Consider the following 115343-nt stretch of genomic DNA (forward strand, 5'->3'; position numbering starts at 1 on the left):
CTGCTTGCCGAAAATAAGATCAACCGATACCTGCTGTATGCCTTCGGGGAGATCGTGCTGGTGGTGATCGGGATTTTGATTGCCCTGCAGGTCAACAACTGGAATGAGGAACGAAAGAAGCAACAAGAAATCTCCAAATTGCTCCACGATATTGAACAGGACCTCCTGCTGAACTACGAATTGGCGGGCTTTGCGCTGGACTTTTACAAGGTGCAGGATTCCATTGCCAGGCGCATTGCCCATAAGACGCTGAGCAAAGCCGATTACCAAAACAATTCCCGCCTGAGCTATTACATCAGCAATTGGGAATACTACCTGCCCGTGGAAAAAAACATCGACCAATTCGTGGAATCTGAAAAACTTGTCCCCCCTGAGTATAAGCCGGTGGTTGATGCGCTGAAAAGGCTTCAGAATTTGAGCGCCGTGCTCGACGACACCTGGGCCAACCTGAAGGGGAATATCGATGAGAATACCCAACGGCTCACCAGCTTTAACTGGTTTGTGAAAAACGATTCCGTTTCCACGGAACTACGCATAAACTATTTCCTGAACGATGAGGGTTATGAAACCCTGGCGCTGCGGTACTGGGTCCAAACCCAGAATTATTACGATAAAATCTCCCGCTACAGGGCGCAAGCCATAGGTGCCCTGGCCACCATCAAAGCTACGAGGGACCGGTATAGCGCCCGCCAAATCCATGGGTTGTTCCAAAAAAGTGGGATGCCCGCTTTTAAGCGGTATCCGTGCAGCGTTGTCCGTTCGGAGTTGCCGTCCTTAAAAACGATCAGGGCCAGCGAGCTTTATGGCAACCTCACCCCGGACACCCTGCACATTGAGCTAACCAACAACCGGGGACAGGCTATTTCGGAATTTACCCTGGCCCCCTCCACCTTCATGAGCATCCCGGGGTCGGAATATTTCGGCCTCGACGGGGACAAGAATACCCTTGCCCGGGTAACGGACCCTGCCGGAAATTGCGTCGGCATCTATGGCGCTTTTGAAAACGGGTATCTTTTGATCCCTGAAAGCAATACCCCATGAAGTTCTTCCGCACCCTGCGCCAACGCCTGCTCACTGAAAACCGGGTTACCCGCTACCTGCTTTATGCCCTGGGGGAGATCTTACTGGTAGTTATCGGGATCTTGCTGGCCCTTCAGATTGACACCTGGAACGAAGCCAAAAAAGAGCAGCAGGCCTCCCGCGATTTCATTTCGCGCTTACTGAAGGAAGTGCGGAAAAATATCGGGTACGCCGGGGCGGAAATAGGGGTGGAGGAACGGCAGACAGCAGCTGCCAAAGCCATCCTGGGCCAGTTTCACGAGCCCGATGGTGCCGGATCGGGACGAATCCTGGATAGCCTGGTCTACATCATCCTATCAAACAACACCCTTGAAATCGCGTCGGGGACCCTGAACGAGGGGTTCAATACCGGTGCCATCGCCCTGATCAGGTCCGATTCCCTGAGGTCGGCCCTGTACAACCTTCCCTCCCGGATTGAGGAAATCAGGAAACAGGAAGAGATTGACCGCGAGGACATCAACGGGCATTTTACCAACTTCCTGTACTATAATTACAACTACCGGAATATGGACAATCACTTCTCCCCCTATAAAGGGCAAATTGGGGAGACGAAATTCCCTTCCTATCACAACCGGAGCCTGCTGGAATCGCCTGCCTTTGAAAACATGGTCGACAACCGGTTCTGGAATTGCCAGGAGCAATTGCGCCAGTTGCTTACATTCAACGAAGCGCTCACACGCATTGACGCCATGATCTCCGCCGTGCTTTCAGAGAGGTGATTTCAGGTGTGCCAATGATGATTTTGTGTTTCTGTCATTTCGAAGGAGTGTAGCGACTGAGAAATCTCACCTAACATATCCTGCACACCATTAATGAGATTTCTCACCCCCCTGAAGTGAGCTTCGCTCTACTTCAGGGGGTTCGAAATGACAGTGCACACTAATGATCTGTTTTCAACGTACCAACCACTTGGAAGTTCCAAATAACCTTAAAGCGAAGTCGCCTTAAACGTATCCCCCTGCCGGAGGTCGCCGGTATCGTAGCCTTTTTTGAACCAGCGCATGCGCTGGGCGGAGGTGCCGTGGGTAAAGGAATCGGGGATTACCCGGCCCATCTGTTCGCGTTGCAGGCGGTCGTCGCCGATGGCATTGGCCGCATTGAGGGCTTCCTCCAGGTCGCCGGGTTCCAGGAGCCCGAAGAGTACCTGGGAATGGTGGGCCCACACCCCCGCGAGGAAATCGGCCTGCAGCTCGAGGCGCACCGAATAGTCATTGAATTCCTTCTGGGGGAGCTGCCCGCGCAGGCGGTCGATCTGGTCGGTAATGCCCATCAGGTTCTGGATGTGGTGCCCCACTTCGTGGGCAATCACATAAGCCTGGGCAAAATCGCCGGGGGCGTTCAGCTTGCGCTCCATCTCCTCGAAAAAACTGAGGTCGAGGTATAATTTCTCGTCCCCAGGGCAGTAAAACGGCCCGGTGGCGCTGGAGGCCCGGCCGCAGGCCGAAGCCACCGTGCCGCTGTACAGCACCAGGGTGGGTTCCCGGTAGTCGGGCAAAAGCTTGTTCCAGACATCCTCCGTATTGGCCAGCACGGTAGCGCTAAAGGTGGCCAGCTCCCGGTCCTCCGCAGTAGGCTCATAAGGGGCAGCCGCCCCGGCAGGGCCGCCACCGCCCATTATAAAGCTCAAGGGGTTGGTGCCTGTGATAAAGGCGAATACCAGCAGCAGGCCCACGATGATCAGCCCGGTTTTGGAAAACAAGAGCCTGATGAGGGGGCCCAGGAGCATCGGGTTGATCCCCCGCCCGCCGCCCATGGACGGGCCCCGCTGGCCCCTGCGGTCTTCGACGTTTGAACTCTGCCTGCTGCCTCTCCATTTCATGGCCTGGTGGTTTTTGGAATTGCGTATTCCAAAATACAAGTTTTCGTTCGGAATTTAGAGGGGCTCGACGCTTAAATTACGGGTTGCTGTCATTTCGAAGGAGTGCAGTGACTGAGAAACCTCACCAAGCGACTTCTGCACACCATTAATGAGATTTCTCACCCCTGAAGTGAGCTTTGCTCTACTTCAGGGGGTTCGAAATGACAGCACCCTCCACGGCATACTGCCAACATATCCCAAGAACCCGTATCTTGTAGCAACCTAAAGACCCAGCCACCTTGTTCCGCTTCTTCCGCACCCTGCGCCAGCGCCTTGTAACCGAAAACAAATACAGCAAGTACCTGCTTTACGCCTTTGGGGAAATTATGCTTGTGGTCATCGGTATTGTGATCGCCCTGCAGATTGACAATTGGAATGAAGAACGAAAACTAAGGATAGAAGAACAAATTCTGCTGAAGCAGTTAAAGGACGAATACATCGCCAACCTGGAGCAGCTCGACGGCAAAATAGCCATCCGAAATCTGCTCATAAAATCTTCAAAGGAATTACTGACCTGTTTCGACAATCCGGATGCAGCAAACAGAGACAGCGTAATTTCCAGATTGGGGAACCTAAGCCTGACGGTCACCTATGACCCTATAGACAATGATCTTGTCGCTTCTGGAAAAATCAATATGATCCAAAACGAGAAACTGAAAAAACTGCTGACCAAATGGTCGACGGACGTGATTCAGGTGCAGGAAGTTGAGGTCATATATCTCAACGCCCACAACAATGTGAACTTCCCCGCACTCTCCAAATTTGGTCTGGGGCGGGCGATGAACAAGGCGCTTTACGATAAGGTTAACAGCGTTGAAGGTTTCTCCAATTTTTTACTCAACCGGGATGAATTGTTCCCGTACGACTTCAAAAATTCAAGGTTAGAGCCTGACCTGCAGGCCATCCTCAACAATCCGGAACTGGAAGGCATGGTTTCCAATTCCATTTTTATCAATGAATTAATCAACTCGGAATCAGCCACCCTCCGGAAACAAATCCTGGATATCCTTGATTTATTGCCGGCGTCGGAACCCAATTAGACCTGTGCATGCTTCGCTTCTTCCGCAACTTACGCCCGCGAGGCCAGGCTTCGGGAAATACCCATTTTAACCCTAACCCCAGGAAAATGACCGAAAACGCACCCGTACTAAACCCCCCTTTACTGAAATCGGGGAGTCGACCCAATTTAGTTGTGCTGTTGATCCTGTTGCTCAGTCTGGGGTCCTGTGCCGAAAAGCCGGAAAAACCCATCCCGAAGCGGCCCCCGAATATTTTGCTGATCGTGGCCGACGACCTGGGGTACACAGACCTGGGGTCCTATGGGGGCGATATCGAAACGCCCAACCTCGATACCCTGGCGGCGGCCGGGGTTCGGTTCAGCCGGTTCCATACCTCCCCCCTCTGTGCGCCCACAAGGGCCATGTTGCTCTCGGGAAACGACAACCATATCGCAGGCATGGGGGTGCAGGGACGGATCCCGGGCCAATTCGGGTACGAAGGGCACCTCACGGACCGCATCGTGCCGGTGCCCAGGCTGCTGCAAGACGGGGGCTACCACACCTTCATGGCCGGCAAATGGCACCTGGGCATGGAGCCTGAGAATAACCCTTTGCAAAAAGGCTTCGTACGCTCTTTTGTGAACCTTCGCGGGGCCGGGAACCATTACGATGATCAGGGGATTTTTGAAGAGACCCCCAGGTCGCTGTATACCGAAGACGGAAAGCCGGCCCCCTGGCCGCAAGGGGCTTACAGCACGGATTTTTACACCGATAAACTGATCGCCTATATGGATGAGGCCCTTGCGCAGAACAAGCCGTTCTTCGGTTTTGCCGCCTATACCTCCCCGCACTGGCCGCTTCAGGTAGATGAAAAATACTGGAAGAAATATGAAGGCCGTTACGATGCAGGGTATGAAACGTTGAAAGCGCGGCGGCTGGAAAGCCTGAAGGCGGCCGGGATGGTCCCTGAAAATGCCGTCCTTCCCCCAAACCACGAACGGGTCATCCCCTGGGATTCCCTCACCGCCGACCAGCAAAAGATGGAAGCCCGGAAAATGGAATTATATGCCGGCATGGTAGACAACCTCGACGTCAATGTTGGCAGGCTCATCCGGCACCTGAAGGAGACCGGGCAGTTCGAAAACACCCTCATCGTCTTTATGTCCGACAACGGGGCGGCAGCCGAGGACTTTTACCACCACCCCCATTACGGGCCGTTTATCCAAAAACACTTTACGGAAGACTATGAAGCCATGGGAAAGGCCAATTCCTTTATCTCCTATGGGCCGCAATGGGCCGAAGCCGGATCCTCCCCGTTCCGTTACTTCAAGGAGTTCCCCACGGAAGGGGGTACCGTGGCGCCCATGATTGTGGCAGGCCCCGGCATACAGGGCAGGAACGCCATTCACGACGAGTTCCTGACCCTTATGGACCTGGCCCCCACCTTCTATGATTTGGCCGGGGTAACCTATCCGGAGCAATTTGAAGGAAAAGAAGTGTTTCCCCTGAGGGGAACTTCCATCCTCCCATTTCTTTCTGGAAAGGCAGACGCCATCCACCCCGACGATTACGTGTTTGGCCTGGAGTTGCACAATTACGGGATGATCCGCAAAGGGGACTGGAAGCTCACCAATACCTCTGACCCCTTTAATGAAGGGGCGTTTGCCCTGTACAACCTCGCCGACGACCTGGCGGAAACCAATGACCTGAAAGCCACCGAACCCCAAAAATATGCCGAACTAATGGAGGCCTGGAAGGCGTTTACGGCGGAGGTGCAGGCGCAAATCCCGCTTCCCGGGGAATGATTTTCCGGCGACTTTCCCGGCAAGTTGCCGCGGTTATTTTTGTACTTTGAACCCGCAATACCCAACCCATGCTCCGCTTCTTCCGCAACTTACGGCAGCGCCTGCTAACCGAAAATAAGTTCAGCATGTACCTGCTGTATGCCGTGGGGGAGATCCTGCTGGTGGTGGTCGGGATTCTGATTGCTTTACAGGTGGATAGCTGGCATGAAACGCGATCGGAAAACAGGGAAGAAACCGCCATCCTGAAATCTTTGAAAACAGATTTTCTCCAAAGTAAAATCAACGTAGACCATACCCTGGAAGACCAAACCAGGGTGGTGCGGTATTGCGCCCGCTTGTTCGAAGTCCTCAGCGAGGGGGATACAACGGTGCCGCCCGATTCCCTGGGGGAATTTATCTATCGGGGTGCCCTGTCGTACTGGCGGATGGAGCCCGCCAACGGGACCTACGATGCGCTCATAGGCTCGGGGCGCGTTTCTCTGATTAAAAATCAGACCCTCAGCCGGTTACTGGCGGAATATTCGGCAGAACTGAAATACGGTTTCGAAGACGAGCTGCAAAGTACCGACCTCACCACCCTGTTGGTGGAAAAAAGCAGCGGTTTTGCCCCGGTTCTCGGAAAATCCGTGTTTGCCACGCATTTCCTGACAACGCGCAGGCAGTTCACGGATAAAGAAATACGGGAGGCCGTTGAGGCGTTGCGGTCCGACAACTCCTTTTTAGGCGTGCTGGCCATGAAGTATGCCCTTGAAGACAACCGGCTGAAATATCAGCAAAAGGTCTCAAAATATATCGCCGACATCCTGGTGCTGCTCGAGGAGGAACTCAGGGAAAAGGGATTGTAGCAGGGACGGGTTTATGATTGGCTAATGCCATCCGTGTCATTTCGAAGGACCCCGATAGCTATCGGGGGAAGGGACGACTGAGAAACCTCACCAAAGATGTGCAGGGGCCTCTTGGGGAGAAATGACCGTTTCATTGAACTGTCAACTTCCCCCAAATATCGCGTATCTTGTAGCGACCTAAAGACCCAACCACCTTGCTCCGCTTCTTCCGAACCCTGCGTCAACGCCTGCTAACCGAAAATAAGTTCAGCAAGTACCTGCTGTATGCCGTGGGGGAGATCCTGCTGGTGGTAATTGGGATCTTGATTGCGTTGCAAATCAACAATTGGAATGAAAATCGAAATAACAGATTCGCGGAAAAACGATACGTGAATGATTTGATTGAGGATTTGAAGAATGACTCAATCATGTTAAACGATATTTATGGCTTCCTGGAATCCAAATCAAGGTCCAAGGAGAAAATAGCTCCCATTTTGCGCGGGGAGCTGGCCGCTGTTGATTCAATGGCCTATCACTTCAACATGCAATGGGCAGTGCAGGACAGGTTTACCCCTACGACCACAACCATAGAGGAATTAAAAAATGACGGAAAGCTCAATATTATAAGGGATATTGGTTTGAGGCGAAAAATAGTGTCCCTTTACAACCTCTATTCCAAGGAGGAATTTGCCGAAGATATGTTCAACCAGCAAAATTTTAAATTGATGGGTTTAGCCAGCCAGCATTTCGGGAACCTGCTGGAACCAAAACCCGGGGAACTCTCGGAAGCCCTCCAAAATAAACCCTTTGTGAACGGGATCATTGCCAATTTCACATTTGCCAGAAAAGATGCCATTGACCAGCTTCAAAAACAGTGCGCCCTGCTGATCAGAGAATTAGAAGTTTACAAGGCCCGGATCAACGGGTAACACACGGGTGTCCGGGGCAGGGAAACACCCAGTGGCAGTCCCAAACAGCTGTTTTGCACATCGTTGATGAGATTTCTCACCCCTGAAGTAGAGCGAAGCTCACTTCAGGGGGTTCGAAATGGCATAGTCCAAGCCCCGCATCAGCCACCAAACCGATCGGCCCGCAATAAATCAATGGGCAGGTCCGTGGCCCCTTCCATGGCCAGGTCGGCCAGGACTTCGCCTATGGCGCTGGCGAACTTAAAGCCGTGGCCGCTGAACCCGGCGGCGACGACCACATCTTTGCCGTAGCCGGGCAGGGGGTCCACCACAAAGTGGCCGTCGGGGGTGTTCGTATAGAGACAGGTTTTCATCGCCAGGGTTTGGGTATAGCCCTGCGGGAGGAACTGCTTCAGGAAGTTTACCAGTGCTTCTTCCTCGGCCTTGCGGGGGCTGCGGTCTGCCGCGGTGGGGTCGGCCACGGCCTCCCCCGGGTAGTGCTGGGCCAGTTTCAGCCCCAGCGGGCCGCCAAACGCCCCGGCAGGCAAAATGGGGAAACCGTAAAAGTCGCGGCCCTCGTGCTCCAGCAGCCAGCAGGGAAAGGTGCCCAGGGCAAAGCGGTCCCAGGCGGCGGGTTGCACCCAGGCCAGCGCCTGGCGCGTAACGTGCAGTTGGGGCGCCAGGGCGGGGAGCAGTTCCCGGGCCCAGGCGCCAGCGGTGACCACCAGTTTGCCGGCCCGATAGGTCTCCCGGGGGGTCCGCACCACCACGCCACCGGTGGTATGCTCCCACCCCAGGACCGGTTCTCCGGAGCGGATAACGGCCCCGCGCAGCAGGGCCTGTTCGGCCATCAACAGGATGCTGCGCTCAGGGGTGAGCAGGCCGGCCTCCGGTTCCTCCAGCCGCTGGTAGTCTTCGGGGAGGGCAAATTGCGGGTATTTTTCCCGGCAGGCTTCCGGGCTGAGCTCGTTCAGGGGGATGTTATACGTTTCGGCTGATTCCCGCACCGTCTGCAGGAAGGCGCTCCCAGGGGGCCCGAAATAGGTGAGCCCCGTTTCAAAATAGACCTGCGCCCCCGTTTCCGATTCCAGGGTTTTCCAGTTTTCGTAGGCCCGTTCCAGCAGGGGCACATAGCCGGTAGCTTCGCCGTAGGCCTTGCGGATGATGCGGCTTTGCCCGCCGTGCGAGCCCAGCTCGTGGGGGATGTCGTACTGCTCCAGCCCCAGCACCCGGTAGCCGCGCCTGGCCAGGTGGTAACAGGCCGAGGCCCCCATGCTGCCGACGCCAATTACGATCACATCGAAGGAGGTGCTCGTTGGGGCCTTTTCCATGTTGCGGTGCACCCGGGCGTACAGCTCGGGCACTGTGAGGCCTGCCGTTACGGTGGCCGAGGTTTTATAGAGGAATTCCCTGCGTTTCATGACCGGTTCTGGCCCCTGCCTTTTTGCCCGCCCGCCGGGCCTCAGTGGGGCGGGGTGCAGGGTTACCCTTAAAGATAGCGAAATTATAACCTGCTTCAGCGCCGATGTCGCTCGCGGACGGGCATGTCGGGTTTCTTTATTCGATATAAAGCCTTTTGTTCCGCGGGTATTTTATGGCGTATTTTAGTCTTAGCTCCTTTGTTTGCCCGGGGTTAGCCAGGAGTAGGCTTCTAAATCCTTCTCCCTAAATCCCGAGACGCATGATGTACCATGAGTATGTGTATGTGGTGCTGATTCACTATTCGATAAATTATGCGATAATTTCCTTCAACCAGTTCCCTAATATTGGGGTCTCCAATTTCCTCGACTACCTTTCCAAGTGAAGGTTGCTTTTTTAGGATTTGTGTACGGGAAAATATGCGCTCTATTTGAAATTTGGCATATCTGGCCGAATCGGGGGAAATATATTCAAAAATTTCCCTGAGATCCTGCCTGGCTGAATCCAGCCAACTTATTCGAACCATTTTTGAAGATCCTCTTTTAGTTCGTCCTCACTGATAGCTTCGCCACTTTGAGATTGCTGTATCCTTTTTTCAAGCTTGTCAATAAAGATCAGGCGCTCAATCAGCTCGTCCATGGAGAACGTATCCGGGAACTTCTCGATGTGTTCCTTCAATTTTTCCTTTGTAATCATGCTGAATTTTTACTCAAGGTACTCATTTCTTCTGCAATAAGATTGCAGTATTCCAGAAATATCCTAAGTCCTGTATTGGTCAGGATGAGGTTGTTGCCGGGCAGGACAGGGTTCATTTGCTGTCCCAAAAGGCCCGTAGCAGCCCGAAGGGACCCGTTCTGCATTTTCCTGCCGCCAGGGGGCATTCCCGCCTTTAAAACAAGCCATGCCCTTACTTGGCGCAGTTGGTTCACCGCGCTTCCTCCTCCCCCAGAATTAACGCAATCTTAAACATGGGAATATTATAGTATTTTCGGATTTTAACCACCTTCCGAAAAATTCTACGCCATGCTTCGACTTGCCTCCCTCCTTTGCCTTGTCTTGTGGTCTGCCGGGGCTTCTGCCCAGCAGAAACCCACCATCTACATCGACATCCCCACCGAGAAAAAGCCGTGGAACCACATTGAGTGGAACGAGTCCCCGGCCCAGTTCCAGTTTGCCATCGTTACCGACCGCACCGGCGGGCACCGCCCCGGGGTGTTCCCCATGGGGATCCGGAAGCTGAACCTGCTGCAGCCGGAATTTGTGATGAGTGTGGGGGACCTGATCGAAGGGTATACCAAAGACACTGTGCAGCTGAATGCCGAATGGAAGGAGTTTATGAGCTTTATCGAGCCGCTGGAGGCCCCGTTCTTCTACGTGCCCGGGAACCACGACTTCACCAACGAGGTCATGGAGGCCAAATGGAAGGAGCTCTTTGGGGTATCCTACTACCACTTCGTATATAAAGACGTGCTTTTCCTTTGCCTGAATTCCGAGGACAACCTCAGGGGCGCCGGCCGGGGCACCATTGGCGACGAACAGTTCGAATACATCAAAAAGGTGCTGGAGGAAAATGCCGGGGTGAAATGGACCCTGGTGTTCATGCACCAGCCGCTTTGGGTACAGGAAGACACCAAACGCTGGAAAGACGTGGAGGCCCTGCTGGAAGGCCGCAACCACAACGTTTTTGCCGGCCACTACCACCGCTACTGGAAGGCCCAACGGAACAACGGGAAATACATCGCCCTGGCCACCACGGGCGGGGGGAGCCGGTTGAGGGGCAGGGCCTATGGGGAGTTTGACCATGTGGTCTGGGCCACCATGACCGAAGAAGGCCCTGTGCTGGCCAATTTGTTCCTGGACGGCATTTGGGACGAGGATGTGGTTACGGAGGACCTGGTCGACCTGGTGCGGAACCGTCCTTTCCCCGTACAGATCGCGCCCATTTACGGCGAAGCCCCCGCCCCGGCGGAACTGTCGGCCGAGGTAAAGGCCACCAACCGCAGCGATACCAAAATGCGCGTTTCCCTTAAAGGGTACACCCACGACCACCTCTTTTACCAGCTGGAGCAAACCGATTTTGTGGTGGAGCCCAACAACGTGGCCACCTTTGCCCTGAAGATGAAAAACCCGGGCCAAACCCCCCTGAGCGAGATGTCTTCCTTTACCGTGCGGGCCGAAATCACCTATGAATTCGAGGCGCAGCCCAATGTCAGTTTTTCCAACGACTTAAAATACCAGCCCTTTGAGAGGCACCCGGTGCGAAAGGTGTCGGGGCGCAAGGTCGACGGGGACCTGAAGGACTGGAAAGGTGCGGAGTGGATCTCCGTGGACCGGCGGGACGGCGCCCCTTTCGATTATGACGGCCCCGCGGATTGCTCGCTGAAATTTGCCACGGCCTATGACGCGGACTATTTCTACGTGGCCGTAGACCTCGCCGACAATGACTTCTTTGTGGCCGAAGACGGCTCTTACTGGGACCAGGACGGCCTGATTGTAGGGCTCGATGCCCGCCCCAAACACCTGAGCGCCTTTAACCAGGGCGAAGGGCGCGGCCGGGACTGGATCGCCTACCTGAGGACTTTTAAAAGCAAAAACCCGGTGTACGACGAAGCCCGCCTTCCGGCTGCAGTGACCTCCGCGGTAAAACGGACGGAAACGGGGGCCACCCTGGAAATCGCCTTTCCCATGGAGTACATCGAAAAAATGGGCGGGGCCGACTGGTCGAGCCTGCGGTTGGGCCTGGGATATTACGATTATGACGCCCGGGACGCCGAGCCGACCACCCTTTTCTGGTTTCCTGCCTGGAATGCCACAGATGATGTGCCCGGGTCGGGGATGCTCTTCCGGGAATGAGGTTTGGGCCCCTCAAGAAGGACGCTTTGTTCCTTCTCCCGGCCATCCGGTCGTATGTCATCAACAAATGGGCCGCTGCACAGGTGGGGTTGAAAACCATCGGGTTTGCCGCCTGAAGGGGTCGGATTTTGCCTGGGTTTCCGTCCGTTCCAGTGGTGGGGCCAGGGCCCCGCACACCATGGGTGTTGCGGTTGGTTTTGGGCAGCGCAGGGCATAATCAGGATGCGCAGCGGTTTTTCCCCTTTCCTTTGATTGGAATGAAGAGCCGCCCGCTTTCAATGGGCTTAAATTAATGCCCCGTGCAACGAATCAGGTTTGAGTTCATTATCTTCATCAAACTATAACTTACTTTACCCATGGGTTTCATAAAGAACTTTTCCAAGAACCTTCTCCCTGATTCCGACAAGCCCCGCAACCTGCTACTGGCGCTCCTTTTGGCCGGCGGATGTACTGCGCCCCCAACCTATGACATCCTGATCCGGAACGGGCGTATTGTGGACGGCTCCGGGGAGGAAGGCTATATCGGCGCCGTAGGTATCAATGCAGATACTATTGCGGCCGTCGGCCAGCTCACGGACGCCAAAGGCATCGTTGAAATCGATGCAACCGGCCTGGTGGTTGCACCCGGATTTATCAATATGCTGAGCTGGGCGCCTGTCTCTTTGATGGAGGATGGCACCTCCCAAAGTGATATCCGGCAGGGGGTCACCCTCGAGGTTTTCGGTGAAGGCTGGTCCATGGGGCCCCTGAACGAAGCCATGAAGAAGACCCAGGAGGAAACCCAGGGGGATATCAAGTACGAGGTCGGATGGACCACCCTGGGGGAAGGCCTGCAATTCCTTGTGGACAAGGGGATTTCGCCCAACATCGCCTCCTTTGTCGGGGCCACCACCCTGCGCATCCACCAGGTGGGCTACGAGGATCGACCCCCGACGGAAGCAGAACTGGATTCCATGAAGCTCCTGGTCCGCCAGGCCATGGAAGACGGGGCACTGGGTGTGGGGTCTTCCCTGATCTACGCACCGGCCTTTTACTCCAGCACAGAAGAGCTGATCGAGCTCTGCAAAGTGGCGTCGGGGTACGACGGCATGTATATTTCCCACATGCGGAGCGAAGGCGAAAAGATCCTCGAAAGCCTGGATGAGCTCCTGCGCATTGCTAATGAAGCCGGGATCCGGGCTGAGGTCTACCACCTGAAGCAGGGCGGGATGGCCAATTGGCCCAAATACGAGGCCGTGGTGGCGAAAATCGACTCCGCCCGGCAGGCAGGGCTGCACATCACGGCAGACATGTACACCTATACGGCGGGCGCCACGGGGCTGGATGCCTCCATGCCGCCCTGGGTGCAGGAAGGCGGTTATGAAAAATGGGCGGAACGGCTCCGGGACCCGGCAGTAAGGGCCAGGGTCATCCGGGAAATGAAGACCCGGGCGGAAGGCTGGGAAAACCTCTACGAGGCCGCGGGAACTGCAGAGAACCTGATGCTGGTTGGCTTTAAAAACGACTCCCTTAAATACCTCACCGGGAAAACGCTGGCCGAAGTGGCGGCCCTGAGGAATCAGAGCCCTGAAGAAACGGCCATTGACCTGGTCATACAGGATGGAAGCCGGGTAGGCACTGTTTATTTCCTGATGTCCGAGGAGAATGTAAAGAAGCAGATTGCCCTGCCCTGGATGAGTTTCTGTTCGGATTCCGGCTCCATGGCGCCGGAAGGGGTTTTCCTAAAATCCAACCCGCACCCGCGCGCCTACGGCAACTTTGCCCGCCTGCTCGGAAAATATGTAAGGGAAGAAAAGGTAATCCCCCTGGAAGAGGCAGTACGCAAGCTCACCTCCCTGCCGGCTGCCAACCTGAAGATCGAGCGCAGGGGGGCGCTAAAACAAGGGTATTTCGCAGACCTGGCCATTTTCAACCCGGAACAGATCCGGGACCATGCCACCTTCGAGAACCCGCACCAGTACGCTACGGGCATGGTCCATGTGTTTGTCAACGGCACCCAGGTCCTCCGCGAGGGGGAACACACGGGGGCGCTGCCCGGGCGCGTGGTCCGGGGCCCCGGTTGGAAACAGTCGCAATGAAGATTCCCCGAACTATGCGCCGCGCTGTACCACTCCTGTTTTTGCTGTTCCTTTCGGCCCGCCTGACGGGCCAGGACCCCCGGCCGAATATTGTGATGATCGTGGTGGACGACATGCGCTACGACGAATGGGGCGCGGGCGGGCACCCCTACCTGCAGACCCCGGAGATCGACCGGCTGGCCCGGGAAGGCACCCGGTTCAACAGGGCCTACCACGCGGTGCCTTTGTGCTCCCCGAACCGGGCGAGCATCCTCACGGGGCAATACCCTTCCCGGCACGGGATTATCGATAACACCTCCAGGAACCAGGCCAGCTTTATGCTCGACCTCTTCCCGAAATACCTGCAGGAGGCCGGGTATACCACGGCCCATGTAGGGAAATGGCACATGGGCAACAGTTCGGCCCCCCGGCCCGGGTATGACTACTGGGTGTGCATGGAGGGGCAGGGAACCACCAACGACCCCGTGCTGTACGAAGGCGGTGCCTCCTATGTGGCCAAAGGCTACATCACCGATATTTTCACCGACAAGGCCTTGGGGTTTATCCGGGACCATGCGGAGGGCCCGTTCTTCCTGTATATCGGGCACAAGGCCGTGCACCCCGAAGCGGTGCAGCGCGACGACGGCACCACGGACCTGGATGTCCCCAAGGAGTTTATCCCCGCCAAAAGGCACCAGGGGCTCTATGAAGGGAAAACCTACCAAAGAAGCCCCTCCTATTCCCCCACGGCTACCGTGGAAGGGGGAAAGCCCGTGATTGAAAATGCTTTTACACTGCGTGCAGAGGCCCTGGCGGCGGACCCGCGGTGGGCCGGCAGCATGGACCTGGGCATTGCGGAAAAAACCATCCAAACCCGGGCGGAAATGATGCTGGCCGTAGATGAAAGCCTGGGGCGGATCAGGGCCGAGCTCGAACGGCTCGGGATCAGCCAGAACACGGTGGTCATTTTGACCAGCGACAACGGATACTTTTTCGGGGAACACGGGTTTTCCCTGGAACGGAGGATGCCCTACGAGGAGTCGGTACGGGCCCCGCTCATTATCCGGCACCCCGGCATCGCTTCCCCGGTGAAGGAAGTGGGGGGCCTGGCCCTGTCGGTGGACCTGGCGGCTACTGCCCTTGATGTAGCCGGCATCCCCGTGGCGGCGACCATACAGGGGAAATCGCTGCTGCCCCTGCTCACCGGCCAGGCGGCGGACCTCCGCACCGTGGGGCTTATCGAATACTACAGCAATGAGAACCCCTTCCCCTGGACCGCCCAGCTCGATTACCGGGTGGTGGTTACCGACCGGTACAAATACATCAAATGGCTGCGGTTTGACCAGGCTGAATTGTACGACCTTGCCAGCGATCCGTATGAGCTGCAGAACCTGATCGGGGACCCCGCGCACCAGGGGGTGGTGAGGCAGTTGCAGGAGCAGCTAAAGCGCTTACAGTTGGAGGCTTTGGGGTTGGAGTGAGGCAGGAAAAGGCGGGGGAAGGCGTACGCTCTGGATTTCCCTATAGCCCCGGGAGGATCAATTGAAACAGGCACCCCCCCGCACTTCATTCCCCCGGATCGCAGGCATCCCAGCCCATCTCGAAGTGGGTGTTCATATACGCGATAATGGCATCTGAAAAAGCCCGGGCAAAGGCTGCCCTGTTCGATTCGGTGTCCCTTACCCCGGCAAAATTTAATTCCATTTGTAAGCCGTTAATGGCGATACCGGGAGCATAACTGGTGTGGTTTGCCGTAATATACCCGCCACTGAAATAGTTGGTGGTCGTTCCCGGGGAGGGGATGTTCCGGCTGGGTACCGAGGGGAAACCCCGGTCGCCCAGGAGGGTCCCAAACGATTGTTCGCCCCTTAAAAGCTGCGCGTGGGTGGCATTGTTGCGGTTGTTTCTGGCCAGATTCGCGATTGAACTGAAATTGATGTACTCAGTGGTGTTGAGGGTATTGTCGGGCAGGTCCAGTTCGTCATCAAAAAGCAGGTACCCCAACTCGATGCGTTGTATCGGGTTTCCATGCCCGTGTAAATCCACAAAAAAGGTTTTGTTGGCGTACTGCCGGTTGGCCGAATTTCGGGCGCGCTTGATAAAATTGTGGAATTCGTTCCAGGCCCTTTCTGCCTGGGCATTTCCGCAGGCCCCGTCCCCTATGTTCCGGTTGGGGTCCAGTTTGCTTCGCTTCAGGTGCGAGATAACCAGGTGGGGGTAGCACCCGGTGCTATTGAAGAGCTGGTTTTTGATTTCCAGGGCGGTTTCTAGGGTGAAGGCGTCCATGGTGTTTACCGCGTCGTTGCAGGTCCGGTCAGGGATTGACGCCGGATCGAGCGTTCCCCCATGGGAAACCGAAATAACCAGGGGCAGTGATCCGGCCTGGTATTCCACATAGCTGTTGGCGCCAAATTCGACCTCCTGCGAAGGTGTTGCGTTGTCCTGATCTTCCACGGTATCCTTCTGACACCCGAATAGAAGAACCAGGATCAGCAATACGGTTGCCCTCATATCTTTTGCGCTATAGCCCCTTTGGGTGGGAACTGTCCTTTTGCACAAATTTAGGGATTGCCGGGCGGGTTTGTGGCGTTGGCCTGAAAAATCAGGCAGGTCATTTGTCGCCTCCCGGGGGGTTACTCCTTTTGCGTTTTTAAGGGGGGTGTTTGGTGAGGGGGGTAAAGCCCCCTATATTTAAGCCCTTCCAGTAAGGTGTAGCCTGCATCTGGAAGAGGTTCAGGGAAGTGAGGGGTTGGTTAGTACCCCATGCCGCTGGATTGAACGACCGAAAAACCATTAAACCATGAACACGCCGGTAATGCGGGTTCCAAAGGAGCGAAAGGCGATGGCCGCCATGACATTGATTTTAATGTCCATTACCTGTTCGGCCCAAAAGGCGTTGCAGGGAACCTACGCAGAACAAGGCGTGCCTATAGATGCGTATTCCTACTATACGTTTCACGGGCAAGGCGGATTTGAATATCACGCCGGCGGGGACCTTGGCGATGATTTTTTTGGAAGGGGAACGTATCGTATCTCGCACGACACGCTCTTCCTCGAGTATAGTGTGGATTCCGCGATACCCCTGCCCTACCATAAGGCAACTTTTTGGACCGATCTTACTGATTCCATTACCCTTGAGGTTCGGGTTAAGGACCTTGAAGGTTCTCCTATTGCACATGCCAACGTGTATTCCCGGGAACACAGCGCTATCGGGAAGGTCGTGGACGGTGATGGGTTTGGCCGGTTCCGGCTCAAGCGCATCGAAACCGACTACGACATAACCGTTAGTTTTATTGGATTTGTACCCCATACGATCAAAATACCCGGTTTCAGGAGCTATCGCCTGGACGTTTTCCTGAGTGAAACGGGCAAAGGGGTTCCCATTTACAAGCATTCCGATACCCTGCGCATCGTGGAATTCACCGACGCCTATCTTGTGTTAAGGGGTGGGGATGATTCGGACAGTAGGTGGGTGAAGGTAGATGGGGGGGAGTGAAATGCATATTTCATTTAGGGGAGAAACGCCTGGGCTCGAAACAGGAAGGGTAACTTACTTCTATCCGGCACTTTGACAAGTTATCAACTTTTTGGTGTACGGATTGTGTGGCCTTTAATGTTTATTTCCTCGTCTAAAGTTGTAAATTTATAGCGTATCAGGAACGCTAAATAGCGTACCAACCGGGCACAAAAGCCACGGTGGTTTAGAATGCGGACATTCGTCAAAAAAAATGAATCACAGTCCAATTATCATTCATGTCTGGTGCATTAACCTAAAATCAATGCACAATGAAGCATGTGTTTACTTCCCGAAAGGGCGACCAGGAATTGTTTTCGGGGTATTATAACCGTTTTTTAGCCCTTAGCAACCAGGAATTGATAGACTCCTATAATGCGCAGGTCCGCACGGGCCTCACCGGGGTGCATGCCCAGGCGGTTTATTTGCTTGCCCTGCGCAAGGCCATGAAAGAGCGTTTTGGCGAAAGCCCGGTTACCCTTGGGGATGGGGGGGTGGTTGGGTTGGAGTGAGGGCTCTGAGAAGGTATTGTGTTTTAAAATTGGGGTTTTTGTAGGATGATCAATCGTCTGGTTTTTTGAGAGATTACTTATCATTTCAATAAAACTCTTAGCGTCTTTGAACGACTGTCAATTTTTTAGCCTTTTCAAATAATTCGCGATGCCAAGCACCTCAGCGTCGTCAAAAATGGGTTCAAAAAAATTGATATAGTCATTCAGCTCGTCTAAATTCTTGATCGCTATATGACGAAACTTTTCATTGGGCTTGTTGTTTATCATCACTAACACATTTCGTGTCGGCAATTCCTTAGCTCCCCAATGATGTTGATTTAAATAGCCCCCTATTTTAGAGCCTTTTCCATTTAATAGTAGATATAAGGCATAACCGGACCTTTGCATTTGGCTTACAGGAGATCTAAGATCGAGATTCATTACTGATTTCTTACTCCAGTTCTTAGTTTCAATGATAAAGACCCCCGCTTTGGTTACCAATAAATGATCTATTTGAATACTCCGTATTGTTTGATTCTCCTTTTTGTAATAGATGGGCTTATCGAATAGAATTGAATAATCATGAAAAAGGACCGCAGTTGTCGATATCTTGTTTAGCTCCTTTGCCACTAAATTCTCTCCAATAGCTCCAGCAATTAATGGATTTAGCTCTGAAATTACTTTCCGTATGTGTTCTAGCTCATGAAGTTTGGTCTTAAATCGATTTGAAATAATACTTTCGCGATTTAATGAAAAGCTATTTACAGAACTTTCAAGAGATTTTAGATTGTAGAGTTTATTTTGGGTGCGGGACCTAACAACTCTTTTATATGACCTTTTGTAAACAAACAGAATAGTTTTTAAGACAATATACTTATACCAGTAAAGCACCTCAACTACTGGATTGCTAGTTTCTACCGATGCTGATGCTTCACAAAGCGTTGTTAGTTTGTTTATCCTTTGAATTAAGCGTGTTTCTACTTCGGCCTTTTGAAGTTGGTAGTCCTTTTCAATGGCCATTTTTTGTTCCAATAGCCTTTCATATTCAAGATTGTAATCTTGTTCTACCTTAAAAAGCAAATCTTCTTTATGGCGATCGAAATACTTGAGGAATTGCTTGATTTCACGGATTGAATTGAACCTTGATATACCCCTATTCTCGAATTCCTGGCGCAATCTTTTTAAGGACTCTATTTGACCGTAAACTATCGGCATGGATTGGATTTTCGGAAGACTGCCAATGATTCTTAAGTACGAGCGCAAGTAGGTTAATACCAATCGATACCAAGAAATTATGACATACCTCTTGTTTAATACGGCGACAAGTGACTTTTAGTGTATTTGAACAGGTATAATTCTGGATGGAAATTTCTAGATGGGGGTAATAATTTTTTTTCGTAATTACATAAGGCAACCTATTGTGAGACGAGCTTTTAGTATTCAACTTGCATAATTCTTTTCTATGACTTTAAATCCTATTATTTATACTAATAGTTATTTGAAGTAATGAGCTCGGCCAGTAGTAGTAAAAATGCCTCCAAACTAGATCACGGGAATCCCCAGTTCTTTAAGGTAATTAAACGTCGGATCATAAATTTCAGGTTTTCGAGTATGGTCATTTGAATTACCCTCTGGAACAACGATTACCATTCCTTGTCTTGCTCTTGTCAAAAGGACCCTGTACGCATTTATCAAATATTTTTTACGTTCTTCTTTGTGTATGTGTTGCCATTTACTGCCGACGAATGAGAATGTTTTCCATCCTTCCTTTGAATATCTCAAGTCCCCGTCCCATGTTAAACAGGCCCAATCTAATTCGAGGCCTTGTACATGAAATTCTGTAGCCACATCTTCTAGGTAATAAGAGGACCTAACATCATCTTTATCATTAAGAAACCAATGAACTGGATTCATGGGTGACTTAACATCTATCGCGAAGGGTTTTAAGCGTTGTGCTTGAGAAGAAACAACGAGCCCGTATCTTTCACTCCCTCTCGCTTTTTCCCTTAACCATGCCTTTGCGGCTCGTAAATCTCTTGTAAGAACAATAGGATAATTCTCCTTGAATTTTAAATGAGTTCTAATGGCCTCCTCCCTATTCAGATCCAATAGATTCTTGATGAAATTAGAAAGATTCTCTGCCCTAAAAGAGCGCATAGAAACCGCTAGGTGCAAATCAGCATCTAATGTTACTTCTGTCACCTTTTGCAGTTCAGAAATGGCCTCTGAAGCGGCATATTCAGACTCTGTAAGATTTGGTGATATATAGACTTCCCAATTATAAAAGCGGTTTTTGATAGCACTAAGCCACTCAGAAATCCCCGCCTCCCCTGTGTTTATTTCTTGTCCGCCACCCACCAAGCAAACAATTACCGCCCAATCTTGATGACGATCCAAACAAGAAATTAGAAATTCAGGTTCAGAATAGTCAAAGTCGTGCTGCCCTTTTTTTTGCTTCATGAACTTTACGGTTTGCTCCTTGTGCCAGGCCCTTTGTGCTTCATCGAAAATTGCCACATGATCATAGGGCGGCTTTGGATCAACCAGGTATGCGTCACGATAATGGTGAATGTTTTGAATAAAGGCTTTTACGCTGGTCTTGGCCTTTCCTTTTGAAAGCTTTATTCCTTTTGCCCGCTCATTAATAACCTTATCTCGGGCTAGAGCTTCCTGAAGTATTGCCACTAATGGCCCGTTTCCCGACAAGTAAACACTTGCGTTTCCATTTTCTTCGTCGAGATGAGAGGTGGCCACCTTGAGACCAACTAGGGTCTTTCCTGCCCCCGGAACCCCGGTAACAAAGCAAATTGTCTTTCTTTTCTCTGTCCTTGCCTCCTTTATTAGTTGTGATATTACGGACGTAGTTTTTGTTAAGTTTTTGGCTTCAGCATCACTCCTGGTTATTTCATCAACTGTATGATTATGATAGAGCGAAAGTGCCGCTTCAACGATCGTAGGAGTTGGATAATAGCGGCCTTTGGAAAAAGCAACGGGGTCTAAGTATTGTGTGTTTCCATAGAAATCTAGCGCACTTCGAATCGCAAGCCGCAAGTAAGATTTATTGACTTTTATAGGGCGTAATAAATTATCATCATGTGTGGTGGTCGCGATTTCTATAAATGACGCTTTGGCCTCTGTTGCCACCAGGATGGGAGCCAATAATGCTCGGTGACTTGGCTCATGGAAATTTTTCAAATCCAATGCATAGTCCCAAACCTGATCTATATTAATCCGGTGGTATTTGGTCTCTCCAACCTTGAATTCAATCACAAAGACCACTCCTTCTATAATTGTAAGCGCATCAACTCTTTTACCCATTCGAGGAATAGAAAATTCAAAGAAGATTGTTCCTTCATAATCCTTTAATGCCTCTTGTAACAAGGGGATTTGAGTTTCCCAAGATTTATTCTGATTTAAGGTGGAATCAAATTGATTAGCGAGCGTAATCTCTCCTATAATTTCTTCCGTGCTTTTCGATAAAAAGGAAGTAATGGAATCTTTATAGTAGAAGTTCAACATTGTTTAGAAATGAAATCTAGTTGATTATTTAAATCGGACCCTATGGATCTGTAGCTTTTCCCTTTATATAGGCCTCGTTAAAACAGGACAGCTTAACTTTCGAATTTATTAATTTTAAATTTTACCTGTCCGTTGAATATAGGTGCCCCAAAAATTAGTACAGAGAATTCGATCTATATTCCCGCCAAATGATTTTATCCCTTGAATTCTGAACATTTAAATCGTGTCTTCCAGAATACCACCAATAGCTATAAATACTACTGGTGGCTGTCTATTTTGGAAATCTTCTCACAGCAGGAACAAAAAGAAATCAGTTTTGATGAAATAGTATTTAAAACCATCAGCAAGCTGTGGTACCCTGTGAATTATTTCAAACTTTCATTCGGAACAGCCGATCAATGCGCAACGTATATAAAAGAAATAAAACAGCACTACCTCCTTGAAGACGATTTAAACGAGCATGATTTGTATGAATTCCTTACTGAAAACAAAGACTCTGATTTGCTTTCAAAAATTACTGCAGAACTTACCAGATATGTTCCTTACAGGTTTATTAGACCGTGGTTTAGCCAGGAAACAAGAGGGGTAAAGGATAGCCGGGTAAATTCAAAAATACTGGAGGTCCAAGATGAAACGGCGCCTTATCAAATTGATGCGGGCTCAAAAAAAATAATTATTAATGAATCATGGGTTAAATGGCTTAAAAGGTATCGTACCCTGGCAAAGGCACATACTTTATTCAGCTTAGTGAGGTATCTTGAAAAAAGGAATCCCAATGTTTCAAGCCTTTCAAAGAAGCTTGAAAAACCAGAAACAAGAAATCTCACCTCAGCCACCAAATATTGGAGGAGTTTTGTCTCAACTAATCCAAACGAAGTTGATGTTTTTGGCAAAAAGCCTTTGGGGGCTTTGGATAATTTTAGCCTGGATCATTACATGCCCTGGAGCTTCTTCACGCATGACCTGATTTGGAATTTACACCCTGTAGAAAAACAGATAAATAGCTCAAAAAACAACTTAATCCCAGATAGGAGTTATTTAAAACCGTTTGCTGGTCTACAGTACAGTTTTTGTAATTTCTTATTGAAAAAGGAGGAAAACAAGGCCCTTGAGAGTTATTATTCCTTTTTTAAGTGCTCGAAAGATGGTTTAAATCAGCTGTCTAAATATGAGTTTCTCAGGAAGATGGAGCGTTTCTATTTACCCCAATACGAAATTGCCGAAAACATGGGTTTTGATAGTAATTGGCGTTTGTCATAAATTCCTAATCCGCGCTATTTCATAGCTTTTCATATTTAATCCCTAAGCGGGAGGTCTTCCTGAAAAAGGGAAAGTCATTTTAAATTTCTGATCTCCTCTGATTCCCAAGCCCGACCCTCCAAGGCCTGCCCATAGATTTATGAGAGGTCACTCCTGATTTCACCTACCACTCTGGCATAAGATTTGGTGCCTATTTTAAAAGACAATTCCTCCTATATATCCTTGCGCTCCAACAATGAAGCCCTGATGGTCGTTTGTAGTTTGTAGCGCAAATTTCCGGTAAAACGAAACAGCGCAACCCGTGAAACGCCTTACCTACATCTTACCCGCAGCACTCCTGGTCTTTGGGTGCCAGCGTACCCCTGAGTCTTCTGTTCCTCCGCTCAGCGAAGAAAGCAGGCCTGATACCCGTTCCTGTTGGTCAAAAGTGGACCGGGAATTGGTGTTAAAGGCCATCCTTGGGACTGAAGATTTTCAGCTGTACCTGCATCCGGAAGTGGACGGCAGGTTGCCTGTTTTATTATCCGAAAATACCTTTGTTACCCCTGATCTTACCCTTTTTTCAAATGGACAAAAGGTGGTGGTTACCGAATATGACCCGAACCCTGAAAGCACCACCCATAAAATCACCATCACCCATATGGATTGTGAAAAAGAAGTCCTGAATTACTCGGTTTATTACCCTGTTGAGGGCGCGTTTATGGAAGGCGCGGCAAAAAAAATACAGGGGCGTTGGGTGGCCACGGTGTCACATGTCGGCGAAAAAAATTGATGATTAATCCAAATAACACTCATAGGGATTACTACAGCTATGGGCAGTTTTCAATCCCCCCATCCAGTAATGGTTTAGCCTTGCCTGGTACCTGGGTTCAATCACTCCTTCAAATTTAAAAGGGTCTTACCAATGCTATCCCGCAGCGCCGGGTGCACCTGCACGGCATCGGCAAACTGTTTCCATTGATTTACGGTGTGGTTGATCTCCTCTACAATTTCCGGGGCCTTCTTGCAGCGGATGGAGGCCCCAATCACCAGCAGATCGGCTTTGGTGATGTGGTTTCGCTTTCCGTTGATGCTCAGGGCGTGCTGGCTTACCCACTGGCTCCCCGGGCGGTAGGCATGGCACAGGTCATAGGCGGGGGCAAGCTCCCAGCGGCCACCCTGTTTCAGAAGAAAGGCAAAGTTCTTGGTATGGTCGTCGCAATTGCGGGCGATGACGTTGAAGACCATCCTGCGGAACATTTGCTCGGCATCGGCATAGGTGAGTTTAAGCTCCCGCATGCATTGGAAGAGCTGCTCGTAACTGAAACTGCTGACCAGGTTGTAATCGAAGTGCTTTAAGGCGCAAAAGGTCTGCACGTGGTGCTTTACATCCCCGTCTTCCCGGTCGAAGCGCCGGGTCATAAAGTGGGCCCGGCCATGCTCTTCCAGCAGGCGCGAGGGCATCATCTCAATGCCACAGGCCTTGGCCATGTGGTAATAGGCCATTTCTACCCTGCCGTAGCCATGGCTGCTCCCCAATTGCACATCGCTCACGCCATCGAGCTTGATCAGCCAGTGTTCAAAGCCCCTGGGCGCTTTGGTCTGCCCCGAGCGTACTTCCCCGGTTTTTTCATTCCAGGCAATGACCGCTTTCGGACGGGCGCCCCCCGCTGAGGTCCCGATTTTCAGGATTTCCTGTACGGCCTGTTCCTCGTCCTTTTGGAGGTTGGCGGTGAAGGCTTCGCGCCGGTCCAGCATTCTTCGGGCGATATCCACCAGGCTATCGACCTCAATGGAAAACGTCCGTTTGTGCTCCTTCAGGGTAGCGGGCTCAAATTCAAGCGCGCCCATGCCGCGTTTGCCTATAAAACAGAGCATTTCCACCGGGTTCATGCTGTCTTGTGGCCGCCCTTGCCCGGCCAGCCAAAGGTTGATCAGCTGGTTGCCGTATTTGTCGGGCAGGGAATCGGCCAGCAGTCCAGGCAGGCCCCTGAAGGTGTCCAGGGCGGGATCCCTGTTCGTGCGCAGCTCCGGAAAGGAAAACTGGTTGCGGTTATTGGAAAGGGGCATTTTAAGGGGCGCCAGGTCCCAGCCGCTTGCCTTAAAGCCCGGATCATACTCAAAAGTCGCCAGCCCGGTGGTATCATCCCAGGCTACGGCCCCTGCCAAACGGCCCCATATATGTACTTCCGCTACCTGCACGCCTTACCAGTCTGTTTCATGGTTGTTTTCCCCGGGTTTCTTCGAGGCAGGGCGCACCCGCTGCCGCTTTTCCCGTTGCAACCTGGCAAGGGCCAGCGGACTGAGTTTTTCCTGCACTTCAAAGGCATGCAGCACCTGTAACTGGTCCAACACCCGTAAAACCTGCAAGAGGGTGGCTATGGTAACCGTTTCGCCCCGTTCCAGCAGGCTGAGGGTAGAACGGCTGATGCCGGCTGCCCCGGCGAGCTCCTCCTGGGTCTTTTGCTGCTCCATGCGGTGGTGCCGGACAAAGGCGCCGATTCTTTGGGCTATTGCCTTATCGCTCATAGAGGTCCATTCTGTGAATGGTTTATCATTCATTAAGCGTGCTTGTTTTAGATAATGTATGAAATATGATTCAAAATTAGCGCATTCTATTCAAAGTAACAAATGTTTGAATGACTTATCGTTCGCCAGGGCGGATTAACACCTTTAGTGAATGAATTAGGATTCATTGGCTGCAAGAAATCGAGCTATCCTAAATGATTATCCCCCGGGGCGATTATTCGGGGACACTCGCAATAACGTTAATGTTAACCGGCTTTCATGTTCCGGATAAACGTTACCTTGGAATACCTTTAACAAGTTGGCATTCATTATGAAGAAAAAAATGAAAAAATATTTAACTGCATTAATTGGACTTATCCTTTCAAGTTGTTCAAATGGACAAACAACCGTTGCTGAAAACGGGATTAAAAACCCAAATAATCGAATAACTAAAGAACAGTCTGAACTTCTATTTGAAAACACCAAATTATTTCCAAACAACACTCAATTATCACTTGCTTTAATTAAAAATGGAAAAGTTGACTTTATTGGAATTGAAAGAATAAATGACACAATTAAATTAATTGAAAATTATAAGGATGTTTTTGAAATAGGTTCTATAACTAAAGTATTTACAGCAACCTTATTGTCAAATTTTGTAAACGACCAAGAACTAAAATTAGATGACAATATCCAAGATTACCTTGATTTCAAAGTTAATTCCGATAATGTAATCACTTTCAAGGAACTTGCAAATCATACTTCTGGACTTCCAAGATTGCCTTCAAACCTAAATCTTTTGTTTGTTGACCAAGACAATCCTTATAAAGATTACGACAAAGAAAAGCTTATAGATTATCTAACAAAAGAAGTCAAACTAAATCAAGAACCTGGAATTAGGTATGAGTACTCTAACCTTGGCGCTGGAGTTTTGGGATTTGAATTAGCAACTATTGCAAAATCAACTTATGAATTACTATTACAAGAGAAAATATTTACAAAATATAAAATGGTAAACTCTACGAGTAAAAGAGAAAATGTAAAAACTGAACTTGTGAAAGGATTAAACCCAAATGGGAAACCCACTTCGAATTGGGATTTTGATGTTTTAGCTGGTGGTGGAGCAATTTTTTCTACTGTAGAAGATTTATCCAAGTTTGCTTTAGCTCAATTTGATATTGCGAATAAGGAATTAGCATTGACCCAAAAGCCTACATTTAAAGTAAACGACAATATGAGTATAGGACTTGGATGGCATATTTTAAAAAGAAAAAATGGTGGCGAATTGATTTGGCATAATGGTGGAACTGGAGGCTATACTTCGTCAATGGCCTTAGATTTAGAAAACAAAAATGGAATAGTAATACTATCCAATGTTTCTGCATTTAACGAAAAAACGGGCAATATTGACCAATTATGTTTCGGACTGATAAAAACATTGGATGAAGACTAACGAAATGCCAACAATGGCTATACGTAATGCTGTCGGAAGTGCTGAAATGAAAGTAATTACATTAAATAAACTAACTGCTAAGCGGAAAGTAAAGTACCTCGAAATCCGGCACTAAGCATAGCCGAGACCGTTGTGGCCAATTAAAAATGAAAGTCATTTTAAATACCAGAACAAAAATTTTAATCACAACAATCGTAGCTGTTTTTGTATTGGGCATTCTCATTTTGGAACATTTTCGCGGCGGTGTTATCTCGCATCACCTGTTAGCCAAAGAAGACATGCCTAAAATATCTAATTGGTGGGGGATTCTGATCGTTCCCTTAGTCTCCTGGGCATTGCTCACCCTTATTCAAAAGAGGCATAAGAGGTCCGCTAACCATCAAAAAATGGTTTCCAAACAGGAGATTTATGGTTTTATCGGTGCGTTTATCTTCGGGATTATTATTACGGTTCTATTTTATAATGCCCCTGAATTGCCTGGATATCTTTTGTTAATGACATTTGTAGTAGCCCTTTTTCTTCCCATAGATAGACCTGAGTATTATTTAGGTTTTATTTTAAGCATGACCTATGGTTTTGGAGGGATTCTACCCGTTTTGTTTGGCCTGGGATTAATGGCGGTCTACACGATAGAATATCGTTACATCCGTAAAGGATTGCTGGAAGGTCTGCGCAGTTGAGGCGCCGGGCCATAGCCAGGGCCGTTGGCGTTTATTTTATTCGAACCAGAACAGCACTAAAAAGTATACTTTTAGGTATACTTTTATTTTTTAAACATACTTATATGTATTCTTTATGTTGTTTGTTTATACTTATTTGTATACTTTTGATTTAATATTAATACATATACGTATTCATTACTAACAGAAATGAGAAACAAAAGACAACTTCTAATTGAACAATTAGACCAGAAATTGATGAAATTTCAAGAATCAGCATTGGTTTTGGTACCAACGAAGGGATGGATAAACACCATTAGGACCACATTAAATATGACTCGGGACCAATTGGGCACCAAACTTGGAATGTCTAAAGGAGCAATACAAAAGATTGAAGAAAGAGAAGCTAAAGGCCAAATAACAATTAATAAATTAAAAGATGTGGGCCAGGCCTTAAATATGAAATTTGTATATGGATTTGTTCCAAATGATGGATCTATTGAAAATTTAATTCGCCTGGAATCGGAAAAATTAGCCCGGAAAATAGTGTTAAGGACCAATCAAAATATGAAGCTGGAGGACCAGGGAATTGGGGATGAAAAGTTAAATGACACTATTAACGACCTCGCAAATGAAATTAAAAGAGAAGTACGAAAATCTTTATGGGATTAGAATTAAAATATGAAGAAGGACAAACCCCTTTAGATGAAAATGAAAAGGAAGGTCTGAAAATTAAGTCGATTACAACTCAGGGAGAACTGGATGAATTCGAACAGTTAAACATTGAAAAAGCTGTGGAATGGACTATTCGAACCAATTTAAAAGCTGAGAAAATATTGACTGAAAAGTTTGTAAAAGACCTCCACAAACGAATGTATGGTGAAGTATGGAAATGGGCAGGTGAATTCAGAAGGTCAGAAAAAAACATTGGAATACCCTGGACACGAATTGGCATGGAATTGAGAAACTTGCTGGCCGACACCAAATATTGGATTGAAAATAATACGTATTCGCCAGAGGAAATTGCTATAAGATTCAAACATAGACTAGTATCTATTCATTGTTTTCCAAATGGCAACGGAAGGCACTCAAGACTGATGGCTGACATTATCATAGAATCAATATTCGGGAAAGAAATATTTTCCTGGCATCAATCAAATATGGCCAAAGCAGACGAAACAAGAAAAGAGTATATTAAATCGCTAAGGGAAGCTGATAATGGAAATATTAAACCGTTAATAGAATTCGCAAAAAACTAAAGCCAGCAACGGATAAACCCTTAAAACGGTTCATATACCAGGCCGTTGCGCTTCATTATGAGAAACTCAATTAAGAAATAATACCCGGGAGAGCCGAAAACCGACCACAATAGGTATTAAATAACAACCGAAACCATGAAAACCGAACAAACCATTCAAATCATTGACGCTTTGTACAACGCTTTTTCCACGGGCGATATACCAACTGTTCTGGGATTAATGCATCCCAAAATCGAATGGAACGAAGCCGAAAGCAATTCGCTTGCAGATGGTAACCCCTACATAGGTCCGGATGCAATTTTAGAAGGTGTTTTTGCGCGTCTTGGTGCTAACCACGAATACTTTGGTTTACAGGACATTAAACTTCACGGGATGAGCAACAACAAGGTCCTGGCTACGCTGCGATATGATGCTAAAGTCAACGCTACCGGCAAAGCCTATAATGCCCAGACCGCACATCTGTGGACGCTAAATGACGAAGGCAAAATTACTGCCTTCCAGCAATATGTGGATACCAGGAAATTGGCAGATTCAGGGGCGTAGTTTTGTTTGTGTTGACTTTCCAGCGCATAAAAAACGAAAGTGAACATGTATAGGTCCCCCTATTTCTTGGATAGAAAACCTCGCACCTAGAATCCACCTGGGTTGGTACGCCCTGCGGCGTACCGACCAGAGAAGCCCCGCTCCTGCAAACAGGTCCCGAACCGAAGGGAGGGATAGAAAATCTTGCACTTAGAATCCACCTGGGTTGCTTTCTCCTACGTCGAAAGCGACCAGTTCGTCCCGCTACTGCAAACACGTCCCGAACCGTAGGGAGGGATAGAAAACCTTGCACCTAGAATCCACCTGGGTTTGCAGGAATTCCACTTCAATGAAGTTTTATCCTTCTTTCCTGCCTGGGTTCATTCACTGCGTGAATGGACCAGTTCGTCCCGCTACTGCAAATAGAAAACCACGCTTCGCTACCGCGAAGCGTTTTTTTTCATTCCCGTCCGAAACCTCAAGCAAGCTTGGGTTTCTTCCTGGAATGAAAAAACCCACGCCTTCCGGCGTGGGTTTTCTGCTTGATGTGGTCCCACCTGGGCTCGAACCAGGGACCCTCTGATTATGAGTCAGATGCTCTAACCGACTGAGCTATAGGACCTTTAGGTTGTCAAGACCTTATGAACTTATGTTTTTCGGACCTTACCCCTAAGCGAGCTTTGCGCTACTTTGGGGCTTGCCCTGTAGTGAGCTCCGCTCTACTACAGGGCAATATTACCACTATTTTCCCGGGGTCGCAACAGGGGTGTGCTTACTCCGGTGGGGCGTCCTGGCAGAGTTCGATCAGCACCCCGTTGGTGGTTTTGGGGTGCACGAAGGCGACCAGCTTGTTGTCGGCCCCTTTCTTCGGGGTTTCGTTCAGGACGGTGAACCCCTCGGCTTTCAGGCGGGCGATTTCTGCGTGGATGTCGGCCACGTCGAAGGCGATGTGGTGGATGCCCTCCCCTTTGCGCTCCAGGTATTTGGCGATCGGGCTCCCGGGGGTGGTGGCTTCCAGCAGCTCAATCTTGTTCGGGCCCGCCTGGAAGAAGGACGTTTTTACGCCTTCAGAGGCCACTTCCTCCATCTTGTAGGGGGGTTGCCCGAAGAGTTTTCCGAAAAGGGCATTGGAGGCCTCCAGGTCGTTTACGGCAATGCCGATATGTTCGATTTTTCGCATTCTGCCCCGGTTTCCCACGAAATTACGCACTTTTGTCTGTATTTTTGCGGTATGGAGACCCAACGACAGAAAAAAATTGCAGGCCTGGTACAACAGGACCTGGCCGAAATCCTGCAGCGGGCCGCCGTGGACGGCGGGCTGAAAGGGGTAATCATTTCCGTCTCCAAGGTTACCGTTACCTCCGACCTCTCCGTGGCCCGGGTGTACGTGAGCATCTTCCCCCCCAAAGAAGGGCCTGCCCTGCTGAAGGGGATCCAGGCCGATAAGGTGAAAATACGCCACGAACTGGCCCAGCGCACCCGCCACCAGCTGCGGCGCGTGCCCGAGCTGATGTTCTTCCTCGACGACTCCCTCGACTATATCGAAAACATCGAAAAGTCGCTCAACGAAGGGGAGAACCCCATCGAAAACCCCGACTTGCTGGAACGCCGCAAAAAGTCCTGAGGGTGAAGGTGCCGCTGTACATCGCCGGCAGGTATTTGCGCTCGCGCAGCAGCCAGAACGCCGTAAACATCATCAACGCCGTCACCTTCGCCGTAATCGTGATCGGCTCCGCAGCCCTGTTTATAGTCCTCTCAGGCTTTTCGGGCCTGAAGTCCTTCAGCCTGTCGTTCAGCAACACCTTCGACCCCGACCTGAAGGCCGCCCCCCTTACCGGCAAGACCTTTACCCTCGACCCCTCCGTTTCCCGCGCCCTGATGGACCTGCCCGAGGTGGCCTCCTTTTCGGCCGAACTGGAAGAGCGCGTATACCTGACCCATAAGCAAAAAAGCCGCATCGCCTGGATCAAGGGGGTCGACAGCGCCTATTCCCGGGTCACGGGCATAGACAGCACCCTCTTCCTGGGCCAGTGGGACCTGGTCGGCCAACAGACCGTGACCGGCATCGACATCGCCAACCTGCTGGGCCTGAGCATACAGGACTACCGCAGCCCCCTGGTGGTGCTGGCCCCGAAGCCGGGCAAGGGCAGCCTGGGGGCCGGCGGGCTGGGCGAGAAACCCTATAACCAGCTTTCCCTGGTGCTCAGCGGGGTCTACCAGCTCGAGGAAAACCTCGACAAAAAATATGTCTTCGCCGAATTGCCCCTTGTGCAGGCCCTCCTGGAGCGGGGCTACGACCAGGTGTCGGGCCTGAACATCCGCCTGCAGCCCGGGGCCGATGAGGAGGGGGCGCGCAAGGCCGTACAGGCCGTGCTGGGCCCCGGGGTGGGCCTGAAAAACCGCAAAGAGCTGAACCAGACCCTCTACCGCATGCTCAACACCGAGAACCTGGCCACCTACCTCATTTTTACCCTGGTGCTTATCATCGCCCTGTTTAACGTGGTGGGGGCCATCATCATGATGATCCTCGACAAGCAGCAGAATTCCCGCACCCTGTATTCCCTGGGGCTCACCCTGAAAGACCTGCGTCGCGTTTACTTCATCCAGGGCGTGATGGTCACCAGCGCCGGCGGGCTGATCGGCCTGCTGATCGGGTCGGCCCTGATTGCCTCCCAGCTGTTTTTCGGCTGGTTGAAAATCACCCCTTCCCTCGCCTACCCGGTGGAATACCGCCTGGCCAACGTGGGCATCGTACTGGCAACCATTTTGGTGCTGGGCGTCATTGCCGCGAAAATCGCGAGCACGCGCATTACCTATAAGCTTTTGAAGGGGGCCTGACCGTCAGGCAAATACGTGGTCCGAAAAGGCTTCCAGGGCCTCCTCGAAGGCGGTGAACACCTCGGCGGCATCGTCGCTGGTCACCATCCGCGCACGGAAGGGCTTGAAGTTCGGGATGCCCTTGAAGTAGTTGCTGTAGTGCCTCCGGGTCTCCAGGACCCCGAGGGTTTCCCCTTTCCAGGCGATGGCCATCTGCAGGTGCCTGCGGGCGGCATCCACCCGGTCGGCCATGGAGGGCGGCGGCAGGTGCTCCCCGGTTTTGAAGTAGTGTTTCACCTCCCGGAAAAACCAGGGGTACCCGATGGAGGCCCGGCCGATCATGGCCCCGTCGAGGCCGTACCGGTCGCGCATGCGCATGGCCGCCTCCGGGGTATCCACGTCGCCGTTGCCGAACACGGGGATGTGCATGCGGGGGTTGTTCTTCACCTCTGCAATGGGCCCCCAGTCGGCCTCCCCCTTGTACATCTGCACCCGGGTGCGGCCGTGGATGGAAATGGCCTGTATGCCTACATCCTGGAGCCGTTCCGCCACCTCCACGATGCGGATCGATTCGCTGTCCCACCCCAGTCGGGTTTTCACCGTTACAGGCAGGTGGGTGCGTCTGACCATGGCTTCGGTAAGCTTTACCATCAGGGGGATGTCGCGCAAGATGCCCGCCCCGGCGTTCTTGCATACCACCTTCTTGACCGGGCACCCGAAATTGATGTCGATAATGTCGGGGCCCGTGGCGGTGACGATGTCGATGGCCTGCAGCATGGAATCCATCTCGGCCCCGAAAATCTGGATGCCGATGGGGCGTTCCTTCTCGTAGATGTCGAGTTTGATGGTGCTTTTGGCCGCATCGCGGATCAGCCCCTCAGAGGAGATGAACTCCGTGTACATCAGGTCGGCGCCCTGCTCCTTGCAAAGGGTGCGGAAGGGCGGGTCGCTCACATCCTCCATGGGGGCGAGCAACAGCGGGAACTCCGGCAGGGTTACAGGGCCAATTTGCGGCATGGGCACGGTTTTGGAAGGGCAAATTTACGAATTACCAGGGAATTGTGCCGAACCTACTCGTTCTCAATTCGTTGTAATTCCTGTTTCTCCAGGTCCGAAGACCGGTTCTGCAGGCGGAAATTCCCCAGGTTCCAGGTAACCCCCAGGCGCACAAAACGGGTCTCGGGTCGGGCGAAGAAGAAGTTGTCCTGGTTGTCAAACCGGGTGGTGTAGGTGGCGTTGGCCCGGCCCAGAAGGTCTTCCGCCGTGAGGGACACCACGGCCCGGCCGTCCCACAGGGTCTTGCGAAGGCCCAGGTTCCAGGTGAGGGTTTCCGACATCCGGTACGACCCGTCCAGAAAGCCGCTTAAATACAACAGGGAGGTTTCCGCCGTCAGGCTGCCGTCTCTGGAAAGCGTAAAGGAATTGCTCACATACCCGTAATACCCGGTCACCTTGTTGGTAAAGGTCTCCACGTTGCTCTGCACGGCCAAAAAAGTTTCGTCTTCGTAGAACACCGAGTGGTAGGTGTACAGGTACCAGAAGGGGAACAGGGAGGCCGACACGGTGAAGTCGATGCCGTAAGAGGTGCTCTCCAGCACGTTCTGGTTGATTTGCACCAGGGTCTGGTTGTCGTTGTCCTGGAAGCTGAGGGTGCTGATGTACCGGCCGTTGTCGCGGTAATACAGGTCGATGAAAAAGGTGTTGTCGAGGGTGAGGTTGAGGTTGAAATTATGGCTGAAATTCGGCACCAGGTTGGGGTTTCCCTCGTCGAAGTCATTTTCGTTCAAAAAGAACCGGAACGGGTTCAGGTCGGCGTAGTTCGGGCGGGTCAGCTGGCGGCTGTAGGTAAAGGAGGTGCTGTGGTCCTCCCCCAGTTTCCGCTCCACAAACAGGGAGGGGAACCACTCCAGGTAGCTTTGCCGGTTGATCTCCTGCAGGGTCACCGACCGGGCTTCCACCCCGGTCTGTTCGGCCCGCAGGCCCGCCTTCAGCGACCAGCCCCCCCATTGCTGGCTCAGGCTGGCATAGGCCGCATACACGTCCTCGTCGTACTGGAAACGGTCCGAAAGGGCAATATCGAACGGGGGCTGGGTGTTGTTCACATCCAGGTAATCGATGCGGCTGTCGGTGCGGATAAACGAGGCCCGCGCCCCGGTTTCCAGGGTACCCGCCCCCAGGGGGGTGGTGTAATCGGCCTGCCCGGTAAAGATGTCGATGCTTTGGAAGGCGTCGGTGGAAAAGGAAAAGTTCCGCAGGAAGGCACCGCCCGGGTCAAAATAGTTCGTGCTGCCATCCTGGAACCGCCTCAGTTCATTGAAGGTGTAATGCCCGTTGGCCTTCAGGCTTGCCCCTTCCTTCCCCAGGCTGCGCTCGTAATTCAGGTCGAAGGAGAGGTTTACCTGGTCGTCTTCCACCACCGAGCGGGTGCGCAGGGTGGAGTCAACGGCCCCCTGGGCGTTGCGCATCACCGTCCCCAGGTCGTATGCGCCTGTTTTCCCCGGGGAATACGCCAGGTTGGTGGTCAGGTTCAGCCGGTCTTTTTCCGTGGGGGAGTAATCGAGGATCAGGTTGGCCTGCTGGGCCTGGGAACGGGTGATTTTTTCAATGTCCGTGTCCCAGGTCGCAAACACCGAACCCTGGTCGTCAATCCAGTTCACCCCGCTTTCGGTATCTTTGAATTCCTTCCTGGGGTTGATGGTATAGTTGGCAAAAAGCCCGAATTTGTCGGTTTTGAAGTAATGGCTGGTCCCCAGGCTGTACTTGGGGAAGACGGCCTGCTCCCACTGGGCCCTCACGCTTCCCTTATACCCCGGCACGATGTTCTGGCGGGTGCGGATGTTCAGGATCGGGCCGTCCGCTGCCCCGTAACTGGCCGGCGGGATGGGGATGACCTCCACGGAGGAAACCAGGTCGCCCGAAAGGCCCTTGAGCAGTTCGGTCACCTCTTCCGGCGCCAGCTGTACCTTGCGGTCGTTCAGGTAAACGGTGGCCTGTTGCCCGCGGATCTCCAGGTTGTCCTGTACGGTGATCACCCCGGGGGCATTGCGCAGGATGTCCCAGGTATTGCCCTCGCTGGCCAGGGTGTTCTCCACCTTAAAAATGATGCGGTCCGACTTGCGTTCCACGGTAGGTTTCTGCCCAGTAACCACCACCTCGTCGAGGGCGTTGCTTTCGGCCTCCAGCACCAGGGCGCCGATGCGCACATCCTGCCGGACTTCCAGGGGCACCAGTATGGAGCGGTAGCCAAAATAGCTGGCCTGCAGGTAATACAGGTCTGCCGATACCCCGGACAGGGCAAAGCGGCCCTCTTCATCGGAGGAAATCCCCTTGACCTGGGCGCTGTCGGCCACCCTCAGCAGCAAAACGTTGGCATAGGGCAGGGGCTGGTTGTCCGTATCCTTCACGGCACCGGAAATCTCGTAGGTTTGGCCGGCTAGGCCCAAGGGGAACAACCCCAGCAAAAGCAGGTACTTGAATTTCACGATTTGGTTGGCCTGGCCTAAAGCTATAAAATTTTTCTTACAGCCCATTGCAGGAACCCGTATCCTCGTCCATCGGCATGCCAGGCTGACCATTCCGGTGCCGGCCGCCTAAAAACGGATGCCGGTGGAAATCGTGTCGCCCTCCCGCGCCACCACCACCGTGGTGCTGTCGCCCGCCTTGAAGGCGGAAAGGGCGCGCATGTAGCTCATCATGTCCACAATGGTGCTGTCGCCCAGCTGTACCACGACGTCGCCCTTCTGCAAACCGGCCGCAGCCGCGGGCCGTCCTTCGGTCACCCCGTCGATGCGCATCCCCTTGCCCGAAAACAGATAATCGGGCATCACCCCCATGGCCACGGTAAAGCGGGGCGTTTCCTCGCTTTCGTTTTTGGTCTTGCGAAAGGCCACTTCCTTCTGGTCCTCCATGGCCCTGACCAGCTCGAAGAGGTAGGTGGCAATCTGCTCCATCCCTTCGTAATTCAGGCGTTCGGCATCGTCGGAGGGCTTGTGGTAGTCTTCGTGCTGGCCGGTAAAGAAGTGCAGCACGGGGATGTCCTGCAAATAGAAGGAGGTATGGTCCGAAGGCCCGACCCCCGATTCGCGAAGCACCAGGTTAAACCCGGGGTTCAGGGAATTGAGCAGCTGGGGCCAAATCGGGGTCGTACCCGTACCGCTGATGGACAGGGTTTTCTCCCCGTTGAGGCGGCCCACCATATCGAGGTTGATCATATAGGGCACGGCCTCCAGGTCGAGGGTCGGGTTCTTGGCGAAATAATTTGACCCGAGCAGGCCCATTTCCTCCCCGGAAAAGAGCATTATGAGGTAATTGTCGCGGGCCTCGGGCCACTCCTGTATCCTTTTGGCCAGTTGCAGCAGTACGGCCACCCCGCTGGCATTGTCGTCGGCCCCATTGTGGATGGCAGGGTCCCCGGCGTGCAGGGAGCCGTCCCCGCCCAGGCCCAGGTGGTCGTAGTGCGCCCCGAGGATGACGGTGCGGGAGCCGCCGTTGTCGATATACCCCAGCAGGTTCTTGCCGGTGAGGCTGCTGTCTGAGGCCGACCCGAATTCCACCTGGGAATGCGGGTCTTTGCGGGGGCGGAAACTGAATACCTGCAGGTAATCGCCGTCGGCGTCAAAGGGTTTGAGTTTCAGGTCCTGCATCCGTCCCTCCAGGTAGGCCGCGGCCAGGTCGGCCCCTTCCGTCCCGGTTTCCCGCCCCATGAGGGAGTCGCTGGCCAGGATCCGGACATCGTCCTGCATGGTCACTTCGGGGATGGGTTTCTCCCCGCAGGAGAGTGCCCAGAAAAGAATTCCTGCGAAAAATAGTTTGTACTTCATAACTGGCTTCTATTTTTGTCAAAAGTACATAACCTATGAGAATCCTTCCCGTTCTTTTTGCCCTCTTGCTGGCCGGCGCCTGCAAAAACGACCCCAAAACCGCCCAGCCCGGGGCGAGCGAAGCCCCTAACCCCATGGCCAATGCCTCCGATACCCTCATCTACCCCGGGGAAAAACACTTCAAATCGCTGCGGCAGGTCACCTTCGGGGGCAACAATGCCGAGGCCTACTGGAGCTTCGACGACCGGCAAATCATCTTCCAGGCCGATACCGGCGCCTGGGGCGTGGAATGCGACCAGATGTTCGTGATGGGGGCCGATGACACCTTCATCGACCACCAGCCCCCCATGGTGAGCACCGGCCTGGGCCGCACCACCTGCGGGTATTTCCTGCCCGACAACCAGCACATCCTGTATGCCTCAACCCACCTGGCAGACCCGAAGTGCCCTGAGGTCCCCCTGCGCCAGAACGGCAAGTATGTGTGGCCGGTATACGACACCTTCGACATTTTCGTGGCCGACCTGGAAGGGAACATCACCGCCCGGCTCACCGATGAGCCCGGGTACGACGCCGAAGCCACCGTCTCCCCCAAAGGCGACAAAATCGTGTTTACCTCCGACCGCAGCGGCGACCTGGAGCTCTACACCATGAACCTCGACGGGAGCGGGGTCACCCAGATCACCGACGAGTTGGGGTACGACGGGGGCGCCTTCTTTTCGCCCGATGGCAGCCAGATCATCTTCCGGGCTTCCCGCCCGAAAACCGAAGCGGAAATTGCGGAATACCGCGACCTGCTCGCCCAGGGCCTGGTGCAGCCCACCAACATGGAGCTCTTTATCTGCAATGCCGACGGCAGCGACCTGCGGCAGCTGACCTACCTGGGGAATGCCAACTGGAGCCCCTTTTTCCACCCCGACGGCGACAAGATCCTGTTTTCCAGCAATTTCGAATCCGACGGCGGCTTTCCTTTCAACCTTTACATGATCCGCACCGACGGCACCGGGCTGGAGCGCGTTACCCACGGGAAGACCTTTGATGCCTTCCCGGTATTTTCCAACGACGGCAAGTACCTGATCTTTTCCAGCAACCGCAACAACGGGGGCACCCGCGACACGAATTTGTTTATCGCCGAGTGGCAGGACTGAGCCGGAATTACGCTATCTTTGCCTCCTGCTTACGGCTATGAAAAACATCCGAAATTTCTGCATCATCGCCCATATCGACCACGGGAAAAGCACCCTGGCCGATAGGTTGCTCGACGCCACAGGCTCGGTCACCGAACGGGAGAAGCAGGACCAGCTGCTCGATAACATGGACCTGGAGCGCGAGCGGGGCATCACCATCAAGAGCCACGCCATCCAGATGGAGTACCCCTACCAGGGGGAAACCTATATCCTGAACCTGATCGACACACCCGGGCACGTCGATTTTTCCTATGAGGTGTCGCGCTCCATCGCGGCCTGCGAAGGGGCCCTGCTGGTGGTGGACGCCGCCCAGAGCATCCAGGCGCAGACCATTTCCAACCTCTACCTGGCCCTGGAAAACGACCTGGAGATCATCCCGGTGCTCAACAAGGTCGACCTGCCCAGCGCCAACCCCGAGGAAGTCACCGACGACATCGTGGACCTGCTGGGCTGCCGCCCCGAGGAAGTCATCCCCGCCAGCGCCAAGACAGGCCTGGGCATCGAAGACATCCTGAAGGCGGTCATCGAGCGCATCCCGGCCCCCAAGGGCGACCCTGAAGCCCCCCTGCAGGCCCTCGTCTTCGACTCCGTCTACAACCCGTTCCGGGGGGTGGAAACCTATTTCCGGGTGATGAACGGGGTGATCCGCAAAGGGCAGCGGGTAAAATTCATGGCCACCGGCAAGGTGTACGACGCCGACGAAATCGGCACCCTGAAACTCCACCAGGTCCCCAAAACCAGCATCGCCGCCGGCGATGTGGGCTACCTGATCACCGGGGTCAAGGACGCCCGGGAAATCAAGGTGGGCGACACCATTACCTCCGCCGAGAAACCCACCACCGAGGCCATCTCCGGGTTTGAAGACGTGAAGCCTATGGTGTTCGCGGGCATCTACCCGGTAGACACCGAAGACTATGAGGAACTGCGCAACTCCATGGAAAAATTGCGCCTGAATGATGCCTCCCTGGTGTTTACCCCGGAGAGCAGCGCCGCCCTGGGCTTTGGCTTCCGCTGCGGCTTCCTGGGCATGCTGCACATGGAAATCGTGCAGGAACGCCTGGAACGGGAGTTCGACATGACCGTGATCACCACGGTGCCCAACGTGAGCTACCACGCCTACACCAAAAAGGATCCCGAGGCACACATTATCGTCAACAACCCCTCCGACCTGCCCGACCCCACGACGCTCGACCGGGTGGAGGAGCCCTACATCAAGGCCACCGTCATCACCAAGTCCGATTTTATCGGCAACGTCATGTCGTTGTGCATCGACAAGCGGGGGCAGATCACCAACCAGACCTACCTGACCCAGGACCGGGTGGAGCTGAATTTCGACATGCCCCTGGCGGAAATTGTCTTCGATTTCTACGACCGGCTGAAAACCGTCTCCAAGGGGTATGCGTCTTTTGATTATTCCCCCATCGGCATGCGCCCCTCCAAACTGGTGCGGGTAGACATCCTGCTCAACGCCCAGATGGTGGACGCCCTCTCGGCCCTGGTACACGCCGATAACGCCTACCATATCGGGAAAAAGATGTGCGAAAAGCTCAAGGAACTCATCCCGAGGCAGCAGTTTGATATCCCCATCCAGGCGGCCATCGGGGCCAAGATCATCTCCCGGGAAACCATCAAGGCCCTGCGCAAGGACGTGACTGCGAAATGCTACGGGGGCGACATCAGCCGGAAACGGAAACTGCTCGAGAAGCAGAAAAAAGGGAAGAAACGCATGCGGCAGGTGGGCAACGTGGAAATCCCGCAGCAGGCATTTATGGCCGTCCTGAAGCTGAACGATTAGCCCCTGCGCCTATTCGGCCAGGGAAACGATTTCCTCTTCCTCCTGGTCTTCATCCAGGACCTTGCCCATATACACCAGCTTATACCCCTCGTCGATCTCGCCCGGGCTTTTCAGGAAGGCGGGGATGATGTGGAGTTGCCCGTCCGGGGCCTTCAGGAACAGGGGGATGATGTCGTCGTCCCGGCGGGCCCGCTCCGAAAGCGCTTCAAAATGCGCCTGGTCCCTGAGGCCTATTTCGTGGATGGCCGGGAATTTGCGCACCGCGTCGAGGAACTTTACAAAATCGTCGGTATGGGAAAACAGCCCCTGCAGGTTGACGTTCTCCGGGTCGTTGAGCTCGTCGGGTTCCACGATGCGGAACGACCCGTTTTCCCCAAACACCTCTTTGAATTTGTTGATGGCGTAGTTGTTGATGTCGGCATTGCCCGTCATGGCGATCAGGTACCCCACATCGTTCAGCTCGATGTTGTCGGTGAGGTTATCGGAGTAGATGTTGGCCGTAAAAGCTTCCAACCCCAGTTTTTTCGCTTTGTCGATGTTGGCCTGGTTGTTGTCGACCAGCACCACGTGCCGGTTGTTGCGCTGCAGGTAGCTGGCGATGAGGCGGGAGGCCTTGGAAGCCCCCACAATGAGGATGCCTTCCGATTTTTCCAGGAATACCCCCACCAGGCGGGCGAACTGCCGGGCGGTGGTGGCGTTTAGCAGCACGGTGCCGAGCACCACGGTGAAGACCAGGGGGGTGATATATTCCGCCCCGGGTTCGCCCCGGGCCAGGAGCTTGGAGCCGAAAAGGGAGGCGATCCCCGCGGCCACGATCCCCCGCGGGCCCACCCAGCCGATGAAAACCTTTTCTTTGGTCTTCAGGCCCGAGCCCTGGGCGCTGAGGAAGACCCCCAGGGGCCGGATCACAAAGACGATAATGGCAAACAACAGGGCCGTTTCCCAGGAATAGATCAGCTGCAGGTCCGCCAGGTTTATGTTGGCCGCCAGCAGGATAAAGAGGATGGAGATCAGCAACACGCTGAGCGATTCCTTGAAGTAGAGCAGCTCCTTGATGTTGGGCAGGTCCATGTTCCCCATCACCAGGCCCATCACCACCACGGCCAGCAGGCCAGATTCATGGGCAAAGACGTCCGATTCCACAAACACCAGCAGCACCACGGAGAGGGACACCACGTTGAGCAGGTAGTGGGGGATGAAGTTTTTCTTGATGGCAAAGGCCAGCCCGTGGGCGAAGGTGAAGCCGAAGGTGAAGCCAAAGAGCAAAATCTTGCCGAAATCGACCAGGGCCCGGGTGGTGTATTCCTGCCCCTCCCCCACGCTGATGAATTCAAAGACCAGGACCGCCACCAGGGCCCCGATGGGGTCGATCAGGATCCCCTCCCATTTGAGCACGGCCGAAACGTCCTTTTTCAGGGGGATGTTCCTGAGGATGGGGGTGATCACCGTCGGCCCGGTCACGATAATCAGGGCGCTGAACAAAAAGGACATCTTCCAGGTGAGGCCAAAGACATAATGTGCGGCCACCCCGGCCCCGAAAAACGTGACTGCGGCCCCAAGGGTAATGAGTTTGGTGATTACGGGCCCCACGTTGGAGACCTCGGAGCGCTTCAGGGTAAGCCCCCCTTCGAAAAGGATAATAGCAATGGCCAGGGAGATGAAGGCGTACAGGCCCTCCCCGGGGAACAGGCCGTTCGTCCCGTTCCACACCGGCTCGATCACTTTGGAGCCGTCTTCGGTGTACAGGGTGGAAATGGGCCCCACCAACAGCCCTATCAGGATCAGGGGCAGGATGGCCGGCAGCTTGAACCTCCACGCGACCCACTGCGCCACAATCCCCAAAATTACAATGCCTGCCAGTTCGATCATTCCCGTGTCTCCCGTTTGGTGGAAACCCAAAAATAGGGATTTGCGGCTATCCGGCAGCCTGCCAAGCCGAAGTTTTCTGCTTCCGGGGGCGCGGGGGGGTCCCCGGGCCTGTCGCCGTGAAGGGTTTTCGTTCCGGAAAGCAATTCGTACTTTCGGGGCAGGAAACGATGGTATGGAACTGTATCCGATAGAAACGGGGAATTTTAAATTAGACGGGGGGGCCATGTTTGGCGTGGTGCCCAAAACCCTCTGGTCCCGCACCAACCCGGCCGATGATAACAACATGATCGATATTGCCGCCCGCTGCCTGCTGGTCGAATCGGGCGACCGCCTGATCCTCATCGATACGGGCCTGGGCAACAAGCAATCCGACAAGTTTTTCGGGTACTATTACCGCTGGGGGCCCCACTCCCTCGACGCCTCCCTGGCCAAGGCAGGCTTCCACCGCGACGACGTCACCGACGTGTTCCTGACCCACCTGCATTTCGACCACTGCGGGGGCAGCATACAGTGGAACCGCGACCGCACCGGCTACGAACCCGCCTTTAAAAACGCGTTGTTCTGGACCAACGAAGACCACTGGGCCTGGGCCACCCGGCCCAATGCCCGGGAAAAGGCCTCCTTTTTGAAGGAAAACATCCTCCCCATGCAGGAAAGCGGCCAACTCCGGTTCGTGCCCCGGCAGGGGGAAACCTTCCAGCCGTATACCCCCCTGGGCTTCGGCATCCTGTATGTGGACGGCCACACCGACAAGCAGATGATCCCGCACATTTCCTACAAGGGGCGCACAGTGGTGTTTATGGCCGACCTGCTGCCCACGGTGGGGCATATCCCCCTGCCCTATGTGATGGGGTACGACACCCGCCCCCTGCTGACCCTGGAAGAAAAGGCCAAATTCCTCGACGACGCCGTGGCAGGCGAATATGTCCTGATGCTGCAGCACGACGCCCACAACGAATGCTGTACCCTGGCCGACACGGAAAAAGGCGCCCGCCTGAAGGAAGCATTCCGTTTCCGGGAGCTGTTCTGAGGGGCTGTCTCCAGTTCCCCCGGGGAAGGAAAAGCCAACTTTAGGTGACTTTTAAGACGTATTTCCGCGAAGCGTGTTATTTTTACCGGAAATCTATTTCTGATCCATGAAAAAACCTGCCTTCCTGTCGCTAAGGCCCCTGGCCTTTATCCTTTTGTCTGCCCTGTTGCTTTCCGCCTGCGGGTCCACCTCCCTGGTGAGCACGCCCCTGGAGAACATCGATTCCGTGCCGCTGAAAATCAGCGACCTCGATGACGCCCAGAAAAAGCGTTGGGGACACGCCGACCTGCTCCGCGATACCATCCCTGGCATGAGCGTCGACCGCGCCTACGCCGAATTGCTGCCCAACCTCAAGCCCAGGGAAAAAGTGGTGGTCGCGGTCCTGGATTCCGGGATCGACCTCACCCACGAAGACCTCGACGGGGTGCTGTGGGTAAACGCCAAAGAAGTGCCTGGCAATGGCAAGGACGATGATGGCAACGGGTATACCGATGACGTCCACGGGTATAACTTTTTGGGTGAAAGCCTCTATGAGCAGCTTGAATTTGCCCGCATCCTGCGCCTGGGCCGGGGCGATGCCGCATTGCAGGCCAAAGCCAAAGCCGAGCTTGAAAAGGAACTGCCGGAAGCCGGCGCGAACAAACAGCGGTACGAGCAAATCCTGCAAGTGGTACAGGGGGCCGATGCGGCCGTAAAGGAACACCTGGGCAAGGATTCCTACACCAAGGAAGAGGTGATGGCTATTGAGACCTCCGACGCCACCCTGCAACAGCAGCTGGGGGTGTTGCAGCAGATGTACAACTTCGAAGACAGCATCGGGGGGGTTATGGAACAACTCGAAGGCGGGGTGGACTATTTCACCAAGCAGCTCAACTACCACCTCAACGTGGACTTCAATGGACGCGAAGCGGTGGGCGACGACCCCTATGACCTCAACGACCGGGGCTATGGCAACGGAAACCCGATGAACCGGGCCGAGGATGAGTCGCACGGCACCCACGTGGCCGGGATCATCGCCGCAGAGCGGGGCAATGGCCTTGGCGTGGACGGGGTGGCCGATTATGTACAACTGATGAGTGTGCGCATGGTGCCCGATGGCGATGAATACGACAAGGATGTGGCCCTGGGGATCCGGTACGCGGTAGACAACGGGGCGCGGGTCATCAACGCCAGTTTTGGGAAGTCCTTTTCGCCCAATTCGGAATGGGTCTTCGAAGCCCTTAAGTATGCGGCCTCCAAAAATGTCCTCTTTGTGCATGCCGCCGGGAATGACGGGCTGGACCTGGACGACCCGGAAAATGCCAATTTCCCCAACGACCAGGTGGCCACAGGCCCTGAAATCGCCGATAATGTGATCACCGTAGGTTCGCTCGACCAGACCTACGGGTCCGAAATGGTTTCTTCCTTCTCGAATTACGGGGCCTCTAACGTGGATGTTTTTGCACCGGGCGGAGGGATTTATTCCACCATGCCGGGCGGTGAATACGAATTCCAGGGCGGTACCTCCATGGCGGCGCCTGCGGTCAGCGGCATCGCAGCCCTGATCCTCTCCCGGTTCCCGCAACTGACGGCCGCGCAGGTGAAGAAGATCATCATGCAGTCGGGCCTGCCGGTGAAGTCCCCCGTTATCGTGGCGGGCGATGAAGACAACTCCAAGCCCTTCAGCAGTATTTCCCGCTCGGGCAAAATCGCCAACGCCTATAACGCCCTGATTTTGGCCGACAAGGTGGCCAATGGCAAAGTCGCACTGTAACCCTTTGATGACCTGATGACAAAGTTTGTTTTCCTTTTCCTGGCCGGCACTTCACTGCTCTGTGCACAGGGCAACCACGCCTACTGGCAGCAACAGGTCGACTACACCATGGAGGTCTCCATGGACGTGAAGACCTTCAGGTACCAGGGCACGCAGAAACTGGTGTATACCAACAATTCGCCCGACACGCTGGGGCGGGTGTTCTACCACATGTATTTCAATGCCTTCCAGCCCGGGAGCGAAATGGACCTCCGCCTGCAGGCCGTGGAAGACCCGGACGGGCGGATGACGGAAAACGGCAGCAGCCGCATTGCAGCCCTGCAGCCCGACGAAATCGGCTACCTGAGGGCGACCTCCCTGACCCGGGACGGGCTTCCCGTGTCGCATGAACTGGAAGGGACCGTGCTGGTGGTCGACCTGGCCAAGCCCCTGCTCCCGGGCGACAAAACCACCTTCGAGATGGTTTTTGAGGGGCAGGTGCCCCTGCAGATCCGCCGTTCCGGCCGCAACAGCAGCGAAGGGGTGGCCCTGTCCATGAGCCAGTGGTACCCGAAAATGGCCGAATACGATTTTGAGGGGTGGCATGCCGACCCGTACATCGCCCGGGAATTCCACGGGGTGTGGGGCGACTTTGACGTAAAGCTGACCCTCGACAAAGACTACGTGGTCGGGGGCACCGGTTACCTGCAAAACCCGGAGGAAATCGGGCACGGGTACCAGGCCCCGGGCACAAAAGTGAAGGCCCCGAAAGGGAAAACCCTGACCTGGCACTTCAAGGCCCCCCGGGTACATGATTTCATGTGGGCGGCCGACCCGGAGTACGTACACGACACCCTCCGCATGGACAATGGCCCGGTGCTGCATTTCTTTTATAAAAACAAACCCGAACTGCGGGAAAACTGGAAAAACCTCCAGCCCAAAACAGCAGAGGCCATGGCTTTTTTCAGCCGGAACATCGGGCCCTACCCGTATGAGCAGTACTCTGTGGTACAGGGGGGCGACGGGGGCATGGAATATGCGATGAGCACCCTGATCACGGGGGAACGCAGTTTTGAAAGCCTGGTGGGGGTGATGGTGCACGAATTGGCGCACTCCTGGTTCCAGCAGGTGCTGGCCACCAATGAATTGAAACACGAATGGATGGATGAAGGGTTCACCTCCTTCATCTCGTCCCTTTGCATGAATGCCATCATGGACCAGCAGCGCGAAAACCCTTTCGAGGGATCCTACCGGGGGTATTACGCCCTGGCGCAATCGGGGCGGGAGCAGCCGCTGAGCACCCACGCCGACCGCTACAGCTTCAACCGCGGATACGGGATCTCTGCCTACAGCAAGGGGGAGGTTTTCCTCTCCCAGCTGGGTTACGTGATCGGGCAGGACAAGCTGATGGAAACCATCCGTCGCTATTACAACGACTTCAAGTTCCGCCACCCCACGCCCAATGATATTATCCGCACGGCAGAGAAAGTGTCGGGCCTGCAGCTGGGCTGGTACCTGACCGACTGGACGCAGACCACCAATACCATCGACTATGCCGTGAGCGCTGTGGAAAGCGATGGCGGCCGCACCCGCGTGACCCTGGAGCGCAAAGGCCTCATGCCGATGCCCATAGACCTCCTGGTGGTCCTGAAAGATGAAAGCAGCAAGGTGTACCACCTGCCCCTTCGGATGATGCGGGGGGCCAAGGAAAACCCTTACCCCGGGATGGCCTGGGAAATCCGGACCGACTGGCCCTGGGCCCAACCGGTGTATACCCTGGAGCTTGACGTGCCCAAAGAGCAGGTACAGGCCGTCCTGATCGATCCCTCGGGCCTGATGGCCGACGTGGACGGGGAAAACAACCTCTGGCAGTCCGAATAGGCCCGGGTCAGTTCCGGCTGTACCAGGGCGTGCCGGCGTAATCGCCATTGCGTGCCCGGTGTTCGCGGTTCTGCAACACAAGGTGGGTGGCGTCGCGCTGTCGGCTTCGATACCCCAGCAGGTGGAAAAAGGGTTTGCTCATAAAGCGGGCTACCCGCAGGTCCACCACCAACCGGTCCTGTCGTTCGTCTGCCCATTTTACCCCTGGCAGCAGACTCAGGGACCGGTGAAACTTCCATTTGCGCATCCGGGCAGACAGGCCCAGGGCCCACCTGGGGGTCTGGCGGATCAGGAAAAAGCCCTCTTCCCCCTGTTGCTGGTACAGGGGCATGAACAGGATGCCCGGTTTCTGCAATTCAAGGGGCTCCCCTTTCTGGGTGGCGACCCGGGCGCCCCTGGGGACCCTCTGGAAACTCCGGTACCCCTCCTCCATCCTAAACCCGTGCCCGTTGGAAAGCTCGTGCCGGTAAAACACCTCGTAAAAATAATGGTCGCACAGGGCGGCCTTTTGCAGGCGCTGATACCTTTGCCGGAAGCCCGCAAGGGATGGGGTTGCCCCTGAGAAATACAGGGTTAGCCAGATAAAATCCTCTGCCTGGGTAATGGCGGCAGGATCCTGGTGCTGGCCCGATTCAAAGCCAAGGGCGATATAGCCCAACTGGTTGATGTAGCTCAGCAGCGGGCCCTCAAGGTATTCCTCAATCCCCAAAATCACCGGCACCGGGAAAAGCCCGGAAAACTTGCGGTTGATCATGGAGTCATTGATGGTAATAAAGGGCAGCGTCTGGCTGGAGGTGGTATGCAGGTCGATAAAATAAAACGGGGCGGTCTCTTCCTCCAGGATGTGCAGCAGCAGGTCGTGGAGTAAAGCGAGTTCTTTCTCCTCGGGGGACCTCCGGCTTTCCGGGGTTGCTAAAATGCGTTCTATGCGCGCGGGGTTCCAGAGCCGGTTCAGGTCGTGCTGGAGGTACCGCTCCTGACGGCCAAGGGCGGGCAGGTTGCCCCGGATGCCGATTGCGGCCCCCTTCTCGCAGGTTGCTTCCCCTGACTCAAAGTCCGCGAAGACCTTTTCCAGGGCGCGTACCCCTGCGGGCTCATTTCCGTGGATGCCCCCGAAAAAAACGACCGTGGGGCCCGGGACCCCGGAAGAAACCCTGCCAATGATCCGGTCGCCCGCCAGGGTAGATTGGGTGTCCTTTTGGGTCCATACCATGAGATCAAAGGTCGTTTGAAGTTAAAATGCCCACCAGGGCGTTGCCCACCACTACGGGCAGGCTGTTGATTTTGTGTGTTTCCATAAGTTTTCGCGCTTCGGCCACCCGGGCTTCCGGGCCTACCGTAATCAGGTCCTGCTTCATCAGGTCCCGGATCCGGGATTTGTAAATCGCTTCCGTCTCCTGGAGTTCGGCCACATCGGTCCAGCTCAACAGGCCGCTCAATTCGTTGTGGTCGTTCAAAATGGGCAAATGGTGGATATGGTTCCACTGCATCATCTGCACCACCAGGGCGGCACTGTCCTCTTCCTGGGCGGTAATGATCTTGGTGGTCATCAGGTCGCCCACGCGTTTTTTAGCCTTCGCCCCGTGGGCCACCTCGTTGACGTGGATTTTTTTCCAGGCGTCTACGGGATATCCCTTGTACGACCGGTCGAAAAGCGAGGCCGTAAGCCTTCGCAAAGCCTCCGGCGGATTGAATTCCCGGCGCAACTCGCGGTACGACTGCACCATCCATTCCGCCCCGTTTTGGCTGCGGATCCGCCTCTCGATGATCCCCAGGTAGCGCTCCACATCGGCCCGGTCCACATTCACTCGGGCCAAGCCCTTATAGGCCATGGGAAGGAAAAACTCCAGCAACAGGTCGCGGGTGGGGATGATTTTCCCGTCCCAGTGGAACTGGGCAGCCATCCCGTAGCGGGCGGCATTGAAAAAGTTCTTTTTTGCATCCCTGAAGTCCATTTTCAGGTGGATCTGTTCCCATTCCCGGGGACGGCCCTTCATAACCCCCACCCAGAACATCAGGTTGGCGATTTCATCGGAGGTGGTGGGCCCCGAAGGCATATAGCGGTTTTCGATCCGCAGGTGGGGTTTCCCCTGGGTGCGGCCGTAGCAGAGGCGGTTCCAGGGGTATACCGTGCCGTTGTGCAGGTTCAGGGCAGACAGCTCGGGGGTGACCCCCTTTTCCAGTTGCTGCAGGCTGTCTTCCCCCTCAAAGGAGGTGGAAATGAGGCTGCGGAACCGGAGGATCGATTTCTTGAAAAAGTCGGCAGGGCTGCCTTCGGCCCAGGAAGTGCCAAACCCTACCCGGGGTTGGCGTTCATTGAGCAGGAAGGTGCTCCTGCGGGTATCCACGCTCTGGGTAAAGAGGGCGATGCGCGTTTCTTCCCAAAGCTCCCGGCCCATCAGCATGGGCGAATTGGCGCAAATGCTCAAAATTGGCCCCGAGATGGCCTGGGCCCAGTTGTAGGTGTCGGCAAAGTCGTCCGGGTCGATCTGCAGGTGGGCCTGGAAACTCGTATTGCAGCCTTCGTACATAATCGAATCGTGGCGGAGGTGAACCTCATCCACCCCTTTGACGTGCAACTCCAGGTCGGCCTTGCGCACCCGTTTAATGGCATCGCTCAGGATCTTGTACCGTTCCTTGGGCGTCATATAGTCCTCCTTCAGGTAATGGGTGCTGATGGTGGGGAGGATCCCGGTAAGGATGATGTAGTTTTCGTGTTTTTCAGCCACTTCCTGCCCCAGGTCCAGCAAGTCGTTCAGTTGGCGGTGCATCTGTGAAAAACAAGTGCCGTCCAGGGGAAGGGGATCCAGGTTGATCTCCAGGTTATACCGGGTGAGCTCGGTGGTAAAATGCGGTTCCGCGATGTCCTCCAGGATGGCAACCGCCTGGTTGGAAGGCTGCCAGTTCTTGTCGACCAGGCAAAACTCCTGCTCAGCGCCAATATGGATGGGGTCGCGGAGGAAGGACCCGTCCAGGGTCATCTGTTCAAGGGCTTCAAGGTCTGTCAGCAGCCGGCGGAAGTAGACGCTCCGTTCTTCGAAGGTGTCCAGGGGTTTGACCACATGGGTGCCCATAGTTTCGGGTTTATGGGGGCGCAATTCGCCTGTTAAACGGCAATTTAAGACTTCAGGGGGCGCTTTAATATGATAATTGTCATCCGGGTTCCCCGTGTAATTATTCCTATTTTTGGGCATGCTTTCCTATCGGTTTCCCAAGAAAGAAAAGCTTTCCCGGAAAAAACTGTGGGAGGCGGTATTCGAAAAGGGCGAAAGGCTCCGGTCCTTCCCCCTGGCCCTGTATGCCCTGAGGGCGGACCTCCCGGAGGGGGTGCCCGTGCAGGCCGGCTTTGCCGTCCCCAAAAGGTCGTTCAAAAAAGCCGTCGACCGCAACCGGATCAAACGCCTGATGCGGGAAGCCTATCGCCTGGAAAAGGCGGGCAGATTTAACAATATGCAGGGAACCTATGCGTTCGTATTTTTATACCTTGGTAAGGAAATGCCCGATTTTAATAAGGTTTCCCGGGCCATGAAGACGATCCTGAACAATTTTGACCCCCATGAAGCACCTGCTGAAAACTAAAGTGGTCCTGCCCCTGCTGGCGGCCGGCATCTTCCTTACGGCGACCGGATTTAAAACGGATTTTTTCGAGATCGCCAAGCAAATCGAAATCTTTACCACCCTGTTCAAGGAACTCAATATGAACTACGTGGATGAAACCAACCCGGCCTCCCTGATGGATACCGCCATCAAGAGCATGCTGCAGGACCTGGACCCCTATACGCAATTCCTGAACGAACAGGATGTGGAGGCCTTCAAGATCAGCAACGCCGGGGAATATTCGGGGATCGGGGCCCTGGTGCGTTCCTATGCCGACAAACTGGTTATCGTGGAGCCCTACAAGGGGTACCCGGCCGATAAGGCGGGCCTGAAGGCCGGCGATGAGATCGTGAAAATCGGGGATATCGCGGTAGCCGACTTCAAGGAAGACGCGACGGAATTGCTCAAGGGGGCAGACCGTTCCTCGGTCATGGTCACCTACCGCCGGCAGGGGCAGCTGGCCACCGCCTCCCTGGAGCGGGAGGCCATAGAGGTCGATGCGGTACCCTATTACCACATGGCCGACGACCAAACCGGATACATCGTGCTCGCGCGGTTCAACGCCAAGGCCAGCGAACAGACCCGCGCAGCCCTGCAGGACCTGAAAGGGCAGGGGGCCCAGCGCATTATCCTCGACCTGAGGAACAACCCGGGGGGGCTGCTTTCCGAGGCGATTAACGTGACCAACCTGTTCGTGCCGAAAGGGGAGCTGATCGTGACCACCAAATCCAAGGTGAAGAAGTTCAACCAGGAATACAAAACCCGCAATGCGCCCGAAGACACCGAAATCGCCCTGGCGGTATTGATCAATGGCCGCAGCGCCTCCGCCAGCGAAATCGTATCCGGGGGGCTGCAGGACCTCGACCGGGCAGTGATTATGGGGGCCCGCAGCTTCGGGAAAGGGCTGGTGCAACGCCCCCTGAAACTCACCTACGGCACCCAGCTCAAAGTGACGATCAGCCGCTACTATACCCCCTCGGGCCGCTGCATCCAGGCCCTCGATTACCGGAACCGCGATGCCGAGGGCAACGCCCTGCGCACCACGGAATACCGGGAATTCACCACCCGCAACGGCCGCAGGGTAACCGACGGGGGGGGCGTGGTGCCCGATGTAGAAATCGAAAAGCTGGGGTCCAACGAACTGATCCAGGCCCTGCAGGATGAACACGTGATTTTCGACTTCGCCACGGGGTATTACTATTCGCACACCCATGAAACCGTTTCGGATTTCCGGCTCGACCCCAACGTTTACAATGATTTCCTCGGTTTTGTGAGCCGTAGTGACTTTGCCTTTGAAACCCGCACCGAAAAAGCCCTGCAGGAAGCCCTCAGCCACAGGGAGGACGTCATTTTCTCAGGGGCCGTGGAATCGGATTTCAAAGCCCTGCTGGCCCAGGTGGAGAAACAAAAGCTGAAGGCGCTGGACACCTATTCCGGGGAGATCCAAAAACTGCTGGAAGACGAAATCATCACCCGGTATTTCTACAGGGAAGGGCTCTACGACTACTACCTGACGCACGACCCCTCCATCATGGCCGCCCGGGAGTTGCTGGGCAACCCTGCAGCCTATAGCAAAATCCTGCAAAACTAGCCCATGGAGCCCCCCGCCGGAAGGTTCCGGCAAAAATGGTGATGCCTTGGAATCCCAACTGACAGAGGCCCTGGAGGCCATTTTCCGATTCAACATCCAAAAGGCCAGCCGGGTGGGCGGGGGCGACAGCGCTTCCGCCTTCCGGCTGGAAACATCCCGGGGCAGGTTTTTTGCCAAAATCATGTCCGGGCCGCAAGGGGCAGACATCCTCCGGGCAGAGGCCGATGGACTGCATGCCCTCGCCCGCACCAATACCCTGGGGACCCCCGGGGTTCTCGGGCTGGAGCCCCTGGAGCAGGGCGCCTGCCTCCTCCTGGAGTTTATTCCCACAGGGCCCGGCAGCCCACGCGCCTTTGAAGCCCTGGGTCGGGGGCTTGCGCAAATGCATGCCCTGCCGGCAAAGGGCTTTGGATGGGCCGGGCCGAATTATATCGGCCCCCTGCCCCAGCGCAACACCCCTGAAACGGATTGGGCCACCTTCTTTGCGCGCCACCGGCTGGAACCCCAATACGCTATGGCTGCCCGGGGTGGGTGGTTGCAGCCGGCGGACATCCCTGGCACCGGGCGCATCCTGGAGCATATCGTCCCGATGATGCCCGAAATTAAACCGTCCATCCTGCATGGGGACCTGTGGGGCGGGAACTACCTTATTTCGGAAAAGGGAACCCCATACCTGATCGACCCGGCCGCGTACTTCGGGCATTCAGAGGTTGACCTGGCCATGTCCCTGTTGTTCGGCGGTTTTCCCCAGCGCTTTTATGACGCCTATAGCGAAATCCTTCCCCGGGAAGACGGGTTTTCGCAGCGCGTGGAACTGTATCAGCTGTATTACCTCCTGGTCCACCTGAACCTTTTCGGCTCCTCCTATCGCGGGGCAGTTATGGCGTCGGGCTCCCGGTTGTTCGGCCTTTGATGCCCCGCCTGCAGCATTTGCCGGAAATTCCTATTTTTAGGACTTAAACCCCTTCCCATGCCCCTTGCCCCGCACCCCTGTGTCCGGTTTGCCGCAATCGCGCTGATGTTGCTTTCCGCCTGCGGGCGGGACCCCGGCGGGTCAGTGGCCCCCACTGCCGACTACCGGGACTGGTCGGCCTATTTGGGCGATGCGGGGCGCACCCATTTCAGCACCCTCGGGGCCTTTACCCCCGAAAATGTTTCAACTCTAAAGCCGGCATGGGTAGCGGACCTCCCCGACTACGGCCAGATGCAAATGAACCCCCTGGTGGTCGACAGCGTGCTCTATGGGGTTACTGCAGCCCTCAGGGCTTTTGCCCTGGATGCGCGCACGGGCGAAAAAATCTGGGTGTTCGGAGACTCCCTTAAGGTTTGGCACTCCACAAGCAGGGGGGTGAGCTACTGGAGGGAGGGGGAAGACCAGCGGATCTTCTATACCCTGGGCTCTGACCTGTGGGCCCTGGATGCCCGAACCGGAAAACCCGTGGCCTCCTTCGGGCAGGGGGGCAAAATAGACCTGCGCTCCGGCCTGCCGGAAAGCGCCCGGGAGAAATTTGTGATCTCCAATACCCCCGGCACGATTTTCAGGGATTTGATCATCATGCCCCTGAGGATTTCGGAAGGGGTGGGGGCTGCCCCGGGCGACATCATGGCCTTTGACGTGCGCACCGGAGAACTCGCCTGGGTCTTCCATACCATCCCCTACCCTTCAGAACCCGGCCACGGGACCTGGGGCAACCCCGAAACCTACCTGAACAGGGAGGTGGGGGCTGCCAATAACTGGGCCGGTATGGCCCTTGACGAGGAGCGCGAAATCCTGTATGTGCCCACCGGTTCGGCGGCGCCCGACTTCTACGGGGGCATGCGCAAAGGCATGAACCTGTTTTCAGACTGCCTGCTCGCCCTCGATGCCAACACCGGGAAACGGCTCTGGCATTTCCAATTCGTGCACCATGATATCTGGGACCGCGACCCGCCAGCCCCGCCAACCCTGCTGACCGTGGAGCAAAACGGGAAGCGCATCCCGGCCGTCGCCCAGGTGACCAAGCAGGGATATGTGTTTGTATTCGACCGGGTGAGTGGGGAGCCCCTATTTGAGATCCGGGAAAAGAAAATGCCCCCTTCGTCCCTGGAAGGGGAACAGGCCTGGCCTTCCCAGCCCCTTCCCGTAAAACCCCGGCCTTTTGCGCGCCAGTCCCAGGATCTTACGGCCGAGGACATCAGCCCTTTCGCCCCGAACCGGGATTCCCTGCTGGAGCGCTTCAACAAAGCCGATAAAAGGCAATTTGCCCCGCCTTCCCTGGAGCCGGTTTTCCTGCTGCCCGGATACGACGGGGGGGCGGAATGGGGCGGGGCCGGGGCCGACCCGGAAAACGGCATCCTGTATGTAAATTCCAACGAGATGCCCTGGATCCTGCAGATGCGCAAAACCGCCCCGGTAGATACCTCCCTGCCCCTTGGGGAACAGCTGTACCAAACCCATTGCATGCTCTGCCACCAGCCCGGGCGGGAAGGGCTGGCCGCTAGCGGGTACCCTTCCCTGATCGGGGTCGGGGCCCGGTACTCCGCAGAGGAACTGTCGCTGCAGATCACCAAAGGAAAGGGGATGATGCCGGGCTTCCCGCAACTCAGCAAGGCCGAAAAAGAAGCCCTGGTCGCCTTCCTGCTCGATGCCCCCGACAAGCAGGAGGTGGGGGCCTCGTCGGCCTCCCCTGTAGCCTCCCTGCCCTATGAACACACCGGGTACCACAAATTCCTCGACAGCAATGGCCTCCCGGGGATCTCCCCACCCTGGGGTACCCTCCACGCCATTGACCTGAACCGGGGAGAGTTCCTGTGGAGCATCCCCCTGGGCGATACGCCGGAACTCCGTGGCCAAACCGAAGGCCCCACCGGGACCGAAAACTACGGGGGGCCGGTAATCACCGAAAATGGATTGTTGTTTATCGCCGCCACCAAAGATGGATATGTGCGGGCATTTGACCGGCACACCGGGGCCTTGCTTTGGGAATACCTGCTCCCCGCCGCAGCTTTTGCCACCCCTGCCCTGTACGAAGTGGATGGAAAACAATACCTCGCCCTGGCGTGCGGGGGCGAGAAGCTCGGCACCCCCAAGGGAAACAAAATAATCGCCTTCAGCCTGGAACCATGAACAACCCTGTAGGTATATTGGTTGTGGGATGCGGGAATATGGGCAGCAGCCATGCCCGTGCCTACCATGCCCTGGAAGGGTTTGAACTCCTTGGACTGGTAAGCCGCAACCCGAAAAGCCGCAATGCGCTTTCCGCTGAACTCGGCGGATACCCCACTTTTGCCAGCCTTGGGGAAGCCCTCCATCAGGTACGGCCCCAGGCCGTTTCCGTGAACACCTACCCCGATTCGCACGCCCCCCTGGTCCGCGAAGCCCTCGAGGCCGGATGCCATGTTTTTGTGGAGAAACCCCTGGCCCTTACCGCAGAGGAAGCGGAATCCCTTGTGGCCCTGGCGGCAGCCAAAGGCCTCAAACTTGTGGTGGGTTATATCCTGAGGGTGCATCCCGCCTGGGCGCGCTTTGTGACCCTGGCCAGGACCCTGGGAAAGCCCCTGGTGATGCGGATGAACCTGAACCAGCAAAGCTCGGGGCCGCAGTGGTACACCCACAAACAACTCATGAAATCCATGTCGCCCATTGTGGATTGCGGGGTACACTACGTAGACATCATGTGTATGATGACCGGGGCGCGCCCGGTAAGTGTAAGCGCCATAGGGGCGCGCCTGTCGGAGGAAATCGACCCCGGGATGTACAACTACGGTCAGTTGCAGGTCCGCTTTGATGACGGCTCTGTCGGCTGGTATGAAGCCGGGTGGGGGCCTATGATCAGCGAAACCGCCTACTTCATCAAAGACGTTATGGGACCGCTGGGTTCCGTATCGATCTCCGACGTGCCCAAAGGGGCCTCCGATGACATCGAGGGGCACACCAAAACGGGCATGCTCCTGAAGCACTCGGCCTCATTGGATGCTGCGGGGCATTTCGAAAATGAAGACGAGTACCTCCCCACGGGTGATGAACCCGACCACGATGGCCTGTGCCGGCTCGAACAGGAATTCTTCCTGAACGCGATCAGGGAAAATTCGGACCTCACCGCGCATCTCCGGGATGCCGTAGCCAGCCTTCGGATCGTGCTGGCGGCAGACACCTCAGTACGGTCGGGAAAAACTGTTTTCCTGTAACCGGAAGGGCGTCCTAAGACCCCTAATGTTTTGTTAATCTGCCCCCTGGATTTGGTTTTCTCCGGTAATTTTTTATATTACTAGTTATGATCCAGACAGAAAAACAAGAGAACCAGGAAGTATTGCAACAATCCATAGCCCACCTCGAAGCCCGCGGCTTCAATCAGATCAAAGCCGATATGGAAGGCTATGAAACCCCTAAATCCTATCTGAAAAAGAGCACGGGAAATTCCGTCACCCCCGACATTACCGCAACCAAAAACGGAATCAAGTATTTTTTCGACATCAGCCTGAAATCGGATACCCCCACCCTGCTGAAATCCAAATGGTTGTTCCTGGACACCCTGAGCCGGATGAAGTCGAACCGTTTCCGGATTATTACCTTCCGGGGGCATTACAAGTTCACCGACACGCTGCTCAATGAACTGAACCTGGGGAACAAACAGCCCATTAAAATCACCTGAAGGCCCTAAGGGTAGTGCTTCAATTTTCGGGGTCCTTCACCATGCGGATATGGGGTATCCCGTCTTCCAGGTAGGTTTCCCCAATGGAACGGAAGCCCAGGTCTTTATAAAATTTTTCGAGGTATTGCTGGGCTGAAAGGGTAATGGTCACGCCCGCGTACCGGCCACGCACCACCTCCAGGGAAGCCTCCATGATCTCGAGGCCCAAACCCTTCCCCCTGAAATCGCTGCGTACAGCGACCCGCCCGATACTGGCGTCGTCAAAATAGTCCCCCGGGCCAAAAACACGCGTATAAGCCACCACGTCACCATTTTCTTTCCCAAGGACATGCAGCGCTTTGCGGTCTTTGCCGTCGAGGTCCTGATAGGCGCATTCCTGTTCCACTACAAAAATAGCCGCACGCAATTGCAATACCTGATAGAGTTCCTCCTTTTCCAGTTCCCCAAAGGTTTTTACGCTTACCTCCATTTAGTCCTGTACAATAATGTTCTTACTGTCGCACTTACCGAATTCGGGCTGGATGTTCACGTGGTTGATGCCGAATTCGCGCTCGAGCAATGATTCAATTTCCGCCAGGATCTGATCGAATTCCGACAGCAGGATGTCCCTGTTAAAATCGAGGTGGGCCTCCAGATGCACCTCGTCTTCATTCAATTGCCAGATGTGCACATGGTGCACGTTCTTTATGGGTTCCAGGCTGCAAATAGCCTCCACAATGCGCTGTACCTCTATGCTTTTAGGGGTAAAAAGCATTAATACCCGGGTGGAGCCCTTAAGCAGGTCGTATCCCATAAACACCAGGTAAATAGCGATGAGGATGGTCAGGGCCGGATCGATCCAGAACCAGCCGAAAAAATACATTAGGAGCCCTCCTATAAGCACGGCTACTGAAGCCATCATATCGGTAAGCAGGTGCAGGTAGGCCGAACGCAGGTTCATGTTGCGGTCTGAGTCGGACCGCAATAACAACACGCTGAAGCCATTGGCCGCAATGCCCAAAATGGAAAGCCAGATCACCACCCCCGTGCTGATGGGTTGCGGATCCATAAACCGCTCAATCGCCTCTTTGATCAGAAAAACAGCGACCGCAATAAGCGAGGCCGAATTTACGAAAGCCGCGATGATTTCGGCCCTTTTATAGCCAAAGGTGCGGTTGGTGGACGCCTTCTTGCGCACCAGGGAATTGGCGGCGTAGCTGATCACCAGCGAAAGGACGTCGCTAAAGTTATGAAGGGCATCCGAAAGCAGGGCAAGGCTCCCGGAAATAAGGCCACCAATCACCTGGGCCAGGGTAATGACGATGTTCAGGATAATGGAAATAAGGAGGTTCCTTCCTTTCAGATCCCGTGAATCGTGGTGGTGATGGTGGTGGTGTCCGTGGCCCATGGAAAATTCCCGTTTTTTCGGGGAGTTGGCTTATTGGCAGGGGATCTTCTCGATACGCCGCGAATGCCGCCCTCCCGCAAAAGGGGTATTTAAGAACGTTTGGACCATTTCAAGGGCCTGGGGGATGGCAATAAACCGGGAAGGCAGGCTCAGGATGTTTGCATTGTTGTGCTCCCGGGCGAGGGAGACCAGTTCCTTGTTCCAGCAAAGCGCTGCCCTGATGTGCTGGTGTTTGTTGGCGGTCATGGCAGCCCCGTTTCCGCTGCCGCAGATGATGATGCCGTAATCTGCCGTGCCTTCCTCCACATCTTCTGCCACCGGGTGGATAAAATCCGGGTAGTCCACGCTGTCGGTACTGTCGGTGCCATGGTTGATGGTATCGATGCCCATGGACTTCAGAAGCCCAACAATGGCCAGTTTATATTCTGTTCCGGCGTGGTCGTTTCCTATAGATATTTTCATGATCCCCTTTTGATATGCGCTCTGTAAAAATACAAAACCCTGCGCGGAAAGGCGTTATAAAAATGGGAAGGACTGTTGTTTATTACAGCCTCACAAACCCAATACCAGTGTTAAAAAACGGGGGATAACTTCTATACAAACTTCTTTGTGTATCCCGTAATTTTTTTGCAGTACAATAGTTAATCGGATACCGCAAGTGATTCTTGTAAGAAACTCCCCCCCGGATAATGACAAAACACAGGGGAGAAATCAACCGTTCCCCCCGGTTTTTTTATTAAAAAATGTTGGTTTAAACCAGTTATCAGGCCTGGTTGATAACTTATCTATTGTTTTGATGGTCTGATTTTTAACCCTGGTAAAAGGTGTCAATGGATTCTTTATAACGACATATCCAACAACGACCCGGGTAACTTATCCCTGCAATTAACAAGCAATCATAATCATCAAAAAAGGATTTCATTAAAGGAAAAATAAATGGTTATGATTTACTGTTTGGTTGGTAACTCGCTTCAGGACATTTGCGGCCTTACCGGGGTCAGGGAGAATTTTATTCGTAATTTGCGCCTGAAATTAATTAATGAATGTCGAAGAAGAAAAAACGGGCTAAAAATCAACAGAACAACGAATTAACGAAAAGCATTTTTACCGTACTTGAGGCTGAGCCCAACCAGAGCTTCAATTACAAACAAATTGCTTCAAGGCTCAAAATTACCGATACCCAGGGGCGTAACCTGCTGATTAAAAGGCTTGAAGAGCTTAGCAATAAAAACAGGATCCAACAGACATCCCCCGGAAAATACAGCAGTTCCTACGTGCCCCAGGTTTTTACAGGTACGGTGGATGTGAATACCCAGGGCAATGCGTATATCACTGCCGAAGGGCTGGAAGATGACATTTTCGTAAGTTTTCCAAACCTCAACAAGGCATTCCACGGCGATACAGTGGAAGTACAACTACTGCAGAAGCGCAGGGGAAGCCGGCCTGAAGGCAAAGTCATTCGGGTAGTCAAGCGAAAGAAAACGGCGTTTGTGGGGATTGTGGACCTCTACAAATCCTTTGCCTTCATCAGGGCTACAGACAACCGGATGTATACCGATTTCTTTGTCTCCCTCGATAACCTCGGGAAGGCGGAACACCGCCAAAAGGTGATCGTGGAGTACCTGAGCTGGCCTGACGATGCCGACAGCCCGTATGGAAAAGTCACCACCGTATTGGGTACCCCCGGCGAACACGATACAGAAATCCACTCCATCCTGGCCGAGTACGGCCTTCCCTACACCTTTCCCCCGGAAGTGGAACACTATGCAAATTCGCTCGATACCCGCATCCATCCCAAAGAGGTGGCTAAACGGAAAGACTTCCGCGAAGTGCTAACTTTTACAATCGACCCCAAAGATGCCAAGGATTTTGACGATGCGCTCTCGTACCGGAAACTGGAGAACGGCAACCTTGAAATCGGGATCCATATCGCAGATGTTTCGCATTATGTAAAAACGGACAGCATCCTGGAAGAAGAAGCCTATAACCGGGCTACCTCGGTATACCTGGTCGACCGGGTGGTACCCATGCTTCCCGAGATCCTTTCCAACGATGCCTGTTCCCTGAGGCCCAGGGAAGATAAGTATACCTTTTCGGCTGTGTTTGAGCTCGATAGTGAGGCCAGGGTGCAGGAGCAGTGGTTTGGCCGCACGGTGATCCATTCCAACGAGCGCCTGGCTTATGAGGAGGCGCAGCACGTTATTGAAACGGGCAACGGTGCCATCCCCGGAGATATTTCCATTCGCGAGTCGGGCTATACCCTGCCGGATGACGTGGTGAAGGCGATTCTGGATATGAACCGGCTGGCCCGGAAATTGCGCGATAAGCGGATGAGCCACGGGGCTATTTCCTTTGACAAGGTGGAAGTGAAATTTTTACTCAATGAGGAAAATGAACCCACCGGGGTCTATTTTAAGGAAAGCAAGGATGCCAATAAACTCATCGAGGAATTTATGTTGCTGGCCAACAGGAAGGTAGCCCAATTCATCGGCAAGCAGCGCCCTGAAAAAACCTTTATCTACCGCATCCACGATGAACCCAACGAAGACAAGGTGCTCGCCCTGGGTGCCCTGGTCAAGCGTTTTGGGTACCAATTGGATTTCAAGGACAAGAAATCGCTCAATAGTTCGCTGAACCGGTTGCTTGAAGACGTTAAGGGGAAGAAAGAGCAAAACATGGTCGATACCCTGACCATCCGCACCATGAGCAAGGCCGTCTACAGCACTGAGAACATCGGGCATTACGGCCTGGCCTTTGATTACTACACCCATTTTACCTCCCCGATACGGAGGTATCCGGATGTGATGGTGCACCGCCTGCTGCAGCATTATCTCGAGGGCGGAAAATCGCCCTCAGCAGCGGAATATGAAGAAAAGGCGAAACACTCTTCCCAAATGGAATATCTCGCGGTAAGCGCAGAACGGGATTCCGTAAAGTATATGCAGATTAAATTCATGGAAGACCACCGCGACCAGGCCTTCAGGGGGGTGATCTCCGGGGTCACCGAATGGGGGATCTATGTGGAGATCATCGAAAACAAGTGCGAGGGGATGGTGCGGATCAGGGATATAAAAGATGATTATTATACCTTTGATGAAAAGCAATATGCCCTTGTGGGCGAACGCAGGGGTAAAATATACCAGTTAGGGGATGAAGTGGAGGTAATGGTAAAAAATACCGACCTCATTAAAAGGCACCTCGATTTCTCCCTGGTTGGAAAGGCATAAGTTCACAGTAGACCTGCCGCTAATGGACCGTAGAATCTTCATCTTATGGTTTGTTTTGTCGGGGTGGGCCACCCAGGGCACCCATGCCCAGGAGGCCACCCTGAACACCCCCCTGCAACCATTTTCCGAAATAAAAGTTTTCGATGGTATATCGGTGACCCTGATCCCCGGCGACCAGAACCGGGCTGTGGTAAAAGGGGCAAACCTCCAGGAGGTGTCTGTAGTCAATACCGACGGCGTGCTGAAAATCAGGATGCAGGTTACGCGGATGTTCAGCGGGTATCGGACTTTTGTGGACGTTTACTACGCACAGCCCCTGAAGGTCATCGATGTGAATGAAGATGCCCGCATTATCTCCAGTGAAACCCTGCGCCAGGAGGTCCTTGAAGTGAAGGCCCAGGAAGGGGGGGAAATTCAGATCAGGGCCGAGGTCACCCAGTTTTTGGTGAAGGTGGTCACCGGTGGCCTGATTACTGCAGAAGGGACCTCCAAAAACCAGGATGTACAGATTAATACCGGGGGTATATACAAGGGAAAAAATTTTAAGACAGGTTTCTGTACCGTAAACGTGAACGCCGGTTCCCTGGCTGAAATCCACGCTACCGACTATGTAAAGGCCACCGTAAAGGCGGGCGGGGAAGTACAGGTATACGGCAAGCCCGCAAAAATGGACGAGAAGACCGTTTTCGGCGGGACCATAAAAAGGATGTAAGTACTATGTGGGAGGATATCCAGGCTGCGATCCCCTTGGGCTTCCTGTTGAGCTTCATGGTTGGGCCTGTATTCTTTGTTTTACTGGAAACCAGCGCCACCAAGGGCTTTCGGGCAGGCCTGGTACTCGACCTGGGGGTGATCCTGGCCGACATTTTCTTTCTGATTATCGCCTACTTCAGTAGTTACCAGTTGCTGGAGAACCTTAGCAACCAGCCCGGGCTCTATGTTTTTGGGGGCGTTATTTTGCTGGTTTACGGGTTGACCACCATCTTCAGGTCCGATTTCAAAGAAAAAAAGCCCCGGATCGTTACCCGGGGAAGCGATTACCTTGGCCTTTTTGTAAAGGGTTTCCTGCTGAATTTCATAAATATCGGGGTATTGGTATTCTGGCTGGGGGTTATCATTATCGTGGGACCCAGCCTGGAGAATGAACCCAATCGCCTGATCACATTTTTCAGCGCCATGCTGGGGGCCTATTTGGCGACCGATATCGTAAAGATCCTGCTGGCCAAACAACTCAAAAGGAAACTGACGCGAAAGCGGATCTACCAGATCAAAAAGGTGCTGGGAATCATCCTTGCCCTATGCGGGGTGGTCCTGATCGTAAAGGGGTTCCTCCCTAAAGACAAGCTGAATATAGAGCAGGGGATCGAGCTGATCAGGGAATGAAAAAACCCCGAAGGAGTATCGGGGTTTTCTGAGGCATCGAGCGGATTCGAACCGCTGTACAAGCTTTTGCAGAGCTGCGCCTAGCCACTCGGCCACGATGCCTTTTCAGGAGCACAAAGGTATTATTTTTTCCGGCTTCAAAAAAACAATCTTTCATCGCGACTTCCGAAGAATCACGGTAACCTGCTGAACATCCCCGCCCAGGGGAGGGTTGACTTTGGAAATTGCCACCTCCGCTTCTTCCACCTGTGGATGGTCCCTGAAGATGCGGCTCAGGATCCTGTCGGCAACCGTTTCCAACAGGTGGCTCCTGGTTTCCATTTCTTCCCTGACAATCCCATGCAGGTGAACATAATCCACGGTGTCGGAAAGCCGGTCCGTCAGGGCCGCTTTTTCCAGGTTGGCCTGTACTTCGAGGTCTACCCGGTAGTCCGACCCGATAATGCCTTCTTCCCTGAGGCAGCCGTGGAAGGCATACAGGCGGATGTTATCCAGGCGTACTTTTCCCAAAATGTTCGTTTTCTGCAAAACTAGGACAAAAACCAGAGATTACCCTTGATCTGCAGTCGTTTTGGGCGCCCTTCCGGGATTAATACGTACACCGGCAATTGCTCAGGCCCTGGAACAAATCGACCCCTACGGTAATCACGTGGGTCCCGTAACTGAACGCCAGGATATCATTGAGGATGATTTGCACCGAGTAGGCGAAATAGAAATTCCCTTTCTTAAGCCCCGCAAAGGGGGCAATGTACAGGGGGCGGCCGATCTGGTCGTTTAAGAACCGGTAGTTTACCCCCGTATAGTAATAGTCCTCAAAATCGTAGAGGCGCAATTTCATATTCAGGTCGGTTTCGGAACGCCCGTCGCTTTCAAAGATCTTATAAAGGACAGAGGGCTCCAGCTCCAGCCGGCTGTTTTTGTTTTTGGAATAGCGGAACCCCGTGTAAACGTAATAATTCCGGAGTTGGTTCGGCTCAAAAATGGGGTTGAACCCGGTGAGGTCCTTATCGATGAGGTTGGAAGCATTGACGCTGAGGTAAAACTTGTTGATCCGGTACATTACCCCCACGTCGAAGTTGTGGTTGCTGGTGGACCGGTCGTCGGTTACAGAAGGGTCTCCCCCCAGGTTCTGGAATTCCTCGATGTCGATCCGGAACTGGTTGAAATTATACGAAATCCCGAAAGAAAGGAATTCATCTTCGTATTTGTCGAGGGTCAGGTGGTGCGCAAAAGACAGGCGGGCACCCTGCTGGCGGGTGAAGCCGTTGCTGTCGTTATACAGGAAAATCCCCGCCCCCGAACGGTTGCCGATACGGGCGTCGGCAGCCAGGGACTGGGTTTCCGGGGCGTCCTCGATCCCCACCCACTGGCTCAGGCCGTTCAAGCGGATCTTGACGTGGTCGCCGATCCCGGCATAGGTCGGGGCCAGCACAAAGGGGTTGTCTGCCAGGTACTGGGAGAGCTGAGGCGAGTTCAATTCCTGTCCGCTAGAACTCAGCGCGCCTGCCATCAACAACACAAGTAAGAATCTGAAACGCATAGCTAGTTTAGGTTAAGTTCTTAGCGGTACAGGGTGAAATGGCCCACAAATTCCCGGGTGTCCCGTTCCCCGTTCAGTTTGATTACGTACCAGTAGTCTCCGGTTGGGAGTTCCCTTCCGTCGTAGGTGCCGTCCCAACCCTGGCTTCCATAGGCTTCCTCGGCAACCACTCTACCATAACGATCATAAATTTTTATTAGTATTTCCGGGAAGCCCTCCATGTTTCTGGGGATCCAGAAATCGTTGTTTCCATCGCCATCCGGGGTAAAGAAATTCGGGATTTCGATGTCTATGAACTCCATGAAAATCTGGGCCTCGGCCACACAACCATTCTGGTCCACCACGCGGACGGTATAGGTGCCGGTTTCCGTGATGTAATACGTGTTGTCGGCACCGTTGTCGTCATCGTTGAAATAGAAGGTGTATTCGGGCACCCCGCCGCCGGCAATGGCCGTGATCTCATTGATGTTCTGTTGGGCCAATGCAAGGGTGAGCGGCTCAAATGCCTGTATTTCAAAGTCGATGGTCAGTACACACCCGTTGGCGTGCGAGATGGCCAGGTAGTGCGGGCCGGGAGCCAGGTTGGTGAAATCGGGATCCAGCTGCATGTCGGCAGGGTCGGTCGAATCCAGGGCATACATGACCTGGTCAGCCATAGCCTGATCTTCCAGCACCACCTCCAGATAGTTGTCCGGGAGGTCTCCCGTACATTCGTAAACCGGGGTTACCACGGCGTTCAGGTTCACTCCGGGCTCGATGGTTGCAATAACATTGGTCTCACATCCCTGGGCATCCCTCACAAAGATGACGTAGGTGCCCGAAGCCAGTCCGGTAAATGAAGCCTGGGCCGGTTGGAAGTCAGCATCGGCATTGGAATTGAACGCGGTCTGGTAAGGAGCGGTTCCGCCTGAAATAACCAGGTCGATCAGGCCGTCCTCGCTTCCGACACATACCTCAGGGGTAGCCGTAGCCGACACTTCAAGGGGTTGTGGTTCCGTCAGGGTAAACTGGAAGGTGAGGAAGCACCCGTTTACGTCCTGTGCAATTACATCGTATACCCCGGCCTCCAGGTCGGTAAAGGTATTTACCGTATCGAACTGGTTCAGGTTCGGGCTAATGGCGTACAGGATGTTCCCTGTGCCGCCGGAAACCGCAACAGTAATCGTTCCGTCCGACTCCCCGGCACAGGTGATGTTGGTAAAGCTTTCCTGGTCGATTTGCAGGGGCGCAGGTTCGGTGATTATTATCTCGGAAGATACTTCTTCGCAATCGTCGCTTACCACGCGGATCCAGTAGCTTCCCACCCCGAGGCCGGAAAAGGTACCGCTTTGCTGAGGCCCTGCCAGCAGGGAGCTCAGGGCGGCATCGCCGAACAACTCATACTGGTAGTTACCCAGTCCGCCGGTGGCCAGGGCCCGCAGGGAAGCGGTAGCCTCCCCGGTGCAGTTGATCATTGCCGCACTGGTGTCAATGGTCAGGGCAAGCGGGGGAACGGGCTCGATACTTACCTGGTTGGAAAGGTCCCCTTCGCACCCGAAGGAATCCCGGACATAATACTGGTAGGTGCCGTCGGCCACGCTGAAGGTGTGGGTGTTGCCACCCGACATCGGGCTGTAGTTCACCCCATCGGTACTGTATTCATACGGGCCTGTTCCCCCGGTCGCACCCAGGACGATTTCACCGTTGCCGGCACAGGTCATCTGGGCGGTTTGCACCAGGGTGGCGAACACTTCCGTTGGCTCGCTGATCACCACTTGAGGCGTTTCCATCCCGCAGTTCCAACCGTCGGTGACGGTAATGCTGTAGGTGCCTGCGCCCAGGTTTGCAAACACGGGGTTGCTTTGGGCCCCGGAGGTAAAGGTCACCGTAGTGCCGGTGGCATCGTAGACATTGAGCTGGTAGGAATAGGATCCTTCCCCCCCGCTGACGTTGATCGCCGATACCGCCGCATTCTCGTCCCCGTAACAGGCAAGGGTTGTGGGCGTTGCCGTGATATCTGCGCTAATGGGCAGGGGTTCCGTAAGGGTAATGGTATCGTTGAAGACACACCCTGCAACGTCTGTCACTGCCACGGTGAAATTCCCTGCAGAAAGGCCGGTAAAGAGCAGGCCGCCACTGCCGCTTGCGGTATAGCTCTGACCGGTGGTGGTATTCACCAGTACCACATCATATGGGGCATATCCGCCTTCCGGGCGCACTTCGATTTCCCCCTGGTCGTTGGTACAGGTTACCCCGGCAACTTCGGAAACCGAAGCGGTAAGGGCCATGTCAGGAGAGGCAATGGTAAACACATTGGAATCTTCTGCACAGAACGGGGCGTCGGATTGCGTTACGCGGATAAAGTAATTTCCTCCACTGAGCCCGGTTACCAGAATGGGGTTGGTGGCGGTGGAACCGCTTCCAGTAATCCCAGTGGAAACCGCTGCGCTGGTAAACACCTCGTAAGTGTAGTTTCCGGTATATCCACTGACCTCCACAGAGGCTTCTCCATTGGCATCCCCGAAACAAACCACGGGGCTTACCGGGCTTGCAGTCACATCGATCAGGTCGTAAGGCGCAATGTTGTAGGGCGCCGTAAGCACATAGCAACCTGTGGCATTGTCAGTCACACGGAAGGTATAGCTTCCCGGGGCCGACAATTCAAAGGTGGCTGAAGTGTTTGAGGGCGTCCCGGTCAGGATACCGTTAGGGTTGCCCAATGGCAATAGTTCAAAGGTATAGGTGTTGGCAGGGTTGCCGTCATCGGTTACCGTAACCAGCACTTCTTCAGGGTTAAGGCAGGTGATGGCCACATTTTGGGCGACACCGGCTGTAAAGGCATTCAGGGGCTCCAGGACTACAGGCACGATTTCCACACACCCGTTGGCGTCGCGCACCGACACACTGAGGTTCTGGGTGCTGCCGGTGTCTGCCACCCCGAAGGTGTTTGCCGACTGGTAATTCACCCCGTCTATACTGTAGAGGTAGGGGGCCGTACCGCCTCCGGCAATAGCGGTGACGGTTGCGGTGTTCACCGAGTTGTCGGGGGCACAGGCAAAGGCTGTGGCGCTGGCCGACAAGGTAAGCACAGGCGGCTCATCGATGGTGACATTCTGCTGGGCCACGCAGGACAGGCCGGAAATAGCCTCTACCACGTAGTTGCCCGCGGATAATCCGCTGAACAGGGGGTCTGACTGAGGCCCGGCGATCGGGATCCCCCCCTGGTATAGCACATAGGTATAAGGCGGGTTGTCATTGACGCCTGCCCCTGAAGGCTGCAGGTTCACCCGGATGCTGCCATCGCTGCCGCCATTACACGTTACATCGGTAACCGTAGCCGGGGCGAGGGTAACCGGGGTCGGGGCCACAAGGGCCACATTTACGGTTTCCGTACAGTTGGGGGTGGTATCCAGGTCGCTTACCACAAAGACATAGGTGCCGGCCTGATCCAGCCCGGTAAACACCCCGGTGGTATTGCTTGCCGTGGTGATGCCGTCAGGAAAGGTTACCGTGTAATCGAAGTTCCCGGAACCTCCCTGGGCCGCAATGGTAATCTCGCCCTCAGGGGTTGTCGTACAATCCAGGGGTTTTACCACGGTACCCACCAGGGCCAGTACATCATATAACACTTCGGGGCCCACTACGGTGCTGCAACCCCACTGGTCGTTAACGCGGACTTCATAGGAACCTTCTCCAAGCCCGCTGAATACGGGGCTGCCCTGGGGCGCACCGAAATCTGCCCCATTGCGGATCAGCTGGTAGGTGTAGTTGCCGCCCTGACCGCCGAGGACCCCAACCACTTCGATTTCTCCCTGGAAGGCCGTACAGTTCTCCTGGTTTACCTGGAGGGAAGCCGTAATGGGTGCAGGGTCTGCCAGTACGATATTGTCCTGGATCAGTTCCGCACATCCCCGGGCGTCGATCACCCAGGCCTGGTAGGTGCCGGCCCCAAGGTTGTCGAACACGGGGGAAGCGATATAATCCCCGGGCCCTGCGGGGGCTGAAGTGCCGACGTAGTAAGTATAGCCGCCCCAGCCGCCCAGGACGTTGTAGATTTCAATACGGCCATCCATGCCCACACACGTAATCGGATCCACCAGTACGGCGGCGCTCAGGGCTGCAGGAGGGCCTGCAATATTGAACAGTTCCGTCTGCGTACATTGGGGCGCAGCGGTCTGGGTCATTTCCACCCGGTATTCCCCGGCGAAAAGTGCAATCGGAGCCGTAGGCCCGTTGGTGGGGCTGTTTCCGAAATCCACGACCACATCATCTGCCGTATTGCCCGGGGTCCCGTTGGTGTCGTAAATCGTCCAGTCAAAGCCTCCGGCATAGGTGGCATCCAGGAGCTCAAAGGTAACGGCCCCGGATTGGGTGCCAAAGCAGGTGACATCTGAAACGATATCCACGGCAATGTCGAACGTGTTGGGGTCCGTCAGGGTCTCCACGACGCTCAGTACACACCCGGTGTCGGTATGCCGCACCAGGAAGATGTAGGTGCCTGCGGAAAGCCCCCCGAAGGTGTTGGAAGCCTGCCAGGTTGCCCCGTTATCGATGCTGTATTCGAGCAGGGCGGCATTCCCACTGGCGGTAGTTGCCGTCAGGCTGATCTCGCCATCGGCCCCCGGAACGCAGCTCAGGGGGTTGGTGATGGCCGCGGTAAGGCCCTGCAGTTCGTCAAAGGCAGGAATAATCGCCGTGGTGCTTCCCACGCAGCCATTGCTGTCGTATACGTTGATGGTATAGCTGCCCCCGGCCAGGTTGGTCTCGGCGTACAGCGGGTTGTTGCCGCTTTGCACCACCACATCATCGGCCGTGCTGGGGGTTCCCTGGTCGTTGATGAACTCGTACACCGCATAGGTGCCGCTTCCACCGGTAATGCCGGAGGCATCCACCAGGATGGTCGCGTTCCCCGGGTTATTGCCGGCGGGGCATGCGAAAGGGGTGACCACGGGGACGGGTACCGCAACAGGGTCCGGTTCGCCTATGGTGATCCCTGTGATTACTTCCGTACAGCCGTTGGTGCCGGTGGCTGTGATATCGTATGTGCCCGCGGGCAGCCCTTCAAAGGTGTTGGTGGCGGCATTGAAGGAGCCGGCTGCCGGGCTGATCGCAAAGGTCAGGGGATTGATGCCGGTATCGGTCTGGAACAGCCTGATAAAGCCATCGGAATCCCCGTTACAGGTCACATCCTGATGGATTTCCGTGAATTGCGGCAATACCGCGGGGGGCACCTCCACATCCACTGTGCCGAGGCAGTTGGGAACTGAAGTGCCGGTATCGTACACGGTAATGGTGTAGGTACCCGGGGCACTGGCGAGGTCCCATACATAGGGGCTTCCGGGCAGGGCGGTCCGCACCTGGCTCACCGGGCCGCTGATTTCGTAGTCGTAGGAGCCGGAACCGGAGGTTACCGCGATGGTGATCTGGGCGTTGTTGTTGGGCGCAGGCTCGCAATCGAGCAGGGTGGTAAGGCTGGCATTGAATTGCAGGGGGGGCTGGATGTCAAAGAAATCCGTTTCCCCGCAGCCGTTCACGTCCCGCACGGCAATGCTCTGCCCCGGGCCGGAACTAAGCCCGGTCACGGTAAACTGGTTGGAGGCATTGAAGGCCACAGCCTGCCAGGCACTTCCGTTAACGCTGATCTGATAGGGTGCAATGCCCGGGGAGGTCAGGGTAACAAGGACCTCAAAAGTCCCTTCGGCAACGCATTCATCCACCACGGAAAGGGCGATTTCCGGCTGGGGATCCAGGGCCACGGTAACGGCGTCGGACTGGATGCAGTCGTTGGCGTCCTTCACGTACACGATATAATCCCCGGCCTCCACATTGGCAAAAGTGCTGCTGGTCCATCCCGGGTCTGCGGCTGTTGGTGCCGGGTCGGTGGCCGGCAGGTACTGGAATTCATAGGGCGCCGTCCCGAACTGGGCGGTGGCGGTAATCACCCCGTCGTTGGGGTTACAGGTATCGTTTTCAGGCGAGTCGGCGGTAACCTGCAGCAGGTTGGTCGACTGCGAAATGGTAAATTCCGGGGTGGCTACGGAACATCCGTTAAAGGCGCCGCCCACTTCGGTCAGCAGCACATAGTACACGCCCTGGTCAAGGGGCCCGAGGTTGCTCAGGGTAATAGGTCCTGCCGGGGGGTTCACCGGCTGGCTACCTGAGATGACTGGGGTCAGGGGGGCATTGGACTGGAAGTTATAGATCTCCCAGGTTACCGCGGTGGCCCCGGGGTCGAACCCGTCGAGGTCGAAAGAGATGCTGCCGTCCGCAGCGCCCGTACAGGAAATGTCCCTGGGCGCCATGGCGCTCGCCACCATGCCGGAAGGGCTGTTGATGGGTGCACTGGCCGTCTCGAAATAGTAACAAAGGGTCACCAGGTCATGCACTACAAACGTGTAGGTGATGCCCGGTACCAACCCGGTAAAGGTGGCCGTATCCCCCCCGGGCACGTCAGGGGCCTGGTAGGTTGAGGAATACGGGGTTGAGTAGGTTTCGAGGATGGCAAATTCATAATTCCCGCTTCCCACCACCGAGGATACGGTTACGATGGCCGTTCCGCCCGTGGTACAATCGGCGGTAAGGGTAGACACGTCGATATCCAGGTCGTCCGGGGGCGAGGCAATGATGTTGGTGGTGAGCACGGAACAACCATTGGCATCCACCACATCCACTTCATAGATCCCGAATTCAAGGATCGAGAAGGTGTAATCTTCCCCTCCGGCGGTCGTGGGATAGCTGGCGGAATAGCCATTGTTTCCGGTCAGGTAATACGTGTATTCCCCGGTGCCCCCGGTCAGGTTCTCCACGGTAATGGAACCCGGGGTGGTCCCGGAAGTGGCGTCGCAGGTAATCGGCACCAGGTTGATGTCGTAGGAAAGGGCATCCGGCTGGGCAATGCTCACCGGGAAGGGCAGCGAGGCGCAGCCCTTGCTGTCGGTAATGGTGACCTCATAGTCCCCGGCAGGCAGACCCGTGGTCTGGACGCCGTAGGAGGTGCTGGTGTTGGTTTCAAACACCTCAATGGTGTAAGGCCCCAGGCCTATGGAGGTATCGATCACCACATCCAGGGTTCCGGTCAAGGCCCCGTTACACAGGATGTCTGTGGGCGTTACCGCACTGATTACCGGGGTATCCGCCGGGGTCACCGTTACCGGGCCGGTTACCGCGATACAGGCGGTGGGGGTAGTGGTATCCGTTACGCGGAAGATATAGGTGGCAGCGGTATTTGTGGTAAACGTATTCCCGGTAAAACCAGTCGTATTCCAGGTGGTTCCCCCGGTATCGGACCACTCATAGGAGTAGGTGCCGGAGCCGCCGGAAGCATTTACGTCGATGGTCGCCGGGGCGATACAGCTCAGGTCTGCGGTCAGCACCGCAGCGGCCAGCAATTGGGGGTTTATGGTCACCGCAATCGGGGTGCCCACACAGCCATAGGCGTCCCTAACATTGATGTCGTAGGTGCCTGCCGCCAGGTTGCCGAAGGTGTAGGTGGTGGAAGAGGCCGGGCTGGGGGTCATCCAGGGCCCTCCGTTGATATTGAAGAGGTACAGGCCATTGCCATCGGTTACATTCACGGCAATTTCCCCGTCATTATTTCCACTATAACAAGCCGTGGGCGTGGCAGTGAAGGCGAGGGCCTGGGGGGGTGCGATAGTGATCACCACATCGATGGGATCTTCGCATCCGTTGATGTCCCGTACGCGCACAAGGTAGTCTCCTGCGGGAATGGAAGTGAAGACATTGCTGGCCTGGTAGGCAGTAATCACGGCGCCAAGGCCGTCTTCCAGCTGGTATTGATAGGCAGGGGTCCCCCCGGTAGCAGAGGCCGTAATGGTCGCCCCGGCATTCGAGCACGTAATTTCTTCGGTAATGCCGGCCGATGCAACCACCGGAGCGGGCTCGGCCAGGGTCGCGTTCAGGGTAATGGCGCAGCCGGGATCAAGGGCATCCCGTATCTCAATGGTATACGGACCCGCCGCCAGGCCCGTAAGGGTGACTGGACTGCTGGTCTGGGGGGCGGAATAGCCCCCGCCGTTTACCTGGTATTCAAAGCCATTGACCGCATTGAAGTTTTCCACTTCAAAAGTGATCTGCCCGCTATTGTCGCCGGCGCAGAGGAGGCCCGTCTGGTTGAGTAGAGCCGCCCCAAAAGCCAGGCCGGACTCAACCACCACAGCGGTTTCTGTGGTACAGTCGCTGCCGTAATTCACGGTGATGGTATGGTTCCCCGGGGTAACGCCCGCAAACACGTTGGAAGCCTGGAAAGCGCCCCCGTCGAGGGAATAGGTATAGGTTGGATCGGACGGCAGCACGGTAATCTCCCCGGTACCGTCGCAGCTGTACGCAACAGTGGTGCCCAGGGAAGGTTCTGCCGGCAACGGGTCGAGAATCAGGGCAGGAAGCGACAGGACGCAACCCACAGCGTTGGCATCCCTCACCTCAACAGTAAAGGTTCCGTCGGACAGGCCGGAATATACGATGCCCCCCGGGGTGGGCGCACTCCATGCACCGCCGTTGAGGCGGTATTGATACGACCCCGACCCCCCGCTTGTGGGGGTTACCCCGCCCACGGTGATTTCACCGGGCTGCAGGCAGGTATACGGTTGGGTTATTGCGGCTTCGGCCACCAGGGGAGCGGGCTCCGACAGAGTTACCACGTCGGTTGCCTCACACCCTTCGGCGTCCTGTACCCTGATGGCATAAGTGCCGGCCGGCAGGTTCACGAAGTTGCTTCCCGTCTGATAGGTGGCGCCATCATCGATGCTGTAGCGATACGGGGCATTCCCCCCGGAGGCGGCGATGGCAATTGCCCCTGTATTGTCGCCGAAACAAAGGATGTCTGTGGGCGTAGGGGTGATGGCCAGGGGCGGATCCTGGGTGATGGTGAGGTCCACCATGGCTTCGCAGTAATCGGCTCCCCCGGCATTGTCGCGCACATAAACGTCGTAGTCTCCGGCACCGCTTACGGGGATGGTGTTAGAGGCACCGAAGTCCCCGGCAACCGGCGTGACCCCATCCCCAACAACGGCGTATACAAAATTCCCGTCGCCCCCGGAAGCAGAGATGAAGACGTCCGTATCCGTGGCACAGGCCGTAATCGGATCGGCGGAAGCGCTCAGGGCCAGTTCCGGATCAACAGTGATGTTCGCGCTGGCCGTACAGTTTTTGCCATCGATAACCTCGACGGTGTAGGTGCCCGGGCCCAGTCCGCTGAAGACGTTGGATGCTCCGTAAGCACCTCCGTTGAGGCGATACAGGTAATTTCCGTCCCCGCCCGAAAGGATGGTGGCGGTAAGGGTAAGGCCTGTGGCATCATCATAGCACAGGTCGTTGGCCGTAAGCCCCAGTACAGGGGGTATTGCCGCGTCGAGGACGGTGTTTGCGAAGGCCACACACCCATTGGCGTCGCTCACTTCTGCCGTATACGTGCCGACCTGGGCAAGCCCGGTAAACACCCCGCTGGTGTTCGACAACGTACTGGTGTCGGGCAGGGTCAGGGTATAGGTGAAACTGCCCCACCCTCCCGAGGCTGTCAGGGCAATGCTGCCATCTGCCGTACAGGTTGGCTGGGTAGCTACCAGGTTAAGGGCCAGGGTAGTGGATGGTTCCTCTACGGTCACTGAAGCCGTATCGGTACAGCCGGTATCGGAATCGGTGACGATGATATCGTAGGTTCCCGCAGCAAGGCCCGTCAGGTCAATCGCATTGGCAGTTTGTGCCGTGCCTGAAAATGCGGCCGGTCCGGTCACGGCATAATCGTAAGAAGAAGCAAATCCGGAAACACTGAACTGCACGGCCCCGTCGGCACCTCCCAAACAACTGACCGGGGAGATTTGCAGGCCCGAAACACCAATTGGGACCACCGGGGCGATGGTAAAGTTTTCTTCATAGGTACAGCCATTGGCATCGGTTACGCGGAAGGTATAGGTGTCCGCGGCCAGTCCGGTGAAGGAGGCTGTATTTCCGGTGGTTGAACTGGCAGCAATCGCTGCCGGGGCAATAACCTCAAACACAAAGGGCGCAGTTCCGTCGGCAACGGATACCGAAACATCGGAAGTCAGGGCCGGGCATTGCGGTTGTGTTGCGGTGAAGGAGAGGTCGCTCGGCAAACTTAGCGGATCTATGGTAATGGGGTTCGCCACCGTGGTGCACCCGTTGGCGTCCCGGACGGTTATGGAATAGGTCCCGTCGGCCAGGCCGGTAAAGGTTTCCGCCCCTGCTCCGCTGACAAAGTTTATCCCGTCAATGCTGTATTCATAAGGGGCCGTACCCCCGCTCACATTCTGTGCCTGGATGCTGCCGTCCTGCAGGCAGGTGTAGTCCTGTACCAGGGCGGCATCTGCCGCCAGGGTATTGGTAGGCCCGGAGATGGTGTAGTTTTCGAAAAACTCGCAGGAAGCGCTTCCCTTGCGGAAATCGAGGCGCACCATGTAATCGCCTTGAGGCAATCCCGGGAATGATCCGGAAGTGTTGGAAGCGATTTGCACGCCGTTTTCGTCGATGAGGAAAAAGGTGAGCTGGTATCCGTTCCGGTCGATCACATTAAAGGTAATGCTGCCACTGGAATCCCCGAAACACTGTTCGTCCACCACGGTCGTGGGGTCGTATTCCACCGGCGGCTCAAAGTAAATCGTCACCGGGTTTGAAATGTCGAAGCAGTTGTTGCGGTCGACCACCACGAAAGTATAGGTCCCGGGGTCCCAGACATCAAAAATCACACTGGTCTGGAACTCAGAGGCCGGGATAGAGGCCGGGTCGGGATAGGAGATTTGAGTGACCCCCCCTTCGTCCACAAATTCCCAGATGGCATAGGTGTGGGGCGTGCGTCCCCCCGTGGATTCCATCAGGATGTTCCCTTCCCGGCAGGTAATGTTCTGTGAAACACGTGCGGTCAGTTGCAGGTCAGAAAGGTCTTCAATAATGACCTGTTCTGTGTACGCGCAGCCGTCATCGGTGTTTACCGCCACGTCATAGGTGCCCGGGGCCAGGTTGTCAAAGGTATAGTTGTTGTCTGTGGAAGGCCCGAAGGTGTCTATCGAATTTCCTCCCTGGGAGATCTCATAATAGTATTGCGGGTTTACGTCGAGTACGGAAATGCTGATAGACCCCAGCCCGCTGCAGTCCGCTGCCCGGGAGGTCAGGTCTACCTGGAAGTTCCGGCGCAGCACCCCGATGTTTTCGAGGCGGAAAACGCATCCACCGACCACACCCTGCTGGCGCATTTCCACCGAGTACGCCCCGTTGTTTGCAATGTCAAAGCTGGGGCCGTTTCCGGCAGCATAAGGCACCAGGATGTTGCCGTTGGTTGCATCCAACAGTTGGTATTCATAGTCTGCCGGCATGTTGGTAACCGTGATGTTCCCCGGGGTCGCACAAATAATGTCCGTAACATTGAACTGGGGGTCGAGCGGGTTCTTAAAGATGTTGAAATAGAATCGCGTAAAGCAGCCATTCTGGTAATTGATCACCACCCGGTATTCCCCGGCATCCGAGGCCAGGAAGTCGTTTCCGGTGTCTACGGTGTTCCAGCCACAGGCGGAATTCTTGTTGGCACAGTCTTCCCCTGCGTCCAGGCAGCTGGCCTCGTCCAAACGTTCCCAAACAATGCTGGTAGCATCGGGGATGTTGATTTCGATAAGTTCCGTATCGTTGGCGCCGCAGAGGAAGATCTTCGGCAGCGGTTCCCCGTCATTGGGGCAGACCACGATCTCTCCCTCCACGGTATTGGAGGTGTCGTTGATTAGGGTTGCAATAGGGTTGGTCTGGGTCACCCCGGGCAAGACCACGGTAATAAATTCCTGGAAGCCCTTGCATGGGTCGGCGACGATCTTATCGACGATGTAGGAGCCGGCTTCGGTCACCTGGAGGGTGCTTGGATCGCCGTCGGGGTCCCCGTCGCTGAGGGGGGTGTCCCCTGCGTCGATCTGTCCGTTTCCATTGTTGTCAAAATACCAGAGGTACTCGTCAAAATTGTCCCCCGCATCCAGGACCACACTGTTCCCGCAGAGTTCCACGGTACGGCTGAAGTCGCAGTTTTCGAGGTCATCGAGCAGGAAGTTGGTGGCTCCCGGGGTTACAAAGCCGCAATTGTCAAAATCGGATACGCTGGGGTCATCCGTGATCTGGGCGCTGTTCAATGAGCCCTGATAGGTGGAATACGCCAGGTTTTCAATTACATCGGTACAGGCATTGATAAAGTCAAAGCAGTTCTCCGCAACCTGCACGCGCATGCGGATACGGGCGACAGGATCCCCTTCCTGCACCAGGTTGTCGGGAATGCTGAAAACCACTTCACGAGTGGCGGCATTGTAGGTATAGGTGACTCCCGGGGGTAGCACCAGCGCAGCCTCATTGAGGGTGGTGTTGAGCGGGAGGACGTCCCGGATGGTGTAATTGATGGCATCGTCATTGCCGACGTTTTGAAAGGAAAGCACATAATCCAGGATCTGGCCGAGGTTTACCCCCTGCCCGGTTATGTCGTTCCCCCCGATATCTTCCACGGTTTTTTCCAGGACGATTTCCGGTTCGATGATTTCTACGGAGAAGGTCGAAAGAAAGGCCCCGTACCCGTCCCCGGAGGAGGTGAACTGCAGGGTTGCCCCGGTTTCATCGTTCGGCAGTACAGAATTAAACGGGTTGTTCAGCTCAAAAATATCCAGGTCCAGACCCAGGGTGTTGGTTCCATAGGGGGTCCTGGTTGGTACCTGGGCCCCATTGTTACTGATTGTGGAGTTAAAGAAATTGTTCGCCGGGTTCAGCCCGGTAGTGAGGTTAGTGAAACCGCCTACGGAATTGGCGCGAATCCGGAAGCGGTCATTGCTGATTCCCCGGTCCCCTTCCAGGGCCGCCACCCCAATGCGGGCGCGTACGGGAAAACCCGGGGGCAGGGTCCTGAACCCGGATACATTCACGTTAACGGCAGGGACGCTTCCCTGTACCCCGGCATACCCGTCGAAAGTCGAAATGAACTTCCCGGGTTCGTTGGGGTTTTCATAGATGACCACGAGTATCCAGCCGGCAGAACTCGACCCGTTTCTCCGGCCCCGGGTGGCCCGGATGTTGGCCACGGTGTATTCGCCGTTCGGATTGGGAAGGGATTGTACCAGGGAGGTGACATCCTTATAGCAGATAATGGGGGAATCCTTAAAGGAGTTGTTGATGTTTACGGGGTCGTACCCGTCAAAGATAATGTCGTCTTCTTCCCCTGGCGGGTCGGGGTTGGCGTCAGCAACCAGATCAATATAGGCGCCCCCGGGCATCCTGAACTTTACCTGGTTCCAGTCTTCTATTCGGGGCGTACCGTCAAATTGGGCAGATGCGTTTGTGCTTCGGTCGTTGGGGTAGGTTGAGGCCCAGTATAACCCGGCATAGCGCACCAGGGAGCAGTCTACATCGGGTACGCTCAGTTGTGCACTGCTGGAGCTGAAGGTGGTTGGGTCCCCGTCGATGTCGATGTATTCCATCCACAACGAGTTGTTGTTCGCGGTCCCGTTATAGGGGGTGTTTGCCTGGGCGGGGTTGGTTTCGCTTGCCCTGTTGAGGATGTTGTTCCCCACAAAAAGGATATCGCCCCGGACTTCTATGTTCCCCCCCGCCAACCGGGGAGTAAAGGGTACTGCTTCCTGGGCAAACCCATGGAAGAAACCCCAGAATCCCAGGGAAAAGAGTAAAAGTAGTTTTGAAGAGAGCGTGCGTAAAACTGGTCTCATCGAGGTTAGGTTAGTTGGTTAGGGGTTACGCGCATGATCCACATTTTATCGGTATAACTGTTGTTGAGCCCGGAGTAATAGGAGATCAGGGCGCTGTTCCAGTTATCGTGGCGCTTCAGGTAAACGTAACGGTAGTTGTTTTCGGGGTTGATGAAGTAACTGGCGCTAAGACCCAGCGAGTTCAGGTACTGCACAAACCGATTGGCATTTTTTGGGCTGGAGAAAACGTTGGCGATCAGGAAATACTTGGTTCCATCGCCGGCGGACAAGGCCTCAGCATCACCTTTTTCCCCCTGGGCCAGGCGATCGCGGACGATCACGTTTTGACGCAGGACGTCGTTTTCAACCCCGGCGGCTTTTTTGCTGACTTTTTCGGAATTGGCCGCGTAGGCCTCGTTGGTATACCGGTTTTCCACATTCATGACCCAGAGGGCACCTCCATAGGCGCCGTCCATCCCGGAACGGGCAGCAGCTTCCGCCTCTTTCCAGGTTTCAAAACGATTCAGGTACACGTATTTCAACCCGTTGCTCGGGTTTTCGATATGTTCCGCGGTAATGCCCGAGGCTTTCAGGTCTTCCATAAAGCGGCTCATGTAATGCGTGCCTTTGTATACATTGGCAACCAGGTAATAGCCATCAGCCACACCTTCCAGGTCCTTGAATTTCCGCTGTTTTACCGGTGAAGGCGCCTCGGCTGTTGTAGCCAGGGCCCTGGCCGGCGCCCTTGTTATATCTTTGGCGGTTTCGGCCGGTTTCGGCTCATCGACTACGCGTTCAGCCAGGGCGGCATTGCGCGGCTGGGAAGGGAAAAGGGTTTCCCCTGCCTCAGGTTGTTGTTCGTGGGCCTGGGTGCGGGAGGTATCCCCGGCATCGGCCAACCCGGTTTTCTGGTTGTTCAGAAAATATACCTGTCGGGCTTTTTCCTCCATTTGGGGAAGGTTACCCCCGGTTTCCTGGCGCACCATGCGCATAACCATTTCAAAACGTTTTTCCAGTTCCGATTCCCGGGTGCGTTCCAGGGAATCCTGGCGGAACATCAATTCGGCGAGGATGGCGTCGTTTTCCGCAAGGCGCCGTTTGAGCTCTGCGATTTCAACATCCTTGTCGGTCGGGGTTGTTTCAAGGGCTTCCCCTTCGGCGCTGGCCAGGCGGTCTTCATATCCGTCCTCAAGCATTACCCGGTCTTCCGTGAGGTTCGGGGTAAAGGAGTATGCAAAGGAAATTTCATGGGTAACCCCGAAGTTGTCAAAGGTGCTGGTGAGGCCTTTTTCCATGGTATAGCCAATGGAGAGCCTGCGATTAAGGTTAAACCCGACCCCCGCGGAGGCGCCGTAAAAGCTGTCGTATCCCCCCTGTACCCATCCGATTTTGGGAAGGTCCAGGATGAGGCTTCCCCCCAGTACGAGGTCTTCCTCCCCTACCTTGCGCACCCGCGCCAGGGGCATCAGCCGGCCTTGTTCAAAGATCCCGGACTGATTTTCAAACTGATGGGTATATTGAAAGTGACTCGAAAAGGTCTTCTCTTTGAAACTGGTAATCGCCTCACTGGTTTTAAGGTTGTAATCGATCAGGTTTTCCGCATAAACGCCGAAATCGAACGGGCCGTATGAAATATTGAATCCGGGCTGGAACGTGAGCAGGGAACTGTCCTGGAAACCGCTCAGAAAGGGGTCGTCTTCTACAGGGTTTGCCCGGCTTTCATCAAATCCACTATTGTAATAGGAAAGGTTGGCCCCGAAGGTGAAATTGCTCTTGTCGCTGAGCTTCACCCCATAGGCATAATTGGCCAGCACGCCGTAATTGCTAAGGGTTCCCTCCCTCTGGGTATACAGGCTTAAGCCCAGCCCCGAACGGTCACCGATACGCCCGCTGTAGCTGAGGAAATAACTTTGGTTGTTGTCGTCGAAGGTTACGGCCTGGTTCCGGTGCAGCAGGTTGATATAGGATTTGTCTTCCCGCACCGTGGAAAAGGTGGGGTTGATCAAAAACCGGTTGAACTTCAGCAAGTTCTGTGCGGGCACTTCATAGGCAATAAAAGGGTTGTCTTCCTGGGCCCGGGACAGGGGCAGGAAAGACAAGCACACCAATAAAAACAACAACTTGTGTTTCATCTTTAAACTAGCGTATGACGGTAATCGTACCTTGTTTTAACGTTTGTTCGGCATTACGGATCTTGTAGTAGAACACCATGTTCTGCCTGGGGAACCCGGCAGCCGAGGAGGGCCAGTTGTTCTGGTAATTGTTTACGTTCAACACCTCTTCGCCCTTGTCGTTATAAATGGTCACTATAACCTCCGGCTTGCCGGAATAGGTGTTCGGGAGCACCCACTGGTCGTTGATGCCATCCCCATTCGGGGAGATTACGTTGGGTACCCGGAAGGTGTCCAGATAGCTTACGGTGATGACCCGGCTGATTTCACAGCCCCCCAGATCCGCCAGCAGCAGGTATGTCCCTTCCTGGCTAAGGGTAACGGAGGAAAGGCTCGAGATTTCCATGTTGTTGGCATCGAACCAGCGATAGCTGTCGGCCCCGGAGGCATTAATGGTGCGGCTGGTCCCTTCGGGAATGCGCAGATCGCTACCCGCGTCAAGGGTAATCAGGTTTTCATCCAGGGCGCTCAGGGTGATTTCATTGGAGGCCACAGGACATCCGGCGCGCTGTAATACCAGTTGGTATGTGCCTGGGGTGCTTACCTCGACGGAGGCAGCGACCTGGCTCAGGGCGACACCGTCGCGGTACCAGGCGTAAGACTCCCCGGTGAGGTCCCTGGAAGTGCTGAGGGTGATGGGCTGTGATGGCCCGCATACCGTAAGGTCAGTACTGGTAATGCTCAGGGTTTCATTTGGCCGGAGCTGCACGGGCAGGGTGTTCGAGGAGGGGTCGTACGTTGAGATGCGGCCCTCCACATGGTAAGTTCCGTTTTCTGAATCCCCGGCAAGGCTGATGCTTTGTGAGGTGGCTCCACTGATCGGGGCGCCGTCCAGGAACCATTGGAAAGTCATGCTGGCAAGCAGGTCTGCGGTAACGTCAGTCGTGTTGCCCCCGTTGTCTACTGCGCGGATGGCTCCTACCTGAAGGACTGTGTTGCTGCTTGTACAGGAAACGTATCCGGCCCCATAGGCAATTGCGATCTCCAGGGAGGCCGGAGCCACTACCGTAGTAAGTTCGGAATCGATGGAGGTGGAGGCGCACGACCCGCCGGTAAGGGATACGCGGGCAAAATAAGTGCCGGTGTCACTATCCGATACGGCGAGCGAGGGAGAAGTTGCCCCCGAAACAGGGCTGCCGTCGCGATACCACTGGAACGTAGCCCCTGAGGCATCGGTCGAAACGACCAGGTTTTGGGTCTGTCCCGGGAGGACCACTACGTTTCCGGGGTTCTCCCGGGTTACTGTAAAATTGCCTGCATTGGAAATGGTGATCGGGGCGGAACGCTCCACGCAGGCCCCGGGACCAAAAACTTCTACCTGGTAGCCCCCCTCGAAACCAGCTACTGCGGCATCGACCAGGTAACCTGACGCATCCACGGCAGGACTGGTTATGGCCACTCCATCCCTGAACCATGTATAGGTAAGTCCCTGGTTGATAATGTTGGCTTCCAGCAATTGGGTTTCCCCCGAACACAGGGTGGTTTGTGCAGGAGGGTTGATTGCGATGCCCAGGCTGCTTCCCGTTGTGATGTCTATAAGGTTGGAAAGGGTGTTTCCCGATCCGGAACACGCCCCATAATCAATTTCCACATTGTACATCCCTCCCTGTGAAGCTGTAAGGACGGGCCCTTTTTCCGAGAGTGGCGTACCGCTGCGATACCAGTTATACTGATAGGTATTTGCGTTGGGAAGGTTGTATACTTCCAGTGTTATCGCATTCCCATCACACACCTGTGCGGTACCATTGCCAAAGTCGGCCTGGCCCTGCTGGCGGATGGTAAGGGCGCTATTCACATCCAGATAATACATCGGATACGAAACAGAGGCGGGGCTGGTAGCCGCCGGGCTTGTGCTTCGCACGCGCAGGCGGTAGCCCTCACCTCTGGTATCCTGGGGTAAAGAGAACTGGAAATGAAAATCAAATGTGGTATTCTTCGAAGCATCCCTGGCCAATTCCGTGGGAGAACTAAAGCTGCCATTGGCGTCGGAGAGTTCGAGGATGAATTCGTTGTCTGAATTCACAAGGGGTGGGCCCCAGGTAAACCGGGCCCAGTAATCGTTAAAGCTCTGAGAGGCACAGGCTGCACTCCATGGGGTAGAGCCTGCGGGGGGTGTCTGGTTTGGGGCTGCTTGTGGGGCATTCAGTACCTGGCCGTTTGCTGAATAATGGCCAACGAAGGCACAGAGCAGGGCTGCTGTAAGAAGTAGTTTTTTGCTCATGGTCTCTTTTTTTTGAGATTGGTAACTTGCTTTTTGCCCTGTCGATGGCTGAAGTCGTTTCCCGGAGCCCTCTGATTATGGTTGTTTTGAGGCGGGCAACCCGGGGGGATTTCAACATCTACTAACAAAGATGCTTCTTAGGCGGGCCCTGAGGAATTTATTGTTGTAGGGCAGGGGTTATCTGTTGTGAAACAGGGGGAATTGTATGGATGTACCGATTAATTTAATCGTTGAAAGGCATTTTTTCTACCTTTACCGCCTGAATGCACCACATATGAGCGAGTCGGGAAAACCCCTGAATTTTCTGGAACACCTTATTGAGGAGGACCTGCGGAACGGCTTTAAAAAGGAGCTCTTGCGGTTCCGGTTTCCCCCGGAGCCAAACGGGTATCTGCATATCGGGCACGCGAGTTCGATATGCTTGAATTTTGGGCTTGGACTTCGGTATGGCGCCCCGGTGAACCTTCGTTTCGATGATACCAACCCTACCAAGGAAGAACAGGAGTACGTAGATGCGATCAAGCTCGATGTGGAGTGGCTGGGCTACTCCTGGGCAAAGGAATGTTACGCCTCAGATTATTTCCAGCAACTATACGATTGGGCCGAGGACCTTATTCGGGCCGGGAAGGCCTATGTCGACAGCCAGAAGTCAGAGGATATCGCCAAACAAAAGGGGACACCCACCGAAGCGGGGGTCGCAAGCCCGTATCGGGACCGGAGTGTTGCGGAAAACCTGGAGTTATTCCGGAAAATGAAGGCCGGAGAGTTTCCGGAGGGCGCTCATGTGCTTCGGGCACGGATAGACATGGCTTCCCCTAACATGCTGATGCGCGACCCCGTCATGTACCGGATCTTGCACCGATCGCACCACCGCACTAATACCGAATGGTGTATTTACCCGTTGTACGACTGGACCCACGGGGAGAGCGATTACATTGAACAAGTGTCCCACAGCCTCTGTACCCTCGAATTTGCCCCGCACCGGGAGCTCTACGACTGGTTTTTAGACCAAGTGGTAGAATTTGATAAGGTCAGGCCGAAGCAACGCGAATTTGCCCGCCGAAACCTCAGCCACACCGTGGTGAGCAAAAGGAAGCTGCTGCAGTTGGTGCAGCAGGGGTTCGTCAAGGGGTGGGACGACCCGAGGATGCCCACCATTTCCGGGTTGCGCAGGAGGGGGTGCACGCCCGAAGCCCTGAGGAACTTCGCCCAAACCATTGGAATTGCCAAAAGGGATAATGTGGTGGATGTGGCCCTGCTGGACTTCCACATGAGGGAACACCTGAACCGGGTCGCCCCCAGGGTGATGGCTGTCCTCGATCCGATCAGGCTCGTAATTACCAATTATGAAGAGGCGAAGGTCGAGTGGCTTGAAGCGGAAAACAACCCGGAAGATCCCCAGGCGGGATCGCGGGAAATCCCGTTTTCCAGGGAACTGTATATTGAACGGGACGATTTTCGTGAAGAGGCAAACCGAAAGTTTTTCCGGCTCAGGCTCGGGGGGGAGGTGCGCTTGAAAAACGCCTACATCATCAAGGCCGAGGAGGTGAGGAAGGATGCCGGGGGGAATATCCTTGAGATCCATTGCACCTACGACCCGAAGAGCAAAAGCGGCAGCGGGACGGAAGAGAGCCTGCGCAAGGTGAAGGGCACCCTGCACTGGGTTTCGGCCCCGCACGCCATAGAGGCGGAAGTTCGCCTTTACGACCGGCTCTTTTCAGACCCTACCCCGGATTCCCATAAAGACCGCGACTTCCTTGAATTTATCAACCCGGAATCCCTGACCCTGGTACGGGCCAAAGTGGAACCCGGGTTGGCCACAGCCCAACCGGGCGACCGGTTTCAGTTCCAGCGCATGGGATATTTCTGTTTGGACCCCGACAGTACCCCGGGGAACCTGGTCTTTAACCGCACCGCAACCCTGAGGGATACCTGGGCAAAACTCGAACAAAACGAGGAATAGCTATGCCCTATGAAAATCCTCCGCGCCATTGATGCGAACTATTAAAAACGACTTAAAATAAGGCGGTTTAATCGGGGATTTTCCGGAAGCCGGGTCGAAGTATGCTAAATCGGACGAAAGAGGCTTCAGGAGTCTGGTTTAAAGGGGTTGGCCAATTTCCCTGCCTGGGTACCCCGGCAGGCCTTCTGGAAGGGGCCGCTTTCCGTGGCCGTTTTCCTTTCCTGCTCCTCGGAAATTCACTATCTTATAGGCTCGTAAAAAATTGTTTAACCAACAAATACCAAAAACTATGGCAAATGATAGCGGATCGGTGGTGCTGGCTTTGCTGGTAGGTGCCGTTATCGGTGCGGGCGTCGGGATCCTGTATGCCCCTGACGAGGGAACCAAAACGCGGGAGCGCCTGAAGGAGAAGGCCCGGGAAGGCGCCGATGAAATAAAGGAACGGGTCTCTGAGGCCCGCAAGCAGGTGGAAACTTCTGCGCGCAAGCAGCATAAGGAGTTTGAGAAGAGCCTCGATGAGGCCATTTCAAAATTCAGCCACCGGGCCGATGATGTCCTGGCAGGACTGGAGCGTCGCCTGGAGGAACTCCGTAAGGAAAACGCCAAATTTCAAAAATAGAAAATGGCTTTCGAGCAGTTAAAGGAAGATTGGTCCGATTCTCAGAGGGCCACCCGGGAATACATTGACAGCACGGTAGACTACTACCGGCTCAGGACGTTCAAATTTGTAATGAAATCCTTTTATGCCCTGGCCCTGGCCCTGGTCCTGGGGATGTTCGGATTGCTGGCGCTTTTCTTCCTGTCCATTGCCGGCTCCTTTGCCCTGGGGGACCTCCTGGGCAACCCAACGCATGGCTTTTTGATGGTGGGGGGGCTCTATGTGCTTTTAGGGGCCCTGGCATTTGCCCTTAGGGGCAGGCTACAGTCGGCCCTGCTCAAACGGTTTTCAGCTTATTATTTTGACGGGGAATGAAAGACTGGCACTACACTTCTTTTAAGGAAATAGACAGGGACCTTACCATCCTTGAACTGAAACGCGACATTGCAGCCGAGGAACTCAAGGCCGATTTCCGCAACCTGAAGGAAAGCCTCGAACCCCGGGAGCTCCTTTCGGATCTGGTTGGGGGCGACGTGCTCAAAAAATTTCTTTTCTCCTGGGCAATGGGCTACCTCCTTAGGAAAATACGGGGATAGCTCCCCGGCGGACTGGGCTTTTTCAAAGGGCGGCCACACCCAAGAGGCTAAGTGGCCTGCCCTTTATTCTTGCCTTCAGCATCCTTTTTCTGCTGCTTCATTGCCTCCCCGATCTGATTGCTCGCGGTAAAGGAAGCCACCATATTGTTTAGCATATCGCTGGCCGCCTGGGGGGAATTGGGAAGCAGGATAAGGTTGGTATTGGTTTCTTCCCCTATGGCCTGGAGGGTGTCGTAATGTTGGGTGACGACGATCAGGGCGGAAGCTTCCTGGGAATTGATGCCTACTTTGTTCAACACCTCCACCGATTCTTCAAGGCCCCGCGCGATTTCCCGGCGTTGATCGGCGATACCCTGGCCCTGCAGGCGTTTGCTTTCCGCTTCTGCCTTGGCCTTTTCCACAATCAGGATACGCGCCGCATCCCCTTCGAACTGGGCTGCGATCTTCTCGCGTTCCGAGGCGTTGATCCGGTTCATTGCAGCCTTTACCTGGGCATCCGGGTCGATATCGGTGACCAGGGTTTTGATGATGTCATACCCGTAATCGAGCATGGCGTCCTGTAACTCGGACTTTACGGCAATGGCGATATCGTCTTTTTTCACAAAAACGTCATCGAGTTTCATCTTGGGGACCTCGGCCCGCACCACGTCAAACACATAGGAAGTAATTTGTTCGTGCGGATACTCCAGTTTATAGAAGGCATCATAGACCTTGTCGCGGATAACCACATATTGAACGGAAACCTTCAGCTTTACAAAGACATCATCGAGTGTCTTGGTCTCTACAATCACATCGAGCTGCTGGATCTTCAGGCTTAATTTGCCCGCGATGCGATCAACCAGGGGGATTTTCATCTGCAGCCCGGAATTCCGGATGCTGTGAAACCGACCAAAGCGTTCAACAACCACCGCGGTTTGTTGTTTCACCACAAAAAAAGACCAGAACAGCAGCAGGATGCCAAGGGCGATAAATGGCACCCAAAAGAAAAGATTTGCCATAGCTTATGTGTGTTGATTATGGTTTTAAGGTACGAAGAGTCCCTGAAATAGGTCGTCCTTTGGCCTAAAATGTTACAGCCCCGGCAAGGGATTACAGCGACTCCAGGGCGTATTGGATCCGGGTCAGGGTCTGCTCCTTTCCGATCAGTTCCATAATCTCATAGAGGTGCGGTCCCTGCAGCGCCCCTACCAGTACCAGCCGCAGCGGGGGCATGACCTGGCCGAAAGAAAGCCCGTTGTTCTGAATCCATCCGGTTACGGCCTTTTCGATATCCGCAGCGGTAAATGGGGTTATCGCCGTGAGTTCGGCAGCCAGCGAACGCATTAATTCCGGGGTGCCCTCCTTCCACTGTTTGCTTACGGCTTTGGGGTCAAATTCGGTTGGCGCCTGGAAGAAATACGATCCCAGGCCCCAGAACTCGTGGACAAAGGACGCCCTATCCCTGATCAGGCCAACTACCTGTGCGAGGTAGGCGTCTGAAAAAGAATCTGCTTCCACCCCGTGTCCGGTAAGTACGGTACGGAACAGCGGGACCAGGTCTGAAATGGGTTTGGCCTGCAGGTATTGGTGGTTATACCATTTGTTTTTTTCCGGGTCGAAGCGGGCCCCGGATTTCTGGACCCGGTCCAGGTCAAAGGCCTGCACGAGCTCTTCCCTGGAAAACAGTTCCTGTTCCGTTCCCGGGTTCCACCCCAGTAAGGCCAGGAAATTAACCACGGTTTCCGGGAAGTAGCCGCTCTCCCGATAGCCGGGGCTGTCTTGCCATTGAAGGGGAAATACCGGAAATCCCATTTTTTCCCCATCCCTTTTGCTGAGCTTCCCCTTGCCCTGGGGTTTCATGATCAGCGGCAGGTGGGCGAACTGCGGGGGCTCCCAGCCGAAGGCTTTGTATAATTGAAAGTGCAGTGCCAGGGAGGGAAGCCATTCCTCCCCGCGGATAACGTGGCTGATTTCCATCAGGTGGTCGTCCACGATGTTCGCCAGGTGGTAGGTAGGCATCCCGTCGCTTTTGAAAAGCACCTTGTCGTCGAGGGTATTGCCGTCTATCCGGATCTCCCCGCGGATAAGGTCCTTCAGGGTGATGACCGTATCGAGCGGCCATTGGAAACGAATGGCGTAGGGGGCTCCCTGTTTGAGCAGGGCGGCTACTTCCTCCTGGTCAAGGGTCAGGGAATTTTTCAGGCCTTCCCGGGTTTCCCAGTTGTAGGTGAAGGTTTTGCCTTCTGCTTCGGAGGCCATCCGGAGGCCATCCAGTTCTTCAGGGGTATCAAAGGCGTAGTAAGCCCAGGAGGTTTCCACCAATTGTTGCGCATAGGCGGAATACAAATGCTTGCGTTCGCTTTGCCTGTAGGGGCCGAAACCCCCATCCCGCCCAGGGCCTTCATCAAAGGGGATTCCCAGCCATTCCAGGGATTCCACGATATATTCTTCAGCCCCCGGAACAAAGCGGTTCTGGTCGGTGTCCTCGATGCGCAGCAGGAAGCTCCCCCCGTGTTTTTTTGCAAACAGGTAGTTGAACAGGGCGGTACGGACCCCCCCAATATGTAAAGGCCCCGTGGGACTTGGGGCAAAACGAACGCGCACCGTCTGGTTCATAACCGTTTTTTCTCAGGCAAAGATAGGGAGGAACCATAAACTGGCAAGGAAGCTCAGGCCGGTTTCATGGCTTCGGGGATTCGGGGGTTCATGATCCGGAACCACAGGGGCGGGACCAGGGAGAGGACCATGGAAGTAGGGTACCCAAAAGGCAGGTCCGGCGAGCGCTCGTGGTAATCGAGCACCTGGTATTTTTTTGAGGATTTATAGTGGTGGTCGCTATGCCTGGTAAGCTCATAAAGGACGATGCGCCCCACGATATGGTTGCTGTTCCACGAATGGATTTCCCTTACCCTTTCATAGCGTCCAGAGGGAAGTTTTTGCCTCAAAAGCCCGTAGTGCTCAATGTAATTAACTGTTTCCAGCAGCAGGAACCCGATTATCCCCGCACAGGTAAGCAATACAAGGCCCACGGGGCCAAAAAAGAAGTACAACAGGACCAGGTAGGCAGCGCTGATAACCAGGTACCAGAACATGTCGTTTTGGAGCGAGAAGAATCCTTTCCCTGCCCTTCGGAGCAGGTCGGCCTGTATGCGCCAGGCGCTGCGGTACTGTCCGGCCACCGCGCTCGCCCAAAAGCTGTATACAGATTGGTTGTACCTGGCGGTTGCCGGGTCTTCGGGGGTGGCAGCGTTCAGGTGGTGGCCATAGTTGTGTTCGATGTAGAAGTGCATGTAGAAACTGGGAAGGAGCAGGAGCTTGCCCAGAAAGCGCTCCGGGGAACCTTGCCGGTGGCCCAGTTCGTGGCCTACATTGATACCGTTGGTCCCAAGGGCAATCCCCAGGGAAATGGCGATCCCCACGTACTCCCACCCGGTGGCAGCGCCATGGGTTACCGTTGAACCCGCCAACCACAGGAGCCCGAAAACAATAGGGACATTGGCGTATAGCATCCAGTCATAAACCCGGTTTCCGGCTACTTTTTCACTCCCATCGGGGGGAAGGTTTGAGGCATCCTGCGGGAGCATGATTTCAAGTATGGGAATAAGCACAAAGGCATACACCGGCGTAAGAAAAGTAAGGGCACCGCCTTCTGAGATGCCTATAAAAGCAGTCAGCGGGATGCTTAGGGCAGCGAGGTATTTCAGCGAGGCCATAGGGCGTTTTAACATGTTTTTGGCCCGGGGTTTACGGACATCACATTATCTTGGTACTAAAGATAATAATTTGGACGCTTATCAGGGCATACTGGACAAACTCCAGGCCTTCATTTCCCGGTACTACCGGCGACAGATCATAAAGGGAAGTTTCCTGTTCCTTTTTTTCGGGGGCCTGGTATTCCTCCTGATCGGAGCGCTGGAGTATTTCCTTTGGTTATCCCCCGGAGTCAGGACGGGGCTTTTGGTCCTGGGGACCCTGGTTGAGCTCTTCTTTCTGGGAAGGTATGTGGCTGATCCGCTCCTCAGGCTTTTCCGATTAAAAAAGGGGTTGACCCCCAAGGAAGGGTCACGCCTGATCGGCAGGCATTTTCCCGAGGTAAGCGACCGCTTGTATAACCTGCTCGAACTGGCGGAAAGCCGGGAAAAATCGGAATTGTTGGAGGCCAGCATAGAACAGCGGTCCAGGGCCCTTCAAAGGATCCCCTTCCCCCAGGCGGTCAGGATGGGCGAAGCCTGGAAGTATTGGCGGTATGCCGGTATCCCACTGGCCCTTATGGCGCTGATCTGGATAAGTGGCAAGGGGGTGGAATTTATGCGGTCCTATGAGCGGGTGGTAAATTATGGCATGGCTTATGACCCCCCGGCGCCATTTCGCTTTGAAGTGCTAAACGCAACCCTGAAAGGGCGGGAAGACCAACCTTTTGTCCTTAAGGTGCGCACCCCTGGCAGGTTGCAGCCGGAGTCGGTACGCGCGGTAATCGGGGGGAAGCAGGTAATCCTGGAAGATTTTGGGGATCATTTTGAACACACCTTTGTGCCTCCCCTGACACCGGTATCCTTTTATCTGGAAGGCGGGGGCATTACCTCGGCGGAATACCGGCTGGAAGTGATGCGCGTACCCCTGATAGACCGTTTTGAAATGCAGGTGGAGTATCCTGAATACCTTTCGCTGGAGCGGGAAACGATAACAGGGAGCGGGAACCTGGTAGTTCCTGAAGGTAGCCGGATTACCTGGAAGATAGGGGCCGTACATGCCGACACCCTGGTGTATTCCGATGCCGATACGGTTCTCAGGAGCGTGGCGGAGCGCGGGGCATCCTTCAAAAGGCGGTTCTGGAGTGGCATGAAATACGCAATAAGCGCTTCAAATGCTGATTTTCAGGAGTTTGATAAGCTTGAATATCAGGTTGAGGTGATCCGGGATGAATCCCCGGAACTGGTGGTACGCATGGAACGGGATTCCCTGAACCCGAACCTGTATTACTTCGCCGGAGAGGTTTCGGACGATCATGGAATCACATCGCTTAAGGTTTTCTGTTATCCGGACGGTAAACCGGGCGAAGTCCAGGTTTTGGACGTAGGGGCCCCGAAGACCACCTTGCATCGGTTTTACTATACCTTCCCGTCAGGGCTTCAGGTAAACCCGGAAACGGATTATACCCTTTTTTTCCAGGTGGTGGACAACGACCGGCAACATGGGGGAAAGACCACTACCAGCAGGGAGTTTCCCCTGAAATTACTTTCGGGAGAAACCCTCCGCAAGCGGTTGCTTGAGGAGCAGGAGAAAGCGCTCGAAGGTTTGGAAAACACGGAGAAGGGACAAAAGGAAATCAGGGAGGGCCTCGAGGAATTCAGGCGAACCCAGAGGGAAGACGGCTCCCTGCGGTTTGAGGACAAGCAAAAGTTGCGAAACTTCCTGAGCCGGCAGGAACAACAGGAACGGCTGATGGAAAAGTTCAGCAGGGAAGTTTCGGAGCGAATGGACGCAGGGGAAAAATCCCCTGAAGATGAGCTATTGCAGGAGCGCCTTGAGCGACAGGAACTCGAGGCGAGGAAGAACGCCGAGCTGATGGATGAGCTCCAGAAGGTATTGGACCAGCTCGAGGGGGAGGAATTGCAGGAGCGCCTCGAAGAGTACTCCAAAACCCAGAACAGCAGGGAGCGGAGCCTTGAACAGCTATTGGAGCTTACCCGCCGGTACCTGGTGCAGGAAAAGTCCAGACAACTGCAAGGGGAACTGGAAAAACTCGCGGAGAAGCAACAGGCCCTGTCGGATAAGCCGCTGTCGGAACAACGGGGCAAAGGGGAGCAGGAAGAAGCAAATAAGGCATTTGATGCCTTACGGGAGGCCCTGGAGCGGCTGGAGGAACAGAACGCAGCCTTGAAGAAGCCATTGCCCTGGAAACGCGATCAGGAAAAGGAGCAATCCGCCGCCAAAGATCAGCAGGAAGCCCTCGACGGCATTAAGGGCGGGGAAGAAGAGCCGCAAGACAAGAATGACGGGCAGGTACGGAATAAGCAGAAGTCGGCTGCCCGCAAAATGAAAGAACTGTCTGGCCAACTCGGAGCAGGGGCTGCCATGGGAGGAGCCCAAAGCCTCGAGGAAGACACGGAAATGCTTCGGCAGATCCTCGACAACCTCGTTATTTTTTCGCTGGAGCAGGAAGCGCTTTTCGAGGGGATGCGAAGGGAGGGCGAACAGGGGTTGTCACAACCGGGGGACGTTAGGAAGCAGCAACAACTCAGGGACCTGTTTGGCCATGTGGACGACAGTCTTTTTGCCCTTTCCCTGCGAAGGGCAGAGCTTTCAGAGCTTATTAACACGCAGATCACGGAGGTGTATTACAATATAGACAGGGCACTGGAGGCCCACGGCAATGGTGATTGGTATAAGGGACTGTCGTACCAGCAGTACGTGGTAACGGCCACCAACGAATTGGCGGCCTTTCTTGCCGATATCCTCGATAATATGATGGAATCCCTTATGCCGGGTAGCGGCAGCGGTGCAGGCGGCGATTTTCAACTACCGGATATCATCCAAAACCAGGAACAGTTGCAGAAAATGATGGGTGAGGGCCAGGGGCAGGGCTCCAAGCCCGGGAAGTCGCCCGGAGAAGACGGCCAACAGGGGAAGGGAAAAGGCGATGCTGACGGAGAAGGGGAGCGCGAAGGAAATAAAGAGGGCAAGGGCCCTGGAAAGGGCGGGAAGAACCCATCCGGCCAAGGGGGAGGACAAAGCGGGCAGGAGGGCTCAGGGGGCTTTTCCGAAGCAGAATACAGCCGCATATACGAGATATATAAGCGGCAACAACAGATACGGGCGGCACTGGAAAAGCAACTGGAGGATATGATGGAAACCGACAGGAAGCTGGCAGAGCAAATTGCCAGGGAAATGGAGTTGTTTGAGAACGATATTTTGTCGAGTGGTATAACCGAACGGACAGCCGAACGGCTAAACCGCATCCGGCAACAGTTGCTTAAGCTCGAGAATGCGTCCGTGGAACAGGGCGAAACCGAAGAGCGGCAAAGCCGGGTAAACCGCGATCAGTTTTCGGCCCCGGTATTTGATAAACCGGAACCGTTTGAGAGAAAGGGGGCGGAGAGTGAACTATTAAACCGGGAGGCCTTACCTTTGCGCAGAAAATACAGGGAAAAGGTTAAAGAATATTTCAGGGAGAATGATACGCTATCACTACCAAACCGACTTTAAGCTCGGGGAGGAAGACAAATATACCGATTGGATTTTGAAGAGTGTTTCAAGGGCCGGGCGCAAGGTCTCAGGGCTGGATTATATTTTTTGTGACGACGAGGCCTTGTTGGAAATGAACCGGAACTATCTTGACCATGATTATTATACTGACATCCTCACTTTTGATTATGGCACCCCCACGGAGTTGAAAGGGGACCTTTTTCTCTCGGTAGACCGCATTAGAGATAATGCTGAGCAGCTGGGGGTTGCTTTCGAAGAGGAAGTCAGGAGGGTGATGATCCACGGCGTATTGCACCTGATGGGATATACCGACCATTCCGAAAAAGAAAAGGCGGGAATGCGGGCCAGGGAAGAGGAATGCCTGGTATTGTTCCACGTGAAACATTGAGGCTATGTTTGGGGAGAAATATGATGTAATTGTAGTGGGCGGCGGTCACGCCGGGTGTGAGGCCGCGGCTGCCGCGGCGAATATGGGATCCAGGACACTCCTGGTTACCATGAACCTACAGACCATCGGACAAATGTCCTGTAATCCGGCCATGGGGGGTATTGCGAAAGGACAGATTGTTCGGGAGATCGATGCGCTGGGCGGGTATTCGGGTATTGTGTCGGACCGTTCGGCCATCCAGTTTAAAATGCTTAACAAAAGCAAGGGGCCTGCCATGTGGAGTCCGAGGACACAGAATGACAGGATGCGTTTTGCAGAACATTGGCGGCTTGCCCTGGAAGCTACCCCCAACCTGGATTTCTACCAGGAGATGGTTCGTGAATTGCTTATCGAGCAGGATAAGGTCGTGGGGGTTCGGACCTCCCTCGGCATAGACATCTACGGGAAGTCCGTGATCCTTACCAATGGGACGTTTTTGAACGGACTGATCCATATAGGCGAAAAGCAGTTTGGTGGTGGCCGGGCAGGGGAAAGCGCCGCCAGGGGTATTACGGAGCAGCTGTTAGGGTTTGGCTTTGCTTCAGGACGGATGAAAACCGGCACCCCGCCCAGGGTCGACGGCCGCAGCCTGGATTATTCCCGCATGGTCCCGCAGCCCGGGGATGAGGCCCCTGGAAGGTTTTCATATACTGAAACCCCCTTGTTGCAGCGGCAATTACCCTGCCACATGACCTATACCAGCCCGGAGGTCCATGATTTATTGAGGGAGGGATTTGATCGTTCCCCCATGTTTAATGGGAATATTCAAAGCACAGGCCCCAGGTATTGCCCTTCCATTGAAGACAAAATCCACCGGTTTCACGAAAAGGAGCGCCATCAGATTTTTGTGGAGCCCGAAGGCTGGGAGACAGTGGAGGTCTATGTTAACGGCTTTTCCACTTCGCTGCCTGAAGACGTGCAGTTTCGGGCCTTGCGATCGGTAGCCGGATTTGAGAAAGTAAAGCTCTTCCGGCCGGGGTATGCTATAGAATATGATTATTTCCCCCCCACCCAATTGAGACATACCCTGGAGACCAAGCTGATCGGAAACCTGTATTTTGCCGGACAAATTAACGGCACCACAGGTTATGAGGAGGCTGCTTCACAGGGCCTGATGGCTGGAATCAATGCGCATCTGAAGGTAAATGAGAAGGAGCCTTTTCTATTGCGCAGGGATGAAGCCTATATCGGGGTGCTTATTGACGACCTGATTACCAAAGGGACCGAGGAACCGTATCGCATGTTTACTTCCCGGGCCGAATACCGCACCCTCCTGCGCCAGGATAATGCAGACCTCAGGCTTACGGAGCGGTCGTATGCCCTGGGCCTTGCCGGGGAGGATAGGATGCGCCGGATGCTGCAGAAAAAGGAAAAGTCCCAGGAACTCGTGCAGTTCTTTAAGGATACTAGTTTCGTGCCCGACCAAATCAACCCCATCCTGGAGGAAGTGGGCTCCAGGAAAGTGGCTCAGGGCGACAAGCTCTTCAAGGTTTTTTCGCGACCTAAAGTGCAAATGTCGCATTTAATGCGCCTGGAGGGGGTCGCTACCTTCGTCGCGGACCATGAAATGGATGAGGAGGTGCAGGAGCAGGCCGAAATTGAGGTCAAATATTCCGGGTACATTGAGAAGGAACGAAACAATGCCGACAAATTGCAGCGTCTGGAACATTTAAAGATCCCGGATGATTTTGAATACGACAAGCTCTCCTCCCTTTCGTTCGAAGCACGGGAAAAGCTTTCTGCGATTCGTCCGGCCACGGTCTCTCAGGCCTCAAGGATAAGTGGTGTTTCACCGAGCGACATCAGTGTTTTGCTGGTCTATCTCGGGAGATAGTTCCACGTGGAACACATAGGCGGATGGTATAACCAGGACATTAACACCCCGTCGCGGGGAGCCGGTCATGCAGGAAAAGACATATATCCAAACAAAAGACTATTTGGTTAGCGGGGAGGAATTCGACCTGGTCTGGGCTGTAGGCGGGAAAGCACTCAGAACGGTTCCGGCCCCGGAGGACCCTGCCCCCTATTACGAAACCCCGCAGTACATTTCCCATACCGATGGGGCTTCTTCCATTTCAGAAAAGTTATATCAGGGCGCCAAACGCATTAACCTGTGGAAGAAGCGCCGTTTGATCGAGTCCTTTGCCGGCCCGAAAGGCGCTCTGCTGGATATCGGTGCCGGAACAGGGGATTTTGTGCGCTATATGGGAGGACGTGGGTGGCAAACCTTCGGAATCGAACCCAGCCCGGCTGCAAGGGGGAGGGCAGCTGAAAAGGGTGTCGGGCTCTATACAGGGCTCCAGGAGGTGAACGGAAGCCTTTTCGATGTGATCACGCTTTGGCATGTGCTGGAGCACCTGCCCGATCCGGAAGGAAGCCTCCGGGATATTTCCGGCCTTTTAAAGCCCGGGGGATGGCTTGTATTGGCACTTCCCAATTTCAGGTCCCTTGATGCACGTCATTACAAGTCGTATTGGGCGGCCTACGATGTCCCCCGCCACCTTTGGCACTTTTCCAGGGAGGCGATACCCCCCCTTGTGGAGCCTTTCGGGTACCGCCTGGTTTCAGTCAGGCCCCTTTGGCTCGATGCCTTTTACATCAGCTGGATGTCCGAAAAGTATCGCGGGAGCGCTGTGGCCCCTTTAAAAGGGATGTTCTGGGGGGCTGTATCTAACCTTTTCGGGTGTTTCCAAAAGGAATATTCGTCACATATTTATATTTTGCACAAAGCGGATAAAAGCCGATAAAGTATTAATATCCAGTAAAATAGAAGCTTTTTGGGGGCTGTAAACCCCTTTCGCCCCAGTACCCCCATCGGCTGTTCGGCCCCGGAACCGGCGGGCAGGTGAAAAAAAGCCCGCGTAAACAACTCAGGGCTGGCCGCTTTGGTGAAACAGGGGGAATTCAAAGAATTCCAGCCACAACAACAGGCCGTACCAAAAGCTTTGCTATTTTAGCACGCGCTAATATTTAACAAGAACGAAATGAAAAATTTTATGGGGCTTTTTGCAGCCCTTTTATTGCTCAGCTGCCAGCAGCAAAAAATCGGCTACGTAGACAACGTAAAGCTGATGGACGGATATCAGAAGAAACAGGACGTTGAAGCGGAATACCAGCGGAGGTCAGAGGTGTTTTCAAGGAAAAGGGATAGTATTTCACAGGTGTTTCAGCTCGAAGCCCAGGAGCTTCAAAACCGGACCAAAACCATGTCAGAGCAAAAGGCACAGGAGGAATTCGGGTTGTTCCAGCAAAAGGGACAAATGGTCGGCCAGCAACTGCAGCAGGAAGAGCAACAGATGCAACGGATGGGGCAGATGAAGATGGATAGCGTGGTCCAGCAGGTCAGGAAGGCCGTAAAGGAATATGGGAAGGCCAACGGCTTTACATATATCCTTACCGGGGGAGAAGGCGGAAGCGTACTCTATGGAGATGAAAAGCAGGACATTACGGAAGAAGTCCTCAAGGTTTTGAACGAGGCGAATCCGAAGTAACCACAACCTTCAATAGTACGGCCCGGCCCCCTACAGGGCCGGGTTTTTTATGGCTGCAGGAGGAAAACAAGGAATACGGCAGGCACAAAATAGATGACAACGGTTTGCGCCCCTGCATAATCCTGGGCTATCCGCTGGCCGAAGAGCAGCATCAGCAGGGCGATGCAGGAGGTAACGCCTCCCCAGAAGGCCCACTGGGTGCCGGCCCCGGAAAGCAACTGGATAATGCCCCCTGCGGAAATAATTCCGGCCAGCAGCTCGGTGAGTGTCAGCACCAGCAAAAGGGCTGGAACACTCCCTTTCAAAGGACTCTTGGAAAAATGTCCCCGGAGCCACTGCAGGTTTCCCTTCCAGTTCAGGAGTTTGTCCAGGCCGCTTTGCAGGAAGGTGATCACCAGGAACGCCAGCAGCAGGATTTCGGTTGCATGGGATAAAATAGTGTTCATCGGATAGGGGGTTATCCGGCCTTGCGGTGCAACAGCCGGGTTAGTTTAATGGAAAGGTCCGTAAAGATCATCCGGGAGTTCCCGTTCCTGCTGACATGGTACAGGGCCTTTTCCAGCTCGATGGACATGGGCAGGATGTTGTTCTCATGGATGAAGGGAGCAAATCGCTCCAGGCGAAAGTCGGGCTGCCTCATTTTAAGATACACCAGGGGCTCAGCCCCGTAGTTTAACAGCAAGGCCTGCCGGATTACGGTAAGGCAGTAGGCCAGGAATTTCTTTTGGGTTTCGCGCCCGGTTTTGGCGACCTCGTCGCTCCACAGGATCAGCTCGTGAACCGACGCCTTGTTGCCCCTGGCTTTGAACGCGGTTCGGGTCCATTGCACGAACCATTGCTCAAAAACCAGATCCTCGGAGTCCTGCAACATAAGGTCCAGGGCCCGGTTAAAGTTCCCATTGGCTTCCTGCGCAATCCTGAGGGCCTCGTCCCGTGCGGCTCCTTTTTCGACCAGCCCATCGGCAATGACGGATTCCGGAAGGGGCGGGAAATGCAAGACCTGGCAACGGCTGCGAAGGGTTTGCAGGAGCTGGGACTCATCTTCGGCAACCAGAAGAAGCACTGTTTTCTGGGGGGGCTCCTCAATGAGTTTGAGCAATTTGTTTGCCGCCGAAGCATTCAGGCGTTCCACCATCCAGACGATCATTACTTTATACCCGCCTTCGTAAGCCTTAAGGCTTAATTTTTTTACCATGTCCTGGGCTTCGTCCACCCCGATCTGCCCCTGTTTGTTGTCGATCCCGATGGCCCGGTACCAGTCAAAGAGGTTGCCATAGGGTTGTTCCCTGACAAACTCACGCCACTGGACCAGGTAGTGGTCGCTAACCGGATGCCTTTTTGCGCTTTCCGATTTGGCAACGGGAAAGGCGAAATGCAGATCAGGATGGGTAAGTTGCCGGCACTTAATGTCGCAGGCCGCGTCGCCGTTGTTTTCTCCCCCCCGGTGCCCGCACAGCAGGTATCGCGCATAAGCCAGGGCCACTGCCAGCGCCCCGCAGCCTTCAGGCCCTACAAAAAGCTGGGCGTGGGGAACCCTTCCCGCATCTGCACTGGCAGTCAGGTGGTGTTTGAGGTGATTTTGTCCGAGGATCTCCGAAAACCGCATACCCCCAAAGATACTATAATTTGGGCCTTCGCCTTTGAAATCCGAATTATGGACGCGGGGTCAGGCCATTATTGGTTATTTTTGGATCCAGATCAAATCACATAGGAATGAAAACCATTGACAACTTCGATTTTAAAGATAAAAAGGCCCTGATCCGGGTAGACTTCAACGTGCCCCTGGATGAGGATTTTCACGTGACTGACACCAATCGGATCGAGGCCGCAAAACCCACCATCATCAAAATTTTGGAAGATGGCGGGAGCGCTGTCCTGATGAGCCACCTGGGAAGGCCCAAGGGGACAAAGAACCCCGATATGTCGCTTTCCCATATTTGCGACACGATTTCCGAAGTCCTGGGGGTGAAGGTAAAGTTTGTGCCCGACTGCATAGGCCCGGAGGTGGCTTCCGCAGTATCGGCCCTTAAAACCGGGGAGGTCCTACTCCTGGAAAACCTCCGGTTTTACAAGGAAGAAGAAGCAGGCGACAGGGGTTTTGCCGAGCAGCTTTCCCGCTGGGGCGACATTTATGTCAATGATGCCTTTGGCACAGCCCACCGGCCGCACGCCTCCACCACCGTGGTAGCCTCCTTTTTCGGGAAAAACAAATGTTTCGGCTATTTGATGGCAGGCGAGATAAAGGCCATCGAGGCCGTTATGAAAACAGGGGAAAAACCGGTAACCGCCATCCTGGGCGGGGCAAAGGTTTCCAGCAAGATTACCATAATCGAAAATATCCTCGACAAAATCAACCATTTGATCATAGGCGGGGGAATGACGTACACCTTCGTCCTGGCACAGGGGGGCAAAGTCGGCGACTCCATTTGTGAGCCCGACAAAACGGATCTCGCCCTTTCCATCCTCGAAAAGGCCCGTCAAAAAGGGGTAAAGGTGCATCTTCCGGTTGACGTTGTGGCGGCAGACCACTTTAGCAATACCGCGAAAACCCGCGTGATGCCGGCAGCGGCTATTGAAGAGGGCTGGCAGGGGCTCGATGCAGGCCCTAAAACACTGGAGGAATTCAGGGAGGTGATCTTGCAGTCGAAGACCATCCTTTGGAATGGCCCGGTAGGGGTTTTTGAAATGGAAAAATTTGCCGCTGGAACCATAGCCGTGGGCAATTACGTGGCCGAAGCAACTAAGGACGGAGCCTTTTCCCTGGTGGGGGGAGGCGATTCTGTGGCTGCAGTGAAGCAGTTCGGTTTCCAGGACCAGGTGAGCTATGTTTCCACAGGGGGCGGCGCCATGTTGGAAAGCCTGGAGGGAAAGACCCTGCCGGGGATAGCAGCCATCCTTGAAAATGACTGAATCACTTAGTAACCAATGGGTTCCGGGTACTTAATGGGAAAAAATTTCGTTCTTAATTAAAAATATGCGATTTTAGTTCGCCCTCACAGAAGTTAATCCAGTACTTCCCATGAAAAAGTATCTATGCCTTGGGGCTTTGCTCTGTATCTCCCTGGGGAGCGCCCAGGATCAGGATATGACCCCGGTACACGTCGAACCCGACAGTATTGCGCCGCCACAGCAGGAGGTTGCCTCCCCGGCGGGCTCCTCTGAACTGTCGGGGCCCGATGTCGTGACAGATTCCCTGGCCCTGGAAGACCACCCTCAGGCAGCACGGATCGACAGCCTATGGATCATGGAGCTCCAGGCGGCCCGCGAAAATTTTGCCCAGATGTACCAGGAGGTACAGGAGGCGGCTTCCGACACCCCGGGCACTCCCGATTCCCTGCCGGCCCAGCCGGTGACCCTCGACACGGAACTACTGCGGGAACGCCTCAGGCTGCTGAACGAGAAAACACCCTTCAACATCAGCTATAACCCTTCCCTGGAACGCGTTATCGTCCACTTCCTCACCTATAAGCGGGACCTCATGGAGCGCATGCTGGGGGTAAGCCGGTATTATTTCCCGCTTTTTGAGCAAACCCTGGATCAATACAACCTTCCCCTGGAGATCAAATACCTGGCCATCGTGGAATCGGCCCTTAACCCCAGGGCCAGGTCGAGGGTCGGGGCAACCGGCCTCTGGCAATTCATGTATACCACGGGAAGGATGTACGACCTTCAGGTAAGCAGTTATGTCGATGAACGGAGCGACCCGGAGCGGTCTACCGATGCCGCGGCCCGATACCTCGCCAAGCTTTACGAGCTTTTCGGCGACTGGGACCTGGCCCTGGCCGCCTACAATTCGGGCCCGGGCAATGTAAACAAAGCGATCAGGCGATCAGGGGGGTATGAAAACTACTGGAACCTTCGCCCCTTCCTGCCCCGGGAAACCGCCGGCTATGTGCCTGCCTTCCTGGCCACCATGTATCTTTTTGAATACGCCGGGGAGCATGGCCTTACCCCTGCGGAAGTAAGGGAGCCCTATTTTGAAACCGACACCCTTCGGGTGAAATCGACCATTACCTTTGAACAGATTTCAAAATACACAGGGGTGCCGCGGGAGGAGATAGAAGTGCTCAACCCCTCCTATAAGCTGGGGATTATCCCGGGGATCACGGGGAAGGAATATACCCTTCGCCTGCCCAGGCGTTCCATCGGGGTGTTTGTAAACAACGAGGAAGCCATTTATGCCAGGGTTCAGAAGGAGTTGGCCACGCGCGAAAACCCGTTGCCGCAGTATGTAAAGGCAGAAGAACAGATCCGCTACCGGGTCCGTAGCGGCGATTATCTCGGAAAGATCGCGGAACGCCATGGAGTTACGGTAAGCCAGATCAAGCAGTGGAATGGGTTGAGGTCGAACATGCTCAGGGTTGGGCAGAGGCTTACCATTTACCCGAGGAAACCGGTGGTTTCCCAGGACGTGGCTTCCGGTTCCAATGGGGCGGAAGGGAATACTTCAGGAAAGGACCTGCAAGTGTATGTGGTTGAAAAGGGAGACTCCCTTTGGACCATTTCGAAAAAGCACCAGGGAATTACTGTGGAGAATCTACGAGAATGGAACGGTATTCGCGGGAATGATATAAAACCCGGGACAAAATTGAAGCTTTGCAACTGTTCCCCCTAAACCTGACGACTGCCATGAGATCCTTATTCCTAGCCTGCCTGGTGGCCATTCCCCTGTTTTCCTGCCAGGAAAAGCCCGAGAAACAATACAAACCGGCTTCCCTGGGATCCCTGAACACCCTGGCCGTAGTGATGGACAACGAACTATGGGAGGGGACCGTGGGGGACAAGGTCAGGGAACACTTTGCAGCACCCGTGCTGGGGCTGACCTGGGATGAACCCGTCCTGAATTTGGAGCACATGCCCCCGAGTGTTTTCCGGGGCACCACCCGGCACCGAAGGGCGGTACTCTATGTTGGGAAAGACAGTGTTGAAGGGGCCCAAATCCAGGAGGATGTCTACGCCTCCCCTCAAAAACTGGCCGTGATTAAGGCGACCAGTGATTCTGCCCTCCTCGGCGCTATTGAAGTGGCTGCAGACCGGATTATAGCCGAAATCAAGGCCATGGAAATGGAAGAGGCCCAGGAGCGATTTTTGCGCTCCCTCAGCAAGGATACCCTGCTGAAGGAAAAATTCGGGATCTCGCTCAGGCTTCCCTCTGTCTACAAGGTGGGTAAGCAGGAAGAAAATTTCGTGTGGATGGACCGGGAGATCCAGAAAGGGAGCATGAACATTGTGGCCTATGAATTACCGGGCAATAACTTTTCGTCGGATTCCACTCTGGTTCAGGATATTGTCAAAATGCGGGATTCGGTGGGGAAAATGTATATTCCCGGCCCCGATGTTCCCGGGAAAACCACGTATATGGGCACCGAAAAGGCTTTTGCCCCCTATATTTTTCCCGCCGAGATAGGCGGGAAGAAGGCCGTTGAGGTACGGGGCATCTGGGAGGTGGTCAATTATCCCATGGCAGGCCCGTTCTTAACCTACATCATCAATGATAAGGAGCGGAACAGGTTCCTGGTGCTGGAGGGATTTACCTTCGCCCCTGCCACCAACAAACGCGATTATATGTTTGAATTGGAGGCCATTATGAAAACCATACAGTTTCACTAGAGCACTTCGCAAATAATGCATGTAGAGAACCCCTTCCGCACTGGCAGGGGTTTTTTTGGGCTTCGGGGTCCATCAAAGCGCAAACCCCCGGGTAACCCCGAAAAGGAATGCATAAAGGGTGAGTACCCAAAGGGCAAAGCAAAACCAGGAAAACGCACGAAAGTGTTTCTTGAGGATGAGGTTTCCCCAATGGCGGAATGCCTCCAGAAAACCTTCACGGACAAGCAGCAGTTTCTCCATGGGACGATTTGCGTCAAATTAGCCTTCAAAAATGGGAAGGAAATCGACCCCAACCGCAAAAAGTCAGATGAAACACCGAAAAATCGGGCAAACTTGTGTTTTTTGCAGGCATTCAGGCCTGCAGGCGTAATGAGGTATTCGACTAAGGGGGCAGCCCCGACGGAAAAAGATGCGCTTAAGGCGTAGTCTTTTGGGGGATGGAGGTTACATTTTTACAACGATGAATTCAGACCGGCGGTTGAGCTGATGCTGACTCGGCGAACAGGCCACCGACCCGTCACAGACGTTTAACAGCCGTTCTTCCCCATAGCCGATGGCACTTTCGATGCGACTGGCTTCAATGCCATGCTGAATGAGGTAATCGCGGGTAGCCTTGGCGCGTTTGTCGGACAGGTACTTATTGTATGCCTCCGGTCCGCGGGAATCGGTATGAGACTCTATTTTGATGACCATGGACGGGTACTGTTTCATGGTTTCCACCACATGGTCCAGTTCACGGGCGGCATCAGGGCGGATGGAATACTTGTCAAAGTCGAAATAAACCGTTTCTGTGCGCAACTTCCTGATGCCATCTTCGATATTGATCAATTCCTCCAGCCTGTTTAGGGCCACTTCAGCGGTTACCATTTCGTTGTCCCCGGTTTGTATGGGCTGTACTTCTTCGGCGTAGGCCTCCTTGCGGATGCGCAGCTGGTACCTGGTGTGGCTTTCCAGGCCTTCGAACACAAAACTGCCATCGGCTGCGGAAACAACCTCTTTGAGCTTTATCCGGTTCTCATCGAGGAGTTCCACCAGGGCCTCGGGGAGGTGTTCCCCGGTGACCAGGTCGGCAACCACCCCGTTGATGGCGTTTTTATTGGCTTCTTCAGGCAGCAGCCTTTTGAAGGAATACAGGTCATCATCCCCTTTTCCTCCCCGGCGGTTCGACGCGAAATAGCCCGTTTGAGAGGATTCGTCAATGATAAAGGAGAAATCGTCATTTTTGCTATTCACCGGTTTTCCGGCATTTTTTGCCTCCAGGAAACCTTCCTCAGGGTCGTAGGTGGCTTCAAAAACATCCAAACCGCCGAGCCCCGGGTGGCCGTTAGAGGAGAAATAAAGGGTGTTTCCGCTGATGAAGGGGAATAACTCCTTTTGCTCTGTATTGATATTCGGGCCCAGGTTTCTGGGTTCGGAAAAGGATCCGTCTTCAAAAATGTCGACCACAAAAATGTCGGTGTCGCCAATGGTGCCGGGGCGGTCGGAAACAAAATACAGTTGCTTCCCGTCAGGGCTCATGGCCGGGTGGCCTGTGGAGAAATCGTCTCCATTGAAAGGCAGTTCTTCGGCATCGCCCCACTGGCCGTCTACATTGCGCGACCGGTATAATTTTAAGTTATTGACCCCATTTCTGTCCCTTTTCAAACGCTTGCCCCCGGAATTGTTGCGGGTAAAATACATGGTTTGCTGGTCTGGGGAGAAGGTAACCGCAGCCTCGTGGTACTTGGTGTTGATTTTCTTCGAGAACTTGACGGCTGATTTTAGTTCTTCCGTCTGTTCATTCATTTTCGCCACGTAAAGGTCGAGGTAAGGCTGGTTGTTCCAACGGTACCGACGGGTTTTGAAAAAAGAAGAATCTGCCGCGGAGGCAAATACCAGGCCTTTTTTGCCATAGAACATGGGGGCAAAATCGGAATATTTCGAATTGATCTCGAGGTTCTTTATCTCAAAGAGGTCTTCTGCGCCCAGGATATTGTCGAGCATGGCCTCTCGTTGCTGCAAAGCCTCTTTCCTCAGTTTCCCTGCAGGGGTTTTTTCAACTTTCTTGTCATACAGCCTGAGCAGCCTTCGGGCGCGGGAATATTTTCCCATTCCCTTGGAGGCGTGTGCATATTTGAAAAGTTCTTCCGTGGTCATGGCCTCTTTCCGCGTTTCGTACAGGTGCTCATACCAGAAATACGCCCGCTCCATGTTGGAATTGAAATAATGGGCATCCGCTGCTTTTTCGATGATTTCAGGATCCTGGCGATCCGGATTGCGCAGAAGGGCCTGTTCGTATAACTGTGCAGCCTCTTCATACCACATCTTGTTGAAATAGGCATTTGCTTTTTTCAGGATTTGGTTCGACGCACCGCTTTTATCTTGTGTTGGGGCGCTGGGCGGGGGAGAAGCCTGCAGGGGGCGGCTGAGTTCCGGGGCGCTTGTTTCGAGGGGGATTTCCCGGAGCAGGGGCCCCTTTTCTTCCGCAACGACTACGGCCCCGGGAGCCTGTGGGTTATTTTCTACCCTAAGGATCCAAATCGCGCCCAAATAGCGGCCATCCAATTGTGTCTGGACCGCGCTGAGGGCATCATCTCCACTTTCATACCGTTCGGCATAAACGTAATTCAGGTCGTTCTCCGGGTTGACGAAACTACCGGCCTCAAGCCCCTTCCGGGATAATTTTTGCACAAGCCGGTTTATGTTTTTGGTCTCTTTAAAGGCCCCTACAATGAGGTAGAATCCTTTGGAGACTCCCGTTAACCTGGAAAAGCTTCTTATGGGGACCTCCATGGATGCAGCTTTTTCGCTGAAATTCATGGGTTGCTGCCGGGGCGTCATTACAGGCGATGTGCCTGACGACGAATCATCGAAATTGAGGGAGGCAAGGGCGTCTGAACCCTGCAATTGGGAAAACACAGGGGACCCAGCGCAAAAGAGCACCAGGAGGATTGCTATGCAGAGCGGCATCCGGAACTTCATATCCATGGATCTGATGGTTTGGCAGGTGCCCTTACAAGAAGGGTACATCCCAGGTTCCGAAAGTACGCGAAAGCCTTTTCTATCGTATTTTTTTGTTGTAAATCCAAATAAATTCGACGTGTAGCAGGGAAATATGTGGTTTTTAGAAAGTTAAAGGCAGCTGGTTTGACGACATTAAAGGGCCTCGCGGACAGGCCAGACCCCGGGTTCAGGGAATAAAAAAAGCATCCCCGAAGGATGCTTTAACTTATGGAACCTATACAGGGTTAGTCTTTTTTCTCGTCCAGCTTGTCGTCTTCCCGGGAGGCATCCTTGAATTCCTTGATACCGCTTCCCAGCCCCCTCATCAATTCAGGGATTTTCTTTCCCCCAAACAGCAGGAGCACAACCATAACAATGATGGCTATCTGCCAGGGTCCAATCGCCATAAAAAAACTTAGTGCATTCATGCCAACACATTTTTAGGAAAGTAAAGGTAGTAAAAAAGCGGTTAGAAACCCGTTTATTGTGGTAATAGATGTATTTTAGACCTGTTAAATCAATCTGTCTTCCCGCCTGAAAAAAGGTGTTTTTTGGCAGGGCCTTACCTTCAGGGCCTTTATTCAGGTGGCAGCACCGCGCCGGTGGAATAATTACAGACACCATGGAGAAGAAGAAAAGGAGAAAGGAGATCAAGCGCAAGCTGCTGCATAAATACAGGCTGGTAATCCTGAATGAAAACACCTTTGAGGAAAAGATTTCATTCAAACTCAACCGGCTCAACGTCTTTGTTACCGGGACCCTTGCGGCCATCGCACTTATTGCCCTCACCACATTGCTTATCGCCTTTACCCCTTTAAGGGAGTATATCCCCGGATACTCTTCCACCGCGTTAAAGCGACAGGCGACCCTGCTTACCTACAAAACCGATTCCCTGGTGAATGCACTCACCTATACCAATCGGTATTTGGAGAATATCAGAAGTGTTTTGACGGGGGAAGTCCAGACCTCACAGATTACTTCCGATTCAATTTTCGAAGGAATGAAGATCGACCCTTCTCAGGTAGATTTGAATCCCATTCGCGAAGACAGCCTCTTAAGGGCGCAGGTGGCACTGGAAGACAAGTATAACCTCTTCGAACAACCCACTTTTGACGGCAGTGTCCTGCTCTTTACCCCCCTGACCGGGTCCATATCCCAGGGCTACGACCCCGACCACCAGCATTTTGCCGTCGATATCGTGGCGCCCCGGGACACCCCTGTAAAAGCGGTGGCGAACGGGACGGTAATCTTCTCTGAGTGGACGGCCGCCACCGGTTATGTGGTGATCGTGGACCACCAGCAGGGCCTGCTTTCGGTGTACAAACACAATGGCTCCCTCACCAGGGAACAGGGGGCCGTGGTTCGCGCCGGCGAGGTTATCGCCACGGTGGGCAATACCGGGGAACTCACCACCGGCCCACATCTGCACTTTGAGCTTTGGAAGGACGGGAACCCTGTGAACCCTATGAACTATATCGATTTTAACTAGGCATGAGCTCCATGAAGGCAATAGCGGCCCGCATCTTTGCACGCCTGGTGCACCGGCGCGCTGCGCAGTGGATCCAAAATCCGGTTCAGGCCCAGGACCGCACTTTTCGGGAACTCATTGGCAGGGCCCGGAACACTCGATTTGGACGGGACCACGGGTTTGGGGACATACAAACCCATTCCGAATTCGTGCAGGCAGTGCCCATCCGCGACTACGAGGAATTAAAGCCGTACATCCTCCGGGTGCTGGAGGGCGAAGCCGATGTCCTTTGGCCGGGCAAACCCCTTTATTTTGCCAAGACCTCCGGGACAACTTCCGGGGCCAAGTATATCCCCATCACCGGGCCATCGATCAAAGAACAGGTAAAGGCCTCCCGAAATGCCATCCTCAACTACATCCACGAAACAGGGAAGGCATCTTTTGTAACGGGCAAAATGATCTTCCTGCAGGGGAGCCCGGTACTGGAGGACAAAAATGGAATCAAAACCGGCCGGCTTTCGGGCATCTCTGCCCATTACGTCCCGGGGTACCTCCAGGCGAACCGCCTGCCCAGCTGGGAAACCAACTGCATTGAAGACTGGGAAACCAAGGTAGAGCGCATCGTCGACGAAACCATGGGAGAGAACATGACGGTTATCGCGGGCATTCCCTCCTGGGTGCAGATGTATTTTGAGCGGTTGAAGGAGCGCACGGGGAAGGACGTTGGCCGCCTGTTTCCCAATTTCCAGCTATTTATCTACGGGGGGGTCAATTACGAACCGTACCGCAGCAAATTTGAAAACCTCATCGGGCGCAGGGTCGACAGCATTGAACTATTCCCGGCCAGCGAAGGCTTCTTCGCCTACCAGGACCGACAGGGGGAAAAAGGGTTGCTATTGTTGCTCGATGCCGGCATCTTCTATGAGTTCGTCAGGGCCGAGGAGTTTTTTGAGCCCGGTGCGAAAAGGCACACCATAGGGGAAGTAGAGGTCGGTGTCAACTACGCCATGGTGGTCTCCACCAATGCCGGCTTGTGGGGCTACAACCTTGGGGATACCGTAGCCTTTACTTCCCTGAGCCCATATCGCGTTATCGTAACCGGCCGTATCAAGCACTTTATTTCCGCTTTCGGGGAGCATGTCATTGCCAAGGAGGTGGAGTTTGCCATGGAAAAGGCCATTGAACAAACGGCCGCAAGGGTCAACGAATTTACCGTAGCCCCGCAGATCACCCCGGAAGGCGATCAGCTTCCCTATCACGAGTGGCTTGTGGAATTCGAACGGGAACCTGAGGATGAAGCCCTGTTCCTCAGCATCCTGGACCAGACCATGCAAGAGCAGAACAGTTATTATAAAGACCTGATTGAAGGCCACATCCTGCAACCCCTCAAGTTGACCCGCATCCAGGACGGCGGCTTCCGGGAATACATGAAGTCCATAGGAAAGCTCGGGGGCCAGAATAAGGTGCAGCGGCTGGCCAATGACCGTGCCCTGGCGGAGGCCCTATACCCTTTCCGGGAGGTATAGCCGGAGAAAGCCCGAATGGCTTTTCGGGGGAAAATCACAGGGCGTCCCCGAACAGAAATTTAAACGTATTTTTGCCTCAGAGCTGTTTCTATGGAAGCTACCCGAGCCCAGGAATCTACCAACGCCATTGAGCGCCTGTATATTACCATGCGCCACCTGTTTAACCGCGGGTTCTATAAGCCTATGGGGGTTTCCGGGGAGACCCTGAGGAACGCCCTGTTGCAATTGCGCCCTGAAATTTACGGGAGTATCGCCGAGGACAAAGCGGAACTGGAAGGCCTGGTATATGTGCTCGAACGCCTGCCGGAAGGGATTGAACAATGCCGGTACATCAACCTGACTTCAGATGAAGGGTATGGCAAATCGCATTTCACGCCTATCGTGCCCCCGAAGCGCAGGAGGAATTGCTACCGCATTGATGCCGAGCAGATGAACATCGAGATTACCCGGGGGCGGTCTGATATCTACGACATCCTTACCCACCTTACCTTCCTGTTCATCGAATCGGGCAAGATAAGCCGCCGGGTTCTCATTGAAGACACCCATAAGACCATCCGTGACTGGCAAAAACTGGAAGCGGCGGTACAAAAGAAGAAACTGGCCCTTTCTGAACGGGAAGTAGCCCTGATCCACACCGCCAACATCCTGGGCAGGTCTTTTGTGGAAGTGATGGCCGTCTACGAGAAACTGGCGACCAGGAAGGATCCCGAGCGATTCCTGAGGATCATCTACTGGTTGGGCAAGCTCGCGATTGAAGAAGAGACTACCGGCGAGAAACGCACCATAACCTTCAGCGCCACCCTTCGCGAAAGGCTTGGCCACCATATTCACGGGGAACGCTGGGCCAATACCATCAAAGGGGCATTACACAAGCACGGCCTGCTTGGCCGTCCGGTGCATATCATCAGCTCCAACATGCATAGCGTGCTGAACTCGCTTTTTGCCCGCACGGCCCTTGCGAAAGAGTTTCCAGAAAGCAATTCCCTGGAAATCTTTGAGGCCCTCAGCATGCCCAAAAACCAGGCCCTACGCGATAAAGTTACCGCCCTGGCCCGAAAAAACGGCATGCTTGAGATCGACGACACCTCCGGCACCAACATTGACGTACAGATTTTCGACATGGCCCGCTTGACCAGAGATGCCTGTTGCTATGAGGTCCCGCAGGGGCCCGACGAGAACAAGCCGGTTATCCTGGTAATGGATTACGCCTTCGGGGAGCAGGCCTTTGAATGTATCGATGAGCTGCTGAAGCCCTACAGGGAAAATGGCGCTCCGGTATTCCTCGACGTTCATTCCATTTCCATCATGGGGAAGGCGGGGATCCTGCAGGGGGACAAGGGCGACCTGATGATCCCTTCCGCCCACATCTTTGAGGGCACAGCCGACAATTACCCGTTTAAGAACGAGCTTTGCAAAACCGATTTCGAAGGGTATGGCCTGCAGGTATGCGAAGGGACGATGGTGACCGTTTTGGGGACCTCCCTGCAAAATAAGGACATCCTCACGTTCTTCCACCAGTCTACCTGGAATGTCATCGGCCTGGAGATGGAAGGGGTCCATTACCAAAAGGCCATCCAGTCCGCTTCTCGCATCCGCAAGAGCATCCGCGAAGACGTGAAGGTGCGCTATGCCTACTACGCCTCCGACAACCCCTTGAAAACGGGGCACACCCTGGCCTCCGGGGGGTTGGGGACCACGGGGGTCAAGCCAACCTATTTGATTACCGATAAAATTTTGATGCAGATCTTTAATTCCAACTGATATGGCCACACCTGGAACCAAACCGCCCGAGACTTCCGACGAGATAGATTTGGGGCAACTTTTCAAACTGATTGGAAAGGGATTCCAAAAGATGTTTCGCGGTTTCCTTTTGATCTACCTCTATTTCAAAAGGAATTTTTTCTGGTTTGCCGGCCTGGGGGTTTTGGGGGTGCTCACGGGGTATTTAGTCAACCGACTCGTGGAGCCACTGCAAAAGCTGGACGTTATAGTTACCCCAAACCTCGACAATAGGAATTACCTCTATGATGTAGTGGCCGAATTACAATCAAACCTTAAAGCTAAAGATACTGCCTTTCTAAGATCTCAGGGAATACCGGTCAATAGTGTTGAGGGCTTTGATTTGGAAATCACCGACTTGAGGACTAAAAGCACCAATACTCCGGGGGATTCTGAGCTCTTGGAGTTGATGAAGGATTTTGGCAATTCCCCGGCGATCGGAGATCTTGTGAGGGAAGCGTTAAGGGAAAAAACCACCAAAGATCACAGGATAACTTTCTATTTCAAGGATCCCATTGCCGGGGAAGCAATTGCCGGGAAGTTCATGGAGTATTTCAATACCAATGCGTATTATTCCCAATTATTGGAAACGCAAAGGAAAAACGCACAAGAACGGATTCAGCGAAACGATTCCCTGGTAAAACAAATAGACCAGCTCATCAATAACTATACTGAGCAGATGAACCGGGAGCAGGGAGGAACCGAGGGTCGCCTGGTCCTTGAAAACCAGGAACCCCTGAATGTGCCTTCCCTGTTTGAGTTGAAAAACCAACTCATTAGGGATACGGAAGCCAAACGACTGGAACTCGACATGAAACAAGAGGCGATTACCATCGTGAGCTTTGGGAAGCCGCATAAAGTTATCAAACCATTGGCCCTGAAAAACATCGTCTTGTTCCCCTTGTTGTTCATTGGAGGCTTTCTGGTGGTTTCCATGGTGCGGTACCTGAACAGGAAGTCTATGGAATTAATTCCAAACAAATAATTATGACTTACGAAAAATCTATTCTGATTACCGGAGGAGCGGGTTTTATCGGTTCTCATGTTGTTCGGCACTTCATCAATAAATATCCGCAAGAGTACAGAATCTTTAATCTGGATGCATTGACCTATGCAGGAAACCTAGAAAACCTAAGGGATGTTGAGACCGCTCCTAATTATAACTTTATTCACGGCGATATTGTTAATGAGACCTTCATTAGAGAACTTTTTAAGGAGTTTTCATTTAATGGTATCATTCACTTAGCCGCGGAATCCCATGTGGACAGATCTATTGCCGATCCAATGGCATTTGTAAAAACGAACATAATAGGTACGGTTAATTTATTAAATGCAGCACGGGATTGCTGGGAGCCCAGTCCTGAGGGCAAGCTTTTCTACCACGTCAGCACAGACGAGGTTTATGGTTCACTTGGGAATACAGGCCTTTTTACCGAGGAAACCTCCTATAGCCCAAATTCACCCTATTCAGCTTCCAAGGCAAGCTCAGATCACTTTGTCAGGGCATATGGTGAAACTTATGGTCTCCCTTTTGTAGTTAGCAATTGCTCCAATAATTACGGACCCTACCACTTCCCTGAAAAGTTAATCCCATTGTTCATAAATAATATTATCAATTATAAACCATTGCCCGTCTATGGAGATGGAAATTACACCCGGGATTGGCTTTTTGTAAAGGATCATGCGGTTGCCATAGATCTGGTTTTTCACAAGGGGAAACAGGGAGAAACTTACAATATTGGAGGGTTTAATGAATGGAAAAACATTGATCTCGTGCGATTGCTTTGTCAGAAGATGGACAAAAAACTGGGTCGGCCCGAGGGGACCTCAGAAGGGCTAATTACATTTGTAAAAGATCGGCCGGGTCATGATTTTCGATATGCAATAGATGCCACTAAAATCAATCAGGAACTTGGATGGAAGCCCTCGGTGACTTTTGAACAAGGACTGGAACAAACCATAGATTGGTATTTGTATAATCAACAATGGCTCGACCATGTTACTTCTGGAGAATACCGGGAGTACTATCAAAAGCACTATTTAGACTAGAAAGGGAAATCCAGACAGAATGAAGGGAATAATATTAGCCGGAGGATCTGGCACGCGACTACACCCCATCACCCTTGCGGTAAGCAAACAACTAATGCCCATATACGACAAGCCCATGATTTACTACCCCTTGTCGACCCTCATGTATGCGGGCATTCGCGAAATTTTAATTATCTCAACACCAAAAGATCTCCCGCTGTTTCGGGACTTGTTGGGAGATGGTTCACGGTATGGTTGTTCATTTGACTATGCCGTTCAAGATGCCCCGAACGGTCTTGCTGAAGCGTTTCTCATAGGCTCGGAATTCGTAGGCGGCGATAAAGTGGCTTTGATCCTCGGAGACAATATCTTTTACGGGTCGGGTTTAGCGCGTTTGCTTCAGGCCAATAATGACCCTGACGGGGGAATTATTTATGCATACCGCGTTCACGATCCTGAACGATATGGGGTTGTGGAGTTTGATAAGAACGGCCGGGTAATAAGTATTGAGGAAAAGCCCCAACATCCCAAATCGAACTATGCGGTGCCGGGGATCTATTTTTACGATAATGACGTATTGGAAATTGCGCGCAACATCAAGCCCAGCGCGCGGGGGGAACTTGAAATTACAGACGTCAACAGGGAGTATTTACAGCGCGAGAAATTGAATGTAAGCATCTTGGACCGAGGAACTGCCTGGCTGGATACTGGCACCTTTCAGTCCCTGATGCAGGCTTCCCAATTTGTTGAGGTGATCGAGGAACGTCAGGGGCTTAAAATTGGGGCGATTGAGGCAGCTGCCTTTGAAATGGGCTTTATTGACAAATCCCAATTCCTCAGTCTTGCCGAGCCTTTAATGAAGAGTGGCTATGGCAGAAGCTTAATGGGTATTATAGAAAAGGACTAATGAAGTTTGAGAAAACCGGACTGGAAGGTTGTTTTATTATTGAGCCAACTGTTTTTGAGGATAACAGGGGCTATTTTATGGAGACGTTCAGCCAACGCGAATTTGAGGCGAATATAGGCCGAGTGAATTTCGTCCAGGACAACCAATCTCATTCCAAAAGAGGCGTTGTCCGAGCCCTCCACTATCAGGTAGGAGATGCCGCTCAGGCCAAACTGGTGCGTGTGCTACAGGGGCGCGTTCTCGATGTGGCAGTAGATCTTCGAAAGGATTCCTTAACGTTTGGGGAGCATATAGCTGTTGAACTTTCAGAAACCAATAAAAAGCAGATTTTTATCCCGCGCGGATTCGCGCATGGATTTGTGGCACTGAGTGAAACGGCAGAATTCTTTTATAAGTGCGATAATTTTTATGATAAAAATGCTGAGGCGGGCATTATCTATAGCGACCCCGATTTGAAGATTGACTGGGTGCTCTCTGAATCAGACATTACACTTTCCTTAAAAGACGCGGCCCTGCCATTGCTTAAGAATGCAAGGCTCTCATGAAAGTACTTGTTACAGGAAGCCAAGGACAACTGGGGAAGAGCATAGAGAGGCTCCGGAAAGGATTCCCATCGCTGGATTTTGTATTTACCACGCGAGAGGTATTAGACATTACCAATCCAGACATGCTTAGTGCTGCTTTCTCTGAACATTCACCGGATTATTGCATTAATTGCGCCGCCTATACGGCGGTTGACAAAGCAGAAGAAGAGCCAGCCCAGGCATTTTCAATCAATGCTGATGGCGTTGGCTTTTTGGCAAAATGCTGTCAGGAATACAACACTACCCTGATCCACCTGTCTACTGATTTCGTCTTTGACGGCAAATCTCCCAGGCCTTATACTGAGGAAGATACTCCGGCTCCTCTAAGCGTTTATGGGCGCAGCAAATGGGAAGGTGAAAGGATAATAGAGTCTACCCTGCATCGCTATTTCATTATCAGAACCTCCTGGGTATTCTCGGAATACGGGCGTAATTTTCTAAAAACGATGCTTAAGCTGAGTAAGGAGAGAGATGAGCTGAAAGTGGTGGATGATCAGATTGGCAGACCGACCTATGCCGTTGATCTGGCAAGATATATACTCGAACTTATAGAAAGCGCAACACCACCGATGGGACTAGTGCACTTCGCAAATCAAGGGGAGTATAGTTGGTATGGTTTTGCCCAAGAAATTTTCAGGAAAGCGGGGATTTTCGTAAAGCTTCACCCAATTAAATCCAAGGATTATCCCGCGTTGGCAAAAAGGCCCGTATATTCTGTTTTAAATACAGCAAAAGCGGAGCAAATTTTGGGAACCAGCATACCAAGAGTTGAAAACGCAATTGAAAGGTGCTTACAACAACTTCATGTGGAATAAACTTAATCTCATAGTAGCAGCGCTTGTATTGGCGGGCTGCCAGACAGGAAGCTCCACTAAAGAGCAAGACTTCTTTCAGTTATCACTAAAGTTGAAGACCTGTGCCCAGGATGAATTCCAGCTCTTTTACCTGGATCAGAAAACGGATACATTTTCAGACAACCAGAGACTCCGTATTCCTGTATCACCAAGTGATTCATTTCAAGAAATCCTATTCCAAGTGCCGATTGATTATTATCCGCCCCGGTTCCGGATCGATCTTGGAGAACATCGACAGACCTGTTTCCTTGAGGTTGACACTATAGAAATTAAATTCCGACACAAAAAAATCATCATACCGCCCCGGGCCATTCAAAGGTATTTTGATTCAAACATCTATATGGAACTGGAGGATTCCATCATCAGGCGATTCCCTGTTAAAGGCAGATATGATCCAATTCTCTTTTCCAGCCCGCTTCTTGAAAAGGAAATGTATCTTAGATTCCAATTGGAAAATTAACAAGATAGCCGTATATGTCGGTTAGAAAGAAAACAGCTTCCGGGATTTTCTGGATGTCACTGGACGTCCTTATGATTAGGGGGTTGACATTCATTACCTCTATTCTTTTGGCAAGACTCCTTAGCCCAGAGGAATTCGGGCTGGTTGGCATGCTGTTAATATTCATTGCTATTGGCACTACTTTGGTGGAAAGCGGGTTGTCCGAATCCTTAATCCGCACCATTGCGCCGGATCAACGCGATTTTTCGTCCGTTTTTTATGTCAATATTCTTTTAAGCCTTTTGGCTTATCTGATTTTATACTTTACCGCTCCCTGGATTGCTCATTTTTATGGTGTACCCGCCCTAGTATCCCTGGCAAGAGCTTATGGGGTCACATTTGTACTTTCCGGGTTATCAGTGGTACAGTCCACGATCCTTTTACGTGAGCATAAATTCAAGAAACTCATGTTGCTGAATTTGCCGGGATCCATTGCCGGGGCAAGTGTGGGGCTTTATATGGGGTATTCAGGATCGGGGGTTTGGAGTATAATTTTTATGTATCTAACCATTTATGGGGTTCAGGCACTGTTTTTATGGCTATTCTCGACATGGAGGCCATCTTGGGTGTTTTCCAGGAAAAGGATTATTTATCATTTGAATTTTGGATATAAACTCCTGTTGTCCGGGCTGATAAACGCAGTGTTCAACAATCTCTACAACGTGATTATCGGCAAATTTTTTGCCGTAAGGTTCCTGGGGTATTATGAGAGATCCTATGCCTTTAGTCAACAACCGGTTATGATTCTTTCCGGAGTTTTGGCCAAGGTTACCTACCCTATAATGGCTGAGATTCGCGAAAACAAGGAAAGGGTCTCAAACATGTACCGTTTGCTGTTTCAAACCTCATTCTTTTTGGCGGCCCCCATAATGATAATTGCCGCAGCCCTGGCAAAGCCGATATTCTCCTATTTCCTGGGTCCGGCCTGGGAAGGCGCTGCGACATTTTTCCAAATTCTCTGCCTGGCCTCCGTGTTTTATCCCATCAATGCTTTTAACCTGAATATTCTTAAAGTCTATGGCAGGACTGACCTTTTTTTGAAATTGGAGGTCATCAAGAAAGCAATTATGTCGGCAGGCCTGGCTATTGGATTTTATTTTGGGATTGTTGGCCTGCTATGGAGTCTTGTTGCCGCGGCATTTATGGCCCTATTAGTCAACGCATCGTATAGTGCGATTTTAATTGGATATGGCCCTGTCAAGCAGCTTAAGGATATGGCCCCGATTGCTTTAATTTCAGGGCTCACCTATATTCTGCTCCATTTTCTTTCAGCCAATCTGGACATGGAAACTGAAATAATTAGGATAACTTTGCTTACGTGCTTGGGGATAGGAGTA

88 protein-coding genes, 2 tRNA genes and 1 riboswitch (1 of these 91 running past the window's edge) are annotated in these 115343 nt (G+C 53.8%); of the genes, 56 read left to right on the top strand and 34 right to left on the bottom strand.

The window, feature by feature from the left end; genetic code table 11:
* Positions 1-1041, top strand: a 1041-nt coding sequence (locus NG653_RS04700) for a DUF6090 family protein (RefSeq protein ID WP_252740523.1), incomplete at its 5' end; no start/stop codon positions are given.
* A complete protein-coding gene (locus tag NG653_RS04705) occupies positions 1038-1799 on the top strand; it encodes a hypothetical protein (RefSeq protein ID WP_252740524.1) in 762 nt (253 codons plus the stop codon). The genes NG653_RS04700 and NG653_RS04705, both read left to right, overlap by 4 nt.
* A gap of 209 nt (positions 1800-2008) precedes the next feature.
* Here the strand turns inward: NG653_RS04705 and ypfJ are convergent, their stop codons facing one another.
* Positions 2009-2899: a KPN_02809 family neutral zinc metallopeptidase gene (gene ypfJ, locus NG653_RS04710; protein ID WP_252740525.1), complete on the bottom strand. Its 891-nt coding sequence runs from the start codon at positions 2897-2899 to the stop codon at positions 2009-2011.
* Between the two features lie 278 nt (positions 2900-3177).
* Here ypfJ and NG653_RS04715 point away from each other — a divergent pair, with 278 nt between their 5' ends.
* The 4 genes from NG653_RS04715 (at position 3178) to NG653_RS04730 (ending at position 7494) form a co-directional block, all read left to right on the top strand.
* The gene (locus NG653_RS04715) at positions 3178-3978 is read left to right on the top strand and encodes a DUF6090 family protein (protein ID WP_252740526.1); all 801 of its coding nucleotides are present in this window, start codon (positions 3178-3180) and stop codon (positions 3976-3978) included.
* 86 nt (positions 3979-4064) lie between these two features.
* Positions 4065-5741 (top strand): arylsulfatase, encoded by a 1677-nt coding sequence (locus tag NG653_RS04720; protein ID WP_252740527.1) that lies wholly within the window; start codon positions 4065-4067, stop codon positions 5739-5741.
* A 68-nt stretch (positions 5742-5809) separates the two neighbouring features.
* Positions 5810-6586, top strand: coding sequence for a DUF6090 family protein (locus NG653_RS04725; RefSeq protein ID WP_252740528.1), 777 nt, complete (start codon positions 5810-5812; stop codon positions 6584-6586).
* A 194-nt stretch (positions 6587-6780) separates the two neighbouring features.
* Positions 6781-7494 (top strand): DUF6090 family protein, encoded by a 714-nt coding sequence (locus NG653_RS04730; protein WP_252740529.1) that lies wholly within the window; start codon positions 6781-6783, stop codon positions 7492-7494.
* 140 nt (positions 7495-7634) lie between these two features.
* Here NG653_RS04730 and solA read toward each other — a convergent pair whose 3' ends face one another.
* The 3 genes from solA to NG653_RS04740 form a co-directional block, all read right to left on the bottom strand.
* A complete protein-coding gene (solA, locus tag NG653_RS04735; RefSeq protein ID WP_252740530.1) occupies positions 7635-8894 on the bottom strand; it encodes an N-methyl-L-tryptophan oxidase in 1260 nt (419 codons plus the stop codon).
* Between the two features lie 230 nt (positions 8895-9124).
* The gene (locus tag NG653_RS14815) at positions 9125-9418 is read right to left on the bottom strand and encodes a type II toxin-antitoxin system RelE/ParE family toxin (RefSeq protein ID WP_370281068.1); all 294 of its coding nucleotides are present in this window, start codon (positions 9416-9418) and stop codon (positions 9125-9127) included.
* The gene (locus NG653_RS04740; protein ID WP_252740531.1) at positions 9406-9588 is read right to left on the bottom strand and encodes a hypothetical protein; all 183 of its coding nucleotides are present in this window, start codon (positions 9586-9588) and stop codon (positions 9406-9408) included. The genes NG653_RS14815 and NG653_RS04740 overlap by 13 nt, the downstream gene beginning before the upstream one ends.
* Before the next feature lie 327 nt (positions 9589-9915).
* On the opposite strand from NG653_RS04740, the gene NG653_RS04745 reads away from it, so the two are divergent.
* The 3 genes from NG653_RS04745 (at position 9916) to NG653_RS04755 (ending at position 15283) form a co-directional block, all read left to right on the top strand.
* Positions 9916-11745, top strand: coding sequence for a metallophosphoesterase (locus NG653_RS04745; RefSeq protein WP_252740532.1), 1830 nt, complete (start codon positions 9916-9918; stop codon positions 11743-11745).
* A gap of 356 nt (positions 11746-12101) precedes the next feature.
* Entirely contained in the window at positions 12102-13823 is a 1722-nt protein-coding gene (locus NG653_RS04750) for an N-acyl-D-amino-acid deacylase family protein (protein ID WP_252740533.1), read from the top strand.
* A gap of 14 nt (positions 13824-13837) precedes the next feature.
* On the top strand, positions 13838-15283 hold the full coding sequence (locus tag NG653_RS04755; protein ID WP_252740534.1) for a sulfatase-like hydrolase/transferase: 1446 nt from the start codon (positions 13838-13840) through the stop codon (positions 15281-15283).
* Positions 15284-15368: 85 nt separating this feature from the next.
* Here the strand turns inward: NG653_RS04755 and NG653_RS04760 are convergent, their stop codons facing one another.
* Positions 15369-16313, bottom strand: coding sequence for a hypothetical protein (locus tag NG653_RS04760; protein WP_252740535.1), 945 nt, complete (start codon positions 16311-16313; stop codon positions 15369-15371).
* 289 nt (positions 16314-16602) lie between these two features.
* On the opposite strand from NG653_RS04760, the gene NG653_RS04765 reads away from it, so the two are divergent.
* Both NG653_RS04765 and NG653_RS04770 read left to right on the top strand, forming a co-directional pair.
* On the top strand, positions 16603-17298 hold the full coding sequence (locus NG653_RS04765; protein WP_252740536.1) for a peptidase associated/transthyretin-like domain-containing protein: 696 nt from the start codon (positions 16603-16605) through the stop codon (positions 17296-17298).
* A 149-nt stretch (positions 17299-17447) separates the two neighbouring features.
* Positions 17448-17540: riboswitch (SAM-I-IV-variant riboswitch) on the top strand.
* Positions 17541-17588: 48 nt separating this feature from the next.
* A complete protein-coding gene (locus NG653_RS04770) occupies positions 17589-17828 on the top strand; it encodes a hypothetical protein (RefSeq protein ID WP_252740537.1) in 240 nt (79 codons plus the stop codon).
* Between the two features lie 117 nt (positions 17829-17945).
* On the opposite strand, the gene NG653_RS04775 is transcribed toward NG653_RS04770, so the two are convergent.
* Entirely contained in the window at positions 17946-19022 is a 1077-nt protein-coding gene (locus tag NG653_RS04775; RefSeq protein ID WP_252740538.1) for a nuclease-related domain-containing protein, read from the bottom strand.
* A gap of 327 nt (positions 19023-19349) precedes the next feature.
* Positions 19350-21326, bottom strand: a complete 1977-nt coding sequence (locus NG653_RS04780; RefSeq protein WP_252740539.1) for a DUF2075 domain-containing protein — start codon at positions 21324-21326, stop codon at positions 19350-19352.
* Positions 21327-21527: 201 nt separating this feature from the next.
* Between NG653_RS04780 and NG653_RS04785 the strand changes: the two genes are divergently transcribed.
* Both NG653_RS04785 and NG653_RS04790 read left to right on the top strand, forming a co-directional pair.
* On the top strand, positions 21528-22586 hold the full coding sequence (locus NG653_RS04785) for an HNH endonuclease domain-containing protein (RefSeq protein WP_252740540.1): 1059 nt from the start codon (positions 21528-21530) through the stop codon (positions 22584-22586).
* A 301-nt stretch (positions 22587-22887) separates the two neighbouring features.
* Positions 22888-23358 carry a hypothetical protein gene (locus tag NG653_RS04790; protein ID WP_252740541.1) on the top strand — a complete coding sequence of 157 codons (471 nt, stop codon included), beginning with the start codon at positions 22888-22890 and terminating at the stop codon, positions 23356-23358.
* Positions 23359-23459: 101 nt separating this feature from the next.
* On the opposite strand, the gene NG653_RS04795 is transcribed toward NG653_RS04790, so the two are convergent.
* On the bottom strand, positions 23460-24767 hold the full coding sequence (locus NG653_RS04795) for a type II toxin-antitoxin system HipA family toxin (protein WP_370281069.1): 1308 nt from the start codon (positions 24765-24767) through the stop codon (positions 23460-23462).
* A gap of 3 nt (positions 24768-24770) precedes the next feature.
* Positions 24771-25127 carry a helix-turn-helix domain-containing protein gene (locus NG653_RS04800; RefSeq protein ID WP_252740543.1) on the bottom strand — a complete coding sequence of 119 codons (357 nt, stop codon included), beginning with the start codon at positions 25125-25127 and terminating at the stop codon, positions 24771-24773.
* 289 nt (positions 25128-25416) lie between these two features.
* Between NG653_RS04800 and NG653_RS04805 the strand changes: the two genes are divergently transcribed.
* The 5 genes from NG653_RS04805 (at position 25417) to NG653_RS04825 (ending at position 28987) form a co-directional block, all read left to right on the top strand.
* A complete protein-coding gene (locus NG653_RS04805) occupies positions 25417-26526 on the top strand; it encodes a serine hydrolase domain-containing protein (RefSeq protein WP_252740544.1) in 1110 nt (369 codons plus the stop codon).
* 146 nt (positions 26527-26672) lie between these two features.
* Positions 26673-27206 (top strand): hypothetical protein, encoded by a 534-nt coding sequence (locus tag NG653_RS04810; RefSeq protein WP_252740545.1) that lies wholly within the window; start codon positions 26673-26675, stop codon positions 27204-27206.
* A gap of 189 nt (positions 27207-27395) precedes the next feature.
* Positions 27396-27857, top strand: a complete 462-nt coding sequence (locus NG653_RS04815; RefSeq protein WP_252740546.1) for a mobile mystery protein A — start codon at positions 27396-27398, stop codon at positions 27855-27857.
* Positions 27848-28444, top strand: coding sequence for a mobile mystery protein B (locus NG653_RS04820; RefSeq protein ID WP_252740547.1), 597 nt, complete (start codon positions 27848-27850; stop codon positions 28442-28444). Before NG653_RS04815 ends, NG653_RS04820 begins: the two co-directional genes overlap by 10 nt.
* 135 nt (positions 28445-28579) lie before the next feature.
* Positions 28580-28987 carry a nuclear transport factor 2 family protein gene (locus tag NG653_RS04825; RefSeq protein WP_252740548.1) on the top strand — a complete coding sequence of 136 codons (408 nt, stop codon included), beginning with the start codon at positions 28580-28582 and terminating at the stop codon, positions 28985-28987.
* A 527-nt stretch (positions 28988-29514) separates the two neighbouring features.
* On the opposite strand, the gene NG653_RS04830 is transcribed toward NG653_RS04825, so the two are convergent.
* Both NG653_RS04830 and mce read right to left on the bottom strand, forming a co-directional pair.
* Positions 29515-29588, bottom strand: a tRNA-Ile gene (locus NG653_RS04830).
* A 150-nt stretch (positions 29589-29738) separates the two neighbouring features.
* The gene (gene mce, locus NG653_RS04835; protein WP_252740549.1) at positions 29739-30146 is read right to left on the bottom strand and encodes a methylmalonyl-CoA epimerase; all 408 of its coding nucleotides are present in this window, start codon (positions 30144-30146) and stop codon (positions 29739-29741) included.
* Between the two features lie 51 nt (positions 30147-30197).
* On the opposite strand from mce, the gene rbfA reads away from it, so the two are divergent.
* Both rbfA and NG653_RS04845 read left to right on the top strand, forming a co-directional pair.
* On the top strand, positions 30198-30590 hold the full coding sequence (rbfA, locus tag NG653_RS04840; RefSeq protein ID WP_252740550.1) for a 30S ribosome-binding factor RbfA: 393 nt from the start codon (positions 30198-30200) through the stop codon (positions 30588-30590).
* Between the two features lie 2 nt (positions 30591-30592).
* On the top strand, positions 30593-31804 hold the full coding sequence (locus tag NG653_RS04845) for an ABC transporter permease (protein WP_252740551.1): 1212 nt from the start codon (positions 30593-30595) through the stop codon (positions 31802-31804).
* A 3-nt stretch (positions 31805-31807) separates the two neighbouring features.
* Here the strand turns inward: NG653_RS04845 and dusB are convergent, their stop codons facing one another.
* The 3 genes from dusB to NG653_RS04860 all read right to left on the bottom strand — a co-directional run bounded on the left by dusB (position 31808) and on the right by NG653_RS04860 (position 36603).
* Positions 31808-32800, bottom strand: a complete 993-nt coding sequence (dusB, locus tag NG653_RS04850) for a tRNA dihydrouridine synthase DusB (RefSeq protein WP_252740552.1) — start codon at positions 32798-32800, stop codon at positions 31808-31810.
* Positions 32801-32853: 53 nt separating this feature from the next.
* A complete protein-coding gene (locus tag NG653_RS04855) occupies positions 32854-35265 on the bottom strand; it encodes an outer membrane beta-barrel protein (protein WP_252740553.1) in 2412 nt (803 codons plus the stop codon).
* A 108-nt stretch (positions 35266-35373) separates the two neighbouring features.
* Positions 35374-36603, bottom strand: a complete 1230-nt coding sequence (locus NG653_RS04860) for a M28 family peptidase (protein ID WP_252740554.1) — start codon at positions 36601-36603, stop codon at positions 35374-35376.
* Positions 36604-36638: 35 nt separating this feature from the next.
* On the opposite strand from NG653_RS04860, the gene NG653_RS04865 reads away from it, so the two are divergent.
* Together NG653_RS04865 and lepA are read left to right on the top strand one after the other, a co-directional pair.
* The gene (locus NG653_RS04865; RefSeq protein ID WP_252740555.1) at positions 36639-37748 is read left to right on the top strand and encodes a TolB family protein; all 1110 of its coding nucleotides are present in this window, start codon (positions 36639-36641) and stop codon (positions 37746-37748) included.
* A gap of 37 nt (positions 37749-37785) precedes the next feature.
* The gene (gene lepA, locus NG653_RS04870) at positions 37786-39582 is read left to right on the top strand and encodes a translation elongation factor 4 (RefSeq protein ID WP_252740556.1); all 1797 of its coding nucleotides are present in this window, start codon (positions 37786-37788) and stop codon (positions 39580-39582) included.
* Between the two features lie 9 nt (positions 39583-39591).
* Here the strand turns inward: lepA and NG653_RS04875 are convergent, their stop codons facing one another.
* Positions 39592-41451 carry a cation:proton antiporter gene (locus NG653_RS04875; RefSeq protein WP_252740779.1) on the bottom strand — a complete coding sequence of 620 codons (1860 nt, stop codon included), beginning with the start codon at positions 41449-41451 and terminating at the stop codon, positions 39592-39594.
* A gap of 172 nt (positions 41452-41623) precedes the next feature.
* Between NG653_RS04875 and NG653_RS04880 the strand changes: the two genes are divergently transcribed.
* The 3 genes from NG653_RS04880 (at position 41624) to NG653_RS04890 (ending at position 46094) form a co-directional block, all read left to right on the top strand.
* Positions 41624-42481 (top strand): MBL fold metallo-hydrolase, encoded by an 858-nt coding sequence (locus NG653_RS04880; protein WP_252740557.1) that lies wholly within the window; start codon positions 41624-41626, stop codon positions 42479-42481.
* Positions 42482-42587: 106 nt separating this feature from the next.
* Complete coding sequence (locus tag NG653_RS04885; protein ID WP_252740558.1) at positions 42588-44234, top strand: S8 family peptidase; 1647 nt, start codon at positions 42588-42590, stop codon at positions 44232-44234.
* 15 nt (positions 44235-44249) lie between these two features.
* Positions 44250-46094 carry a M1 family metallopeptidase gene (locus NG653_RS04890; protein WP_252740559.1) on the top strand — a complete coding sequence of 615 codons (1845 nt, stop codon included), beginning with the start codon at positions 44250-44252 and terminating at the stop codon, positions 46092-46094.
* Positions 46095-46101: 7 nt separating this feature from the next.
* Here NG653_RS04890 and NG653_RS04895 read toward each other — a convergent pair whose 3' ends face one another.
* On the bottom strand, positions 46102-47307 hold the full coding sequence (locus tag NG653_RS04895; RefSeq protein ID WP_252740560.1) for a M14 family metallopeptidase: 1206 nt from the start codon (positions 47305-47307) through the stop codon (positions 46102-46104).
* Between the two features lie 4 nt (positions 47308-47311).
* Positions 47312-49168, bottom strand: coding sequence for a glutamate-cysteine ligase family protein (locus NG653_RS04900; RefSeq protein WP_252740561.1), 1857 nt, complete (start codon positions 49166-49168; stop codon positions 47312-47314).
* Positions 49169-49286: 118 nt separating this feature from the next.
* Here NG653_RS04900 and rnpA point away from each other — a divergent pair, with 118 nt between their 5' ends.
* The 6 genes from rnpA to NG653_RS04930 all read left to right on the top strand — a co-directional run bounded on the left by rnpA (position 49287) and on the right by NG653_RS04930 (position 55913).
* Complete coding sequence (rnpA, locus tag NG653_RS04905) at positions 49287-49673, top strand: ribonuclease P protein component (RefSeq protein WP_252740562.1); 387 nt, start codon at positions 49287-49289, stop codon at positions 49671-49673.
* Entirely contained in the window at positions 49651-51282 is a 1632-nt protein-coding gene (locus NG653_RS04910) for a S41 family peptidase (protein ID WP_252740563.1), read from the top strand. Before rnpA ends, NG653_RS04910 begins: the two co-directional genes overlap by 23 nt.
* A 46-nt stretch (positions 51283-51328) precedes the next feature.
* Positions 51329-52195, top strand: coding sequence for a fructosamine kinase family protein (locus tag NG653_RS04915; RefSeq protein ID WP_252740564.1), 867 nt, complete (start codon positions 51329-51331; stop codon positions 52193-52195).
* Positions 52196-52252: 57 nt separating this feature from the next.
* Positions 52253-54388, top strand: coding sequence for an outer membrane protein assembly factor BamB family protein (locus tag NG653_RS04920; protein ID WP_252740565.1), 2136 nt, complete (start codon positions 52253-52255; stop codon positions 54386-54388).
* Positions 54385-55449 (top strand): Gfo/Idh/MocA family protein, encoded by a 1065-nt coding sequence (locus NG653_RS04925; protein ID WP_252740566.1) that lies wholly within the window; start codon positions 54385-54387, stop codon positions 55447-55449. Before NG653_RS04920 ends, NG653_RS04925 begins: the two co-directional genes overlap by 4 nt.
* 86 nt (positions 55450-55535) lie before the next feature.
* On the top strand, positions 55536-55913 hold the full coding sequence (locus NG653_RS04930) for a hypothetical protein (RefSeq protein ID WP_252740567.1): 378 nt from the start codon (positions 55536-55538) through the stop codon (positions 55911-55913).
* Positions 55914-55932: 19 nt separating this feature from the next.
* On the opposite strand, the gene NG653_RS04935 is transcribed toward NG653_RS04930, so the two are convergent.
* From NG653_RS04935 to rpiB, 3 genes are read right to left on the bottom strand one after another with little or no spacing between them, the layout of a single operon-like run.
* Positions 55933-56382, bottom strand: a complete 450-nt coding sequence (locus NG653_RS04935; protein WP_252740568.1) for a GNAT family N-acetyltransferase — start codon at positions 56380-56382, stop codon at positions 55933-55935.
* On the bottom strand, positions 56383-57300 hold the full coding sequence (locus tag NG653_RS04940; protein WP_252740569.1) for a cation diffusion facilitator family transporter: 918 nt from the start codon (positions 57298-57300) through the stop codon (positions 56383-56385). It abuts the gene before it with no gap.
* Between the two features lie 30 nt (positions 57301-57330).
* Positions 57331-57762 carry a ribose 5-phosphate isomerase B gene (gene rpiB, locus NG653_RS04945; RefSeq protein ID WP_252740570.1) on the bottom strand — a complete coding sequence of 144 codons (432 nt, stop codon included), beginning with the start codon at positions 57760-57762 and terminating at the stop codon, positions 57331-57333.
* Between the two features lie 581 nt (positions 57763-58343).
* On the opposite strand from rpiB, the gene rnr reads away from it, so the two are divergent.
* The 3 genes from rnr to NG653_RS04960 are packed head-to-tail and all read left to right on the top strand — an operon-like array spanning position 58344 to position 61910.
* A complete protein-coding gene (gene rnr / locus NG653_RS04950) occupies positions 58344-60527 on the top strand; it encodes a ribonuclease R (protein ID WP_252740571.1) in 2184 nt (727 codons plus the stop codon).
* Between the two features lie 22 nt (positions 60528-60549).
* Positions 60550-61239: a head GIN domain-containing protein gene (locus NG653_RS04955; RefSeq protein ID WP_252740572.1), complete on the top strand. Its 690-nt coding sequence runs from the start codon at positions 60550-60552 to the stop codon at positions 61237-61239.
* A gap of 5 nt (positions 61240-61244) precedes the next feature.
* Positions 61245-61910: a LysE family translocator gene (locus NG653_RS04960; protein ID WP_252740573.1), complete on the top strand. Its 666-nt coding sequence runs from the start codon at positions 61245-61247 to the stop codon at positions 61908-61910.
* 31 nt (positions 61911-61941) lie between these two features.
* Here the strand turns inward: NG653_RS04960 and NG653_RS04965 are convergent.
* From NG653_RS04965 to NG653_RS04990, 6 genes are all read right to left on the bottom strand, one after another.
* Positions 61942-62012 (bottom strand) — tRNA-Cys (locus tag NG653_RS04965).
* 51 nt (positions 62013-62063) lie between these two features.
* Positions 62064-62420, bottom strand: a complete 357-nt coding sequence (gene folB, locus NG653_RS04970; protein WP_252740574.1) for a dihydroneopterin aldolase — start codon at positions 62418-62420, stop codon at positions 62064-62066.
* Between the two features lie 79 nt (positions 62421-62499).
* Entirely contained in the window at positions 62500-63450 is a 951-nt protein-coding gene (locus tag NG653_RS04975; RefSeq protein ID WP_252740575.1) for a PorP/SprF family type IX secretion system membrane protein, read from the bottom strand.
* Positions 63451-63470: 20 nt separating this feature from the next.
* Positions 63471-77138, bottom strand: a complete 13668-nt coding sequence (locus NG653_RS04980; RefSeq protein ID WP_252740576.1) for a T9SS type B sorting domain-containing protein — start codon at positions 77136-77138, stop codon at positions 63471-63473.
* A gap of 5 nt (positions 77139-77143) precedes the next feature.
* Positions 77144-79249, bottom strand: a complete 2106-nt coding sequence (locus NG653_RS04985; RefSeq protein WP_252740577.1) for a PorP/SprF family type IX secretion system membrane protein — start codon at positions 79247-79249, stop codon at positions 77144-77146.
* Positions 79250-79256: 7 nt separating this feature from the next.
* Positions 79257-81509, bottom strand: coding sequence for a T9SS type B sorting domain-containing protein (locus NG653_RS04990; RefSeq protein WP_252740578.1), 2253 nt, complete (start codon positions 81507-81509; stop codon positions 79257-79259).
* Positions 81510-81783: 274 nt separating this feature from the next.
* Here NG653_RS04990 and NG653_RS04995 point away from each other — a divergent pair, with 274 nt between their 5' ends.
* From NG653_RS04995 to NG653_RS05010, 4 genes are all read left to right on the top strand, one after another.
* Positions 81784-83472, top strand: a complete 1689-nt coding sequence (locus tag NG653_RS04995; protein WP_252740579.1) for a glutamine--tRNA ligase/YqeY domain fusion protein — start codon at positions 81784-81786, stop codon at positions 83470-83472.
* Positions 83473-83761: 289 nt separating this feature from the next.
* A complete protein-coding gene (locus tag NG653_RS05000) occupies positions 83762-84091 on the top strand; it encodes a YtxH domain-containing protein (RefSeq protein ID WP_252740580.1) in 330 nt (109 codons plus the stop codon).
* A gap of 3 nt (positions 84092-84094) precedes the next feature.
* Positions 84095-84445 carry a phage holin family protein gene (locus NG653_RS05005; protein WP_252740581.1) on the top strand — a complete coding sequence of 117 codons (351 nt, stop codon included), beginning with the start codon at positions 84095-84097 and terminating at the stop codon, positions 84443-84445.
* Positions 84442-84666, top strand: a complete 225-nt coding sequence (locus tag NG653_RS05010) for a DUF6327 family protein (RefSeq protein ID WP_252740582.1) — start codon at positions 84442-84444, stop codon at positions 84664-84666. Before NG653_RS05005 ends, NG653_RS05010 begins: the two co-directional genes overlap by 4 nt.
* Positions 84667-84713: 47 nt before the next feature.
* On the opposite strand, the gene NG653_RS05015 is transcribed toward NG653_RS05010, so the two are convergent.
* The 3 genes from NG653_RS05015 to NG653_RS05025 form a co-directional block, all read right to left on the bottom strand.
* Positions 84714-85664 (bottom strand): SPFH domain-containing protein, encoded by a 951-nt coding sequence (locus tag NG653_RS05015; protein ID WP_252740583.1) that lies wholly within the window; start codon positions 85662-85664, stop codon positions 84714-84716.
* 91 nt (positions 85665-85755) lie between these two features.
* Positions 85756-87261, bottom strand: coding sequence for a glutamate--tRNA ligase (gene gltX, locus NG653_RS05020; protein ID WP_252740584.1), 1506 nt, complete (start codon positions 87259-87261; stop codon positions 85756-85758).
* A 53-nt stretch (positions 87262-87314) separates the two neighbouring features.
* Complete coding sequence (locus tag NG653_RS05025) at positions 87315-88358, bottom strand: alkane 1-monooxygenase (RefSeq protein ID WP_252740585.1); 1044 nt, start codon at positions 88356-88358, stop codon at positions 87315-87317.
* Positions 88359-88428: 70 nt separating this feature from the next.
* Between NG653_RS05025 and NG653_RS05030 the strand changes: the two genes are divergently transcribed.
* The 5 genes from NG653_RS05030 (at position 88429) to NG653_RS05050 (ending at position 95769) form a co-directional block, all read left to right on the top strand.
* Complete coding sequence (locus NG653_RS05030) at positions 88429-91851, top strand: hypothetical protein (protein WP_252740586.1); 3423 nt, start codon at positions 88429-88431, stop codon at positions 91849-91851.
* Positions 91820-92239 (top strand): rRNA maturation RNase YbeY, encoded by a 420-nt coding sequence (gene ybeY / locus NG653_RS05035; protein ID WP_252740587.1) that lies wholly within the window; start codon positions 91820-91822, stop codon positions 92237-92239. The genes NG653_RS05030 and ybeY overlap by 32 nt, the downstream gene beginning before the upstream one ends.
* 4 nt (positions 92240-92243) lie before the next feature.
* Positions 92244-94112, top strand: a complete 1869-nt coding sequence (gene mnmG / locus NG653_RS05040) for a tRNA uridine-5-carboxymethylaminomethyl(34) synthesis enzyme MnmG (protein WP_252740588.1) — start codon at positions 92244-92246, stop codon at positions 94110-94112.
* A gap of 67 nt (positions 94113-94179) precedes the next feature.
* A complete protein-coding gene (locus NG653_RS05045; RefSeq protein ID WP_252740589.1) occupies positions 94180-95025 on the top strand; it encodes a class I SAM-dependent methyltransferase in 846 nt (281 codons plus the stop codon).
* Between the two features lie 237 nt (positions 95026-95262).
* A complete protein-coding gene (locus tag NG653_RS05050; RefSeq protein WP_252740590.1) occupies positions 95263-95769 on the top strand; it encodes an OmpH/Skp family outer membrane protein in 507 nt (168 codons plus the stop codon).
* Positions 95770-95816: 47 nt separating this feature from the next.
* Here NG653_RS05050 and NG653_RS05055 read toward each other — a convergent pair whose 3' ends face one another.
* Positions 95817-96215 carry a DoxX family protein gene (locus NG653_RS05055; RefSeq protein ID WP_252740591.1) on the bottom strand — a complete coding sequence of 133 codons (399 nt, stop codon included), beginning with the start codon at positions 96213-96215 and terminating at the stop codon, positions 95817-95819.
* An 11-nt stretch (positions 96216-96226) separates the two neighbouring features.
* Complete coding sequence (locus NG653_RS05060; protein ID WP_252740592.1) at positions 96227-97375, bottom strand: DNA polymerase III subunit; 1149 nt, start codon at positions 97373-97375, stop codon at positions 96227-96229.
* A 107-nt stretch (positions 97376-97482) separates the two neighbouring features.
* On the opposite strand from NG653_RS05060, the gene NG653_RS05065 reads away from it, so the two are divergent.
* From NG653_RS05065 to NG653_RS05075, 3 genes are all read left to right on the top strand, one after another.
* Positions 97483-98679 (top strand): phosphoglycerate kinase, encoded by a 1197-nt coding sequence (locus NG653_RS05065; protein WP_252740593.1) that lies wholly within the window; start codon positions 97483-97485, stop codon positions 98677-98679.
* Between the two features lie 109 nt (positions 98680-98788).
* On the top strand, positions 98789-100384 hold the full coding sequence (locus NG653_RS05070; protein ID WP_252740594.1) for a lytic transglycosylase domain-containing protein: 1596 nt from the start codon (positions 98789-98791) through the stop codon (positions 100382-100384).
* Positions 100385-100398: 14 nt separating this feature from the next.
* Positions 100399-101379: a DUF4837 family protein gene (locus NG653_RS05075; protein WP_252740595.1), complete on the top strand. Its 981-nt coding sequence runs from the start codon at positions 100399-100401 to the stop codon at positions 101377-101379.
* A 72-nt stretch (positions 101380-101451) separates the two neighbouring features.
* Here the strand turns inward: NG653_RS05075 and NG653_RS05080 are convergent, their stop codons facing one another.
* The 3 genes from NG653_RS05080 to NG653_RS05090 all read right to left on the bottom strand — a co-directional run bounded on the left by NG653_RS05080 (position 101452) and on the right by NG653_RS05090 (position 104789).
* Complete coding sequence (locus NG653_RS05080) at positions 101452-101619, bottom strand: DUF6747 family protein (protein WP_252740596.1); 168 nt, start codon at positions 101617-101619, stop codon at positions 101452-101454.
* A gap of 204 nt (positions 101620-101823) precedes the next feature.
* Entirely contained in the window at positions 101824-104346 is a 2523-nt protein-coding gene (locus tag NG653_RS05085; protein ID WP_252740597.1) for an OmpA family protein, read from the bottom strand.
* A 260-nt stretch (positions 104347-104606) separates the two neighbouring features.
* On the bottom strand, positions 104607-104789 hold the full coding sequence (locus tag NG653_RS05090; RefSeq protein WP_252740598.1) for a twin-arginine translocase TatA/TatE family subunit: 183 nt from the start codon (positions 104787-104789) through the stop codon (positions 104607-104609).
* Positions 104790-104983: 194 nt separating this feature from the next.
* On the opposite strand from NG653_RS05090, the gene NG653_RS05095 reads away from it, so the two are divergent.
* The 10 genes from NG653_RS05095 to NG653_RS05140 all read left to right on the top strand — a co-directional run.
* Positions 104984-105850 carry a M23 family metallopeptidase gene (locus tag NG653_RS05095; RefSeq protein ID WP_252740599.1) on the top strand — a complete coding sequence of 289 codons (867 nt, stop codon included), beginning with the start codon at positions 104984-104986 and terminating at the stop codon, positions 105848-105850.
* A 2-nt stretch (positions 105851-105852) separates the two neighbouring features.
* Positions 105853-107355, top strand: coding sequence for a GH3 auxin-responsive promoter family protein (locus NG653_RS05100; RefSeq protein WP_252740600.1), 1503 nt, complete (start codon positions 105853-105855; stop codon positions 107353-107355).
* Positions 107356-107445: 90 nt separating this feature from the next.
* Positions 107446-109116, top strand: coding sequence for a DUF6909 family protein (locus NG653_RS05105; protein WP_252740601.1), 1671 nt, complete (start codon positions 107446-107448; stop codon positions 109114-109116).
* A 1-nt stretch (position 109117) separates the two neighbouring features.
* The gene (locus tag NG653_RS05110) at positions 109118-110119 is read left to right on the top strand and encodes a hypothetical protein (RefSeq protein WP_252740602.1); all 1002 of its coding nucleotides are present in this window, start codon (positions 109118-109120) and stop codon (positions 110117-110119) included.
* A 2-nt stretch (positions 110120-110121) separates the two neighbouring features.
* Entirely contained in the window at positions 110122-111183 is a 1062-nt protein-coding gene (gene rfbB, locus NG653_RS05115) for a dTDP-glucose 4,6-dehydratase (RefSeq protein ID WP_252740603.1), read from the top strand.
* A gap of 19 nt (positions 111184-111202) precedes the next feature.
* Positions 111203-112069, top strand: a complete 867-nt coding sequence (rfbA, locus tag NG653_RS05120) for a glucose-1-phosphate thymidylyltransferase RfbA (RefSeq protein ID WP_252740604.1) — start codon at positions 111203-111205, stop codon at positions 112067-112069.
* Positions 112069-112614: a dTDP-4-dehydrorhamnose 3,5-epimerase gene (gene rfbC / locus NG653_RS05125; RefSeq protein ID WP_252740605.1), complete on the top strand. Its 546-nt coding sequence runs from the start codon at positions 112069-112071 to the stop codon at positions 112612-112614. The genes rfbA and rfbC overlap by 1 nt, the downstream gene beginning before the upstream one ends.
* A complete protein-coding gene (gene rfbD / locus NG653_RS05130; protein WP_252740606.1) occupies positions 112611-113468 on the top strand; it encodes a dTDP-4-dehydrorhamnose reductase in 858 nt (285 codons plus the stop codon). Before rfbC ends, rfbD begins: the two co-directional genes overlap by 4 nt.
* The gene (locus NG653_RS05135) at positions 113458-113967 is read left to right on the top strand and encodes a hypothetical protein (RefSeq protein ID WP_252740607.1); all 510 of its coding nucleotides are present in this window, start codon (positions 113458-113460) and stop codon (positions 113965-113967) included. The genes rfbD and NG653_RS05135 overlap by 11 nt, the downstream gene beginning before the upstream one ends.
* A gap of 14 nt (positions 113968-113981) precedes the next feature.
* A protein-coding gene (locus NG653_RS05140; protein ID WP_252740608.1) for a lipopolysaccharide biosynthesis protein crosses the window boundary here: on the top strand, positions 113982-115343 show its 5' portion. 81 nt of this gene lie beyond the right edge of the window; 1362 of the gene's 1443 nt are visible here — the first part of the coding sequence; the start codon lies at positions 113982-113984; the stop codon falls past the right edge of the window.

The sequence above is a fragment of the Robiginitalea marina genome, from assembly GCF_024006985.1.
GTDB lineage: Bacteria > Bacteroidota > Bacteroidia > Flavobacteriales > Flavobacteriaceae > Robiginitalea > Robiginitalea marina.

Bases quoted from the DNA above. Each gene is read 5' to 3' on its own strand.
- NG653_RS04705 (WP_252740524.1), top strand. From the start codon at position 1,038: ATGAAGTTCTTCCGCACCCTGCGCCAACGCCTGCTCACTGAAAACCGG.
- ypfJ (WP_252740525.1), bottom strand. From the start codon at position 2,899: ATGAAATGGAGAGGCAGCAGGCAGAGTTCAAACGTCGAAGACCGCAGG.
- NG653_RS04720 (WP_252740527.1), top strand. From the start codon at position 4,065: ATGACCGAAAACGCACCCGTACTAAACCCCCCTTTACTGAAATCGGGG.
- NG653_RS04725 (WP_252740528.1), top strand. From the start codon at position 5,810: ATGCTCCGCTTCTTCCGCAACTTACGGCAGCGCCTGCTAACCGAAAAT.
- solA (WP_252740530.1), bottom strand. From the start codon at position 8,894: ATGAAACGCAGGGAATTCCTCTATAAAACCTCGGCCACCGTAACGGCA.
- NG653_RS14815 (WP_370281068.1), bottom strand. From the start codon at position 9,418: ATGGTTCGAATAAGTTGGCTGGATTCAGCCAGGCAGGATCTCAGGGAA.
- NG653_RS04740 (WP_252740531.1), bottom strand. From the start codon at position 9,588: ATGATTACAAAGGAAAAATTGAAGGAACACATCGAGAAGTTCCCGGAT.
- NG653_RS04745 (WP_252740532.1), top strand. From the start codon at position 9,916: ATGCTTCGACTTGCCTCCCTCCTTTGCCTTGTCTTGTGGTCTGCCGGG.
- NG653_RS04750 (WP_252740533.1), top strand. From the start codon at position 12,102: ATGGGTTTCATAAAGAACTTTTCCAAGAACCTTCTCCCTGATTCCGAC.
- NG653_RS04755 (WP_252740534.1), top strand. From the start codon at position 13,838: ATGCGCCGCGCTGTACCACTCCTGTTTTTGCTGTTCCTTTCGGCCCGC.
- NG653_RS04760 (WP_252740535.1), bottom strand. From the start codon at position 16,313: ATGAGGGCAACCGTATTGCTGATCCTGGTTCTTCTATTCGGGTGTCAG.
- NG653_RS04765 (WP_252740536.1), top strand. From the start codon at position 16,603: ATGAACACGCCGGTAATGCGGGTTCCAAAGGAGCGAAAGGCGATGGCC.
- NG653_RS04770 (WP_252740537.1), top strand. From the start codon at position 17,589: ATGAAGCATGTGTTTACTTCCCGAAAGGGCGACCAGGAATTGTTTTCG.
- NG653_RS04775 (WP_252740538.1), bottom strand. From the start codon at position 19,022: ATGCCGATAGTTTACGGTCAAATAGAGTCCTTAAAAAGATTGCGCCAG.
- NG653_RS04780 (WP_252740539.1), bottom strand. From the start codon at position 21,326: ATGTTGAACTTCTACTATAAAGATTCCATTACTTCCTTTTTATCGAAA.
- NG653_RS04800 (WP_252740543.1), bottom strand. From the start codon at position 25,127: ATGAATGATAAACCATTCACAGAATGGACCTCTATGAGCGATAAGGCA.
- NG653_RS04805 (WP_252740544.1), top strand. From the start codon at position 25,417: ATGAAAAAATATTTAACTGCATTAATTGGACTTATCCTTTCAAGTTGT.
- NG653_RS04810 (WP_252740545.1), top strand. From the start codon at position 26,673: ATGAAAGTCATTTTAAATACCAGAACAAAAATTTTAATCACAACAATC.
- NG653_RS04815 (WP_252740546.1), top strand. From the start codon at position 27,396: ATGAGAAACAAAAGACAACTTCTAATTGAACAATTAGACCAGAAATTG.
- NG653_RS04820 (WP_252740547.1), top strand. From the start codon at position 27,848: ATGGGATTAGAATTAAAATATGAAGAAGGACAAACCCCTTTAGATGAA.
- NG653_RS04825 (WP_252740548.1), top strand. From the start codon at position 28,580: ATGAAAACCGAACAAACCATTCAAATCATTGACGCTTTGTACAACGCT.
- mce (WP_252740549.1), bottom strand. From the start codon at position 30,146: ATGCGAAAAATCGAACATATCGGCATTGCCGTAAACGACCTGGAGGCC.
- rbfA (WP_252740550.1), top strand. From the start codon at position 30,198: ATGGAGACCCAACGACAGAAAAAAATTGCAGGCCTGGTACAACAGGAC.
- dusB (WP_252740552.1), bottom strand. From the start codon at position 32,800: ATGCCGCAAATTGGCCCTGTAACCCTGCCGGAGTTCCCGCTGTTGCTC.
- NG653_RS04860 (WP_252740554.1), bottom strand. From the start codon at position 36,603: ATGAAGTACAAACTATTTTTCGCAGGAATTCTTTTCTGGGCACTCTCC.
- NG653_RS04865 (WP_252740555.1), top strand. From the start codon at position 36,639: ATGAGAATCCTTCCCGTTCTTTTTGCCCTCTTGCTGGCCGGCGCCTGC.
- lepA (WP_252740556.1), top strand. From the start codon at position 37,786: ATGAAAAACATCCGAAATTTCTGCATCATCGCCCATATCGACCACGGG.
- NG653_RS04875 (WP_252740779.1), bottom strand. From the start codon at position 41,451: ATGATCGAACTGGCAGGCATTGTAATTTTGGGGATTGTGGCGCAGTGG.
- NG653_RS04880 (WP_252740557.1), top strand. From the start codon at position 41,624: ATGGAACTGTATCCGATAGAAACGGGGAATTTTAAATTAGACGGGGGG.
- NG653_RS04885 (WP_252740558.1), top strand. From the start codon at position 42,588: ATGAAAAAACCTGCCTTCCTGTCGCTAAGGCCCCTGGCCTTTATCCTT.
- NG653_RS04890 (WP_252740559.1), top strand. From the start codon at position 44,250: ATGACAAAGTTTGTTTTCCTTTTCCTGGCCGGCACTTCACTGCTCTGT.
- NG653_RS04895 (WP_252740560.1), bottom strand. From the start codon at position 47,307: ATGGTATGGACCCAAAAGGACACCCAATCTACCCTGGCGGGCGACCGG.
- NG653_RS04900 (WP_252740561.1), bottom strand. From the start codon at position 49,168: ATGGGCACCCATGTGGTCAAACCCCTGGACACCTTCGAAGAACGGAGC.
- rnpA (WP_252740562.1), top strand. From the start codon at position 49,287: ATGCTTTCCTATCGGTTTCCCAAGAAAGAAAAGCTTTCCCGGAAAAAA.
- NG653_RS04910 (WP_252740563.1), top strand. From the start codon at position 49,651: ATGAAGCACCTGCTGAAAACTAAAGTGGTCCTGCCCCTGCTGGCGGCC.
- NG653_RS04920 (WP_252740565.1), top strand. From the start codon at position 52,253: ATGCCCCTTGCCCCGCACCCCTGTGTCCGGTTTGCCGCAATCGCGCTG.
- NG653_RS04925 (WP_252740566.1), top strand. From the start codon at position 54,385: ATGAACAACCCTGTAGGTATATTGGTTGTGGGATGCGGGAATATGGGC.
- NG653_RS04930 (WP_252740567.1), top strand. From the start codon at position 55,536: ATGATCCAGACAGAAAAACAAGAGAACCAGGAAGTATTGCAACAATCC.
- NG653_RS04935 (WP_252740568.1), bottom strand. From the start codon at position 56,382: ATGGAGGTAAGCGTAAAAACCTTTGGGGAACTGGAAAAGGAGGAACTC.
- NG653_RS04940 (WP_252740569.1), bottom strand. From the start codon at position 57,300: ATGGGCCACGGACACCACCACCATCACCACCACGATTCACGGGATCTG.
- rpiB (WP_252740570.1), bottom strand. From the start codon at position 57,762: ATGAAAATATCTATAGGAAACGACCACGCCGGAACAGAATATAAACTG.
- rnr (WP_252740571.1), top strand. From the start codon at position 58,344: ATGTCGAAGAAGAAAAAACGGGCTAAAAATCAACAGAACAACGAATTA.
- NG653_RS04955 (WP_252740572.1), top strand. From the start codon at position 60,550: ATGGACCGTAGAATCTTCATCTTATGGTTTGTTTTGTCGGGGTGGGCC.
- NG653_RS04960 (WP_252740573.1), top strand. From the start codon at position 61,245: ATGTGGGAGGATATCCAGGCTGCGATCCCCTTGGGCTTCCTGTTGAGC.
- NG653_RS04975 (WP_252740575.1), bottom strand. From the start codon at position 63,450: ATGCGTTTCAGATTCTTACTTGTGTTGTTGATGGCAGGCGCGCTGAGT.
- NG653_RS04980 (WP_252740576.1), bottom strand. From the start codon at position 77,138: ATGAGACCAGTTTTACGCACGCTCTCTTCAAAACTACTTTTACTCTTT.
- NG653_RS04985 (WP_252740577.1), bottom strand. From the start codon at position 79,249: ATGAAACACAAGTTGTTGTTTTTATTGGTGTGCTTGTCTTTCCTGCCC.
- NG653_RS04990 (WP_252740578.1), bottom strand. From the start codon at position 81,509: ATGAGCAAAAAACTACTTCTTACAGCAGCCCTGCTCTGTGCCTTCGTT.
- NG653_RS04995 (WP_252740579.1), top strand. From the start codon at position 81,784: ATGAGCGAGTCGGGAAAACCCCTGAATTTTCTGGAACACCTTATTGAG.
- NG653_RS05000 (WP_252740580.1), top strand. From the start codon at position 83,762: ATGGCAAATGATAGCGGATCGGTGGTGCTGGCTTTGCTGGTAGGTGCC.
- NG653_RS05005 (WP_252740581.1), top strand. From the start codon at position 84,095: ATGGCTTTCGAGCAGTTAAAGGAAGATTGGTCCGATTCTCAGAGGGCC.
- NG653_RS05010 (WP_252740582.1), top strand. From the start codon at position 84,442: ATGAAAGACTGGCACTACACTTCTTTTAAGGAAATAGACAGGGACCTT.
- NG653_RS05015 (WP_252740583.1), bottom strand. From the start codon at position 85,664: ATGGCAAATCTTTTCTTTTGGGTGCCATTTATCGCCCTTGGCATCCTG.
- gltX (WP_252740584.1), bottom strand. From the start codon at position 87,261: ATGAACCAGACGGTGCGCGTTCGTTTTGCCCCAAGTCCCACGGGGCCT.
- NG653_RS05025 (WP_252740585.1), bottom strand. From the start codon at position 88,358: ATGGCCTCGCTGAAATACCTCGCTGCCCTAAGCATCCCGCTGACTGCT.
- ybeY (WP_252740587.1), top strand. From the start codon at position 91,820: ATGATACGCTATCACTACCAAACCGACTTTAAGCTCGGGGAGGAAGAC.
- mnmG (WP_252740588.1), top strand. From the start codon at position 92,244: ATGTTTGGGGAGAAATATGATGTAATTGTAGTGGGCGGCGGTCACGCC.
- NG653_RS05045 (WP_252740589.1), top strand. From the start codon at position 94,180: ATGCAGGAAAAGACATATATCCAAACAAAAGACTATTTGGTTAGCGGG.
- NG653_RS05050 (WP_252740590.1), top strand. From the start codon at position 95,263: ATGAAAAATTTTATGGGGCTTTTTGCAGCCCTTTTATTGCTCAGCTGC.
- NG653_RS05055 (WP_252740591.1), bottom strand. From the start codon at position 96,215: ATGAACACTATTTTATCCCATGCAACCGAAATCCTGCTGCTGGCGTTC.
- NG653_RS05060 (WP_252740592.1), bottom strand. From the start codon at position 97,375: ATGCGGTTTTCGGAGATCCTCGGACAAAATCACCTCAAACACCACCTG.
- NG653_RS05065 (WP_252740593.1), top strand. From the start codon at position 97,483: ATGAAAACCATTGACAACTTCGATTTTAAAGATAAAAAGGCCCTGATC.
- NG653_RS05070 (WP_252740594.1), top strand. From the start codon at position 98,789: ATGAAAAAGTATCTATGCCTTGGGGCTTTGCTCTGTATCTCCCTGGGG.
- NG653_RS05075 (WP_252740595.1), top strand. From the start codon at position 100,399: ATGAGATCCTTATTCCTAGCCTGCCTGGTGGCCATTCCCCTGTTTTCC.
- NG653_RS05080 (WP_252740596.1), bottom strand. From the start codon at position 101,619: ATGGAGAAACTGCTGCTTGTCCGTGAAGGTTTTCTGGAGGCATTCCGC.
- NG653_RS05085 (WP_252740597.1), bottom strand. From the start codon at position 104,346: ATGGATATGAAGTTCCGGATGCCGCTCTGCATAGCAATCCTCCTGGTG.
- NG653_RS05090 (WP_252740598.1), bottom strand. From the start codon at position 104,789: ATGAATGCACTAAGTTTTTTTATGGCGATTGGACCCTGGCAGATAGCC.
- NG653_RS05095 (WP_252740599.1), top strand. From the start codon at position 104,984: ATGGAGAAGAAGAAAAGGAGAAAGGAGATCAAGCGCAAGCTGCTGCAT.
- NG653_RS05100 (WP_252740600.1), top strand. From the start codon at position 105,853: ATGAGCTCCATGAAGGCAATAGCGGCCCGCATCTTTGCACGCCTGGTG.
- NG653_RS05105 (WP_252740601.1), top strand. From the start codon at position 107,446: ATGGAAGCTACCCGAGCCCAGGAATCTACCAACGCCATTGAGCGCCTG.
- NG653_RS05110 (WP_252740602.1), top strand. From the start codon at position 109,118: ATGGCCACACCTGGAACCAAACCGCCCGAGACTTCCGACGAGATAGAT.
- rfbB (WP_252740603.1), top strand. From the start codon at position 110,122: ATGACTTACGAAAAATCTATTCTGATTACCGGAGGAGCGGGTTTTATC.
- rfbA (WP_252740604.1), top strand. From the start codon at position 111,203: ATGAAGGGAATAATATTAGCCGGAGGATCTGGCACGCGACTACACCCC.
- rfbC (WP_252740605.1), top strand. From the start codon at position 112,069: ATGAAGTTTGAGAAAACCGGACTGGAAGGTTGTTTTATTATTGAGCCA.
- rfbD (WP_252740606.1), top strand. From the start codon at position 112,611: ATGAAAGTACTTGTTACAGGAAGCCAAGGACAACTGGGGAAGAGCATA.
- NG653_RS05135 (WP_252740607.1), top strand. From the start codon at position 113,458: ATGTGGAATAAACTTAATCTCATAGTAGCAGCGCTTGTATTGGCGGGC.